Origin of the sequence: Nocardioides sp. CFH 31398 (assembly GCF_022436705.1) — a bacterium.
Taxonomy (GTDB): domain Bacteria; phylum Actinomycetota; class Actinomycetes; order Propionibacteriales; family Nocardioidaceae; genus Nocardioides.
On sequence record NZ_JAKUHT010000012.1, the window covers coordinates 163,790 to 279,132 of the forward strand.

Annotated in this window: 99 protein-coding genes, 1 tRNA gene and 1 riboswitch (2 of these 101 running past the window's edge); of the genes, 68 read left to right on the top strand and 32 right to left on the bottom strand. The window is 74.1% G+C overall.

The window, feature by feature from the left end:
- Positions 1-1,557 carry the 5' portion of an efflux RND transporter permease subunit gene (locus MJ876_RS11855; RefSeq protein ID WP_240236492.1) on the bottom strand. 537 nt of this gene lie to the left of the window's left edge, so 1,557 of the gene's 2,094 nt are visible here — the first part of the coding sequence; its start codon is at positions 1,555-1,557; its stop codon lies off the left edge, out of view.
- A gap of 66 nt (positions 1,558-1,623) precedes the next feature.
- Between MJ876_RS11855 and MJ876_RS11860 the strand changes: the two genes are divergently transcribed.
- The 7 genes from MJ876_RS11860 (at position 1,624) to clpX (ending at position 7,824) form a co-directional block, all read left to right on the top strand.
- Positions 1,624-2,112 (top strand): MarR family transcriptional regulator, encoded by a 489-nt coding sequence (locus MJ876_RS11860; protein ID WP_308192599.1) that lies wholly within the window; start codon positions 1,624-1,626, stop codon positions 2,110-2,112.
- Positions 2,113-2,127: 15 nt separating this feature from the next.
- A tRNA-Pro gene (locus MJ876_RS11865) sits at positions 2,128-2,200 on the top strand.
- 140 nt (positions 2,201-2,340) lie between these two features.
- Entirely contained in the window at positions 2,341-3,828 is a 1,488-nt protein-coding gene (gene tig, locus MJ876_RS11870; protein WP_240236493.1) for a trigger factor, read from the top strand.
- 62 nt (positions 3,829-3,890) lie between these two features.
- Positions 3,891-5,054, top strand: coding sequence for a triacylglycerol lipase (locus MJ876_RS11875; RefSeq protein ID WP_240236494.1), 1,164 nt, complete (start codon positions 3,891-3,893; stop codon positions 5,052-5,054).
- A 123-nt stretch (positions 5,055-5,177) separates the two neighbouring features.
- Positions 5,178-5,780 carry an ATP-dependent Clp protease proteolytic subunit gene (locus MJ876_RS11880; protein ID WP_240236651.1) on the top strand — a complete coding sequence of 201 codons (603 nt, stop codon included), beginning with the start codon at positions 5,178-5,180 and terminating at the stop codon, positions 5,778-5,780.
- A 4-nt stretch (positions 5,781-5,784) separates the two neighbouring features.
- On the top strand, positions 5,785-6,393 hold the full coding sequence (locus tag MJ876_RS11885; protein WP_240236495.1) for an ATP-dependent Clp protease proteolytic subunit: 609 nt from the start codon (positions 5,785-5,787) through the stop codon (positions 6,391-6,393).
- Positions 6,394-6,540: 147 nt separating this feature from the next.
- Complete coding sequence (gene clpX / locus MJ876_RS11890) at positions 6,541-7,824, top strand: ATP-dependent Clp protease ATP-binding subunit ClpX (protein WP_240236496.1); 1,284 nt, start codon at positions 6,541-6,543, stop codon at positions 7,822-7,824.
- A 155-nt stretch (positions 7,825-7,979) separates the two neighbouring features.
- Here the strand turns inward: clpX and MJ876_RS11895 are convergent, their stop codons facing one another.
- Positions 7,980-8,192, bottom strand: coding sequence for a molybdopterin-binding protein (locus MJ876_RS11895; protein WP_240236497.1), 213 nt, complete (start codon positions 8,190-8,192; stop codon positions 7,980-7,982).
- Between the two features lie 51 nt (positions 8,193-8,243).
- Positions 8,244-10,880: a valine--tRNA ligase gene (valS, locus tag MJ876_RS11900; RefSeq protein ID WP_240236498.1), complete on the bottom strand. Its 2,637-nt coding sequence runs from the start codon at positions 10,878-10,880 to the stop codon at positions 8,244-8,246.
- Positions 10,881-10,958: 78 nt separating this feature from the next.
- Here valS and MJ876_RS11905 point away from each other — a divergent pair, with 78 nt between their 5' ends.
- The 5 genes from MJ876_RS11905 to MJ876_RS11925 all read left to right on the top strand — a co-directional run bounded on the left by MJ876_RS11905 (position 10,959) and on the right by MJ876_RS11925 (position 17,943).
- Positions 10,959-11,855, top strand: a complete 897-nt coding sequence (locus MJ876_RS11905; protein ID WP_240236499.1) for a GNAT family N-acetyltransferase — start codon at positions 10,959-10,961, stop codon at positions 11,853-11,855.
- Between the two features lie 108 nt (positions 11,856-11,963).
- Entirely contained in the window at positions 11,964-13,334 is a 1,371-nt protein-coding gene (locus MJ876_RS11910; protein WP_240236500.1) for a folylpolyglutamate synthase/dihydrofolate synthase family protein, read from the top strand.
- Positions 13,331-13,765, top strand: coding sequence for a DUF4233 domain-containing protein (locus MJ876_RS11915; protein ID WP_240236501.1), 435 nt, complete (start codon positions 13,331-13,333; stop codon positions 13,763-13,765). Before MJ876_RS11910 ends, MJ876_RS11915 begins: the two co-directional genes overlap by 4 nt.
- Entirely contained in the window at positions 13,749-14,972 is a 1,224-nt protein-coding gene (locus MJ876_RS11920; protein ID WP_240236502.1) for an AGE family epimerase/isomerase, read from the top strand. Before MJ876_RS11915 ends, MJ876_RS11920 begins: the two co-directional genes overlap by 17 nt.
- Positions 14,973-15,060: 88 nt before the next feature.
- Positions 15,061-17,943, top strand: coding sequence for an LPXTG cell wall anchor domain-containing protein (locus tag MJ876_RS11925; protein WP_240236503.1), 2,883 nt, complete (start codon positions 15,061-15,063; stop codon positions 17,941-17,943).
- Positions 17,944-18,205: 262 nt separating this feature from the next.
- Here MJ876_RS11925 and MJ876_RS11930 read toward each other — a convergent pair whose 3' ends face one another.
- Together MJ876_RS11930 and MJ876_RS11935 are read right to left on the bottom strand one after the other, a co-directional pair.
- Positions 18,206-19,222 carry a Gfo/Idh/MocA family protein gene (locus tag MJ876_RS11930; RefSeq protein ID WP_240236504.1) on the bottom strand — a complete coding sequence of 339 codons (1,017 nt, stop codon included), beginning with the start codon at positions 19,220-19,222 and terminating at the stop codon, positions 18,206-18,208.
- A 46-nt stretch (positions 19,223-19,268) separates the two neighbouring features.
- Entirely contained in the window at positions 19,269-20,078 is an 810-nt protein-coding gene (locus MJ876_RS11935) for a hypothetical protein (protein ID WP_240236505.1), read from the bottom strand.
- A gap of 46 nt (positions 20,079-20,124) precedes the next feature.
- Between MJ876_RS11935 and ndk the strand changes: the two genes are divergently transcribed.
- The 8 genes from ndk (at position 20,125) to MJ876_RS11975 (ending at position 30,304) form a co-directional block, all read left to right on the top strand.
- Positions 20,125-20,532 carry a nucleoside-diphosphate kinase gene (gene ndk / locus MJ876_RS11940; RefSeq protein ID WP_240236506.1) on the top strand — a complete coding sequence of 136 codons (408 nt, stop codon included), beginning with the start codon at positions 20,125-20,127 and terminating at the stop codon, positions 20,530-20,532.
- Between the two features lie 327 nt (positions 20,533-20,859).
- Entirely contained in the window at positions 20,860-21,891 is a 1,032-nt protein-coding gene (locus MJ876_RS11945) for a rod shape-determining protein (protein ID WP_240236652.1), read from the top strand.
- Positions 21,888-22,847, top strand: a complete 960-nt coding sequence (mreC, locus tag MJ876_RS11950; RefSeq protein WP_240236507.1) for a rod shape-determining protein MreC — start codon at positions 21,888-21,890, stop codon at positions 22,845-22,847. Before MJ876_RS11945 ends, mreC begins: the two co-directional genes overlap by 4 nt.
- 7 nt (positions 22,848-22,854) lie before the next feature.
- Entirely contained in the window at positions 22,855-23,433 is a 579-nt protein-coding gene (gene mreD, locus MJ876_RS11955) for a rod shape-determining protein MreD (protein ID WP_240236508.1), read from the top strand.
- Positions 23,430-25,601, top strand: a complete 2,172-nt coding sequence (gene mrdA, locus MJ876_RS11960; RefSeq protein WP_240236509.1) for a penicillin-binding protein 2 — start codon at positions 23,430-23,432, stop codon at positions 25,599-25,601. Before mreD ends, mrdA begins: the two co-directional genes overlap by 4 nt.
- Before the next feature lie 2 nt (positions 25,602-25,603).
- On the top strand, positions 25,604-26,815 hold the full coding sequence (gene rodA / locus MJ876_RS11965; RefSeq protein WP_240236653.1) for a rod shape-determining protein RodA: 1,212 nt from the start codon (positions 25,604-25,606) through the stop codon (positions 26,813-26,815).
- An 87-nt stretch (positions 26,816-26,902) separates the two neighbouring features.
- The gene (locus MJ876_RS11970) at positions 26,903-28,843 is read left to right on the top strand and encodes a TIGR03960 family B12-binding radical SAM protein (protein WP_240236510.1); all 1,941 of its coding nucleotides are present in this window, start codon (positions 26,903-26,905) and stop codon (positions 28,841-28,843) included.
- A 294-nt stretch (positions 28,844-29,137) separates the two neighbouring features.
- The gene (locus tag MJ876_RS11975; RefSeq protein WP_240236511.1) at positions 29,138-30,304 is read left to right on the top strand and encodes an EAL domain-containing protein; all 1,167 of its coding nucleotides are present in this window, start codon (positions 29,138-29,140) and stop codon (positions 30,302-30,304) included.
- On the opposite strand, the gene MJ876_RS11980 is transcribed toward MJ876_RS11975, so the two are convergent.
- Positions 30,285-32,609, bottom strand: a complete 2,325-nt coding sequence (locus MJ876_RS11980; RefSeq protein ID WP_240236512.1) for a bifunctional diguanylate cyclase/phosphodiesterase — start codon at positions 32,607-32,609, stop codon at positions 30,285-30,287. The two genes, MJ876_RS11975 and MJ876_RS11980, sit on opposite strands and share 20 nt — an antisense overlap.
- 58 nt (positions 32,610-32,667) lie before the next feature.
- Complete coding sequence (locus tag MJ876_RS11985) at positions 32,668-33,939, bottom strand: MFS transporter (RefSeq protein WP_240236513.1); 1,272 nt, start codon at positions 33,937-33,939, stop codon at positions 32,668-32,670.
- A 71-nt stretch (positions 33,940-34,010) separates the two neighbouring features.
- On the opposite strand from MJ876_RS11985, the gene MJ876_RS11990 reads away from it, so the two are divergent.
- From MJ876_RS11990 to proB, 7 genes are all read left to right on the top strand, one after another.
- A complete protein-coding gene (locus MJ876_RS11990; protein WP_240236514.1) occupies positions 34,011-35,192 on the top strand; it encodes a winged helix DNA-binding domain-containing protein in 1,182 nt (393 codons plus the stop codon).
- A gap of 61 nt (positions 35,193-35,253) precedes the next feature.
- On the top strand, positions 35,254-35,970 hold the full coding sequence (locus tag MJ876_RS11995) for a TIGR03936 family radical SAM-associated protein (RefSeq protein WP_240236515.1): 717 nt from the start codon (positions 35,254-35,256) through the stop codon (positions 35,968-35,970).
- A gap of 370 nt (positions 35,971-36,340) precedes the next feature.
- Positions 36,341-39,793, top strand: a complete 3,453-nt coding sequence (locus MJ876_RS12000; RefSeq protein WP_374202469.1) for an Rne/Rng family ribonuclease — start codon at positions 36,341-36,343, stop codon at positions 39,791-39,793.
- A 175-nt stretch (positions 39,794-39,968) separates the two neighbouring features.
- Complete coding sequence (gene rplU / locus MJ876_RS12005) at positions 39,969-40,271, top strand: 50S ribosomal protein L21 (RefSeq protein WP_240236516.1); 303 nt, start codon at positions 39,969-39,971, stop codon at positions 40,269-40,271.
- A gap of 54 nt (positions 40,272-40,325) precedes the next feature.
- On the top strand, positions 40,326-40,580 hold the full coding sequence (gene rpmA, locus MJ876_RS12010) for a 50S ribosomal protein L27 (RefSeq protein ID WP_240236517.1): 255 nt from the start codon (positions 40,326-40,328) through the stop codon (positions 40,578-40,580).
- 116 nt (positions 40,581-40,696) lie between these two features.
- Entirely contained in the window at positions 40,697-42,283 is a 1,587-nt protein-coding gene (obgE, locus tag MJ876_RS12015) for a GTPase ObgE (protein ID WP_240236518.1), read from the top strand.
- Entirely contained in the window at positions 42,280-43,407 is a 1,128-nt protein-coding gene (gene proB / locus MJ876_RS12020) for a glutamate 5-kinase (RefSeq protein WP_240236519.1), read from the top strand. The genes obgE and proB overlap by 4 nt, the downstream gene beginning before the upstream one ends.
- Positions 43,408-43,524: 117 nt before the next feature.
- Here the strand turns inward: proB and MJ876_RS12025 are convergent, their stop codons facing one another.
- Positions 43,525-44,445, bottom strand: a complete 921-nt coding sequence (locus tag MJ876_RS12025; RefSeq protein ID WP_240236520.1) for a DUF4394 domain-containing protein — start codon at positions 44,443-44,445, stop codon at positions 43,525-43,527.
- A gap of 171 nt (positions 44,446-44,616) precedes the next feature.
- Between MJ876_RS12025 and MJ876_RS12030 the strand changes: the two genes are divergently transcribed.
- Genes MJ876_RS12030 through MJ876_RS22245 form a run of 4 tightly spaced genes read left to right on the top strand, consistent with a single transcriptional unit; the run spans position 44,617 to position 49,000 of the window.
- Positions 44,617-45,606: an endonuclease/exonuclease/phosphatase family protein gene (locus tag MJ876_RS12030; RefSeq protein WP_240236521.1), complete on the top strand. Its 990-nt coding sequence runs from the start codon at positions 44,617-44,619 to the stop codon at positions 45,604-45,606.
- 33 nt (positions 45,607-45,639) lie between these two features.
- Positions 45,640-46,836 carry a cysteine desulfurase family protein gene (locus MJ876_RS12035; RefSeq protein WP_240236522.1) on the top strand — a complete coding sequence of 399 codons (1,197 nt, stop codon included), beginning with the start codon at positions 45,640-45,642 and terminating at the stop codon, positions 46,834-46,836.
- The gene (mnmA, locus tag MJ876_RS12040) at positions 46,833-47,993 is read left to right on the top strand and encodes a tRNA 2-thiouridine(34) synthase MnmA (RefSeq protein WP_240236523.1); all 1,161 of its coding nucleotides are present in this window, start codon (positions 46,833-46,835) and stop codon (positions 47,991-47,993) included. Before MJ876_RS12035 ends, mnmA begins: the two co-directional genes overlap by 4 nt.
- Positions 47,990-49,000 (top strand): methionine synthase, encoded by a 1,011-nt coding sequence (locus MJ876_RS22245; protein ID WP_240236524.1) that lies wholly within the window; start codon positions 47,990-47,992, stop codon positions 48,998-49,000. Before mnmA ends, MJ876_RS22245 begins: the two co-directional genes overlap by 4 nt.
- Before the next feature lie 97 nt (positions 49,001-49,097).
- Here MJ876_RS22245 and MJ876_RS12050 read toward each other — a convergent pair whose 3' ends face one another.
- The 4 genes from MJ876_RS12050 to MJ876_RS12065 form a co-directional block, all read right to left on the bottom strand.
- Positions 49,098-50,108, bottom strand: coding sequence for a glycine betaine ABC transporter substrate-binding protein (locus tag MJ876_RS12050; protein WP_240236525.1), 1,011 nt, complete (start codon positions 50,106-50,108; stop codon positions 49,098-49,100).
- A gap of 62 nt (positions 50,109-50,170) precedes the next feature.
- Complete coding sequence (locus MJ876_RS12055) at positions 50,171-51,001, bottom strand: ABC transporter permease (protein WP_240236526.1); 831 nt, start codon at positions 50,999-51,001, stop codon at positions 50,171-50,173.
- The gene (locus MJ876_RS12060; RefSeq protein WP_240236527.1) at positions 51,001-52,029 is read right to left on the bottom strand and encodes an ABC transporter ATP-binding protein; all 1,029 of its coding nucleotides are present in this window, start codon (positions 52,027-52,029) and stop codon (positions 51,001-51,003) included. The genes MJ876_RS12055 and MJ876_RS12060 overlap by 1 nt, the downstream gene beginning before the upstream one ends.
- The gene (locus tag MJ876_RS12065; RefSeq protein WP_240236528.1) at positions 52,022-52,678 is read right to left on the bottom strand and encodes an ABC transporter permease; all 657 of its coding nucleotides are present in this window, start codon (positions 52,676-52,678) and stop codon (positions 52,022-52,024) included. The genes MJ876_RS12060 and MJ876_RS12065 overlap by 8 nt, the downstream gene beginning before the upstream one ends.
- Before the next feature lie 284 nt (positions 52,679-52,962).
- Between MJ876_RS12065 and MJ876_RS12070 the strand changes: the two genes are divergently transcribed.
- The gene (locus tag MJ876_RS12070; protein WP_240236529.1) at positions 52,963-53,520 is read left to right on the top strand and encodes a type 1 glutamine amidotransferase domain-containing protein; all 558 of its coding nucleotides are present in this window, start codon (positions 52,963-52,965) and stop codon (positions 53,518-53,520) included.
- Between the two features lie 58 nt (positions 53,521-53,578).
- On the opposite strand, the gene MJ876_RS12075 is transcribed toward MJ876_RS12070, so the two are convergent.
- Genes MJ876_RS12075 through MJ876_RS12090 form a run of 4 tightly spaced genes read right to left on the bottom strand, consistent with a single transcriptional unit; the run spans position 53,579 to position 57,808 of the window.
- Complete coding sequence (locus MJ876_RS12075) at positions 53,579-54,715, bottom strand: zinc-binding alcohol dehydrogenase (RefSeq protein WP_240236530.1); 1,137 nt, start codon at positions 54,713-54,715, stop codon at positions 53,579-53,581.
- Positions 54,712-55,689, bottom strand: coding sequence for a Gfo/Idh/MocA family protein (locus MJ876_RS12080; protein ID WP_240236531.1), 978 nt, complete (start codon positions 55,687-55,689; stop codon positions 54,712-54,714). The genes MJ876_RS12075 and MJ876_RS12080 overlap by 4 nt, the downstream gene beginning before the upstream one ends.
- Positions 55,686-56,846, bottom strand: coding sequence for a glycosyltransferase (locus MJ876_RS12085; RefSeq protein WP_240236532.1), 1,161 nt, complete (start codon positions 56,844-56,846; stop codon positions 55,686-55,688). Before MJ876_RS12085 ends, MJ876_RS12080 begins: the two co-directional genes overlap by 4 nt.
- Positions 56,843-57,808, bottom strand: coding sequence for a glucosyl-3-phosphoglycerate synthase (locus MJ876_RS12090; protein ID WP_240236533.1), 966 nt, complete (start codon positions 57,806-57,808; stop codon positions 56,843-56,845). Before MJ876_RS12090 ends, MJ876_RS12085 begins: the two co-directional genes overlap by 4 nt.
- Before the next feature lie 196 nt (positions 57,809-58,004).
- Between MJ876_RS12090 and MJ876_RS12095 the strand changes: the two genes are divergently transcribed.
- The 7 genes from MJ876_RS12095 to MJ876_RS12125 all read left to right on the top strand — a co-directional run bounded on the left by MJ876_RS12095 (position 58,005) and on the right by MJ876_RS12125 (position 65,819).
- Entirely contained in the window at positions 58,005-58,523 is a 519-nt protein-coding gene (locus MJ876_RS12095; RefSeq protein WP_240236534.1) for a GNAT family N-acetyltransferase, read from the top strand.
- A gap of 56 nt (positions 58,524-58,579) precedes the next feature.
- Positions 58,580-60,682, top strand: a complete 2,103-nt coding sequence (gene ligA / locus MJ876_RS12100; protein ID WP_240236535.1) for an NAD-dependent DNA ligase LigA — start codon at positions 58,580-58,582, stop codon at positions 60,680-60,682.
- A 239-nt stretch (positions 60,683-60,921) separates the two neighbouring features.
- Positions 60,922-62,529 (top strand): ABC transporter substrate-binding protein, encoded by a 1,608-nt coding sequence (locus MJ876_RS12105; protein WP_240236536.1) that lies wholly within the window; start codon positions 60,922-60,924, stop codon positions 62,527-62,529.
- Complete coding sequence (locus MJ876_RS12110; RefSeq protein WP_240236537.1) at positions 62,523-63,509, top strand: ABC transporter permease; 987 nt, start codon at positions 62,523-62,525, stop codon at positions 63,507-63,509. Before MJ876_RS12105 ends, MJ876_RS12110 begins: the two co-directional genes overlap by 7 nt.
- On the top strand, positions 63,506-64,393 hold the full coding sequence (locus MJ876_RS12115; protein WP_240236538.1) for an ABC transporter permease: 888 nt from the start codon (positions 63,506-63,508) through the stop codon (positions 64,391-64,393). The genes MJ876_RS12110 and MJ876_RS12115 overlap by 4 nt, the downstream gene beginning before the upstream one ends.
- Entirely contained in the window at positions 64,390-65,217 is an 828-nt protein-coding gene (locus tag MJ876_RS12120) for an ATP-binding cassette domain-containing protein (protein WP_240236539.1), read from the top strand. Before MJ876_RS12115 ends, MJ876_RS12120 begins: the two co-directional genes overlap by 4 nt.
- Positions 65,217-65,819 (top strand): ABC transporter ATP-binding protein, encoded by a 603-nt coding sequence (locus MJ876_RS12125; protein ID WP_240236540.1) that lies wholly within the window; start codon positions 65,217-65,219, stop codon positions 65,817-65,819. The genes MJ876_RS12120 and MJ876_RS12125 overlap by 1 nt, the downstream gene beginning before the upstream one ends.
- Positions 65,820-65,836: 17 nt before the next feature.
- Here the strand turns inward: MJ876_RS12125 and MJ876_RS12130 are convergent, their stop codons facing one another.
- The 3 genes from MJ876_RS12130 to wrbA all read right to left on the bottom strand — a co-directional run bounded on the left by MJ876_RS12130 (position 65,837) and on the right by wrbA (position 68,191).
- Entirely contained in the window at positions 65,837-66,940 is a 1,104-nt protein-coding gene (locus MJ876_RS12130; RefSeq protein WP_240236541.1) for a hypothetical protein, read from the bottom strand.
- A gap of 1 nt (position 66,941) precedes the next feature.
- Positions 66,942-67,469, bottom strand: a complete 528-nt coding sequence (locus MJ876_RS12135; RefSeq protein ID WP_240236542.1) for a SigE family RNA polymerase sigma factor — start codon at positions 67,467-67,469, stop codon at positions 66,942-66,944.
- 128 nt (positions 67,470-67,597) lie between these two features.
- Positions 67,598-68,191, bottom strand: a complete 594-nt coding sequence (wrbA, locus tag MJ876_RS12140; protein WP_240236543.1) for an NAD(P)H:quinone oxidoreductase — start codon at positions 68,189-68,191, stop codon at positions 67,598-67,600.
- A gap of 94 nt (positions 68,192-68,285) precedes the next feature.
- Between wrbA and gatC the strand changes: the two genes are divergently transcribed.
- From gatC to MJ876_RS12165, 5 genes are all read left to right on the top strand, one after another.
- Positions 68,286-68,585: an Asp-tRNA(Asn)/Glu-tRNA(Gln) amidotransferase subunit GatC gene (gene gatC / locus MJ876_RS12145; RefSeq protein ID WP_240236544.1), complete on the top strand. Its 300-nt coding sequence runs from the start codon at positions 68,286-68,288 to the stop codon at positions 68,583-68,585.
- A complete protein-coding gene (gatA, locus tag MJ876_RS12150) occupies positions 68,582-70,078 on the top strand; it encodes an Asp-tRNA(Asn)/Glu-tRNA(Gln) amidotransferase subunit GatA (RefSeq protein WP_240236545.1) in 1,497 nt (498 codons plus the stop codon). The genes gatC and gatA overlap by 4 nt, the downstream gene beginning before the upstream one ends.
- Before the next feature lie 333 nt (positions 70,079-70,411).
- A complete protein-coding gene (gene gatB / locus MJ876_RS12155; RefSeq protein WP_240236546.1) occupies positions 70,412-71,905 on the top strand; it encodes an Asp-tRNA(Asn)/Glu-tRNA(Gln) amidotransferase subunit GatB in 1,494 nt (497 codons plus the stop codon).
- A gap of 1 nt (position 71,906) precedes the next feature.
- Complete coding sequence (locus MJ876_RS12160; protein WP_240236547.1) at positions 71,907-73,058, top strand: hypothetical protein; 1,152 nt, start codon at positions 71,907-71,909, stop codon at positions 73,056-73,058.
- 6 nt (positions 73,059-73,064) lie between these two features.
- Positions 73,065-74,177, top strand: coding sequence for a hypothetical protein (locus MJ876_RS12165; protein ID WP_240236548.1), 1,113 nt, complete (start codon positions 73,065-73,067; stop codon positions 74,175-74,177).
- A gap of 48 nt (positions 74,178-74,225) precedes the next feature.
- Here the strand turns inward: MJ876_RS12165 and MJ876_RS12170 are convergent, their stop codons facing one another.
- Entirely contained in the window at positions 74,226-75,173 is a 948-nt protein-coding gene (locus MJ876_RS12170) for a LysR family transcriptional regulator (protein WP_240236549.1), read from the bottom strand.
- Between the two features lie 71 nt (positions 75,174-75,244).
- Between MJ876_RS12170 and MJ876_RS12175 the strand changes: the two genes are divergently transcribed.
- The 3 genes from MJ876_RS12175 to MJ876_RS12185 are packed head-to-tail and all read left to right on the top strand — an operon-like array spanning position 75,245 to position 79,028.
- On the top strand, positions 75,245-76,360 hold the full coding sequence (locus MJ876_RS12175; RefSeq protein ID WP_240236550.1) for a maleylacetate reductase: 1,116 nt from the start codon (positions 75,245-75,247) through the stop codon (positions 76,358-76,360).
- A complete protein-coding gene (locus MJ876_RS12180) occupies positions 76,360-77,253 on the top strand; it encodes a dioxygenase (RefSeq protein ID WP_240236551.1) in 894 nt (297 codons plus the stop codon). The genes MJ876_RS12175 and MJ876_RS12180 overlap by 1 nt, the downstream gene beginning before the upstream one ends.
- Positions 77,250-79,028: an FAD-dependent monooxygenase gene (locus MJ876_RS12185; RefSeq protein WP_240236552.1), complete on the top strand. Its 1,779-nt coding sequence runs from the start codon at positions 77,250-77,252 to the stop codon at positions 79,026-79,028. The genes MJ876_RS12180 and MJ876_RS12185 overlap by 4 nt, the downstream gene beginning before the upstream one ends.
- A 121-nt stretch (positions 79,029-79,149) precedes the next feature.
- Here the strand turns inward: MJ876_RS12185 and MJ876_RS12190 are convergent, their stop codons facing one another.
- The gene (locus MJ876_RS12190; protein ID WP_240236553.1) at positions 79,150-80,292 is read right to left on the bottom strand and encodes a DUF3500 domain-containing protein; all 1,143 of its coding nucleotides are present in this window, start codon (positions 80,290-80,292) and stop codon (positions 79,150-79,152) included.
- A gap of 101 nt (positions 80,293-80,393) precedes the next feature.
- On the opposite strand from MJ876_RS12190, the gene MJ876_RS12195 reads away from it, so the two are divergent.
- Together MJ876_RS12195 and MJ876_RS12200 are read left to right on the top strand one after the other, a co-directional pair.
- Positions 80,394-80,714, top strand: a complete 321-nt coding sequence (locus tag MJ876_RS12195) for a putative quinol monooxygenase (protein ID WP_240236554.1) — start codon at positions 80,394-80,396, stop codon at positions 80,712-80,714.
- A 64-nt stretch (positions 80,715-80,778) separates the two neighbouring features.
- A complete protein-coding gene (locus tag MJ876_RS12200) occupies positions 80,779-81,807 on the top strand; it encodes an NADP-dependent oxidoreductase (RefSeq protein ID WP_240236555.1) in 1,029 nt (342 codons plus the stop codon).
- A 70-nt stretch (positions 81,808-81,877) separates the two neighbouring features.
- On the opposite strand, the gene MJ876_RS12205 is transcribed toward MJ876_RS12200, so the two are convergent.
- From MJ876_RS12205 to MJ876_RS12220, 4 genes are all read right to left on the bottom strand, one after another.
- Positions 81,878-82,654, bottom strand: coding sequence for a hypothetical protein (locus tag MJ876_RS12205; RefSeq protein ID WP_240236556.1), 777 nt, complete (start codon positions 82,652-82,654; stop codon positions 81,878-81,880).
- A 37-nt stretch (positions 82,655-82,691) separates the two neighbouring features.
- Positions 82,692-83,660 (bottom strand): hypothetical protein, encoded by a 969-nt coding sequence (locus MJ876_RS12210; RefSeq protein WP_240236557.1) that lies wholly within the window; start codon positions 83,658-83,660, stop codon positions 82,692-82,694.
- Between the two features lie 195 nt (positions 83,661-83,855).
- Positions 83,856-85,379, bottom strand: coding sequence for an aldehyde dehydrogenase family protein (locus MJ876_RS12215; protein WP_240236558.1), 1,524 nt, complete (start codon positions 85,377-85,379; stop codon positions 83,856-83,858).
- Complete coding sequence (locus MJ876_RS12220) at positions 85,372-86,466, bottom strand: saccharopine dehydrogenase family protein (protein ID WP_240236559.1); 1,095 nt, start codon at positions 86,464-86,466, stop codon at positions 85,372-85,374. The genes MJ876_RS12215 and MJ876_RS12220 overlap by 8 nt, the downstream gene beginning before the upstream one ends.
- A 148-nt stretch (positions 86,467-86,614) precedes the next feature.
- Here MJ876_RS12220 and MJ876_RS12225 point away from each other — a divergent pair, with 148 nt between their 5' ends.
- The 7 genes from MJ876_RS12225 (at position 86,615) to MJ876_RS12255 (ending at position 94,666) form a co-directional block, all read left to right on the top strand.
- Positions 86,615-87,232, top strand: a complete 618-nt coding sequence (locus MJ876_RS12225; RefSeq protein ID WP_240236560.1) for a superoxide dismutase — start codon at positions 86,615-86,617, stop codon at positions 87,230-87,232.
- Between the two features lie 431 nt (positions 87,233-87,663).
- On the top strand, positions 87,664-88,086 hold the full coding sequence (locus tag MJ876_RS12230; RefSeq protein ID WP_240236561.1) for a BLUF domain-containing protein: 423 nt from the start codon (positions 87,664-87,666) through the stop codon (positions 88,084-88,086).
- Positions 88,087-88,331: 245 nt separating this feature from the next.
- A riboswitch (cobalamin riboswitch) is annotated at positions 88,332-88,410 on the top strand.
- 84 nt (positions 88,411-88,494) lie between these two features.
- Complete coding sequence (locus tag MJ876_RS12235; protein WP_240236562.1) at positions 88,495-90,102, top strand: prenyltransferase/squalene oxidase repeat-containing protein; 1,608 nt, start codon at positions 88,495-88,497, stop codon at positions 90,100-90,102.
- Positions 90,099-91,076 (top strand): hypothetical protein, encoded by a 978-nt coding sequence (locus MJ876_RS12240; protein ID WP_240236563.1) that lies wholly within the window; start codon positions 90,099-90,101, stop codon positions 91,074-91,076. The genes MJ876_RS12235 and MJ876_RS12240 overlap by 4 nt, the downstream gene beginning before the upstream one ends.
- Positions 91,077-91,092: 16 nt before the next feature.
- On the top strand, positions 91,093-92,217 hold the full coding sequence (locus MJ876_RS12245; protein WP_240236564.1) for an energy-coupling factor transporter transmembrane component T: 1,125 nt from the start codon (positions 91,093-91,095) through the stop codon (positions 92,215-92,217).
- A complete protein-coding gene (locus tag MJ876_RS12250; RefSeq protein WP_240236565.1) occupies positions 92,214-93,851 on the top strand; it encodes an ABC transporter ATP-binding protein in 1,638 nt (545 codons plus the stop codon). The genes MJ876_RS12245 and MJ876_RS12250 overlap by 4 nt, the downstream gene beginning before the upstream one ends.
- Positions 93,848-94,666: an ECF transporter S component gene (locus MJ876_RS12255; protein ID WP_240236566.1), complete on the top strand. Its 819-nt coding sequence runs from the start codon at positions 93,848-93,850 to the stop codon at positions 94,664-94,666. The genes MJ876_RS12250 and MJ876_RS12255 overlap by 4 nt, the downstream gene beginning before the upstream one ends.
- 83 nt (positions 94,667-94,749) lie before the next feature.
- On the opposite strand, the gene MJ876_RS12260 is transcribed toward MJ876_RS12255, so the two are convergent.
- From MJ876_RS12260 to MJ876_RS12270, 3 genes are read right to left on the bottom strand one after another with little or no spacing between them, the layout of a single operon-like run.
- Complete coding sequence (locus tag MJ876_RS12260; RefSeq protein WP_240236567.1) at positions 94,750-95,925, bottom strand: sorbosone dehydrogenase family protein; 1,176 nt, start codon at positions 95,923-95,925, stop codon at positions 94,750-94,752.
- A complete protein-coding gene (locus tag MJ876_RS12265) occupies positions 95,922-96,875 on the bottom strand; it encodes an alpha/beta fold hydrolase (RefSeq protein WP_240236568.1) in 954 nt (317 codons plus the stop codon). The genes MJ876_RS12260 and MJ876_RS12265 overlap by 4 nt, the downstream gene beginning before the upstream one ends.
- Before the next feature lie 44 nt (positions 96,876-96,919).
- Positions 96,920-97,138 (bottom strand): hypothetical protein, encoded by a 219-nt coding sequence (locus MJ876_RS12270; protein ID WP_240236569.1) that lies wholly within the window; start codon positions 97,136-97,138, stop codon positions 96,920-96,922.
- 127 nt (positions 97,139-97,265) lie between these two features.
- Between MJ876_RS12270 and MJ876_RS12275 the strand changes: the two genes are divergently transcribed.
- Entirely contained in the window at positions 97,266-98,114 is an 849-nt protein-coding gene (locus MJ876_RS12275; protein ID WP_240236570.1) for a DMT family transporter, read from the top strand.
- Between the two features lie 85 nt (positions 98,115-98,199).
- Here MJ876_RS12275 and MJ876_RS12280 read toward each other — a convergent pair whose 3' ends face one another.
- Together MJ876_RS12280 and MJ876_RS12285 are read right to left on the bottom strand one after the other, a co-directional pair.
- A complete protein-coding gene (locus tag MJ876_RS12280) occupies positions 98,200-100,716 on the bottom strand; it encodes a glycoside hydrolase family 65 protein (RefSeq protein ID WP_240236654.1) in 2,517 nt (838 codons plus the stop codon).
- A gap of 26 nt (positions 100,717-100,742) precedes the next feature.
- Positions 100,743-101,489 (bottom strand): HAD family phosphatase, encoded by a 747-nt coding sequence (locus tag MJ876_RS12285; protein ID WP_240236571.1) that lies wholly within the window; start codon positions 101,487-101,489, stop codon positions 100,743-100,745.
- Positions 101,490-101,664: 175 nt separating this feature from the next.
- Here MJ876_RS12285 and ilvD point away from each other — a divergent pair, with 175 nt between their 5' ends.
- Both ilvD and MJ876_RS12295 read left to right on the top strand, forming a co-directional pair.
- Complete coding sequence (gene ilvD / locus MJ876_RS12290; RefSeq protein ID WP_240236572.1) at positions 101,665-103,368, top strand: dihydroxy-acid dehydratase; 1,704 nt, start codon at positions 101,665-101,667, stop codon at positions 103,366-103,368.
- A gap of 89 nt (positions 103,369-103,457) precedes the next feature.
- Positions 103,458-104,627: an MFS transporter gene (locus MJ876_RS12295; protein WP_240236573.1), complete on the top strand. Its 1,170-nt coding sequence runs from the start codon at positions 103,458-103,460 to the stop codon at positions 104,625-104,627.
- Between the two features lie 275 nt (positions 104,628-104,902).
- Here the strand turns inward: MJ876_RS12295 and MJ876_RS12300 are convergent, their stop codons facing one another.
- Positions 104,903-105,466 carry a nucleoside/nucleotide kinase family protein gene (locus MJ876_RS12300; RefSeq protein ID WP_240236574.1) on the bottom strand — a complete coding sequence of 188 codons (564 nt, stop codon included), beginning with the start codon at positions 105,464-105,466 and terminating at the stop codon, positions 104,903-104,905.
- A 94-nt stretch (positions 105,467-105,560) separates the two neighbouring features.
- Between MJ876_RS12300 and MJ876_RS12305 the strand changes: the two genes are divergently transcribed.
- From MJ876_RS12305 to ilvC, 9 genes are all read left to right on the top strand, one after another.
- On the top strand, positions 105,561-106,538 hold the full coding sequence (locus MJ876_RS12305) for a hypothetical protein (protein WP_240236575.1): 978 nt from the start codon (positions 105,561-105,563) through the stop codon (positions 106,536-106,538).
- Between the two features lie 9 nt (positions 106,539-106,547).
- Positions 106,548-107,801 carry a kynureninase gene (kynU, locus tag MJ876_RS12310; protein ID WP_240236576.1) on the top strand — a complete coding sequence of 418 codons (1,254 nt, stop codon included), beginning with the start codon at positions 106,548-106,550 and terminating at the stop codon, positions 107,799-107,801.
- Positions 107,802-107,855: 54 nt separating this feature from the next.
- Positions 107,856-109,082 carry an FAD-binding domain-containing protein gene (locus MJ876_RS12315; protein ID WP_240236577.1) on the top strand — a complete coding sequence of 409 codons (1,227 nt, stop codon included), beginning with the start codon at positions 107,856-107,858 and terminating at the stop codon, positions 109,080-109,082.
- 25 nt (positions 109,083-109,107) lie between these two features.
- Entirely contained in the window at positions 109,108-109,770 is a 663-nt protein-coding gene (locus tag MJ876_RS12320; RefSeq protein WP_240236578.1) for a GNAT family N-acetyltransferase, read from the top strand.
- A gap of 19 nt (positions 109,771-109,789) precedes the next feature.
- Positions 109,790-110,221 carry a VOC family protein gene (locus tag MJ876_RS12325; RefSeq protein WP_240236579.1) on the top strand — a complete coding sequence of 144 codons (432 nt, stop codon included), beginning with the start codon at positions 109,790-109,792 and terminating at the stop codon, positions 110,219-110,221.
- A complete protein-coding gene (locus tag MJ876_RS12330) occupies positions 110,218-110,886 on the top strand; it encodes a 4a-hydroxytetrahydrobiopterin dehydratase (protein ID WP_240236580.1) in 669 nt (222 codons plus the stop codon). Before MJ876_RS12325 ends, MJ876_RS12330 begins: the two co-directional genes overlap by 4 nt.
- Positions 110,887-111,131: 245 nt before the next feature.
- Positions 111,132-112,913: an acetolactate synthase large subunit gene (locus MJ876_RS12335; protein ID WP_240236581.1), complete on the top strand. Its 1,782-nt coding sequence runs from the start codon at positions 111,132-111,134 to the stop codon at positions 112,911-112,913.
- Complete coding sequence (gene ilvN, locus MJ876_RS12340; RefSeq protein ID WP_240236582.1) at positions 112,913-113,455, top strand: acetolactate synthase small subunit; 543 nt, start codon at positions 112,913-112,915, stop codon at positions 113,453-113,455. Before MJ876_RS12335 ends, ilvN begins: the two co-directional genes overlap by 1 nt.
- Before the next feature lie 63 nt (positions 113,456-113,518).
- The gene (ilvC, locus tag MJ876_RS12345; protein ID WP_308192600.1) at positions 113,519-114,550 is read left to right on the top strand and encodes a ketol-acid reductoisomerase; all 1,032 of its coding nucleotides are present in this window, start codon (positions 113,519-113,521) and stop codon (positions 114,548-114,550) included.
- Here ilvC and MJ876_RS12350 read toward each other — a convergent pair.
- Positions 114,520-115,343 carry the 3' portion of a type IV toxin-antitoxin system AbiEi family antitoxin domain-containing protein gene (locus MJ876_RS12350; RefSeq protein WP_240236583.1) on the bottom strand. The gene runs 265 nt beyond the window's last position, so the window shows 824 of its 1,089 coding nt (coding positions 266-1,089); the start codon falls outside the window, past its right edge; its stop codon occupies positions 114,520-114,522. The two genes, ilvC and MJ876_RS12350, sit on opposite strands and share 31 nt — an antisense overlap.

Consider the following 115,343-nt stretch of genomic DNA (forward strand, 5'->3'; position numbering starts at 1 on the left):
GAGCGCCACGAGCACCAGGCCGAGGATGAGCGGGAAGATCACGAGGCGGTCCCTAGAGGCCCCGGCGGCCTCGTCGACGGCCTCGGCCTCGCTGCCCGTCACGTGGGTGTCGGGCAGGTCCGCGAGCGCGTCACGCATCCACCCGATCGTGGCCTCGGCGTCGTCGGAGCCGGGCTCGGCGTCGAGGACGACGTCCGTGGTCGAGACGCCCGCCTCGGCCCGGCCGGGGGTCACCGCACCGACCCCGTCGACGCCGTCCAGGGCCGCCGCCACGTCGTCCGCGGGCGCGCGGCTGACGACCGTCGTGGGGTCGGAGAGGCCCGCCGGGAAGGACTCGCCCAGGCGGGTGGCGGCGCTGATGGCCTCGGGGGTCTCGAGGAACTGGTCGTCGGTGTCGAGGCCGGTGCGCAGCTGGGTGAGGCCGGCGGCCAGGGCGACGAGCACCAGGCCGCTGGCGACCACGAGGGTGCCGGGGCGCGCCTGGACGCGGGTGCCGATGCGCCTCCAGACCGAGGGGGAGTCGGCCAGCGCCGTCTGCCCCACGCGGGGCACCTTCGGCCAGAAGATCCAGCGGCCGGGGAGCACGAGCGCGGCGGGCAGGACGACGAGCACGAAGAAGGCGGCCACGACGACGCCCGCGGCGCAGGCCAGGCCGAGCCCGCGGGTCGTCGGGGTCAGGGCCAGCAGCAGGCACAGCAGGCCGAGGACGACCGTGGTCGCGCTCGCCACGACCGGCTCGACGGTGCGCCGCAGGGCGAGGGCCATCGCCTCGCGGCGGTCGTCGTGGCGGCGCAGCTCGTCGCGGTAGCGCGAGATCAGCAGCAGCGCGTAGTTGGTGCCGGCGCCGAACACGAGGACGGACAGGATGCCGACGGTCGACTCGTCCCACGCCTGGCCGGTCGCCTCGAGGAGCCGGGTCGCGACCACGGCGCCGAGACGGTCCGCGACGCCGACCACCGCCAGCGGGACGATCCACAGCACCGGGCTGCGGTAGGTGATGACGAGCAGGACGGCGACGACGAGGGCGGTGACGGCCAGGAGGCGCACGTTCGCCCCGTCGAACACCGAGGCCAGGTCCGCCTGCACGGCCGCGGGGCCCGTCACCGCGACGTCGAGGCCGTCGGGCACCTCGCCGCGGAGGTCGGTGCGCAGGTCACCGACCACCTCGGCGGCGTCGGTCGCCGTCGGGGTCCGCACGGGGACGACCGCGATGGCGGCGGTGCCGTCGTCCGACACGGTCACGGGGGAGTCCCCGCCGGCGGGGACCGCGCCGATCGAGCCCGCCGCCCGCTCGAGGTCGCCGGTCGCCGCCCGCACGTCGTCACGGTCGCCGGTCCAGAGCACGAGCACCGAGCTGCCGGCGTCCTCGGGCTGCTCGGCGAGCAGGGCGGCGCCCTCGGTGGAGTCGAGGCCGGCGGGGAGGGCGTCGGTGGGGCTCGCGTCGCGCTCGGCCTCACCGACCGCGCCGATCATGAGGCCCGCGAGCAGGATGGGCACGAGCGCCACCAGCCAGGCGGTGCGTCGACCGACGATGGTGGTGACGAGACGATGGCGCATGACGGTCCTGTCGTCGACGGGTAAGATGGTTAAGACGATAAATGATTAAGCAGGTGAAAAGAAATCGTGAGTGACGGCCCCGCGGACCCGCCGGTCGACGCCCCGGCCCTCGGTGAGGAGCTGCGCGCGCTCATCGCCGCCGGCGCGGAGGTCCGCCAGGAGGTCGCGAAGCGCATGGCGCTGTCGGACCACGAGCTCCTGACCCTCGAGCACCTCGCCGAGACCGCGAAGGGTCCGGGCGAGCTCGCGCGGCTGGTCGGCGTCAGCCCGGCCGCGGTCACCGGCATCGTGGACCGGCTCGCCGAGCGCGGCCACGTCGAGCGGGCGCCCGACCCGGGTGACCGCCGCCGGGTGGCCGTGCGCCTGACCGACGCGGGCCGCGAGGCGGTGTACGTCGAGCTGATGCCGATGTTCGTGGCGCTCCGCGAGGCCCACTCGGGCTACGACGAGGCCGAGCGGGCGCTGCTGGAGCAGTACCTCCGCGCGGCCACCGCCGCCCTGCACGCCTCCGGGCTGACCCGGTCCGCGCCGCCGCCGTCCGAGCGGGACGACTAGAGTCGGCCCTCGCCGCGGGGTGTGGCGCAGTTGGTAGCGCGGGGCGTTTGGGACGCTCAGGTCGCAGGTTCAAGTCCTGTCACCCCGACCGCTCGCGCGGGTGGCCGCCCGATGGGATTCGGAGCGGCGCCCGGGCGTGTCCTAGGCTCGTTCCTCGGTGCCCGCGCGCGTGACGCGTCGGAGACGCCGCCCTCTCGTGCCACGAACCACCGATCTAGGAGACCACCTGTGAAGAGCGCCGTCGAGACCTTGAGCCCGACCCGGGCCAAGCTGACCGTCGAGGTGCCCTTCGAGGAGCTCAAGCCGAGCCTCGACGCGGCGTACAAGGCCATCGCCCAGCAGATCAACGTCCCCGGCTTCCGCCGCGGCAAGGTCCCCCCGATGGTCATCGACCGCCAGGTGGGCCGCGAGGCCGTCCTCGGCCAGGCCATCAACGAGGCGCTGCCGCAGGTCTACAGCGAGGCGCTGCGCGAGAACGAGCTCGAGCCGCTCGGCCAGCCGGAGCTCGAGATCACCCGCCAGGACGACGAGGGCCTGGAGTTCGTCGCCGAGCTCGACGTGCGCCCCGAGGTCGAGGTGCCCGAGTTCGAGGGCCTCGAGGTCCAGGTCGAGGACGCCGTCGTGTCCGACGAGGACCTCGACGAGCAGCTGAACGCCATGCGCGAGCGCTTCGGCACGCTCGCCGACGTCGAGCGCCCCGCCGCCGACGGCGACTTCGTGACCATCGACCTGCAGGCCACCAAGGACGGCGAGCCCGTCGAGGGCGCCGAGATCACCGGCACGTCGTACCGCGTGGGCCGCGGCGGCATGCTCGACGGTCTCGACGAGGCCGTCACCGGCATGAGTGCCGGCGACGAGACCACCTTCACCTCGCAGCTGGTCGGCGGCGACCTCGTCGGCCAGGACGTCGAGGTGGCCCTGAAGGTCACCGGCGTCCAGGAGCAGGAGCTGCCCGAGCTGGACGACGACTTCGCCCAGACCGCCTCCGAGTTCGACACCCTCGACGAGCTCAAGGACGACCTGCGTGAGCGCCTCGCACGCGGCAAGCGCATCGAGCAGGCCGCCGAGGCCCGCGACGCCGTCCTCGAGAAGCTGCTCGAGGCCGTCGAGATCCCGCTGCCCGAGTCGATGGTCGCCGAGGAGCTCACCGCCCGCCGCCAGAGCATCGAGCAGCAGCTCGCGCAGGCCGGGATGACGCTGCAGGCCTACCTCGACGAGGAGGAGCAGACCGTCGACGAGTTCGAGGCCGACCTGGAGAAGCGCGTCCGCGACGCCGTCGCCGCCCAGTTCCTGCTCGACGAGGTCGCCAAGTCCCGGGAGTTCGGCATCGAGCAGCAGGAGCTCTCCGAGCACCTGGTGCGCCGGGCCCAGCAGTCCGGCCAGGACCCGCAGGAGTTCGCGAACCACATGTTCGCGCACAACCACATCCCGGACCTGGTGCAGGAGATCCTCCGCGGCAAGGCGCTGGCGCTGATGGTCGAGTCCGCGACGATCACCGACGCCTCCGGCAACCCGGTCGACGTGGCGAACCTGCGCCCTGACGGCACGCTGGGCGACCCGGCCGAGGCCGGCGACGCCGAGGGCGACGAGGGCGACGAGGGCGTGGCCGAGTACGCCGTCGGCGGCTCCGCCGACGAGCCGGCCGACGAGCCGGCCGATGAGGCCACCGACGAGACGACCGACGAGGCCGCCTCGGACGAGGGCGCGAAGTCCTGACCCGGGCCTGATCCCCGGCGATCCGGGTGGACACGTGTTCACCCGGATGCTGGGATGGCGGGGTGCCCACCCGTGAGCCCACCGTCCTCGAAGCCCTGGCCCTGGCGTCGTCGTACGGCGACGAGCTGGTGCTCGGCGCGGTCCGCGACACCCACCACGCGGTCGCCGACCGCCTGTACGGCGTGCTGCGGCGGCCCACGGGCGGCCTCGTGCGCGTCCCGGAGACCGCACACCGCGCGATCTCGGCGCCCATCTACGCCGGCCTCGGGATGGGCCTGCGGGCCGTCTCGAGCGGTCTGGGCGCCGTGGGCGCCCGGGGCGTCGGGCCCGGGATCGAGAGCGAGCGCTACGGCCGCCACCTGCGCGCCGCGGTCAACGGGCTGATCGGGGACCGGCTGGCCGCCGAGCGCCACCCGATGGCCATCACGATGTCCGTGCGCCGCTTCGGCCTCGACGTCGCCACCGACCGCGAGGCGCTGGCCGCGGCGTACCCGGGAGCGACCGGCCGCGTCGTCGTCCTGCTGCACGGGTTGTGCGAGGACGAGGAGCACTTCCGCCGCGGCCGGCACCGTCGCGGCACGACGTACGCCGAGGAGCTCACCGAGCAGGGCTGGACGCCGGTGCTCGTGCGCTACAACACCGGCCTGTCGCTGCGGGAGAACGGCGTCGAGCTCACGGCACTGCTGCAGCGGGTGACCGACCACTGGCCGGTCGAGGTCGAGCGGGTCGCTCTGCTGGGGCACTCGATGGGCGGGCTGGTGAGCCGTGCCGCCTGCGCGGTCGCCACCGGGCTCGAGGCCGGCTGGACGTCGCAGCTCACCGACGTCGTCACGCTCTCGACCCCCCACCTCGGCGCGCCGCTCGCCGGAGGGGTCGGCCACGGCAGCCGTGCCTTGGCGCGCCTCCCCGAGGCGGCGGCGTTCGCCCGCATCCTCGACAACCGCTCCGTCGGGGTGCACGACCTGGTCGAGGGGCTCGACGACAGCGTCCCGCCGCTGCCGCACGTGCGCTACCGGCTCGTGTCCGCCGCGCTCAGCCACTCGGAGCGCGGCCTGCTGCGCAACGTGGTCGGGGACATGCTGGTCGGCCAGGAGTCGGCGTACGGACGCCGGCACGGCCACGAGCTGTTCCCGCGGGCCGAGGTCCTGCACCTGCCGCGCGCCAGCCACTTCGACCTCCTGAACCACGCCGACGTCGCGCGGGCCCTGCGTCGTTGGCTGGCCTGAGGCCGGCCGGCCCCGCGGGCCCGATCCGCTGGCAGCGAACACGGCCCCGGACCCCGTGGGTGAGGGGACGCCAACGGCTATCGTCGCTGCGTGACCACGACATCCGAGACCACCGCACCGCGCATGGCGGGCGACGGCCTGAACATGCTGGACGACCACATCTACCAGCGGCTGCTCCGGGAGCGGATCGTGTTCCTCGGCTCCGAGGTCCGCGACCAGAACGCGAACGCGATCTGCGCCCAGCTGCTGCTGCTCTCGGCCGAGGACCCCGAGGCCGACATCTTCCTGCACATCAACTCGCCCGGCGGCTCCGTCGACTCCGGGATGGCCATCTACGACACGATGAACTACATCCCGAACGACGTCGCGACGGTCGGCATGGGCCTCGCCGCGTCGATGGGCCAGTTCCTGCTGTGCGCGGGGGCCAAGGGCAAGCGCTACGCGCTGCCGCACTCGCGGATCATGATGCACCAGCCGTCCTCCGGGATGGGTGGCTCCGCCTCGGACATCAAGATCCAGGCCGAGCAGTCGCTCCACATCAAGAAGGTGCTCCTCGAGCTCATCGCCGAGCACACCGGTCAGGCCGTCGAGCAGGTCATCAAGGACGCCGACCGGGACCGCTGGTTCACAGCCCAGGAGGCGCTGGAGTACGGCCTGGTCGACCAGGTCATCACCAGCGCCCGTGAGGCCGCCGACGAGGGCCGCCCGGCCCGTCAGGAGAGCTGAGGACATGAACTACTACATCCCGCAGTGGGAGGAGCGGACGTCGTACGGCGTCCGTCGCATCGACCCCTACGGCAAGCTGTTCGAGGAGCGCATCATCTTCCTCGGGACGCCGATCTCGGACGACATCGCGAACGCCGTGATGGCGCAGCTGCTGTGCCTGGAGTCGATCAACCCCGACCAGGACATCTCGATCTACATCAACTCGCCCGGTGGCTCGTTCACCGCGCTGACGGCGATCTACGACACGATGCGCTTCATCAAGCCCGACGTGCAGACCGTCTGCCTCGGCCAGGCCGCCTCCGCGGCCGCCGTCCTGCTGGCCGCCGGCACCCCGGGCAAGCGCCTGGCGCAGCCCAACAGCCGGATCCTGATCCACCAGCCCTACACCGAGGGCACGTTCGGCCAGACCTCGGACATCGAGATCCAGGCGAACGAGATCATCCGCATGCGGACGATGCTCGAGGACATGATCGCCGAGCACAGCGGCAAGGACCGCGAGCAGGTGAGCCAGGACATCGAGCGCGACAAGATCCTCACCGCGCAGCAGGCCAAGGAGTACGGCCTGGTCGACTCGGTGCTGGAGACGCGCAAGACCTCGATGGCGCTGGCCTGAGCCACGCCGTCATGGCAACGCTCCGGTCTCGGACCGTCCTGACCCCGTGTCGCCCGACCCACGTGTCGGCGACACGGGGTACGGTCCTCGGAGCGAATCGCACACCCCCGACGTCACACGCGTCGGGCCGATCGGAGGGCGAGACTCGTGGCGCGCATCGGTGACGGCGGGGACCTGCTGAAGTGCTCCTTCTGCGGGAAGAGCCAGAAGCAGGTCAAGAAGCTGATCGCTGGTCCAGGTGTCTACATCTGTGACGAGTGCATCGACCTGTGCAACGAGATCATCGAGGAGGAGCTCTCCGAGGGCACCGAGGTCGGTCTCGACGAGCTGCCCAAGCCGAAGGAGATCTTCGAGTTCCTGAACTCCTACGTCATCGGCCAGGAGCAGGCGAAGAAGTCCCTCGCGGTGGCGGTCTACAACCACTACAAGCGGGTGCAGGCCGGCGCGCAGTCCTCCGGCAAGCACAGCAAGGACGAGCCCGTCGAGGTGGCGAAGTCCAACATCCTCGTCATCGGCCCCACGGGCTGCGGCAAGACCTACCTCGCGCAGACGCTCGCGCGGATGCTCAACGTCCCGTTCGCCATCGCCGACGCCACCGCCCTCACCGAGGCGGGCTACGTCGGCGAGGACGTGGAGAACATCCTCCTCAAGCTGATCCAGGCGGCCGACTACGACGTCAAGAAGGCCGAGACGGGGATCATCTACATCGACGAGATCGACAAGGTGGCCCGCAAGGCGGAGAACCCCTCGATCACCCGTGACGTCTCCGGTGAGGGCGTGCAGCAGGCGCTGCTGAAGATCCTCGAGGGCACGACCGCGTCGGTGCCCCCGCAGGGCGGGCGCAAGCACCCGCACCAGGAGTTCATCCAGATCGACACGACGAACATCCTGTTCGTGGTGGGCGGCGCGTTCGCCGGCCTCGAGCACATCGTCGAGCAGCGGGTGGGCCGCAAGTCCCTCGGCTTCACCGCCCAGGTGCAGGGCCAGGCCGAGCGCGAGGCGGAGGACCTGCTCGCCCAGGTCCGCCCCGAGGACCTCACCAAGTTCGGCCTCATCCCCGAGTTCATCGGCCGCCTGCCGCTGATCGCCTCGGTGAACAAGCTGGACAACGAGGCGCTCGTCCAGATCCTCACCGAGCCCCGCAACGCCTTGGTGAAGCAGTACCAGAAGCTCTTCGACCTCGACGGCGTCGAGCTGGAGTTCACCGACGAGGCGGTCGTCGCGATCGCCGACAAGGCGATGGAGCGTGGCACCGGCGCCCGCGGCCTCCGCGCGATCATCGAGGAGACCCTCCTCCACGTGATGTACGACGTCCCGTCCCGCGGTGACATCGGCCGCGTGATCGTCACCGGCGAGACCGTGACCGACGACGTCCCGCCGACGCTGGTGACCCGCGAGGTCGACACCAGCAAGAAGAAGAAGTCCGCCTGATCGGGTCCTCGTAGCGCCGCAGGTCGCACGCGCCCGCCGGGTGCGACCTGCGGCGCTGTCGTCTTTCCGGACGCCGGGGGTCAGGTGCTCCGGACGGACGAACGCCGCCCCGGCCTCGAGGCCGGGGCGGCGTCCGTGCGTGCTGGACCGGCGCGTCAGTCCTCGACGCCGAGGGCGACCTCGGTGGACTTCACCAGCACGGTCACCTTCGAGCCCTCGGCCAGGCCGAGGTCGGTGACGGCGTCCTTGGTGATGGACGACGTGATGGTCTCGCCGCCGTCGAGGCGGACCTTGACGACGGCCATGGCCTCGCCGGTGGTCACCGAGACGACGGTGCCGGGGAGCTGGTTGCGGGTGGACAGCCTCATGCGGTGTCTCCTTCGTGGTGGGGGCGGACGACCCGGAGGTCCGGCCCCGCCTCAGGCGGGGTCGGCCAGTCGGGCCTCGACGACGATCTCGGTGAGGGAGTCGTCGACGTCGAAGACGAGGTCGCCGGTGACCCGCCCGGAGGCCCGGAGGTCGGTGGCGGCGGCCTCGGCGGCACGCACGAGGCGCTCGGGCCCGCGCACGGTGGCCAGGGACAGCTCGGCGCGCATCGAGGCCTTGGCCTGCGACTTCGCGCCCCGCATGCCCGCCAGCGCGGCGGCGGCGGCCTCCAGGACCTCCGGCGCGGCCGCGGCCGCGGAGCCGAGGTCGGTGCCCTTCGGCCACGCCTGGCGGTGGATCGAGCCCTCACGCCACCACGACCAGACCTCCTCGGTGACGTACGGCAGGAACGGCGCCAGGAGACGCAGCACCGCGTCCAGCGCCAGGGCCAGCGTGGCTCGGGCCGACTCGGTGCCGGCGGTGCCCGCGTCGCCGTCCCCGTCGCCGTACGAGCGCTCCTTGACGAGCTCCACGTAGTCGTCGCAGAACTCCCAGAAGAACCGCTCGGTGACCTCGAGGGCGGTGGTGTAGTCGTAGGCGTCGAACGCGTCGGTCGCCCGGCGGATGACGGTCTCGAGCCGGCCCAGCAGCGCGCAGTCGACGGGGTCGACGACGGCGAACGGGTCGGTGGTGGCGCCGTCCACGCGGCCGAGCACGAACTTGGAGGCGTTCAGCACCTTCATCGCCAGGCGGCGGCCGACCTTCATCTGCGACTCGTCGAACGGCGAGTCCAGACCCGGGCGGGCGGTCGCGGCGCGCCAGCGGACGGCGTCCGCGCCGAACTTGTCGAGGATCTCGGTGGGCACGACCACGTTGCCCTTCGACTTCGACATCTTCTTGCGGTCGGGGTCGACCACGAAGCCGGACACCAGCGCGTGGCTCCAGGGCGACACGCCCTGCTCGTGGTGCGCCCGGACGACGCGGCTGAACAGCCAGGTGCGGATGATGTCGTGGGCCTGGGTGCACAGGTCCATCGGGAAGACCCGCTCGAACAGGTCGGGGTCGGACTCCCAGCCGCCCGCGATCTGCGGGGTCAGCGAGGACGTCGCCCACGTGTCCATGACGTCGGGGTCGCCGATGAAGCCGCCCGGCGTGCCGCGCTGGGCCTCGTCGTACCCGCGCGGGGCGTCGGTCGAGGGGTCCACCGGCAGCTCGGCCTCGGTGGGCATCAGCGGGTGCGCGTAGTCCGGCTCGCCCTCGGCGTCGAGGGGGTACCAGACCGGGAACGGGATGCCGAAGAACCGCTGGCGGGAGATCAGCCAGTCGCCGTTGAGGCCGCCGACCCAGTTGTCGTACCGGCTCTTCATGTACGGCGGGACCCAGGTGATCTCCTCGCCCCGACCGACGAGCTCGGCGCGCAGGCCGCGGTCGCGTCCGCCGTTGCGGACGTACCACTGGCGGGTGGCGACGACCTCGAGCGGCTTGTCGCCCTTCTCGTAGAAGTTCGCCATGCGCTGGGTCGGCTTGGGGTCGCCCTCCATCTCGCCGGTCTCGCGAAGCATCGTCACGGTCTCCTCGCGGGCGGAGAAGACGGTCTTGCCCGCCACCCGCTCGTAGGCCGCCGACGCCTTCTCGGAGTCCAGCCACGCGGGGGTCTCGCGGGTGAAGCGGCCGTCGCGGCCGATGACGGTGCGCACCGGGAGGTCGAGCTCGCGCCACCAGGTGACGTCGGTCAGGTCGCCGAAGGTGCAGCACATGGCGATGCCGGCGCCCTTGTCCATCTCGGCGGCCGGGTGCGCGAGGACGGGCACCTCGACGCCGTAGACGGGGGAGGTGACGGTGGTGCCGAACAGTCCGGCGTACCGCTCGTCGTCGGGGTGCGCGATGAGGGCGACGACGCTGGCCACCAGCTCGGGGCGGGTGGTCTCGACGAACACCGGGCCCTCGCCGTCAGCGGCGTCGGGACGGCCGAAGCCGATGCGGTGGTAGGCGCCGGGGTAGTCGCGGGCCTCGAGCTCGGCCTGGGCGACGGCGGTCTGGAAGGTGACGTCCCACAGCGTGGGCGCCTCCTGCAGGTAGGCCTCGCCGCGGGCGAAGTTGCGCAGGAACGCGCGCTGGCTGGCGGTCTGCGCCTTCGGCCCGATCGTCGTGTAGTGCTGCTCCCAGTCGACCGACAGGCCGAGGGTGCGCCACAGGTCCTCGAAGACCTTCTCGTCCTCGACCACGAGCCTCTCGCAGAGCTCGACGAAGTTGGGCCGGCTGATCGGCACCTGCTTCTTCGGGTCGGGCTTCTCCGGCGGCGTGAAGTCGGGGTCGTAGGCGAGGGTGGGGTCGCAGCGGACGCCGTAGTAGTTCTGCACCCGGCGCTCGGTCGGCAGGCCGTTGTCGTCCCAGCCCATCGGGTAGAACACCGTCTTGCCGCGCATCCGCTGGTAGCGGGCGATCAGGTCGGTGTGCGTGTAGGAGAAGACGTGCCCGACGTGCAGCGACCCGCTGACGGTCGGCGGCGGGGTGTCGATGGAGTAGACCTCGGCGCGCGGGCGGGTGCGGTCGAAGGCGTAGGTGCCCTGCTCGGCCCACCGCTGCGACCAGCGCTGCTCGAGCCCCTCGAGCACGGGCTTGTCCGGTACGGCGACGCCGCGGGTGGGCGGCGTCGTCGTGGACTGCTCGGGCTCGCGTGTGGCTGTCATGGTGAGAATGCTACGCACCGGTTGACGTGTGCCGAAAATCAGTTCCCGCAGGTCGGGGGCGGTTTCTAGCCTCGTCGCATGGTCCGTTGGAGCTTCACCCGCGACCCTGCCGCCTTCCTCGACGCGGCCGGGTCCTTCCTGGCCTCCGACCCGCTGGTGGCCACCGTCGTGGCGACGGTGGCCGAGCGGTACGCCGCCCGCGCGGCCGACCCGGCGTGGACGCCCCCGGCCGAGCTGCGGTGGTTCGCGACGGCGCACGCCGGCGACGGACAGGACGACGGGGAGGTGGTCGGTGCCGCGATGCGCACGCACCCGGCCCCGCCGCACGCGCTGTTCGTGCTGCCCTGCCCGGACGACGGCGCCGTGGCCCTGGCCCGGGCGCTGCACGACCGGGGCGAGGCGCTCCACGGGCTGAACGGGACGCTGCCGGCCGTGAGGGTCGTGGGGGAGGAGGTCGCCCGGTTGTCGGGGACGCGCCTGGTGGAGGACATGGCGACGCGGATCTTCGAGGTCACCGAGGTGGTGCCCCCGCCGGCGCCGCCGGGGCGGTTGCGCCGTGGGCGGCCGGACGACGTGGACCTGTGCTCGGCGTGGTTGTCGCGGTTCGACGCCGAGGCCGACGCGCAGGCGGGCCGGGAGCCCGGACCCGTGCGGGTCGACGGCTCACGCGTCGCCGAGCGGGTCGCGGACGGGACGCTGTGGGTCTGGGAGGTCGACGGCGAGCCGGTCCACGTCTCCACCCTCGAGCCGCCCGCCCGGGGCATGTCCCGGCTCGCCCTCGTCTACACCGCGCCGGAGCACCGCGGGCGCGGGTACGCGGCGGCGGCCGTCGCGGAGCTGTCCGCGCGCCGGCTGTCCGAGGGCTCCCGGGTGTGCCTGTTCGCCGACCGCGACAACCCGACGTCCACCGCCGTCTACGAGCGCATCGGCTTCAGGGCGGTCGTCGACGCGGCCGACCTGCTCCTCGTTCCCTGAGGTGGGGGGGGGGGGGGGGGGGGGGGGGGGGGGGGGCGCCGGCCCCCGGGCCGCGGCGCCCCCCCCCCCCCCCCCCCCCACCTCGGACGCCCTCCTAGACTCGGGGTGATGTCAGAGCAGCAGGCGGCACGACCGGCCCAGACCCTCGCCGAGGCGTACGACGCGCTGCTCTCGCGCTGGCCGGAGACGCGCCTCGAGCCGTCGCTGGACCGGATCGCGGCGTTCGTCGAGCTGCTCGGCGACCCGCAGCGCGCGGCGCCCGTCGTGCACCTGACGGGCACGAACGGCAAGACCTCCACGGCGCGGATGATCGACGCCCTGCTGCGCGCCGCGGGACTGCGGACCGGACGGTTCACCAGCCCCCACGTCGAGAGCGTCACCGAGCGGATCTGCCTGGACGGCGAGCCGCTGCCTGACGAGGACTTCGTGCGGATCTTCAACGACGTCGCGCCGTACACGCACCTCGTGGACCAGCAGTCGGAGCACCCGCTGTCGTTCTTCGAGACCGTCGTCGGCATGGCGTTCGCCGCCTTCGCCGACGCGCCGGTCGACGCCGCCGTCGTCGAGGTCGGCATGGGCGGCACGTGGGACGCGACCAACGTCGCGGACGCCGACGTCGCCGTCCTGCTGCCCGTGGCGATCGACCACGTGCAGTACCTCGGCGACACCACCGTCGACATCGCGCGCGAGAAGGTCGGGATCATCAAGCCCGGCTCGCTGGTCGTCAGCGCCGTCCAGGACGAGGACGTCGCCGCGGTCGTCGCCGACCGGGTCGCCGAGGTCGGCGCACGGCTGGTCCGCGAGGGCGAGGGCTTCGGGGTCGTGGCCCGCACCCCCGCCGTGGGTGGTCAGCTGGTGACCATCGAGGGCCTCCACGCGACGTACGTCGACCTCTTCCTGCCGCTGTACGGCGAGCACCAGGCGCACAACGCCGCCGTCGCGCTCGCGGCGGTCGACGCCCTCGTCGGACGCACCGCGGACGGCGAGCCGCTGTCCGACGAGCTGGTGCGCGACGCGTTCGCGACCTTCACCTCGCCCGGCCGCCTGGAGATCGTCCGCCGCAGCCCCACGATCCTGCTCGACGCCGCCCACAACCGCGCCGGGGCCGCCGCGACCGCCGCTGCGCTCGAGGACTCGTTCGCGTTCTCGCCGCTCATCGGCGTCGCCTCCGTCATGGCCGACAAGGACGTCGAGGGCGTGCTCGCCGAGCTCGAGCCGCACCTGGCCCACCTCGTGTGCACCCAGGCGTCGACCGAGCGTGCCCTGGACGCCGAGGCGCTCGCCGTCATCGCGCGCGAGATCTACGGCGACACCCGCGTCACCGTCGCCGACCGGCTCCCCGAGGCCCTCGACCAGGCCGCGGCCCTCGCCGAGGCCGGCCAGGCGCTGGGCGAGGCGATGGGCTCGGGCGCCGTCCTGGTGACCGGCTCCGTCGTCACCGTCGGCGAGGCGCGCGCGCTGCTGGGACGGGCCCGGTGAGCGGGACGACGGCACCGGGCGAGGGCGCCGCGGGGGAGCCCGCCGAGGTCCCGCGCGCCGCCGAGCGCTCGCCGCGCCGCGGCATGTGCGCCGCGGTGCTCGGTCTGGAGGCCATCGTCCTCGGCCTCACCACGCCGGTCCTGGTCACGCTCGCCGACGTGCCCGTCGGCACCGCGCTCGCGGTCGGCCTGGGGCTCGCCCTCGTCTGCCTCCTGCTGGCGGGCGCGCTGCGCGCGCCGTGGGCGTACGGCGCCGGGTACGTCGTCCAGGCCGCCGCCATCGCCCTCGGGGTGCTCATCCCGGTCATGTTCGTGCTCGGCGCCATCTTCGGGGCGCTGTGGACCACCGCCGACCTGCTCGGCCGCAGGATCGAGCGCGAACGGGCGGCCGCCTGGGCGGCGTACGAGGCCCGCGGTGGCACCGGTTCCTGAGTCCGGCGGGCCGGGCCTCGCCGCGGCCGAGCGCCGGCTGGTCGCGCTGCTCGGACGGGCGCGTGACCCCGAGGCCGGCTTCGGGTGGCTCGACGACGCGGGACGGCTCGTCCCCGGGCGCCCGCCCGAGACCTGGATCACCGCCCGGATGACGCACGTCGCCGCCCTCGCGCACCTGCGCGGCCACGGCGACGCCGACGACCTCCTCGACCACGGTGTGCAGGCGCTGCGCACGGTCCTGCGCGACCCCGTCCACGACGGGTGGCTGCCCGCCGCGGCCGCGACGGACGCCGACAAGGAGGCCTACGTCCAGGCGTTCGTCGTCCTCGCCGGCGCCTCGGCCGCGGCGGCCGGGCACCCCGACGGCACGGTGCTGCTCGCCGACGCGCTGCGGGTCGCCGACGAGCGCTTCTGGGACCCCGAGCAGCAGATGCCGCTCGACACCTGGGACGCGACGTTCACCCACCTCGAGGACTACCGCGGCGCCAACGCGGCCATGCACACGGTCGAGGCGCTGACCGCGGCGTACGACGTCACCGGGGAGGAGCGCTGGCTGGACCGCGCGCTGGCGATCGCCACCCGGCTCGTCGACGGCGTCGGCCGGGCGCACGACTGGCGGATGCCGGAGCACTTCGACCCCGCGTGGCGGCCCCTGCTCGACCACAACGTCGACGAGCCCGCCCACCCCTTCCGCCCGTACGGCGTCACCGTCGGCCACCTGCTCGAGTGGTCACGCCTCCTGCTGGGGCTCCGCGAGGCCTCGCGAGGGCGACCCGGGGGAGCGCCGGACTGGCTGCTGCCCGCCTCGCTCGCCCTGTACGACGCCGCGGTGGCGCGCGGGTGGGACGTCGACGGGGCCAGCGGCTTCGTCTACACCACCGACTTCGACGACCGGCCCGTCGTCCGGCTGCGGATGCACTGGGTCCTCGCGGAGGCGCTGGGGGCGTCGTGGGTGCGCCACGCCGTGACCGGGGACGACGCCGCGCTGGTCGACCACCGCCGCTGGTGGGAGTGGGCCGACGAGCACCTCGTGGACCCGGCCGACGGGTCGTGGCGTCACGAGCTGGACGAGCACAACCGGCCCTCGGCGCTGGTGTGGACCGGCCGGCCCGACCTCTACCACGCGTTCCAGGCGACCGTGCTGCCCTCGCTGCCCCCCGCCGCCAGCGTCGTCGGCGGCGTCCTGGCGGCGCGGGCAACCGACTGACGATCCCGCGCGTACACGTGCCACGGGGGCCGATCCGGCCTAGAGTCCGCGGCAACGGCCCTGCAGGGCCCGCACGGGGGAGGTGCGCATGGCGAGGAGTCGACCCCTGGCGCGCCTCCGGCTCGCCCTCGCGGTGTCGCTGGCCGCCCTCGGGTCCCTCACCGGGCTGTCCCTGGCGGCCGGCCCGGCCGCGGCCGAGGTGGTCGACCCGCTGGAGCGTGTCCACACCGAGCAGGTCACCGGCGACGTGCTCACGGTCGGCAACGCCGTCCTCGTCTGCCCGGACGACCCGCAGGACGCGCGCGAGCAGTGCCTCGCCGCGAGCCGCCGCGAGAACCAGCTGAACAACAACCGCTTCGCCATGCGGTACGCCGACGTCGACTCCGACGACGAGACCTACAACTCCTCCACCGCCGAGGTGGCGCTGCCCGCCGGGGCGCGGGTGACCTACGCCCGGTTGTCGTGGGCGGGCAACCGCGAGCCCCGGCAGTGCGGGGTCGGCGACCCCGGTGACTACCCGGAGGGCTCGGCGCGGACGAACCCGGTCCGCCTCACCGTCGCCGGGGGCCCGACGCGGGAGGTCGCGCCGGGGGAGTACACCCAGGACCCCGGGTCGATCGGCTACTACAGCGCCGACGCCGTCGTCACCGGCGCGTTCGCCGACCTGCCCGTCGCCGACGCCGCCCGCGACGTCGTCGTGACCGTCGGCAACGTCTTCGCCGCCGAGGGGCGGGGGTGCTTCGGCGGGTGGTCGCTGACCCTCGTCCACACGGCCGACGCGGCCGGCTGCGACGCCCGGCGCCGCGAGGTGTTCGTGTACGACGGGCACGTGCGCCAGGGCGTCGGCGACGACCCGCAGCGGGTCCGGGTGTCCGGCTTCCGGGCCACCGGCGGTGCGGTGCGGGCCGGTGTGACGGCGTACGAGGGCGACAACGGGCAGGTGGGCGACCGGCTCCGCGTGAACGGGACCCCGCTGGAGGACCCGGCGACCGGACGGGCGGACACCTTCTTCGCCTCGACCGCACAGGGCCGGGTCGCGCCCGGCTACCCCAACACCTTCTCCGTGGACGCGAAGCGGGTCGAGGTGCCCGACGGCGTGATCGACGCCGGCGACACCGGGGCGACGCTCGAGGTGTCCACGGGCGCGGCGAGCGGCTCCGACGCCTTTCTGCTCCAGGGCCTCACCCTGTCGGTGCCGATGCCGTCGCTCTGCCTGCGGAAGACAGTGTCGCCCACGACCGCCCGGGTCGGCGACACCGTCGAGTGGACCCTCGTCGTCCGCAACCCCAGCAGCATCGACGCCACCGACGTGGAGATCACCGACCCGGGCGCCCCCGACTGCGAGGAGCCGGCCTTCGACCTGGACGCCGGGGAGTCGCGGACCGTCCGCTGCACCTCGGTCGTGACCGAGGACCTCGTGAACGTGGCCTCCGTCGCCGGCCGGGGCGGCGGGACGACGCTCAGCGCCGTGGACAGCACCGCGGTGCGGGTCGTCGACCCGTCGGTCGCGATCACCAAGACCGTCGCGCCGGCCTCGGTCGTCGACGGCGAGCAGGTGGAGTGGACCCTGCAGGCGCGCAACACGGGCGACACCCCGCTGACGGAGGTGCGCGTCGCCGACCCGCTCGTGCCGGGGTGCGCCCGCCAGGTCGGCGGGCTCGCCGTCGGGGCCTCGGACTCGTGGACCTGCCGCAGCACGGTCACCGACGACGGCAGCGGCAGCCTCACCAACACCGCGACGGTGCGCGCCGCGGCGCCGGGCGGCCCGGACGTGCGGGACGCCGACGCCGCCACCGTGGCCGTCGAGCCGGCCCCCACCGCCCCCGCCGTCGAGATCGTCAAGACCGCCGTCACCGGCCGGGTCGACCCCGGTGGGACGGCACGCTGGGACATCACGGTCACCAACACCGGCGCCGGCCCGCTGACCGACGTCACCGTCGCCGACCCCCTGGCTACCCGCTGCGACCGAACCGTCGGGACCCTCCCGGCGGGGGAGTCGCGGTCCTACCGCTGCGGCCTCGTGGTCCGCGACGACGTGCTGAACGAGGCCACCGTCACCGCGACCGGGGACGACGACACCGAGGTCACCGACACCGACACGGCGGCGGTGACGGTGCGCGACCGCCCGCCGTACACGGTGACGGTCACGCCGGAGCGCGCCCGCACCGTCCCCGGCGAGGACGTCGACCTGACCGTCGAGCTGACCAACGACGGGACGCAGCCGGTCACCGGCCTGGTCGTGACGGGCGGGGGCGCCGCGGAGGACTGCACGCGGCGGAGGCCGATCATCCTCGCGCCGGGGGACTCGCGGTCGTACGCGTGCACGGCCGCGGTCGGGGACGGCGGCGGCGACGTCCGGGCGCGGGTCTCCGCCCTCGGGGAGGTGGGCGGCTTCCCCACCCCCGCCCGGGCCGGCACCCCCGTCGAGGTCCTGGTGCCCGAGGTCGGCGTCGCGCTGGGCGTCGTCCCGCCCGCCGACGGCACGGACGGCCGGACCTCCGTGGAGGTCTCCAACACCGGCGAGACCCCGCTGCGAGCCCTGCGGCTCGGCATCGAGGGCGCCACCCTGTGCCAGCTCCCCGACGGCCCGCTGGCCGTGGACGGCTCCGTCACGCTCACGTGCGGCGCCGCCCGGGGCGACGTCACCGCGCGGGTCAGCGCGCAGCCGGCCCTGGACGGCGCCGCCGTCGGCCCGCGGGTGCGCGCCACGGCCACCGACACCACCGACAACGGGGGGATCGCCCCCATCGGCGGGGACGACGGCACCGGCACCGACCCGTACGACCCCGGCTCGCCGTACGCACCGGACGACCCGGGGTCGACCTCACCCGGGGGTCTGCTGCCCGACACCGGTGCCTCCGGCGCCATGCTGCCCGTCGCCCTCGGCGGCGCCGGCCTCGTCGCGCTGGGGCTGTGGCTGCTGCGCCGCTCGCGCCACCCCCGCAACCCCCGCCCTCGTCCGACCCCCTGAGCGTCGAGTCGGCACGTCTGCGCAGGAATCCGGGGTCGAGTCGGCACGTCTGCGCAGGATTTCGGGGTCGAGTCGGCACGTCTGCGCGGTGGGTCCTGGCTGGGTCGGCACGTGCGGGCAGCCGACTCCGGCGACCGCCCGAGCGCAGACGCGCCGACTCGACGTCTGTGGGTTGCGCAGACGTGCCGACTCGACGTCTCCGGGCTGCGCAGATGTGCCGACTCGACGTCCCAGGGCTGCGCAGATGTGCCGACTCGGCGTCTCAGAGGGCGCGGTGGGGGACCGGGTCGTAGAGGCCCGGGCGGGGGCCGGGGTCGACGTGGACGGCGTCGCCGGAGAGGCGGGAGGCGCCCACGGCCGCGGCGAGGGCGACCGCGACGTGCAGGTCCCACGCGCTGGCACCGAGGGGGCGCCCCGTGCGGACGGAGCGGACCCAGGCGGTCAGACCGATGCGGGTGGCGTCGGCGAAGCGGGCGGTGGCGTCGGCGGGTTGCGCCGAGGCGGTCCTACCCCCGCGCCGCAGCACGACCGCGGACGGCGCGTCGAGGGCGAGGGCGCCCGAGGCGCCGAGCACCTCGCACCGCAGGTCGTGACCGTCCCGGACGCCGTCGTCGACCTCGAGGCGCACGAGCGTCGAACCGCTCCGCAGCGTGAGCAGCCACGGGTCGTCGGACTCGAGACGCACCTCGGTCGGGACCTCTCCCAGCAGCCAGGTCGCGGCGTCGAGCGTCGGCAGGACCCCCGCACGCCGGTCCGCGCCGCGCTCGGTGGTCCGCAGCAGACGGACCCGTCCACCCGCGCCGTCCGCGACCGCCCGGCGGAGCGCGAGGTGGGCCGGGTCGTGACGGCGGACCATCCCGACCTGGACGCAACGTCGGCCGGTGGCCTCCTCCAGGCTGACGAGCGCGCGGACGTCGTCCGCGTCCAGGCCGCGGCTCGGCACGAGGAAGGCGGGCAGCCCCCGTTCCAGGCACGCGAACACCACCGGGACGGGGTCACCGCCCGCCACCACCACGGCGTCGAGGTCGGCCGCGACCAGCTCGTCGGGGTGCCGGGCGACCTCGGCGCCGGCGTGCTCCGCGAGCTCGGCCAGCCGCCGCGGGTCCCCGTCGTCCTGCACCAGCGTCACCCGGGCGCCGGGAACGCCCCCGGCGAGGGCCCGCAGGTGGGGGACGCCGGCCCCGGCCGCGCCCACGACACCGACCCGGAGGACGTCCGGGGGACCGGTGGTCGAACCCGCGAAGAGCGCGTCGGTGCCGACCACCGTGCTCGTCCCCATGCCCGCGCCCATCGCGTCGCCCCCGAGCCGTCTGAGTGAACGCTGTTCACCCTACGCCGGGCGGTTGCGGTGTCCGTGTCGCGGACAGGGCCGCGGCGGCCGCCAGGGCGTCCTCGGCCGAGCCCCCGGCGCCCCCCACCCCGGCGGGGACCGGTGCGCCGAGGGACCGCACCCAGGCGGTGAGCAGGATGCGCTGGGCCTCCGCGAGGTGGGCCGCGGAGACCGCGACCTCGGCCGAGCCGTCCGACCCGAGGACCTCCCACTGGGCGGCAGGAGCGTGCTCGGCGTCCGCCGCAGCGAGCCGCAGCTCCACGTCCGCGACGGGACCGTCTTGCGTCCCGATCGTGAGCAGGTGGACGTCGTCGCCGGACTCGACCCGCAGGTCCGTCACCGGCCGCCCGGACAGCCACGCGACGGTGTCGACGGCGTGCAGCAGACCCAGGTCGACGTCCGTGCCCGTCTCGACGCCGCGCAGGAGGCGCGGGCGTCCCAGGTCGCCCTCCTGGGCGTGGCGCCGCAGCTCGCGCAACCGCGGGTCGTGGCGTCGCGGGAACGACGTCCTCACGAGTCCCCCTCCGGCGGCGCGGTCGGTCTCGACGAGCCGGTGGGCGTCGGCGGCGTCGGCCACAGGCCGTGCGCACAGCACCGCCAGTCCCGCCGCCAGGGCCACAGCCACGACGTCCGAGCCCAGGGCGTCCGGGCCGACGAGCACACCGTCCAGCCCGGAGAGGTCCGTGGGCAGGTCGCGGCCCGCCGGGTGGGGGAGCCGGACGCCGGGGACCGCGTCCGCCAGCGCATCCGCCAGGGCCGCGACGTCCGGCCCCTCGCCCACGACGGCCACCACGACGTCCCCCATCGGGCCATCCTCACCCCTGGGCCCGCCCGGCGATAGGGTGCGGCGCATGTCGCAGCGCACCCTCGTCCTGCTCAAGCCCGACACCGTCCGTCGCGGGCTCGTGGGGGAGGTGGTCTCCCGCTTCGAGGCCAAGGGCCTGGGCATCGTGGCGATGGAGCTGCGGACGATCGACGGCGACCAGGCCGACCGGCACTACGCCGAGCACGTCGAGCGCGACTTCTACCCGCCGCTGCGCGCCTTCGTCACCTCCGGCCCCCTGGTCGCGATGGTCGTCGAGGGCGACGAGGCCATCGAGGTCGTCCGCGCGCTCAACGGCGCGACCGACGGCCGCAAGGCCGCCCCCGGCACCATCCGCGGCGACCTGTCGCTGTCGAACCGCGAGAACCTCGTGCACGGCTCCGACTCGCCCGAGTCCGCCGAGCGCGAGATCGGGCTCTGGTTCCCGAACCTCTGAGCCGAGGGCCAATCGCCGGTCGGGTTGGGTCGGCGCCGGTCGGGCTCGTCGAGACCTTGCTCGGCAACCCCTGGCCGGTGGTCGCTGTGGTGGTCCGGGCCGATCGTCGGCTCACCGGGTCTCGAGACGCCCGGTCGCGACCTCGTTCCTCGGTCGCGCGGGCTCCTCGACCTTCGCTCGCCACGGCCGCCCCTCCTTCGTCGGGTCGGCCTGCTCGCTCCGGCGCGCCTCCCGGGCCTGACGCTGCGGCGTTCCTAGTGTCAGGAACGGTCCCGTGCGCCCGCGGGCCGACTTCCCCACTCGAGCACCGTGCGAGGCAGCCAGAACATGCCGAACAGCTTCATCGGCCGGGACATGGCCGTGGACCTCGGGACCGCCAACACGCTGGTCTACGTCCGCGGCAAGGGCGTGCTGCTCGACGAGCCGAGCGTGGTCGCCCTCAACGACAGCACCGGGGAGATCCTCGCCGTCGGGCACGAGGCCAAGCGCATGATCGGCCGCACCCCGGACAACATCGCCGCCATCCGCCCCCTCAAGGACGGCGTCATCGCCGACTTCGAGGCGACCGAGCAGATGCTGCGCTACTTCATCCAGCAGGTGCACCGCCGCCGCTACTTCGCCAAGCCCCGCATGGTCGTCTGCGTGCCCAGCGGCATCACCGCCGTCGAGCAGCGCGCCGTCAAGGAGGCCGGCTACCAGGCGGGCGCGCGCCGGGTCTACATCGTCGAGGAGCCCATGGCCGCCGCGATCGGCGCCGGGCTGCCCGTCCACGAGGCCACCGGCAACATGGTCGTGGACGTCGGCGGCGGCACCACCGAGGTCGCCGTCATCTCCCTCGGCGGCATCGTCACCTCGCTGTCCGTGCGCACCGCCGGCGACGACCTCGACGCCTCGATCATCGCGTGGATGAAGAAGGAGTACTCGCTGCTGCTGGGCGAGCGCACCGCCGAGGAGATCAAGACGACCCTCGGCTCCGCCTTCCCGCTGCCCACCGAGCCCGAGGCCGAGATCCGCGGCCGCGACATGGTCTCCGGGCTGCCCCGCACGGTGACCGTGTCCTCCGCGGAGGTGCGCCAGGCGATGGAGGAGCCCCTCGCGGACATCGTGGACGCCGTCCGCTCGACCCTGGACTCCACGCCCCCCGAGCTCGCCGGCGACATCATGGACCGCGGCATCGTCCTCACCGGGGGAGGCGGCCTGCTGCGCGGCCTCGACGAGCGCCTGCGCCACGAGACCGGCATGCCGGTCCACGTCGCCGAGGACCCGCTGACGTCGGTGGCCCTCGGCGCCGGGCGCTGCGTGGAGGAGTTCGAGGCGCTGCAGCAGGTCCTGGTCAGCGAGCCGCGGCGGTTCGGATGAGCTCCCCCCGCCCCGGCCACCAGCGGGCCACCCGTCCCTCGCGCGGTCGCGAGAAGCGCTGGCGCGGTCTCGAGCGGCTCGAGGGGGGCCGCCCGTCCCGCGCGCTGCTCGTCGCGCTGCTGCTCGCCAGCGTCAGCCTCATCACCCTCGACCAGCAGACCGACGACGGCCCGGTCGAGGCCGGCCGCACCGCCGTCGGCGAGACGCTCGGGCCGCTGCAGGCCGGGGCCGCCGGCCTGGTGCGCCCCTTCGCCGCCGTCCCGTCGTGGCTGCGGACCCAGGACTCCCTGCGCCACGAGGTGTCGACGCTCGAGGCCGAGAACGCACGCCTGCGCAGCGAGCAGGCGACGTCCGGGCTCGACCGCAACCGCCTCGCCGAGCTCGACGGGCTCACCCGCGCCGCGGAGGACGGCGGGTTCACGCTCGTCCCCGCCCGCGTGATCGGGATGGGCCCCATGCAGTCGTTCTCGCGCACCGTCACCATCGACGCCGGCTCCCGCGCCGGGATCACCCCCGACATGACCGTGCTCGACAACGACGGCCTGGTCGGCCGCGTCCTGCGGACCACCCGGACGACGGCCACCGTGCTGCTCGTCATGGACCCGGAGTCCGTGGTCGGCGGCCGCCTCGGCGACAGCATGGAGATCGGGTTCCTCCGCGGCCGCGGCTCCATCGACGACTCCGGCGAGCTCACCCTCGACCTCGTCGACGGCACCGTCGCCCCCGGCGAGGGCGACACCGTCGTCACCTGGGGCAGCGACGGCGGGGCGCCGTACGTGCCGGGCGTGCCCATCGGGACCGTCTCCCAGGTGTGGAGCAGCCCGCGGGAGACCGCGAAGTTCGCCGTCATCGAGCCGTTCGTCGACTTCAGCTCCCTCGACCTCGTCGGCGTGGCCGTGCCCTCGGGCACCCGCAGCGACCGCGGGGTCCTCGAGGCCGACGGGAGCATCCGGTGAGCGCCCGATGAGTGCACTGCGCGCGGTCGTCGCCTTCCTGCTCGTGACCGTCGCCCTGCTGATGCAGGTCAGCGTCATGTCCCACCTCGCGTGGAACGGCGTCGTGCCCAACCTCTGCCTGCTCGTCGTCGTCGGCGCGGCCCTCGTCCGCGGCCCGGAGTTCGGCGCCGTCCTCGGCTTCGCGGCGGGCGTCGCCCTCGACCTCGCCCCGCCCGCCGACCACGTCGCCGGCCGCTGGGCGCTGGCGCTGGTCGTCGTGGGCTGGCTCGTCGGGCGCCTGCGCGCCCAGAACGGCGCCGAGGCCCGGCCCTCCGCCGGCTCCGTCGTCCTCACCGTCGCCGCGGCGTCGTTCGTGGGGTCGTCCGTCTTCGCGTTCACGGGCATGCTGCTGTCCGACCCCGCCATGGGCGTGCGCGACACCCTGGTCGTCATCGTCACCGCCCTCCTGTACGACGTCGTCGCGACGCCGTTCGTGCTGCCCGTCGTCCTCGGGGTGATGCGTCGCACGGAGACCGAGCGCAGCCGCGCGACCGTCCGCCGCGAGACCCGCCTCGAGCCGCGCCCCGGCGCCGGGGTGGGCCGGTGAGCCGCTCGGGAGGCTCCGGGGGCTCCGGGGGCTCGGCGCGACGCAGCCGGCTGCGGCTGGTCGTGGTGCAGGCCCTGGTCTTCTCCCTGTTCGCCACCCTGCTCGGGCGGCTGTACTACCTCCAGGTCCTCGACGGCGAGGAGTACCAGGCCCGCGCCGCGTCGCAGTCGGTGCGCGAGGTCGTCGTCCAGCCCCCGCGCGGTCTCATCGTCGACGCCCAGGGCCGTCCGCTCGTCGCCAACCGCACGTCGTGGACCACCTCGGTCGACCGCTCCCTGCTCGAGCGGATGACCGCCTCGCAGCAGAAGCGACTCCTGGAGCGCCTCGCCGACGCCGTCGACGTCCCGCTCAAGCGGATCCGCGCGACGCTGCTCGACTGCGGCGACCCCGGCTCCGTCGAGGGGACGTGCTGGAACGGCTCGCCCTACCAGCCGGTGCCGATCGCGTCCGACCTCGAGCCGGGGACCGCCCTGTCGCTGAAGGAGCAGGCGGAGGACTACCCCTCGGTGCTGGTCGAGAAGCAGCGCCTGCGCGCCTACCCCCAGCCGTACGGCGTCAACGCCGCGCACCTGCTCGGCTACCTGTCGCCGGTGACCGAGGACGAGCTGGACGACGCCGAGGAGGCCGGCGACCGGTCGGTCAACGGTGCCTCGTCGGTGGGCCGCGCCGGCGTCGAGAAGCAGTACGACGCGTGGCTGCGGGGGATGCCCGGCTACCGCCGGGTGGCCGTCGACTCCATGGGGCGGGTGCTCGGCGACGACGGCCGCACCCGCGCGCGGCCCGGCGACACCCTCGTCACCTCCATCGACGCCCGCGTGCAGGGCGTCGTCGAGCGCCAACTCGCGCGGACCATCGAGACCGCGCGGCAGACCGTCGACACCGTGACCGGCACGCCGTACGTCGCCGACGCGGGCGCCGCCGTCGTGCTCGAGGCCGACACCGGTCGCGTGGTCGCGATGGCCAGCCAGCCGACGTACGACCCCGACGTGTGGACCGGCGGCATCACCGCCAACCAGCTCGACCGCCTCTACTCCGAGGACGCCGGCACGCCGCTGCTGTCCCGCGCCACCCAGGGCCAGTTCGCCCCCGGGTCGACGTGGAAGCCGTTCATGACGCTCGGGGCGCTGCGCAACGGCTACTCCACCGACACCCGTCTGGACTGCTCGAGCTCGTTCGCGGTCGGCAACCGTGCCTTCAACAACTACGAGTCCGGCGCCTACGGCTACATCGGCTTCGACAAGGCGCTCGAGGTCTCCTGCAACACGTTCTTCTACCGGATCGGCTACGACTTCTGGAGCCGCCTGGGCTCCGACCCCACCGACGTCGACGCCCCCGACCCGCTGGTCAGCGAGGCGAAGGAGTTCGGCTTCGGCCGCCGCACCGGCATCGACGTGCCCGGCGAGGCCACCGGCCGCATCGCCGACCGCGCGTGGAAGCGCGAGTACTACCGCGCCCAGAAGGACTACTACTGCGAGATCGGCCAGGAGCCCGGCGAGGACTTCCTGCACCGCTTCGCCCGCGAGTTCTGCCTCGAGGGCGCCTGGTACCGCGCCGGCGACGCCGTGAACTTCTCCATCGGGCAGGGCGACACCGTCGTCACCCCGCTGCAGCTGGCCCGCGCGTACGGCGCCATCGCCAACGGCGGGCGCCTCATGGCGCCGCGGGTCGGCAAGGCCGTCGTCTCCCCGGAGGGCCGCGTCGTCCGGGAGATCGAGCCCCGCCAGAACGGCACCGTCCGGATGCCCGCGGAGTACCAGACCTACATCGACGCCGCCCTCGGCAACGTGACCTCCGTCGGCACCATGGCCTGGCGGATGGGCGGGTTCCCGCTGGACCAGGTCCCGATCCGGTCCAAGACCGGCTCGGCGGAGGTCTACGGCAAGCAGTCGACCTCCTGGGTCGCCTCGTACTCCGACGACTACGTCGTCGTGATGATGGTCAGCCAGGGCGGCACCGGCTCGGGCACCTCCGGCCCCGCGATCCGCAAGATCTGGGAGTCGCTGTACGGCGTCCGCGGCGAGGCCGTGGACCCGGGCGAGGCCGCCATCCCCGGCGTCGTCGCCCCCGACGCCCTGCCGACCTTCGCGGAGGACGGCTCGATCCTCCCGCCGCGGCCGGACACGAGCGGCACCGCGCAGACGACCGACCAGGCAGGGGCAGCGGAGTGACGATGCTGGGGGACCGCCCGGCGGCCCGACTCACCCGGACGCCCGTGCGTGGCCCGCTGGCCCGTGCGCCGCGGCTCGACTGGCTGCTGCTCGGGGCCGTCGTGACCCTCGTCGTCCTCGGCACCCTGCTCGTCTGGTCGGCCACGGTCGCCCGTGACGACCTGACCGGCGGCGACCCGCAGGCCTACCTGCGCCGCCAGCTGGTCAACATCGCCATCGGCGCCGTGCTGTTCGTGCTCGTGCTCGCCACCGACCACCGCTGGATCCGCATCCTCGCGCCGCTGGTCTACCTCGCCTCCGTGATCGGCCTGGTGCTCGTGCTCGTCATGGGCTCCACCATCAACGGCTCCCGGTCGTGGATCGACCTCGGCCCCATCTCGGTGCAGCCCAGCGAGTTCGCGAAGCTCGCCGTCGTCATCGGCATGGCCCTGCTCGTCGCCGAGCGGGCCGAGGGCTCCTGGCGCCGCGGGGTCGGCACGGTCGAGGTCGTCGGCATGCTCGTCATCGCCGGTGTGCCCGCCGCGCTGATCCTGCTCCAGCCCGACCTCGGCACCATGCTGGTCCTCGCCGCGACGGTCTTCGGGGTCATCGCCCTGTCCGGGGCGCCCCGCCGGTGGCTCGTCGGCCTCACGCTCACCGGCGTCGTCGGCGCGGCGGGGGCGGTCGCGGCCGGGGTCCTCGCCGAGTACCAGGTCGACCGCTTCCTCGCCTTCACCGACCCCGGGCTCGACCCGCGCGGCGCGGGCTACAACACCGAGCAGGCGCGCATCGCCGTCGGCAACGGCGGGCTCTTCGGCCAGGGCCTGTTCGACGGCTCCCAGACCCGCGCCGGGTTCGTCCCCGAGCAGCACACCGACTTCGTGTTCACCGTCGCCGGCGAGGAGCTCGGACTGCTGGGCGCGGGCCTGCTCATCGCCCTGCTCGGCGTCGTCGTCTGGCGCGCGCTCGTGATCGCCGCCGAGACCGACGACGTCTTCGGGCGCATCGCCGCCGGTGGCATCGCCTGCTGGTTCGGCTTCCAGGCCTTCCAGAACGTCGGCATGTGCCTCGGCATCATGCCCGTCACCGGCGTCCCGCTGCCCTTCGTGTCCTACGGCGGCTCCTCGATGTTCGCGAACCTCCTCGCCGTCGGCCTGCTCATGAACATCCACCTCCGCACCCACACCGTCGCGCCCTCCCGCTACACCGCGCCCCGCCGTACGCCGGCCCGCTGAGGCGCCGCGAGACCCGGTGAAGCGGAGCCCGCCGTAGGCTGGGCCGCTGCAGCACGCCCGTCGTCCGAGCCCCGAGAGGTCCGCCCCGTGTCACCCGAGCAGGAGCCCGCCAGCGTCTTCGAGCGTCTCGAGCCGCACCTGGAGAGCGTCAGCAAGCCGATCCAGTACGTCGGCGGCGAGCTGAACTCCGTGGTCAAGGAGTGGGGCACGACCGAGGTGCGGTGGGCCCTGATGTACCCGGACGCCTACGAGGTCGGGCTGCCGAACCAGGGCGTGCAGATCCTCTACGAGGTCCTCAACGAGCGCGACTGGATCGTCGCCGAGCGCACGTACGCCGTGTGGCCCGACATGGAGGCCGTGATGCGGGCCCAGGGGGTGCCGCAGTTCACCGTCGACGCCCACCGGCCGGTGCGCGACTTCGACGTCCTCGGCCTGAGCTTCTCCACCGAGCTCGGCTACACCAACATGCTCACCGCGCTCGACCTCGCCGGCATCCCGCTGCACGCAATCGACCGCACCGACGACGACCCGATCGTGCTCGCCGGTGGCCACGCGGCGTTCAACCCCGAGCCCGTCGCGGACTTCCTCGACGCCGCCGTGCTCGGCGACGGTGAGGAGATCGTCCTCGCGATCTCCGACGTCGTCCGCGACCACACCGCCCAGGGCCGCCCCGGTGGCCGCCTCGAGTTGCTCCGCCGCCTCGCGGTGACCGGCAACGTCTACGTCCCGCGCTTCCACGAGGTGACCTACGGCGAGGACGGCGCGCTGGCGTCCGTCGTCCCCGTGGTGGAGGGCGTGCCGGAGCGGGTCCGCAAGCACACGCTGATGGACCTGGACGCCTGGCCGTACCCGTCGAAGCCCCTGGTGCCGGTGGCCGAGACGGTCCACGAGCGCTTCAGCGTCGAGATCTTCCGCGGCTGCACCCGCGGCTGCCGCTTCTGCCAGGCCGGGATGATCACCCGCCCCGTCCGCGAGCGCAGCATCGAGACCATCGGGGCGATGGTCGAGACGGGCGTGCGCAACACGGGCTTCGACGAGGTCGGGCTGCTGAGCCTGTCGAGCGCGGACCACACCGAGATCGGTGACGTCGCCAAGGGCCTCGCCGACCGCTACGAGGACCGCAACGTCTCGCTGAGCCTGCCCAGCACCCGCGTCGACGCCTTCAACATCGCGCTGGCCAACGAGTTCTCCCGCAACGGGCGCCGTTCCGGCCTGACGTTCGCGCCCGAGGGCGGCAGCGAGCGGATGCGGAAGGTCATCAACAAGGCCGTCACCGAGGACGACCTGATCCGCACCGTCGCGGCGGCCTACTCCCACGGCTGGCGGCAGGTGAAGCTCTACTTCATGTGCGGGCTGCCCACCGAGACCGACGAGGACGTCCTCGCGATCGCCGACCTCGCCACGCGGGTCATCGACACCGGCCGGGAGGTCTCGGGCCGCAACGACATCCGCTGCACCGTCTCCATCGGCGGGTTCGTGCCCAAGCCCCACACGCCGTTCCAGTGGGCCGCCCAGCTCGACCCCGACACCACCGACGAGCGGCTGCGCAAGCTCCGCGAGGCCGTGCGCAGCCAGAAGAAGTACGCCCGCGCGATCGGCTTCCGCTACCACGACGGCAAGCCCGGCATCGTCGAGGGACTGCTGTCCCGCGGGGACCGCCGCGTCGGCCGCGTCATCGAGGAGGCCTGGCGCGACGGGGCCCGCTTCGACGGGTGGAGCGAGCACTTCTCCTACGACCGCTGGGCCGCCGCGGCCGAGCGCGGCCTGGCCGGCACCGGCGTCGACCTGGACTGGTTCACCACCCGCGAGCGCACCGAGGACGAGGTCCTGCCCTGGGACCACCTCGACTCCGGCCTCGACAAGGACTGGCTCTGGGCCGACTGGGAGGACGCACTCGACCCCGACTCGGTCGACGTCGAGGACTGCCGGTGGACCCCCTGCTACGACTGCGGCGTCTGCCCCGAGATGGGCACCGAGATCCAGGTCGGCCCCACCGGCCAGACGTTGCTGCCGCTGTCGGTCGTCTGAGGTCCGGTGGCACTGGCCGGCCCCGTCCACCCGGACGTCGCCCGCGCCTGGCCACCCCCGCCCCGGCCGTCTGGGGCGGGGCCTCCGACGCCACCTCCCTCCGCCTCGCCGAGCGGCTGGGCTCCACCGATGTCGAAGGGGTGGAGGAGCTCGGCCACCCCCAGTGGTGCGGGATCCGGCGGACTCGTCGGGACCGACGTGCAGAGGACGCCACCACGGGCCCCGACCGACCCTGACCTGAGACTTCTGCACGTTCTTCCCGACAAGCGGGCCCCAGGTCCCTACCCTTGCGCTGTGGAGGTCCCTCATCGTGCGCTGCACGGCGGCGCCGGACGGGTGACCGCCCTCGCCGCGCGGAGCAGCGGGTACACCAGCGCCCTCGCCTGCCTCGTCGAGCCCGGTGGGGCCGGACGGCCGAGCCTGCGCGTCATCACGCACCACGGGGAGGGCCGCGAGTCGCTGCTGCTGTCCGCAGCCGAGGTGCTCGCCGGACGCCGGGCGGGTCCGTCGTACGTCGGGTCGCCGCTGTTCGACGTCGCCGGCACCGTGGTCGGGGTCCTGTGCCTCGGCGGGCCGCCCGAGGGTCGCGACACCGCGGCCGACCTCGAGCCGGTCGCCGCGTTCGCTGAGGTCCTGTCCGACCAGCTCGACCTGATCCGCACCCTCGGCCCGCCGCCGGACCCGACCGCGGTGGCACGCCTGCGGGCCGCGCTCGCCGACGGTGAGGTCCAGGCGTGGTTCCAGCCGCTCGTCGACCTGGCCGACCACCGCCTCGTCGGGTTCGAGGCGCTCGCGCGGTGGACGTCCGCGGACGGCACCGTCACCTCACCGGGGGAGTTCGTCCCGCTGGCCGAGCAGAGCGGCCTGGTGGCCGACCTCGACCTGGCGGTGCTCCGGGCGGGCCTGGACCACCTCGCCCGGTGGCAGAAGACCGACCCGGACCTGCGGCTCAGCGTCAACATCTCCGGGCGCCACCTCGACCGGACGGGCTGGATGGAGGAGGTCGCCGGCTGCGTCGACGCCGCCGGGGTCGAGCCGCGCACCGTCGAGCTGGAGCTGACCGAGTCGGTCCGGCCCTCGGACGTCGTCCGCAACGCCGACGAGCTGTCCCGCGCGCGCGAGCTGGGCTTCGAGGTGTGGTTCGACGACTTCGGCACCGGCTGGGCCGAGCTGCGCCAGCTGGTCGAGCTGCCGGTGGACGGGGTCAAGGTGGACCGGTTCTTCACCGAGAAGCTGGGCGGCCGGGGCGACACGGTGGTCCGTGCGGTGCTCACCATGGCCGACGAGCTCGGCCTCGACACGGTCATCGAGGGCATCTCGACCGCCGACCACGCCGAGCGTGCCCAGGCGCTGGGCGGCCGACTGGGACAGGGGTTCTGGTGGTCGCCCGCGGTGCCCGCCGAGCAGGTCGACGCCGTCCTCGCGGGCGACAGCGACGCCTTCAGCCCAGGAGACCGCTGAACCGGTCGCCCGGACCCACCCGCAGCTGCGCGGCGGCCTCGTCGGCCGGCATCGGGCGCGCCAGGTGGTAGCCCTGCACCATGGCGCAGTCCAGCGCCCGCAGGGTCGCCAGCTGGTCGGCGCGCTCCACGCCCTCGGCGACGACGTCCAGGCCGACGGCGCGGGCGCCCTGGATGGTCAGGTGCAGCAGCTTGACGTCCTCGCTGGAGTCGATGACGAGGAACTCGGCGCCGATCTTCACGAAGTCGACGGGCAGCCGGCCGAGGGCGCGCAGGGAGCGGAAACCGGCGTCGAAGTCGGCGAGCGCGACCCGGATGCCGTCCTCGCGGGCCTCCTCCAGCCGCGCGGCGACCGCCGGCTCCGCGGCGACGACCGCGTGGTCGACCTCCAGCACCAGCTGCCGGGGGTGCAGCCCCGCCGTCACCACGGCCTCGAGCAGGTCGGGCACCACCCCGGGGCTCAGCAGCCTGCGTCGGGACACGTTCACCGCGACGGACAGCTCCTCGCCGACGTGCTCGGCGGCCCAGAGGCCCAGCTGGCCGATGGCGGTCTGCTCGACCCACCGGTCGATGTCGACGATCAGGCCCGACCGCTCGGCCGTCGGCAGGAAGGCCCCCGGCGACAGCTGGCCGTGCCCGGGCCGGTTCCAGCGCACCAGCGCCTCCCAGCCGCGCACCCGCCCGCTGTGGACGTCGAGGACCGGCTGGTAGTGCAGCTCGAGCTGCTCCTCCGCCACGGCGCGCCGCAGGTCGGCGCTCAGCGACTCCGCCTCGCGGGCCGCCGCCCGCATCTCGAGGTCGAACAGCTCGGCGCGACCGCGGCCACCCCGCTTGGCCCGGTACGCCGCCATGTCGGCCTCGTCGAGCAGGGTCACCGCGTCGGTCGTCCCGTCGAAGCACTGCGAGACCCCGACGCTCGCCCCGACGCGGGCGGTGCCCAGCGCGCCGAGCGTCACGGGCTCCGACACGGTCGCGATGAGGCGCCGCGCCAGCGCGACGGCCCTCGTGGAGTCCGGGACGTCGTGGAGCACGACGACGAACTCGTCGCCGCCGAGCCGGATGGCGGTGTCGTCGCCCCGGGTGGCGGTGCGCAGCCGGCGTGCGATCTCGACCAGCAGGAGGTCGCCGGCCCGGTGGCCGAAGGTGTCGTTGACCTTCTTGAAGCCGTCGAGGTCGATGAAGAGCACGGTGACGCTGCCGCCGGCGTGGTGCACGCGGTCCAGCGCGGCCTCCAGCAGGAGCAGGCCGCGGGCCCGGTTGGGCAGGCCGGTGAGGTGGTCGTGGGTCGCCTCGTGGGAGAGCTGGTCGCGCAGGGTGGTGCTCTCGGTGTGGGCGGCGACGATCTCGTTGAAGGCGAGCCGGAGGCGGGCGAGGACGAGGGCCACGAGGACAGCGGTGCCGAGGACCACCGGCCACACCGTCAGGCGGGCGCCCAGCAGCACCTGGACGGCGAGGCACCAGGTGCCGCTGGTCGCGGCGAGGCCCAGGGCCGTCATCCGCCGCGACCCGAGGACGGCCGACCTCGGTCGGACGGGCTCGGTCATGTCGAGCATGCGGGGGTGCAGCGCCGAGGCGCCCCACAACAGGTACGAGGCCAGGTAGGCCACGTCGGGCAGGACGGGCTCGGCGACCCCCGTGTACATCCGCAGCGACAGGGAGAGCACGTCGCCGACGACGACGAGGGCGATCGCCCCGGCGAGCGCGCGCATCGGCAGGTGCCAGCTGCCGGGGCTGGTGGCGATCCGGACCAGGCCGCCGAGCAGGAGCAGGTCGCCGACGACGTAGGCGAGCTCGACCACGGTCTCGCCGGTCGAGAACGCGTCGGACCGCAGCACGGGCCCGCCCAGCAGCACCCAGAACGCGAGGGTCAGGGCCACGGCGAGCATCGCGGCGTCCAGGAGACCGGCCAGGTCCGTGCCCCGGACCCGCACCCGCGCCAGCAGCGCGAGACCGGCGGCCAGCGGCGCGTACCCGACGACGAACAGCGTGTCGGAGGCCGCGACCGCCCCGAGGAACAGCAGCGCGTCGGCGGCGACCCACAGCCCGAGACCGACCGCGAAGGCCCACCACGGTGCCGGGTGCCGGGGCTGGTTGAGGTGGGTCCCGACGACGATGCCGAGCACGCCGAGGGCGCCGGTCGCGACATACGCGGCGTCCGCGGCCGGCCCGGGCAGGAGCAGTGCCGCGGCCGCGACCAGGCCGCCGCCTACGACCAGGCTGCGCCACCAGAGCGGGGGAACGGCGCCGAGACCGATGGGTCGGCCCACCGGGCCGGTGCCCGGGCTCGACCAGGGGAGGCTCGGCATGGTGGGGGGCCTCCTTCGGCGCGCCGCCGACCGCGGCGGATCTCGCCGCGATCCGATCCTAGGAAGTCGCGGGGTTCTCGGCGGGCGTTTCGGACGATCCGTCACGCGCGTCGCGTGCGGCGAGCACGTCCTCGATGTGACCGGGTCGCCCGGCGACCAGCACGGAGGCCCCGAGGGGGAGGCTGCAGGCGAGCAGGAACAGCACGGGCAGCAGCCACCCGCCCGTGGTGTCGTGCAGCGCACCGACGGTGAGCGGTCCGGCGGCGGAGAGGATGTAGCCGCCGGACTGGCTGACCGCCGAGAGGCCCGAGGTGCCGGCGGCCGTGCGGCTGCGCAGACCGATGAGGACCAGCACGAGGGGGAACAGCGCGGCCCCCAGGCCGAGGGTGAGCGCGGCCGGCACGGCCAGGGTGTACGGCGCCAGGAGCACCATCGCGAACCCGATCGGGTAGCAGGCCCACACGGCCAGGCACAGCCGTACCTGGCTCTCGCGGCGTGCCGCTGCCCGGGGGAGCCAGATGGACGTCGGGATGCTCACGGCCGCCAGCAGCCCGACCAGGGCGCCGGCGGCGGTGGGGGAGTAGCCGGCCTCGCGCCACAGGAGCGGGAACCAGCCGAAGAGCGCGTAGGCCTGCAGCGCCTGGAACCCGAACATCACGACCATCGCGAGACCGAGGGGCGTCCGCAGCACCCGCCACAGGCTCACGGGGACCTCGTCGGCCGCGGCCTCGTCGGTGGCACCGCCCCGGCGGTCCTCGCCGAGCAGGAAGAACCAGGGGACGGCGCTGAGCAGCGCCACCACCGCCCACGCGCCGAGCCCCCAGCGCCACGACCCGCCGAGGTCCGCGATCGGCACCGTCAGCGTGAGGCTGGCGGTGAGGAACACCGCCAGGGCCGTCGTGTACGCCGCCGTGACGGCCCCGACCCGGTCGGGGAAGTGGTGCTTCACCAGCGCCGGCATCAGGACGTTGCCGGAGGCCATGCCCGCGAGCGCCAGCAGCGACAGGACCAGGAACGGCACGGCCGAGTCGACGAGCGCCCGGCCCGTCAGGCCGGCCACCAGCATGAGCAGGCTGACCAGCGTCAGGCGGTGCGCGCCCACCCGACGGGCGACCGCGGGCGACGCGACCCCGAACGCGGCGAAGGCGATGACGGGCAGGGAGGTGAGCAGGCCGGCGACCAGGCCGGACAGGCCCAGGTCCTCGCGCACCTCGGCGAGCACGGGCCCCACGCTGACGGCCGCCGGACGCAGGTTGACCGCGGCCGCGACGATCCCGGCCAGGACCAGCCACGGGGCCGCCGCACGGACTCCAGGACGGGTCGCAGGCACCGGTCGAGCATGTCACCCGGTCCCGTGCCCGTCGGGGGGACCCGGGTCCGCGGGGAACCTAGGCTGACGCCGTGCGGCACATCGACGACGCGGAGCGGCGGCGGCGGATCGCGGTCCGCCACGGCCTGGCCCCGGCGTACCGGGCGGGCGACCCGGTGGCCGCCACCCGGGCGATGACCGTCCTGCACGCGACCGAGCCGGCCAGCGTCCACCTCGCCGTCGCGGCTCGCACCGAGGGCGTGTCGGTCGCCGACGTCGACACCGCGCTGTACGAGGAGCGGAGCCTGGTCAAGCAGCTGGCGATGCGCCGCACCCTGTTCGTGTTCCCGCGCGACCTGCTGCCCGCCGCGTGGGGGAGCGCGTCCGCGCGGGTCGCGACCGCCGAGCTGAAGCGGCTCGCGGGCGACGTCGAGCGGGCGGGGGTGGCCGCGGACGGCGCCGCGTGGCTGGAGGGGGTCGCTCGCGAGGTGGTCGACCACCTCGCGGACGGCCGCGCCCTCGACGCCCGGACGCTCCGCGAGGAGGTCCCGGCGCTCGAGACCCGCACGGGACAGGGGACGGGGGCCTGGTCGCAGCTCGCGCCCGTCGCCTCCCGCGTGCTGACCCTGCTGGGCGCGCGCGGCGACCTGGTCCGCGGCCGCAACGCCGGTCACTGGCGCATCTCCCGTCCTGCGTGGACGTCGATGGTCGCGTGGCTCGGCTCCCCGGCCGAGCCGGCCGAGGAGCGGGAGGGCTACGCGGAGCTGGTCCGGCGTTGGCTGACCACCTTCGGACCCGGCACCGAGACCGACGTCGTCTGGTGGCTGGGCGCCACGAAGAGCGCCGTACGACGGGCGCTGGGCGACGTCGGCGCCGTGGAGGTCTCGCTCGACGGCGGCTCGACCGGCTGGGTGCTGCCCGACGACGCCGACCAGACCCCGGACCCGGGCCCCTGGGCCGCCCTGCTGCCGACGTTGGACCCCACGACGATGGGCTGGAAGCAGCGCGCCTTCCACCTCGACCCCGCCGACGTGCCCTACCTGTTCGACTCCAACGGCAACGGCGGCACGACGGCCTGGTGGAACGGCCGCGTCGTCGGCTGCTGGGTCCAGGACCCCGACGGCGCGGTGCGGGTCGTGCCGCGCGGGGACGTCGGCGACGACGCCCGACGGGCCCTCGACGCCGAGGCCGAGCGGCTCACCGCCTGGCTCGGCGGGGAGGTCGTCGGCACGGTCTACGCCTCGGCGATGATGAAGGGCGCCCGGCTGCCCTGAGGACGCCGAGGGCCACCGCCCTGGGCGTGGCGCCTGGCCGCGGTGCGTCAGACTGCTGGCCGTGCGAGACCAGCCCGAGCAGCAGGCGCCGCCCGTCCAGCGGCTCCGCGTGCGCTACGCGAAGCGCGGTCGGCTGCGCTTCGCGAGCCACCGCGACTTCAGCCGGGTCTTCGAGCGCGCGATCGCCCGCGCCGGCGTCCCCATGGCCTACTCCTCCGGCTTCCACCCCCACCCACGCATCTCCTACGCGGGGGCGGCCCCGACCGGCGCGGCCAGCGAGGCGGAGTACCTCGAGATCGGGTTGGCGGAGGTCCGGTCGACGGCCGAGGTGCAGGCCGCGCTCGACGACTCCCTGCCCGACGGGCTCGACGTGCTCGAGGTGGCCGAGTCGCCCGGCGGTGCCCTCGCCCCGCTGCTCGAGGCCAGCGTGTGGGACGTGCGCCTCGGCCCGGCCACCGGCCAGGAGGAGCTGGCGGCGGCGGTCGAGGCCCTGCTCGCGACCACGCAGGTCCTCGTCGAGAGGGTGACCAAGCGGGGCCCGCGGACCTTCGACGCGCGCGGCGCGGTGGTGTCCCTGCAGGCCCTCGCGGGCGCGGACGGCGACCCGCCCCGGCTGCGGCTGGTGCTGCGACACACCGAGCCGGCGGTGCGGGCCCAGGACGTCCTGAACGCGCTCACGGAGGTGTCAGGGACCGTCCTGGACCGCCCGCTGCTGACCCGCCTGGCCCAGGGCCCGCTGGCCGACGACGGCGCCGTCGGGGACCCGCTGGCGACCTGAGCCTGCCGGTCGGACGTCGCCGGTGTGCGATACTCGCCCGCAGGTCGCCGGGTCCGCCCGGCGCCCCGACGACGTTCTCGCCGGTGGTCGAAGGGCCACCGGCACACGGAGACGGATCGTCACCGGACCGCGACGCGGCCGGGTGCGTCGGTGACAGCGACGTGGCCGGTACGGCGACCGCGGCGGGTGCCGGACGTCGGCGTGACGCACCGCGGAGGGTGTCGTCGGCCACGAAGGCTTTGCGTCGCCCGGTCTCCCGAGACCCGGACGACCGGACCGGACCGGCGCCACCACCGGCCGGTCGAGGAGAGCAGTGCTCAACGACACCCCCGACGAGAACACCGGCACCGACACCGGCACCGACACCGAGGTGCAGGCCCCGGACGACACGGCGGCCGCCGCCGGCCCCGCGCCCCGCAAGCGCGCCACCCGCAGGACCTCCAAGAAGGCCGCTGCGACCTCCGAGGAGGCCACCGCGGACCCCGGTGCCCCCGAGGCCACCGCGGTCCCGGCGGCGACCGACGCCCCTGGGACGCCGGGGACCCCGGAGACCCCGGAGACCGACGTCCCCGCGCCGGCGCGGAAGGCGGCCAGGAAGGCCACGGCCCGCACGACCGCCAAGAAGACCGCGGCGAAGAAGACGACGGCGAGGAAGACCACCGCCAAGCGCACCACCCGCAAGACCGCTGCGGCCGACGAGGCGGGCGCGCAGGAGGCGCTGGCCCTCGAGGTGCCCGCCGAGGAGGTGCCGACGGCCGTCGACGACGCCGCGGCCCCGCAGACGCCGGGCGAGGCCCCCGGCGAGGGCCCCGCCGTGGGCGCCGAGACCCCCGCCGGCACACCCGCCGAGGACGCCGGGCCGGCTCCGCGGAAGACCACCCGCCGCTCGCGCAAGAAGGCCGCCGCCGCGCCCCTGTTCCAGGCCCCGGCACCCGTCGGGACCACCACCGAGGCGCCCGCCGAGACGGCTGCGGAGTCGGCTGCCCAGGACGCCCCCGCGCCGTCGTCCGCCCCGGAGCCGGCGACGGCGGAGGACGAGCTCGCCCTGCCCGTGGCCGAGACGGGCGACGAGCAGGTCGCCGACGACGCGCCCAAGCCGAGGAAGAAGTCCGGCGGCAAGAAGAAGTCGGGCTCCAAGAAGAAGAAGAAGGCCGACCCGGACGAGGCCGCGGCCGAGGACGCCGCGTCCGAGCCCGACCTCCGGGCCGAGCCGGTCGTGGTGGGCGTCTCCGACGACGCCGAGGCCGACGAGGCCGACGAGGCCGCGTCCGTGGAGGGCGCTGCCGCCGGGGACACCTCCGACGACCAGGCGGACACGTCGTCCTCCGACGACTCCGACGCCGATGCCGACTCCGACGACGACACCGGCGAGGGCGGGGGCCGGCGTCGCCGGCGCCGCCGAGGTGGTCGCCGTCGCCGCAAGGGCGGAGGCTCCGACGGCTCGGGCGACTCCGACGAGACGCGCGACGACACCGCCGAGCAGGAGTCGGCCAAGGCCGACGACGCCGACACGGGCGACGACGCCTCGCCCCGCGAGGAGTCGGGGGGCGGGAGCACCCGCCGCCGTCGCCGCCGCCGGGCAGGGGAGGCCGCCGACACCGACGACGCGGACCCCTCGACGGTCACCCGCGTCCGTCGCGCCCGCTCGCCCGAGGACGAGATCACCGCCGTCGCCGGGTCGACCCGTCTCGAGGCGAAGAAGCAGCGGCGCCGCGAGGGACGCGAGGCCGGCCGCCGTCGCGCGCCCATCGTCAGCGAGGCCGAGTTCCTCGCGCGCCGCGAGTCGGTGGACCGCTCCATGGTCGTGCGGCAGCGCGACGACCTCACGCAGATCGCCGTCCTGGAGGATGGCGTCCTGGTCGAGCACTACGTCGCCCGGGAGTCCCAGACCTCTCTCATCGGCAACGTCTACCTCGGCCGCGTCCAGAACGTGCTGCCCTCCATGGAGGCCGCGTTCATCGACATCGGCAAGGGCCGCAACGCCGTCCTCTACGCCGGCGAGGTGAACTGGTCGGCGCTCGGTCACAGCGAGGGCCAGCCCCGCAAGATCGAGTCGGTCCTCTCCAGCGGCCAGTCGGTCCTGGTCCAGGTCACGAAGGACCCGGTCGGCCAGAAGGGCGCGCGCCTGACCAGCCAGATCAGCCTCGCCGGGCGCTTCCTGGTCTACGTGCCCGACGGCACCACCAGCGGGATCTCCCGCAAGCTGCCCGACACCGAGCGGTCGCGCCTGAAGTCCCTGCTGAAGGAGATCGTCCCCGAGGGGGCGAGCGTCATCGTCCGTACCGCGGCGGAGGGTGCGACCGAGGAGCAGCTGACCCGGGACGTCGAGCGGCTGACCGCCCGCTGGGCCGACATCGAGTCGAGGACCAAGGGCGGCGCACCCGCCCTGCTGTACGGCGAGCCCGACCTCACCCTGAAGGTCGTGCGCGACCTGTTCACCGAGGACTTCGCCGAGCTCGTCGTGGACGGCGACGCCGCGTGGGACACCGTCCACGGCTACGTCGCCCACGTCGCGCCCGACCTGGAGGACCGCGTGGTCCGCCACGAGGTCGGCGAGACCGGCAAGGACGCCTTCGCCGTGAAGCGGATCGACGAGCAGATCGCGAAGGGCCTGGACCGCAAGGTCTGGCTGCCCTCCGGCGGCTCGCTGATCATCGACCGGACCGAGGCCATGACGGTCGTCGACGTCAACACGGGGAAGTTCACCGGCTCCGGGGGCAACCTCGAGGAGACGGTGACGAAGAACAACCTCGAGGCCGCGGAGGAGATGGTCCGCCAGCTCCGGCTGCGCGACATCGGCGGCATCATCGTCATCGACTTCATCGACATGGTCCTGGAGTCGAACCGCGACCTGGTCCTGCGCCGCCTGGTGGAGTGCCTGGGCCGGGACCGGACCCGCCACCAGGTCGCCGAGGTCACGAGCCTGGGGCTGGTGCAGCTCACCCGCAAGCGCATCGGGACGGGCCTGCTCGAGGCGTTCAGCGAGCCCTGCGAGTCGTGCGGCGGCCGGGGCCTGACGGTCCACGAGATGCCGGTCGAGCCGTCCGGCGGCAACGACGACGGCGACGGCCGCCGCGGCGGGCGCCGCCGCGGGGGCCGCAACCGCAACGGCGAGAACGGCAACGGCGGGAACGGCGGCACGAACGGGAACGGCAACACGAACGGCAACGGCGGCAACGGCGGCTCCGAGCAGCCGACACCGCCGCGCCCGACGCCCTCCCCGAGCTACGTCGCGGCCGTCGCGAAGCCGGAGAACGCCGACCGCGCCCCGCTGGACGTCGAGCCGGAGCAGCACGAGCCCACGGAGCCCACGGAGCCCAAGGAGCCCAAGGAGCCCACGGGCCGGCCGGCCCCGCAGGACCCCGCCGAGGTGACCGTCGACGAGCCGGTCGAGGACGTCGCCGAAGCGGCCCTCGTGGCCACCGAGGAGGCTCCCCAGGAACCGGCCGACGACGTCGCGGCGCCCCCGTCGCCCCGGTCGACCGAGCAGCAGCCCGAGCCGACCCAGCAGCCGGAGCCCGAGCAGCAGCCGGAGCCGACCCAGCAGCCCGAGCCCGAGCAGCAGCCCGAGCCGACCCAGCAGGTCGTCGACACGGCCCCGCGCACCGTCACGCGGACGACGACACGACGTCGCGCCGTCCGCCCCGCGGGCAGCCCCGAGGGGGCCACGGCGGCCGTCGTCGTGGCGGACCCCGCGGCCGCTCCGACCGTGACCACCGACGCGCCCCCGCCCCCGAAGGTGGTGACCACGACGCGCTCCCGGCGGGCCCGCCGTACGACGCCCACGGAGCTCGGGGACCGCGAGGACCACGGCGGCGCCTGAGGGCCGGGACCCGGGCCGGGGCCCCGACTTTGCAGGTCGTGGGTCCGGCTCGGTACCATCGTCTGTCGGTGCGTCCGCGCACCGTGCGTCTGCAGCGATCCGGGACCCCACTGTCGTGGCCGGGCCCGTGCGAGGCGCTGTGGACAGTTCAGGACTCGAGTTGGAGGAGACCGCGGTGTACGCGATCGTGCGCGCAGGCGCCAAGCAGCAGAAGGTCGCCGTCGGCGACGTCATCGAGATCGACAAGGTGGCGACCGAGGTCGGCGACACCCTGACGCTGCCGGTCGTGCTCGCCGTCGACGGCGACGACGTGACCGCCACCGGTCTCGACAAGGCGGCCGTCACGGTCGAGGTCCTCGGTGCCACCAAGGGCCCGAAGATCGTCATCCAGAAGTACAAGAACAAGACCGGCTACAAGAAGCGCCAGGGTCACCGCCAGAAGTACACCCAGGTCAAGGTCACCGACATCTCCCTCTGACCTCCCGGCCCCGCGGGGCCGGTCGGACTCCACCGAGCAGCGAAGGACACTGCCATGGCACACAAGAAGGGTGCGGCCTCCACCAAGAACGGCCGCGACTCCAACGCCCAGCGTCTGGGCGTCAAGCGTTTCGGCGGCCAGGCCGTCAACGCGGGCGAGATCCTCGTCCGTCAGCGCGGGACCCACTTCCACCCGGGCTCCGGCGTCGGCCGGGGCGGCGACGACACCCTGTTCGCCCTGCAGGCCGGTGCGGTGCAGTTCGGCACCCGCCGCGGCCGCAAGGTCGTGAACGTCGTCCCGGGCGAGTGACCTGACGCTCACCCAGACACCAGCACCGACGAAGGGCGTCCCGGTCACGGGGCGCCCTTCGTCGTCCTCCAGGCGCCGCTCCCGGCACCTCCGCACGCACCACTGAAAGGCTCGACATGGCCGTCCCCAGCTTCGTCGACCGGGTCCGGCTGCACGTGAGCGCCGGCCGCGGCGGCAACGGGGTCGCCTCCGTGCACCGCGAGAAGTTCAAGCCCCTCGGCGGCCCCGACGGCGGCAACGGGGGACCCGGCGGCTCGGTGATCCTCCGCGTCGACCCCGACCTGACGACGCTCGTCGAGTACCACCACGGCCCCCGTCGCACGGCGACCCACGGCGGCCACGGTGCCGGCGCCCACAAGAACGGCGCCCACGGCGACGACCTCGTGCTCACGGTCCCGGACGGCACGGTCGTCAAGGACGCCGCGGGCACGGTGCTCGCCGACCTCGTCGGGCCCGGCACCGAGATGGTCGTCGCCGAGGGTGGACGCGGCGGGCTCGGCAACGCCGCGCTGGCCTCGAAGAACCGCAAGGCCCCGGGCTTCGCGCTGCTCGGCGAGCCGGGCGAGGAGGCGGAGCTCGTCCTCGAGCTCAAGGTCGTCGCGGACGTCGGCCTCGTCGGCTTCCCCAGCGCGGGCAAGTCCAGCCTGATCGCCGCCCTCTCGCGGGCCCGGCCGAAGATCGCCGACTACCCCTTCACCACGCTCGTGCCGAACCTCGGCGTCGTCACGGCGGGCAGCACCACGTTCACGGTGGCCGACGTCCCCGGTCTCATCGAGGGCGCGAGCCAGGGCCGGGGCCTCGGTCACGAGTTCCTCCGCCACGTCGAGCGGTGCGCCGCACTGGTGCACGTCATCGACACCGCCAGCATCGAGCCGGGGCGCAACCCGGTCGACGACCTCGACGTCATCGAGCACGAGCTCGCCGAGCACGGGGGCCTCGAGGACCGCCCGCGCCTGGTCGCCCTGAACAAGGTCGACGTCCCCGACGGCCGCGACATCGCCGAGATGACCGCCGCGGACCTGCGCGACCGCGGGCTGCGGGTCTTCGAGGTGTCCGCCGCCTCGGGGGAGGGCCTGCGGGAGCTGTCGTTCGCGATGGCCGGCATCGTCCGTGCCGCCCGCGAGGCCGCCCCCTCCACCGCGCCCACCCGGATCGTCCTGCGTCCCACCGTCACGGTGCCCGGCGGTCCGGAGTTCGACGTCGTCGAGACCGACGAGGGCTGGCGCGTGCGCGGCACGAAGCCGGAGCGCTGGGTGCGGCAGACGGACTTCTCCAACGAGGAGGCCGTCGGGTTCCTCGCCGACCGCCTGGACCGCCTGGGGGTCGAGGCCCGGTTGCTCGAGCTCGGTGCGGAGGAGGGCGACGCCGTCCTCATCGGCCCCGAGTCCGACAGCGTCGTCTTCGACTTCAAGCCCGGTGTCGCCGCGGGCGCCGAGATGCTCGGCCGTCGGGGCGAGGACCAGCGCTTCACCGAGGAGCGGCCCGCCGCCGCCCGCCGCCGTTCCATCCAGGAGGGCTACGAGGAGCGCGACGAGGTCGAGACCCGGGCGGACGTCGCCCGCCGCTACGACGAGGAGCAGCGCGAGCAGCGGGCCGCGCGCAAGGGCCGTGACCTCGGCCGCCAGAACCTGCCGCACCGCGGCCCCACGTCGTACGAGATCGGGTCGGCCGACGACCCGGACCGGGTCGAGGACGACGGGTGACCGTGCCGGCCGGCGCACGGCCGGAGGTGGTCGCGGCCCGGCGGGTCGTGGTCAAGGTCGGCTCGTCGTCGCTGACCACCGCCGCCGGCGGCCTCGACCCGCAGCGGCTCACCGCGCTGGTGGACGCGCTGGTCTCGGCGCGGGTCCGGGGGGCGGAGGTCGTGCTGGTCTCCTCCGGCGCGATCGCGGCCGGTCTCGCCCCGCTCGGGATGACCCGCCGCCCGACGCAGCTCGCGCTGCAGCAGGCGGCGGCGTCCGTGGGGCAGGGCCTGCTGGTGCGCCACTACACCGAGGCGCTCGCCCGGCACGGCATCGTCGCCGGCCAGGTGCTGCTGACGGTGGACGACGTGGTGCGCCGCACGCACTACCGCAACGCCCACCAGGCGCTCGACAAGCTGCTGGCGCTGGGCGTGCTGCCCGTCGTCAACGAGAACGACACCGTGGCCACGACCGAGATCCGGTTCGGCGACAACGACCGGCTCGCCGCCCTCGCCGCCCACCTCGTCCACGCCGACCTGCTGGTGCTGCTGTCCGACGTCGACGGTCTGTACGACGGCGACCCGTCGCGGCCCGGCACCTCCCTCGTGCCGCGGGTCCGCGGCGAGGGTGACCTCGCGTCCGTGCGGATCGGCAGCACCGGGGCCGCGGGCGTCGGCACCGGCGGCATGACGACCAAGGTGGAGGCCGCCCGGATCGCGACGGGCGCCGGCATCCCCGTCGTCCTGACCTCCGCCGACCGCGCCGCGGCCGCGCTGGCGGGGGAGGAGGTGGGCACCCTCTTCGAGCCCACCGACCGGCGACGACCGACGCGACTGCTGTGGCTGCGCCACGCCACGGAGCCCGCCGGCGCGATCCACCTCGACGCCGGTGCCGTCCGGGCGGTGACCGAGCGGGGCGCGTCCCTGCTGCCGGTCGGGGTGACCGGGTGCGGCGGCGACTTCGTCGCCGGCGACCCCGTCGACCTGCTGGCCCCCGACGGCACCCCCGTCGCCCGCGGCCTCGCGAACTACGACGCCGCCGAGCTGCCCGCCATGGTCGGCCGTTCCACCACCGACCTGGCCGCCGAGCTCGGCTCGTCGTACGAGCGCGAGGTCGTGCACCGCGACGACCTCGTGGTGCTGTAGCGCCGGACCGTCGCCCGCGGCATCCGGCCGCACCCCCGGGGACACGGCGAGGGCCGGTGGGGGAGTCCCCACCGGCCCTCGCGCTGTGGTGCCGGGTCCTGCGTCAGCCCCCTGGGATCAGGGCAGCGGGGTGGTGCTCGCCGGGAGCTCGATGGCGAGGTCGCCCACGCGGCGGTTGAGCGGGAACTCGCCGACCGGCGCGGCCTGCCCGGTCGTGAGGTTCACGCGGAACAGCAGGCGACGGTTGTCGCGCTGGGTGACGGCGTAGCCGGAGTTGTCGGTCGTCGCCCCCTTGTTGTCGGTGGCGCTGTAGATGTCGAACGACGTGTCCGGGCCGAAGTTCCGGCGCAGGCCACCCACCGGCGACAGCGAGCCCTGGTTGGCCGGGGCCTGGACGGCCAGGTTGCGCAGGGTCGGGTTGATGTCGAGCAGCGTGGTGCCGGTCAGGGTGGAGTTGTCGTTGTTCGTGTACGCCGCGGCGGTCACGCCGGTGACCGGGGCGGGCGGGACGGCGCCGTTGTTGAGGTTGCCGTCGGCGACGGTGGTCGCCACCTCGGGGCCGCTGAAGGTGACCCGCAGGTTCTGCGAGGAGTCGGACACGATGCGCAGGGCGTCGGCGGCCGGGTTGAAGTCGACGCCGAACTGCTCGCCCGACAGCGCCACGGTCAGCGCGCCCACGGAGGTCGCGGTCTGGTCGGCCGGGTCGATGATGTAGACGCCGCCGCCGTTGCCGACGCCGTACAGGTCGCCGCTGGACGGGCGGACGTCGATGCCGATGAGCTCGGTGTCGCCCTCCTCGTAGCCGGTGATCGGGCCGAGGCGCTGCACGTCGCGGGGGTCGTCGAGGGAGAAGCTGGCCAGGGCCCCACCCAGCAGCACACCGTAGGCACGGGTGCCCGCGGGGGCCTCCGAGCTCGCGGAGGTGCGGAAGTCGGCGCCAGCGGTCGCCGCCGGGGCGGCGGTCGCGCTGGGGGCGAGGACGGCGGCGCCGAGGGCGGCAGCCGCGAGGCCGGTGAGCAGACGGGTCGGTCGGTTCATGGTCATCCCTTCGAGTCGTCGGGATGCCCGGTCCACCGGACATCCCAGGATGGTGCACCGCGTCCGGCGCACCACAGGGAACAACGTCCCATGGGGTCTGTTCGTCACCCTCGGCCGCGCGGATGGGCCGTCAGGGTGATCGGTTTTCCCGTCCTCGCTACCGTCGGCGCCATGACGCGGCGGGTCGGCCCCTGGCTGGTGCTGGCGGTGCTCCTGGTGCCCGCCGTCGTCCTCACCGTGGCCCGTCTCGGCGACCCGCCCTGGGTGCTCGTCGTGCAGTACGCGGCGTTCACCCCGTTCGCGATGCTGCTCTACGCCGCGGCGCTGGTGGTGCTCCTGCTGGCGGCGGCGCGGATGGCCGCCGGCCGGGCGCGCTGGGCCACGTGGGTCGGGACCGTGCTCGTCGGGGCGGCGCTCGCCCTCCACGTGGCGTGGTTCGCCCCGCAGCTCGTGGGCGCGCAGGCGGACCCGCCGCGCGGCGCGACCCCGCTGCGCGTGATGACGGCGAACCTGCTGCGGGGCGACGGCCGGGTCGCCGACGTCCTCGACGCGGCGCGCGAGGACAGGACCGACGTCGTCGTGCTGCCCGAGGCCACCCGGGCCACCGAGCGGGCGCTGGACCGCCTCGACGCCGACGCCACGTGGCCGCACCGGGCGGGCCGGGCCGGGCGCGACATCGAGGGCAACCTCGTCCTGTCGCGCTACCCCCTGCGCGACGAGCGCCAGCTCGGCACCAGGCTGGACTCGCTGTCGTTCACGCTCGCCGCCCCGGGCGGGCCGGTGCGGATGGTCGCCGTCCACCCGATCGCGCCGTACGAGGGGGCGCGACGGTGGCGGGAGGACCACCGGCTCATCCTCGACGCGGTGCGCCGCACCGAGCCGGACGTCGTCCTCGGCGACTTCAACGCCACGATGGACCACGCCCCGATGCGTCGTCTGCACGACGAGGGCCTCCGCACGGCCACCGAGGTCGCCAACGAGGGATGGCGACCCACGTGGCCCGTCAACGGGCTGTTCTCGCTGGGCCCGGTGCCCCTGCCCCGGTCGGCGGAGATCGACCACGTCCTGGTCTCCGACCGCGTCGCCGTCCTCGGCACGGAACGTCACGACGTCGCGGGCAGCGACCACCTCGCCCTCGCGGCGGACCTCCGGCTGGGCTGACCCACAGCCCGCCGTCGTAGGCTGGCGGGTGTCATGAGTACCCACCGGACCGGCACCGTCTACCTGGACCACGCGGCGTCGACGCCGATGGTGGACGAGGCGGTGGACGTCATGACCGACCTGCTCGGGCGGCTCGGCAACCCCTCCTCCCTGCACGCCTCGGGACGCCGCGCGCGCCGCGTCGTCGAGGAGTCGCGGGAGCAGCTCGCGGCCGCGGTCGGCTGCCGGCCGGCCGACGTCGTCTTCACCTCCGGCGGCACCGAGTCCGACAACCTGGCGGTGAAGGGTCTCGCCTGGGCCCGGCGTGCCGCGGACCCGAGGCGTCGGCGGGTGCTGACCGGCGCGACCGAGCACCACGCCGTGCTCGACCCGGCCCACTGGCTGGCCGAGGCCGGCGAGGCGGAGCACGTGCTGCTGGACGTCGACCGGCAGGGCCGCCTCGACCTGGACGCCCTGGAGGCCGCGCTGGAGGCCGACCCGGCGTCGGCGGCGCTGGTGTCGGTGATGTGGGCCAACAACGAGGTGGGAACCGTCCAGCCGCTCGCGGAGGTCGTCGCGCTGGCCCACCGCCACGGCGTGCCGGTCCACACCGACGCCGTCCAGGCGCTGGGTGCGCTCGAGGTCGACCTGACCACCCTCGGCGTCGACGCCACGACCCTGTCCGCCCACAAGGTCGGCGGCCCGTACGGCGTGGGTGCGCTGGTGTGCCGCCGGGAGGTCGGCCTGGTCCCGCTCGTCCACGGGGGCGGTCAGGAGCAGGACCTGCGCAGCGGCACGGTCGACGCCCCCTCGATCGCCGCCTTCGCGACCGCAGCCGCCCTGGCCGTCGAGCGCCGCGCCGCGCACGCGGCCCGGCTCGCCGCGCTGCGCGACGACCTGGTCGCCCGGGTCCGGGCCGCCGTCCCGGACGTCGTGCTGAACGGGCCGGGCGCGGGCGGGGAGCGCCTGCCCGGGGTGGCCCACCTGACGTTCCCCGGCTGCGAGGGCGACTCGCTGCTGATGCTGCTCGACGCGCGGGGGATCGAGTGCTCGACCGGCTCCGCCTGCTCGGCGGGCGTGCCGCAGGCCTCCCACGTGCTCCTCGCCATGGGCTGCGACGACGCCGCGGCCCGGGGCTCGCTGCGCTTCTCGCTCGGCCACGACTCCACCGCCGCCGACGTCGCCGCCCTCGGCGACGAGATCGGCTCCGTCGTCGACCGCGCCCGCGCGGCCGGTCGGGCGGCCTCGTGAGGGTCCTCGCCGCGATGTCCGGCGGCGTGGACTCGGCGGTCGCCGCGGCGCGCGCCGTCGACGCCGGCCACGACGTGACCGGGGTGCACCTCGCGCTGTCCCGCAACCCCGCGTCGTACCGGTCGGGGGCGCGGGGCTGCTGCACGATCGAGGACGCCAACGACGCCCGCCGGGCGGCCGACGTCCTCGGCATCGCCTTCTACGTCTGGGACATGAGCGAGGAGTTCCACGCCGGGGTCGTCACGGACTTCCTCGACGAGTACGCCGCCGGTCGCACCCCCAACCCGTGTCTGCGGTGCAACGAGAAGGTCAAGTTCGCCGCCGTGCTGGACCGTGCGCTCGCCCTCGGCTTCGACGGCGTCGTCACCGGGCACTACGCGCGGCTCGTGGACGGTCCGGACGGCCCGGAGATGCACCGGGCGGTCGACCCGGGCAAGGACCAGTCGTACGTGCTCGGGGTCCTCGAGGCCCCGCAGCTCGCCCACGCCGTCTTCCCGCTCGGCGGGTCGACCAAGACCGAGGTGCGCGCCGAGGCCGCGCGCCGCGGGCTCCTGGTGGCCGACAAGCCCGACAGCCACGACATCTGCTTCGTCGCCGACGGCGACACCCGCGGGTGGCTGTCCGAGAAGCTCGGCGACGCCGCACCGCACCGCACCGGTGAGCTGGTGGACGACGTCACCGGCGAGGTCCTCGGCCACCACGACGGCTCCTGGGGCTACACCGTCGGGCAGCGCAAGGGGCTGCGCATCGGGCGGCCCGCGGCGGACGGCCGGCCCCGCTTCGTGCTCGACATCGAGCCGGTCGCCGGGACCGTGCGCGTCGGCGGGCGGGAGCGCCTCCGCGTCACCCGGCTGACCTGCGACCGGCCACGGTGGTGCGGTGCGGCTCCCGCCGGGACCCTGCGCGGCAGCGTGCAGCTGCGCGCCCACGGCCGGGACCACGCGGCCACGGTGCGCGTCGAGGGGGACCGGGTGGACGTCGTCCTGCACGACCCGGCCGAGGGGATCGCGCCCGGCCAGGCGGCGGTCGTGTACGACGGCACCCGGGTGGTGGGTTCCGCGACGATCGTCGCGACCGACCGGGCCGAGCAGGCCGCGCTCCTGGACGCCGGCACGGTCACCGACCCGGTGGGCGGCCCCGTGAGCGGCCCCGCGTGACGCGGTCGACGGGCGTCGGGTCCTGGCCCGGCGACGACGCCGCGGGCGACGGCGCCGACTTCGCCGAGGCGCTGCGTGTCGTGCTCGGCGAGCTCGACCTGCCGCACCTGCCGGAGCTGCCCGGGCGCGGCGCGCACGCCGCGCTGACGGGCCGCGGCCTCGCTGTGCTGGCCGAGCTCGGCGCCGACCTGCAGCCGTCGGGCTGGCGCCTGACCGGGGGAGGCCCCGGCACCTCCGGGGTCGACCACCGCCGCGCCCGCAGCCTGCTCGCGCAGGACCTCGACGCGCTGGAGGAGCAGGCCCAGGGCCTCACCGGTGCCGTCAAGGTGCAGGTGGCCGGCCCCTGGACCCTCGCGGCCACCGTCGAGCGCCCGCGCGGCGACGTCCTGCTCGCCGACCACGGGGCGCGCCGGGAGCTGGCGCAGGGCCTCGCCGAGGGGGTGGGCGCCCACGTCGCCGACGTGCTCAGACGCGTGCCGGGGGCGACGGAGGTCGTCGTCCAGCTCGACGAGCCGGCGCTGCCCGCCGTGCTCGCCGGGGCCGTGCCGACCGTGTCGGGGATCGGGCGGCACCGCACGATCCACCCGCCCGAGGCCTCCGCGCTGCTGGAGGAGGTGCTCGGGGCGGTCACCGCGGCGGGCGGCACCCCGTGGGTGCACTGCTGCGCGCCCGACGCGCCGCTGGGCCTGCTCCGCGGCGCCGGCGCCGGTGGTCTGGCCGTCGACCTCGGCCTGCTGGACGCGACCGGCCACGACGCCCTGGCCGCCGCGCTGGAGGACGGCGCGACGGCCGTGCTCGGCGTGCTGCCCGGCACCGGCGCCGAGCCGGGCACGTCGCAGACGGCGGTCGTCGAGCGCGTCGAGCGGTGGTTCGAGATGACCGGCCTCGACCTGGGCGCGATGTCCGGCCAGGTCGCGCTCAGCCCGTCCTGCGGCCTGGCGGGCGCGACGTACGCCGCGGCGCGGCAGGCCTGCACCCTCCTCGCCGGGGCCGCCCGCTCGCTGTAGGCGCGGGTGCTCCGGCGGGGCCGGTGCGACCCCGGGGACGACGACGGGCCGCCCCCCAGGGGGACGGCCCGTCGTGTGGTGGTGCTGCCGGTGGGGCTCAGCCCTCCTGCGCGAAGCCCGCCTCGAGGAGGTAGTCGTTGGCGATCTGCGTCTCCGACTGACCGTCCGCCGACTTGCGGGTGTTCAGGTCCTGCATGACCTCGGTGGTGAGGGACTCCGCGAGCGGCGCGAGGGCCTCGAGGACCTCGGGGTGCTCGTCGTTGTACTCGACGGAGGTGACGGGCACGCCGTTGTAGAGCGGGAAGAACGACTGGTCGTCCTCGAGCACCACCAGGTCGTTCGCGGCGATGCGGCCGTCGGTGGTGAAGATCTCGCCGAAGTCGCAGTTGCCCTGGGCGATCTGCGTGTAGATGACGCCGGTGCCGAGGCTCTGCTCGTCACCGCCGGTCACGTCGTACGCACGCTTGAAGCCCGGGTAGCCGTCGGGACGGTTGGCGAACTCGGCCTCGACGCAGACGGTCGCGTCCGGGTTCTCGTCGATGTAGGCCGCCATGTCGGAGTGCGTGGCGATGCTGTTCTCCTCGGCGAACTCCGAGGTCACGGCGAACGCGTAGGTGTTGTTGAACGGCGACAGCGGGCCCCACACGACGCCGTTCTCGACGTCGGCCTCCTTGACGGCCTCGTACTGCTCGACCGGGTCGAAGATCGGCTCGTCGTTGCCGAGGTAGTTGATCCACCCGGTGCCGGTGTACTCCCACATGATGTTGTTGTCGCCGCGGATGATCTTCTCGCGCGCGGCGGTGGAGCCCTGGGTGTTCAGGTCGGTCTCGTTGTCCGCGCCCCACAGGCACAGGTACTGCGAGGTGAGCTCGCCGAGGATCAGCTGCTCGTCGAAGTCCTTCGAGCCGACGACGACCGGGACGTCGGTGAGGCCCTCGGGGTCGATGTCGTCGCCCGCGACGAGCCCGTTGCAGTCACCGCCGGCGACCTGGTTGCCGACCGAGGAGTCCTCGTCGAGGCCGCAGCCCGCGAGCCCGACGGCGAGCGCGGTCGCGCCGAGCCCGGCGACGAGGCGGCGCGTGCGCCGCGAGGTGAGGTGGATGGTCATGAGGGTGGTCCCTTCGAGGTGGTGACGCGTGAACGTGAGGCTCTGACGGGTGTGGGGTGGGCTCAGCGGACCCCGCGCGGGGTCGCCGCGCGCTGGAGGATCCCGGCCAGCCAGTCCAGGAACAGGGCCAGGACGGCGATGATCACGGCGATGGCCAGGGTGGCCGCCGCGCGGTCGGTCTTGATGCTGGCGATCAGCTGCTGGCCGAGACCGCCGGCGTTCAGGAAGGCGCCCAGCGGCACGGTGGCGACCGCCAGGATCAGGGCGGTCCGGGCGCCGGCACCGATGATCGGGACGGCGAGCGGGAGCTCGACCCGCAGGAGCACGGCCATGGGCGACATGCCCATGCCCTTGGCGGCGTCGAGCACGCCCTTGTCGACCTGCTGCAGGCCCGCGATGGTGTTGCGGAGCACGGACAGCAGGGCGTAGCCGGTCAGGATGACGACCACGGCCCAGAAGCCGGTGTAGTAGATGCCGACGAGGGCCAGGAGCCCGAGGCTCGGCGCCGCCTGGCCGAAGTTCGCGACCGCGAGCACGATCGGGGCGAGGAACTTGGTCCGCTCCCGGGTGACGAGCACGCCGAGCGGCACGGCGATCAGCACCACCAGGATGGCGATGGTGAACGCGATGTAGACGTGCTCGATGGTGGCGCTGACGATCGCGTCCGTCGCGAGGATGTTGACGGAGATGTTGTCGAGGGTCTGGCCCTGGACCCACACGTAGAGCGCGACCAGGGTCGCCAGGAGGACGATCGGCAGCACGGCGTCGCGCGGGGTGACGATCCGCTGCGCCTGCGTGGGCCGGGGGCCGCCCCCGGTGCCCTCGTAGACGTCGACGTCGTCGGCGGCCGCCTCGGCGTGGGTGGCGGGCGCGGGGCCCAAGGTGTCGGTCATCAGCGGGCCTGCCCGGCCTCGCTGCGGCCCACGCGCGCCAGGATCGACTGGACCGACACCGACCCGGTGACCCGGCCGCCGTCGACCACGGGGATCGAGTCGAGCCCCTTGCCGACCATGGTGTCGAGGGCGTGGTGCAGGTTGTCCTCGGGCGTCACCGAGACGTCGCCCGCGGCACCGGTGGCCGGCTCCAGCGGCACGCTCGAGACCGGCTCGAAGTAGAGGCGCTTCAGGGCCGCGCCCTCGCCGATGAAGCCGGAGACGAAGTCGTCCGCCGGGTTCGCGAGGATGTTCTCCGGGGTGTCGTACTGGGCGATCTGCGAGCCCTCCCGCAGGACGGCGATGCGGTCGCCCAGCTTGAGCGCCTCGTCGAAGTCGTGGGTGACGAAGACGATGGTCTTCTTCAGCGTCTTCTGCAGGGTGCGGAACTCCTCCTGCAGCCGACCGCGGGTGATCGGGTCGACGGCGCCGAAGGGCTCGTCCATGAGCATGATCGGCGGGTCCGCGGCGAGGGCGCGGGCGACGCCCACGCGCTGCTGCTGACCACCCGAGAGCTGCCGGGGGTAGCGGTCGCGGTACTGCTCGGGGTCGAGGCCGACCACGGTCAGCATCTCGTCGACGCGCTTCGCGATGCGCTTCTTGTCCCAGCCCAGCAGCTTCGGCACGAGCGCGACGTTCGAGGCGATCGTGAGGTGCGGGATGAGGCCGATCTGCTGGATGACGTACCCGATGCGCCGGCGCAGCGTGGTGTCGTTGAGGGAGGCGACGTCCTCGCCGTCGATCTCCACGACCCCGTCGCTGGGGGCGATCATCCGGTTGATCATCCGCATGGTCGTCGTCTTGCCGCAGCCCGAGGGCCCGACGAAGACCACGATCTCCCCGGCGGGGATCTCCATGTCGACGGCGTCGACGGCGGCCTTCTCGGTGCCGGGGTAGCGCTTGGTCAGCTTCTTGAGGGAGATCGGCACCCCGTGCGTCGACTCGGCCGACGACCCGGAGCTGGACTTCTCGATGGTCTGCTCAGACACGGACACCTCTCGGGGTGGTGAAGCGGCGGACGAGGACGAAGACGGCGTCGAAGAAGAGCGCGACGGCGGCCACGAAGATCACGCAGGCGAGGGCCTGGTTGCCGGTGTTGACCGACCCCAGGTTGTTGAGGGCGTTGAAGCCGAAGATCCCGAGCCCGAAGTCGGTGACGTAGGCGGCGATCGCGAGGATGCCGATGGTCAGCTGGGTCGAGACGCGCAGGCCGGCGAGGATGACGGGCCAGGCGATCGGGAAGCGGATCTGCCACAGCATCCGGAACGAGCCGACGCCCATGCCCTTGGCGGCGTCGATGACGGCCGGGTCGGCGGCCTGGAGACCGACGATCGCGTTGCGGGTGATCGGCAGGAGCCCGTACATCACGACCACCGGGATCAGGGTCAGCAGGGCGTTGCCGGTCAGGGAGAACACGAAGCCGAACATGGCCACCGACGGGATCGTGAAGAGGATCGCGATGACGGCGATGGAGATGTTGGGCAGCGTCACGTAGCGGTAGGTCAGCAGCGCGATGGTGAGCCCGACCAGCGCGGCGAGGCCGACGCAGTAGATCGAGAGCAGGAAGTGCTGCTGGACGCGGAAGATGATGTCGAGCTGGTTCTGGGAGAGCCACTCGCCGAACGGGAGACCGGTCACGGGGCCACCTCGCGGACGAGCCGGAGGCCGTGCAGGTCGCAGGGCTCGCGGTGGGGGCGTTGAACGGTCACGGTCCTCCAGGTGACTCGACAGCAGTGCTGGACGGTGTGGGACGTCGTACGAGTCCAACGATCGGCCGGACGGTGGGAAAGATAGACCACGATCGGCGCCGGACCAGGGAAGCGAACCCATCCGTGACGAGTTCGTGACGATGCGGTCTAGACCATCGGGTACCCCGAGGGCGACCCCCGACCAGCTGACGCACGACCACCGAGAGGACTGCCATGGCCGACCTGACCGGCAAGAGGATCGCCATCATCGCGACGAGCCACTTCGAGGAGGCGGAGCTCGTGCAGCCCCGTGACGAGCTGAGGAAGCTCGGTGCCGAGGTGAAGGTCTACTCCACCTCGACCGACCCGATCCAGGCCGTCGAGGGCGACACGGACCCGACGCAGAAGGTCGAGGTGGACGGCACCTTCGCGGACGTGGACGTCGCCTCGGTCGACGCCGTCGTGGTGCCGGGCGGCACGGTGAACGCGGACACGATCCGCACCGACGAGACCGCCCAGAAGATCGTCCAGGACGCCACCGCCGCGGGGAAGCCCCTGGCCGTGATCTGCCACGCCCCGTGGCTGCTGGTCTCGGCCGGCCTCGCGAAGGGCCGTCGCCTCACCAGCTACAGCTCGCTGGTGGACGACCTGCGCAACGCGGGCGCCGAGTGGGTCGACGAGGAGGTCGTCGTCGACGGCACCCTCATCACCAGCCGGAACCCGAACGACATCCCGGCCTTCATCGACGCCATCTCCCGCTCGCTGGTGGCCACGGACGCCGGCGACGCCTGAGTCGGCCGCACACCGCCCCACGCGGCCCGGACCCCGCACGGGGTCCGGGCCGCGTGCGTCAGGGGCCGTCGACCCCGGACGGGTCGGGCACGAGGACCGCGCCGACGACGTGCCGACGCCGGTGGGCGACGTCCAGCAGGAGCCGGGGCCCGTCGTCGAAGGCGACGACGTCGGTGACCAGGTGGCGACGGACCTGCGGCCCACAGGCGTCGAGCAGGCGCACGGTCTCCACCGACAACCGGTGCCGGTCCCAGTGTCCCGCGGTGCCACGGGGGGTCCGACCGATCTGGGCGCACCGCAGGCTCAGGCCGTTGTGGTGGAACTCCTCGCCGAGCCGCACCTCCCCGGCGCCCTCGGTGTAGAAGGCCAGGTCCACCACCACGCCCTGGGGCCGGCACAGGCGCAGGGCGAGGGCGAGGGCGCCGGGGCGCCCCCGGCACTGCAGCACGACGTCGGCGCCGTGGTCGGAGGGGCCGTGGCGCCAGCGGGTCTTGACGATCCGTGCCGGGTCGCTGTCGCCGGCGCCGTCGTCGTCGGCGCCGTCGGTGTCGAGCGGCAGGAAGCCCAGCGCCGAGGCCACGGCCCGCCGCCGTGGGTCCGCGTCGAGCACCACGACCTCGGCGGCCCCGGCCTCGCGGGCGAAGAGTGCGGCCAGCAACCCGATCTGCCCGGCCCCGACGACCGCGACCCGTCGGCCCTGCACCCCGTCACCGAGCCGGGCGGGGACGGGGCCGGCCAGCTCGGCGGCCGCGTGCAGCAGCCCGTTGGCGCAGATCGGGCCGAGGTGGGCCACGTAGACCCCGAGCAGGGGGTCGAGGTGGGGCGGCAGGACGACCAGGTGCTCGCGGACGGGGTCCGCGACGTGGGCGGTGGAGTGGCCGTACGCCGCGGCGACCAGCTCGCCCTCGGTGAAGCCGGACCCCCGGCTCTCGACCACCCGGCCCACCTCCATGTAGCCGAGCCGCCCGACCGGGTACGGCGTGGCGGGCGCGGTGGTCAGGAACAGCCCCAGCTCGGTGTCGTGCCGCCGGTGCAGACCCGGGTGGTCACCCTTGACGAAGGTGAGCTCGGTGCCGGCCGACACACCGCTCGCCAGGGTCTCGAGCAGGACCCCTCCGGGCGGGACGGCAGGGAGGTCCTCCTCGACGACCTCCACCCGGCCGGGCTCGGGCACCACGAGCGTGCGCCGCTTCATCGGCCGGCCCCGCTCACCCGGACCGGTCGACCCGACGCCGCGGAGCCCGCCAGCGCGACGCACACCCGGTGGGTGCGCAGCGCGTCCGCGTAGGGCGCCCGGGTCGCGTCCCGCTCCCCGCGCACGGCCGCCACGAAGTCACGATCGACCTCGACGCGCGGATCCACACGGGGCGAGGTGACCTGCGGGGCCCCCAGGCCCTCCTGGACCGACAGCGCGGTCTCGGAGAGCTCCGCCACCAGGCCCTCGCCCACCAGGCGCAGGGTGGTCTCGTGCTTGACCTCGAGCAGGGACGTCGCGGCGAGGGACGCCACCGCCCCGGAGGTGAACCGCAGGACGGCGACGGTCGCGTCGTCGACGTCGCCGGTGTCCGTGCCGCCCGGCGCCGGTCGGCGGGCGCCGAGGGCGTGCACCTCCTCCACCTCGCCCAGCAGCACCCGGGCGACGTCCACCAGGTGGGTCACCTGCTCGACGACCTGCCCGCCCGAGCGGGAACGGTGCGCCCACCACCCGACGGGGGGTCGCTTGTCGAGCCAGGTGCCGGTCGCCAGCAGAGCGGGTCGCCGGGCCAGGTGGTCGCGAGCCGTGGCGACGGTGTCCAGCTGGCGCCAGTGGTAGCCCGTGGCCGTGACGAGACCGCGGCGGTCCACCTCGCGGGCCACCAGCTCGGCGACCTCGAGGTCGACGTCGAGCGGCTTCTCGACGAAGAACGGGATGCCGCGGCTCAGGGCGGCGCGCTCGGGCTCGCCGTGCGCGAAGGGTGGGACGCAGACGTAGACGGCGTCGGGGCGGACCTCGTCCAGGGCGACCGCGACCTCGGCGACCGCGCGGGCGCCGCAGGTCTCGGCGAGACGTCGGGCGGCGTCGGCGTCGGCGTCGACGACGGCCTCGACGCTGACGCCGTCCAGACCGGCCAGGACGGCGGCGTGCCGCTGGCCGACCCCGCCGGCACCGACGAGCACGACGCGGGTCACGCGGCGTCCGCCAGCACGCGGGCGTACAGGTCCAGGTAGGCCTGGGCCATCGTCGCCGGGCTCCACGCCTCCCCGGCGCGACGGCAGGCCGCGGGGGAGAGGTCGTCGAGAGCGCCGAGCAGGTCGCCGAGCTCGGCGACGGACGTCGACGGGTCCTGGCCGGGTGGTCCCGGCGGGTCGGCGAGCCACCCGGTGGTGCCGTGGGCGACCAGGTCCGGCAGCACCCCGCAGCGCGTGCCCACGACGGGGACGCCGCGCACGAGCGCCTCGCCGACGGACGTCGCCCCGGGCTCGGGCCAGCGCACCGGGGTCAGGAGCGCGCGAGCCGTCGCGAGCAGGCGTTCCTTCTGCTCGCCGGAGACCCCGCCGACCCACCGGACGAGCTCGCCGTCCACGAGGGGTGCGACGTGGTCGAGCCAGAACCGGACGTCGGGGTGACCGGCGAGCCCCGGGTCGACCGCGAGCCCGTGCTCCAGCTCGGCGGGACCGTCGAACCCGGCCACCGGCCCGGCGAGGACGAGCGGGACGCCCGCGGCGTGGCAGGCGAGCGCGGCGAGGTCCTGCCCCTTGTCGGCGGTGATGCGGGCGAGGGCGAGGACGTGCTCGCCCCGCGGGCCGGGGGCGGTCGGGGGGTCGGGGACGGCGAGCGGCACGACCCCGGCCGTCTGGCGGGCCAGGTTCGCGGGGGCCCGTCGCAGCTGGTCGCGCGAGACGGCGGCGAAGCGGACCCGCCCGTCGCCCTCGAAGGACGTGTAGAAGTCCCGGTGCCTGCCGAGGTCCCAGTGCAGCGTCTGGAGGGCGGGAGGAGCGGTCCGGCCCATCGCGCCCAGCACCGCGGGGCCGACCACCTCGAGGTGGTCGTGCACGAGGTCGACCTCGTGCTCGCGCAGCCACCGCGCGACCCCGCCCATGTGGGCGTGCGCGATCCCGGCGACCCGGTTGTACGGCGCCGCCACCGACGCGAGCCTGCCCTCGGCCAGCGGCCGCAGGACCTCGTCCGCGGGCAGGGTGCTGGTCCCGACGGTGGCCAGCACCACCTCGACGCCCCGGGCCCGGAGTTCGGGGACGAGGGTCGCGACCACGGACTCGATGCCGCCGTACCCGCGGGGCGGGACGGGCAGCCACGGCCCGGCGTTCATCAGCACGCGCAGGCTCACGGCGCCTCCACCAGGTTGCGCGGGCCGCCGCCGGCGACCGTGCACACCGGCGGGCGCTCCGTCACCGCGACGTCGGCGTCGGTCGGCGTGAAGCCGTCGCCGCACCGTCGGAACTGCGTGAGCGTGGTGGCGGCCGGGCGGGCGAGCACGGCGCCACCGTGGCGCTCCAGGCGGGAGAGCAGCGCCAGGTACACCTGCGAGGCCATGCGGCCCAGCGCCGCGTCGTCGGAGTTGCGGTGGACGCGCCGGCCCAGGTCGACCTGGGCCATCGCGTGCAGCCCGGCGCTCTCCAGCACGTCGACCAGCAGGGCGATCTCGACGCCGTAGCCGGAGACGAACGGCACCCGCTCGAGGAGACCCCGGCGACCGGCGTACTCGCCGGCCAGGGGCTGCACGAAGCCCGCGAGCTCCGGGTAGTGCGCGGCGAGCAGCGGCCGGGCGAGCATCTCGGTGACGCGTCCGCCGCCCGCGGGCATCACGGACTCGCCGGAGCGCAGGGGCCGGTCGTAGAACCCCTTGACGAACTGCACCGCCGGGTCGTCGAGGAGCGGACCGAGCAGCCCGACGACGAACTGCGGGTCGAAGTCGCGCAGGTCGGCGTCCACGAAGGTGACGACGTCGCCGCGGGTGACCAGCAGCGACTTCCACAGGGCCTCGCCCTTGCCCGGACGGTCCCCGAGCTCGGGGGCGACGTCCTCCTGCCGCACCACCGTCGCCCCCGCCGCCCGGGCGACCGCGGCGGTGTCGTCGCAGGAGCCCGAGTCGACGACGACGAGCTCGTCGACCAGGGGGCAGCGCTCGACGAGCTCGCGGCGGATCCGGGTGACGATGTCGCCCACCGTGGCCGCCTCGTCGCGGGCGGGCAGCACCACGCTCGTCGTCGTCCGGCCGCGTCGGCGCGAGAGCGTCACCCGGTCCCAGTCGTCCGCTGTCGACGTCCGGTGGCGGGACCAGGCGCTCACCGACGCCAGCACGACGAGGCCTGGTGGGTGGCTGGCTGGGGTCTGGACACGGGCACCTCCGGTGGTGGCGACGAGCCGCGCCTCGTACCCGACGGGGAGGGGAGTGATCCGCGTCACCGCCACGGCCCCGGACGACGGACGCCAGCTGCCAGCGGACTGCCAGCGCGGTACCAGGGGGTGCGGCCACGGTGGGGTCATGGACGACACCACGCCCGGGACCCCCACCTGGCTCCCCTCCACCTGGCGGCACCCGTCGCGGGTCCAGGTCACCGAGACCCACCACCTGCGGCCGATCGGTCCCGACGACACCGAGCTCGACATGCCCGCCGTCATGGGCTCGCGCGAGCGCCTGTGGTCGATCTACGGCAGGGCCTGGGGGTGGCCGCCGGAGCACATGACGGCGGAGCAGGACCGCGAGGACCTGCAGCACCACGCCGACGAGGCAGCGAGGCAGTCGTCCTTCAACTACGCCCTGCTCGACGCCGACGAGACCGAGCTCGTCGGCTGCGTGTACGTCGACCCGCCGGAGAAGGTCGGCGAGGCGGACGCCGAGATCTCCTGGTGGGTCCGCGACGAGCACGTCGGCTCCGACCTCGAGGCCACCCTCGACGCCTTCGTGCCCTCCTGGATCGCCGAGGACTGGCCGCTGGAGCACCCCCGGTACGTCGGTCGCGACCTGACCTGGGACGAGTGGGTGGCGCTGCCCGGGAGGTGAGCGGCGTCCCGACCGTGCACGGTCGGGCTGTCGGTGGGGCACGGCAGGATGTGGGCATGAGCGAGGTGCAGGACGCCGGGGCCGACGCGCGCGGGGAGCACCGTGCGCTGGTCGAGCAGGTCGAGGACGCGCGGTGGCGCTACTACGTGCTGGACAGCCCCACCGTCGACGACGCCGCTTTCGACCGCATGATGCGGCGCCTCGAGGAGCTCGAGGAGGCCCATCCGGAGCTGCGGACGCCGGACTCGCCGACGCAGCGGGTCGGCGGGGCGGTCTCGACCGACTTCACGGCGGTCGACCACCTCGAGCCGATGATGAGCCTCGACAACGCGTTCACCGCGGACGAGCTGCTCACCTGGCACGACCGGTTGCGTCGTGAGGGCGTCGACGACCCCGCGCTGCTCTGCGAGCTGAAGGTCGACGGCCTCGCCATCAACCTGCTCTACACCGACGGCCGGCTGACCCGGGCCCTGACGCGGGGCGACGGCCGGACCGGCGAGGACGTCACGCCCAACGTCAAGACGCTGAAGACCGTGCCGCACCGCCTGACGGGGACCGACGAGTACCCGGTGCCGGCGCTGGTCGAGGTGCGTGGCGAGATCTTCCTGCCGACGGCGGCCTTCGAGCGCCTCAACGAGACGATGGTGGACGCCGGTCGGCCGCCCTTCGCCAACCCGCGCAACGCCGCCGCGGGCTCGCTGCGCCAGAAGGACCCGCGGGTCACCGCGACCCGTCCGCTCGACATGGTCTGCCACGGCCTGGGGGCGCGGGAGGGGTTCGGCGCGGTGTCGCAGTCGACGGCGTACGAGGCGCTCGCGGCGTGGGGGCTGCCGGTGTCGTCGCGCGCGAAGGTGGTCGACGGGCTGGACGGTGCGCGCGAGATGATCGCCTACTACGCCGAGCACCGGCACGACGTCGAGCACGAGATCGACGGCATCGTCATCAAGGTCGACGACGTCTCCGCGCAGCGGCGGCTGGGCTCGACCAGCCGGGCGCCGCGGTGGGCGATCGCGTTCAAGTACCCGCCCGAGGAGGTCAACGCGAAGCTGCTCGCGATCGACGTCCAGGTCGGGCGGACGGGCCGGGTGTCGCCCTTCGGGCGCATGGAGCCGACGAAGGTCGCCGGGTCGACCGTCGAGAAGGCGACGCTGCACAACGCCTACGAGGTGAAGCGCAAGGACGTCCGCCCCGGCGACACCGTCGTGCTCCGTAAGGCCGGCGACGTGATCCCCGAGATCGTCGGTCCGGTGCTCGACCTGCGGCCCGAGGGTCTGCCCGAGTGGGTGATGCCCACCGAGTGCCCCGCCTGCGGCAGCGAGCTGTACGAGCAGAAGGAGGGCGACCGGGACCGGCGGTGCCCCAACCACGAGCACTGCCCCGCGCAGGTGCGCGAGCGCGTCTTCCACGTCTCCAGCCGCGGCGCCTTCGACATCGAGGGTCTCGGCTACGAGGCCGCCGTCGCACTGCTCGACGCCGGGGTGATCGCCAACGAGGGCGACGTCTTCGACCTCGACGAGACGGCGCTGCTCCGCACCGGGCTCTTCACGCGGGCGGCGAGGAGGACGGAGGCCGACCGGGCCGTCGACGGCAGGGTCGTCTCGGCCAACGGTGAGCGGCTGCTCGCCAACCTCGCGAAGGCGACCCGGGTGCCGCTGTGGCGGGTGCTGGTCGCGTTGTCCATCCGTCACGTCGGCCCGACGGCGGCCCGGGCCCTGGCACAGGAGTTCGGGTCGATGGACGCCATCCGCGGCGCGACCGAGCAGCAGCTCGCCGACGCCGAGGGGGTCGGCCCGACCATCGCCGAGGCGGTCATCGAGTGGTTCTCGGTGCCGTGGCACGTCCGCATCGTCGACGCCTGGGCCGCCGCCGGGGTGTCGATGGCCGACGAGCGCGACGAGTCCGTCGAGCGCACCCTCGAGGGCCTGACCGTGGTCGTGACCGGCTCGCTCGAGGGCTTCAGCCGGGACTCGGCCAAGGAGGCGATCCTCGCCCGGGGCGGCAAGGCCGCCGGGTCGGTGTCGAAGAAGACCGACTTCGTGGTCGTCGGCGACAACGCCGGCTCCAAGGCCGACAAGGCCGAGCAGCTCGGCGTCCCGGTCCTCGACGAGGCGGGCTTCGTCGACCTGCTGGAGAACGGTCCGCCCGCCCACGCCGGTTGAGGTGTGACGAGTCGACGCAGGAGACGAACAGCCCCTCGAGACGCCTCGTGCCTCGGCTCCTCAGGAACCACCTCGAGACCCGGTGCGCCGGTTGCCGGCCGGGGTTCCGAGGCTCGGGCCCGGCGGCCCGCGCACCTCGACCACCGGTGACTGCCCGGTCGGAGGGGTGACCCGTCGGGGCCTCCGGCTAGGGTCCTTGTTGCGTATCGCTTGCAACAACGGACGAGAGGCGGCTCGGTGTGAGGTTCGTGGGGATCGCGGCGACGGCCGTGCTGGGGATGGCGGCCCTGACCGCCTGCGGCGGTGAGACGGCGGTCGGCGGTGGCATGGCAGCGGGGGAGACCCCGACGGAGCTGCGGCTGGCGCTGGGCGGGGAGTCGGAGGAGGGCTACGACCCGACGCTCGGCTGGGGCCGCTACGGCTCGCCCCTCTTCCAGTCGACCCTGCTGCGCCGCGACGCCGACCTCGCGATCGAGGGGGACCTCGCCACCGACTGGTCCGTCAGCGACGACGGACTCACCTGGACCGTCGACATCCGCGACGACGTGACCTTCAGCGACGGCGAGCCGCTGACGGCCGACGACGTCGCCTACACGTTCGCCACCGCCGCCGAGCAGGGCGGCCTGACCGACGTCACCGCGCTGGACGGCGCCACGGCCGTCGACGACGACACCGTCGAGCTCACGCTCAGCGAGCCGCGCAGCGCCTTCGTGAACCGCCTGGTCAGCCTGGGCATCGTGCCCGAGCACGCGCACGGCGACGACTACGCGACGAACCCCGTCGGCTCCGGGCCCTTCACGTTCGTCGACTGGCAGCGGGGCCAGCAGCTGGTGGTCGAGCGCAACGACGACTACTACGGCGAGGTGCCGGACTTCGAGCGCGTCGTGTTCTCCTTCGCCGACGAGGACGGCGCGCTGGCGGCCGCCCGGGCGGGCGAGGTCCAGATGGCGGGGCTGCCGTCGACCCTGGCCACGCAGACCGTGGACGGCATGGACTGGACGGTGGTCGAGTCGGTCGACAACCGCGGCGTCGTCCTCCCGACCGTGCCCGACACCGGTGAGCGGACCGACGACGGGCTGGCGATCGGCAACGACGTGACCGCCGACCTCGCCGTCCGCCGGGCGGTGAACGTCGCCGTCGACCGCGAGGCGCTCGTCGACGGCATCCTCGAGGGGTACGGCTCGCCCGCCATCGGCCCCGCCGACTCCACCCCGTGGGCCAACACCGACGCCGGCATCACCGACGCCGACCCGGAGGAGGCCGCACGACTGCTCGAGGACGCCGGCTGGACCGACACCGACGGTGACGGCGTCCGCGAGAAGGACGGCGTCCGCGCGTCGTTCCCGCTGCTGTACTCCGCCGACGACTCGCTGCGCCAGGGCCTCGCCCTCGCCGTCGCCGACATGGTCGAGCCGGCCGGCCTCGAGATCGTGCCCGAGGGCGTGTCGTGGGAGGAGATCGACCGCCGGCTCCACACCGACCCGGTGCTGTTCGGCTGGGGCAGCCACGACCCGACGGAGATGTACAACCTCTACCACTCGTCGATGGCCGGGGTGGAGTACTACAACCCCGGCTTCTACGAGGACGAGGCCGTCGACGCCCACCTCGACGCCGCCATGCGCGCCACCGACGAGGCGGAGGCGAACGAGCAGTGGCGCGCCGCGCAGCTGGACGCCGAGGGCAACGGGTTCACCGCCCCCGCCGACGCGGCCTGGGCGTGGTTGGTGAACCTCGAGCACACCTACCTCACCGACGACTGCCTGGACGTCGGCACGCCGCAGGTCGAGCCGCACGGCCACGGCTGGCCGATCACGGCGAACATCACGGAGTGGTCCTGGCGGTGCTGACGACCCCTGTGGCCCGGACGGCGCTCCGCCTCGCCCGCGTCGTCTCGCTGCTGGTCGCGGTGGTCGTCGGCTCGTTCTGGTTGATGGCGGCCTCGCCGGTCGACCCGGTGCAGGCCTACGTCGGCGCGGACGTCGCCGCGATCGGGCCGGAGCAGCGTGAGCAGATCGCGGAGCGCTGGGGGCTCGACGACCCGCCGCTCGAGCGGTTCGCGGCGTGGGCCGGGAACGTGCTCACCGGTGACCTCGGGGAGTCGCAGATCTTCGGTGAGCCCGTCGCCGTCGTCCTCGCCGACCGCGCGGCGGCCAGCCTGGCGCTCATGGCGACGGCCTGGGTGCTCTCGGGCGTCCTGGGCTTCGCGCTCGGGGTGCTCGCCGGCGTCCGGGCGGGCACCGTCGTCGACCGCGTGCTGAGCTGGTGGGCCTACCTGCTGGCCTCGGCGCCGACCTTCTGGGTCGGTCTGCTGCTGCTCTACCTGTTCTCGGTCTCCCTCGGCTGGACGCCGGTGGGCGGTGCGGTGCCGTCCGGCACGCTCCCCGGGGAGGCCACCGTCGGCGAGCGGTTGCACCACCTGCTCCTGCCCGCGGCGACGCTCAGCCTCGTCGGGGTCTCGCCCGTGCTGCTGCACACGCGACAGGCCGTGGTCGAGGCGATGGCCAGCGACCACGTCGCCTTCGCCCGCGCCCAGGGGGAGCGCGGGTGGGGCTTGGTGCTGCACCGGGTGCTGCGCAACGCCGCCGGGCCGGCCGTCGTCCTGCAGTTCGCCACGATCGGCGAGCTCTTCGGGGGCTCGCTGCTGGCGGAGCAGGTCTTCACCTACCCGGGGCTGGGGGAGGCGACGACGCAGGCGGCGCTGCGCCAGGACGTCCCGCTGCTGCTGGGGATCGCCATGGTCACCGCCCTGGTCGTGCTCGTCGGCAACGCCGTGGGCCGGGTCCTCGGCCGCGTGGTCGACCCGCGGGCGGCGGTGCTCGCCGCATGAGCCTCCTGGTCAGGACGACCGATGACCTCGCGCTGGACGGCGGCCCCGGCGACGTGGTGCTCCCCGGGCGCGGCCGACGTACCCGCACCCTGGTCTGGCTCGGCGTCGCCGTCCTCCTGGTGGTCGGCCTGGTCGTCGCGGCGGCGCTGGTGTCGGGCGGTGCCGGGGACACGGACCTGCCCGCCCGCAACGAGGGCCCCTCGCCGGACCACCCGTTCGGCACCGACCGGCTCGGCCGCGACGTCCTCGAGCGGACGCTCGTCGGCCTGCGCCTCAGCCTCGTGGTCGGCACGTCGGCCGCGCTCGGCTCCGGTGCGATCGCCCTCGTGCTCGCCCTGGTGGCGGTCGCCGGCGGCCGGGTGGGGGAGGCGGTCGTGACCTGGCTGGTGGACCTGTTCCTCGCCCTGCCCCACCTCGTGCTGCTGATCCTGCTGACCTTCGCGCTGGGCGGCGGGACGACGGCGGTCGTCCTCGCCATCGCGGTGACGCACTGGCCCCGGCTGACCCTGGTGCTGACCGCGGTGGCCCGCGAGGTCGCGGGGTCCGACCACGTCGCGATCTCGCGCGGGCTCGGCCACGGTCGCGGGTACGTCGCCCGACGCCACCTCGTCCCGCACCTGCTGCCGCAGCTGTCGGTGGGGACGGTCCTGATGTTCCCCCACGCGATCCTCCACGAGGCGTCCCTGTCGTTCCTGGGTCTCGGGATCGACCCGGGCCTGCCCGCGATCGGGGTGATGCTGTCCGAGGCCATGCGGTCGCTGTCGGCCGGCTACTGGTGGCTCGCCCTCCTGCCGGGGCTGGCCCTCCTCGTGGTCGTGAAGCTCGTCGACACGATCGGGGAGTCCGCCCGCGCCCTGCTGGACCCGAGGAGCCACCACCTGTGAGCGGTCAGGAGCAGTCCGGGGGGCCCCTGCTGCAGGTCGAGGACCTGCGCGTCGCCTTCGTGCAGTACGAGCGTGGCCTGCGGCGCCGCGTCGTCGAGGCGGTGCGGGGCATGGACCTCGTCGTCGGCGCCGGGGAGGTGGTCGCGCTGATCGGCGCCAGCGGGGCGGGCAAGAGCCTGCTCGGCCAGGCGGTGCTCGGCGTCCTGCCCCCGAACGCCGTGTCCTCGGGCTCGGTGCGCCACCACGGCCGGCCGCTGGACGACGCCGCGCGTCGGCGCCTCGCCGGGCGGGAGGTCGTCCTGCTGCCGCAGGGGGTCTCGGCCCTCGACCCGACGGCGTCGGTGGGTGCGCAGGTCCGCCGGTCCGCCGTCCTCGCCGGGCGGGCCGCGCCCCGGACCGCGGCCGCGACGGCGCTGACCGGGCGCGGTCTCGACCCGTCGGTGGCCCGGCGTTACCCGCACGAGCTGTCCGGAGGCATGGCCCGGCGGGTGATCGGTGCGATGGCGGCCATGGGCCGCCCGTCCGTGGTGATCGCCGACGAGCCGACGCCCGGCCTCCACCCCGCGGCCGTCGCCGAGGCCCTCGGCGGGTTGCGGCGCCTCGCGGACGACGGCGCCGGCGTCCTGCTCATCACCCACGAGCTGCGCGGCGCGCTCACGGTGGCCGACCGCGTCATGGTCTGCGAGCGGGGGCGGACCGTCGACGAGGCCGCCGTCGCCGACTTCACGGGTGACGGGAGCCGCCTCGTGCACCCCTACACGCGGGCGCTGTGGCGCGCGCTGCCCGGCCACGGGTTCACCGCGCCGACGATCGGAGGTCGCTGATGCTCGAGCTGGACGACGTGTGGTTCGCCCACCGACCGGGCGACCCGGTGCTGCGCGGTGCCTGCCTGACGGTCGACCCCGGCGAGGTGGTCGGGCTCGTCGGTCCGAGCGGGTGCGGCAAGACCACGCTGGGACGCGTCGCCTGCGGCATCCACCGCCCGGCCCGGGGGAGGGTCGTGGTGGACGGCGCGGACCTCGCCCGGCACCGGGGCGGCCCCCGGCCGGTCCAGCTGGTGGCGCAGGACCCGTTCGCTGCGATGAACCCGCGGTGGCGCGTGGGCCAGGTGCTCGCGGAGGCCGGGCCGCCCGGGCGGGCGGAGCCCGGGCTGGTGGAGGAGTCGTGGCTCGACCGCTTCCCCCACGAGATCAGCGGCGGCGAGCTCCAGCGGGTGAGCCTGGCCCGGGCCCTGCTGGCCTCGCCGCGCTACCTCGTGGCCGACGAGGTCTCGGCCAGCCTCGACCCGCTCACCCAGGCCGCGCTCTGGCGCGACCTGCTGGCCGTCACCCGTGAGCGGGGCGTCGGGATGCTGGTGGTCTCCCACGACGCCCCGCTGCTGGCGGAGGTCTCCGACCGGGTGCTCGACGCGGAGCGGGTCGCGTGAGGTCGGACGCTGGAGGGTCAGGACTCGTAGGTCCGACCGCCGAGCTGGACCTGGGGCCGCTTCGTGCCCAGGTCGACGTCCTCGGTGAGGCAGTCGCCCGACGTGCCGTCGCAGACGGTGACCTCGCCCCCGCCCACGACGAACGGCTGGCCGCCCTCGGACCACCCGACGTCGCTGCCCGGCATCTCGAGCCCGGCGCCGGTGTCGAGGTCGACGACGGTGGCGTCCAGGTTCTCGAAGGTCCGTTCGTCGAACCCCGTCTCGGCGACGAACCGGCCGTCGGGCGAGAGAGTCAGGAACCCGTCGCGGCCGTCGGCCGTGTACAGCACCTCGCCGCTCGTCACGTCGACGACGGTCGGCTCCCGGTCGTACTCGACGGTCCGTTCACCGGTCAGCTGTGGGAAGTACCCGGTCCGCTCGCTCTCGGTGACCTCGCCGGTGCGCCAGTCGACCGCGAGGAACGCGGGGTCCTCGCCCGGCCTGCCCCCGACGTACACCGTGTCGCCCTCCAGCGCCACGGGCGGGGGAGACCAGGTGAACCGACCCTCCACCGGTACGCGGGCGACCTCGGTGTCGGTGCCGACGTCGTGGACGACGACCTCGACGCCGCCGCCGGCGGCCTCCGCCCAGGCCAGGTAGGGCTGGTCGGGGTCGACGCCGTGGGCGGTCTCCTCCGTCTCGACCGAGGCCGGGCTGACGGTGCCGTCCGGCCTGATCAGGGTGAAGCGCTGGGGACCACCGCCGTCCGAGGCGCTGTCGTTCCCGTGCCGGACCACGACGCCGACCGAGCTGTAGTACAGCGACTTCACGGCGCGGTCGTCGATCTGGACCACCGTCTCGCCGCCGTCGAGGTACACCTCGTCGCCGACGGCGAAGGTGACGCCGTCGAACGTGGGGCCCGACGGGGCGACGGGGTCGACGGCCCGGTCGTCGCCCCCGCCCGGGAGCAGCAGCGCTCCGGTGAGGACGGCCACGACCGCGACGGAGACGCCCGCCGAGAGCACCGCCGTCCGGCGTCGGCGGAGGTGGCGGCCCCGCTCGAGGACGGCGGAGGTGGGCGGCGGCGGGGCGGTGACGTCGTCGCCGACGTCGTGCAGCAGGCGGGTGAGTGGCTCGGTCATGTCAGACCCCCTTCTCGGACGTGCCGTCGATCGGGTGGAGGAGCGAGTCCCCGAGGACGTCGCGGAGGCGGTCGAGGGCGACGGACGTCTGGGACTTGACCGTCCCCTCGGAGACGCCGAGGGCGCGCGCTCTCTCGGCGACCGACAGGTCGTCGTAGAAGCGGAGCACCACGACCGCCCGCTGTCGGGGCGCCAACCGAGCCAGGGCCGCCAGGAGCACGGGCCGGTCGTCGTTCGTCGCGTCCGGGTGGGCGCGCTCCGGCAAGGTCTCGGTCGGCAGCTCGTTGCGCCACGAGCGGCGGCGGAACCACGAGGTGGCGGTGTTGACGAGGACGGTCCGCGCGTAGCCGCGGGCCGCTGCCGGTTCTCGGACCCTGCCCCACGAGGCGTAGGTCTTCGCCAGCGCGGTCTGGGTCAGGTCCTCGGCCTCGGCGGCGTCGCCCAGGAGCAGGTACGCCGTCCGGTACAGCGACGGCCAGGCGGCGTGGACGAGGTCCGCGAAGTCCTCGTCGGTCGGTGGTCGGGCCATGTCGGTCCCCCTCGGTGGTCGGTCACCCTCCCAGATGCCGCGGGGGTCCGATCCGGTTGGTGCCCGGACACGACGACGCCCCGGACCTGGTCCATCGGGTGGACCGGATCCGGGGCGTCGAGGAAAGGTCAGGCGCCGAGCTTCTGCGAGACCTCGATCGCGCGGGTGACCAGGTGGTCGAGCGCGCCCAGGTCGGTCTCGTCGAGCTCCGCGGACTGGCCCGTGACCTTGCCGACGCCGTACGGGTTGCCGTCGGCGAACTTCACCGGGTCGGTGTAGCCGGGCGGCACGATGATGCCGCCGAAGTGGGTGAAGGTGGTCATCATCGCGAGCAGGGTGGTCTCCTGCCCGCCGTGCAGGGTCTGGCTCGAGGTGAACGCCGAGTAGACCTTGTTCGCCAGCTTGCCCTCGCCCCACAGCGGGCCGAGGGTGTCGATGAAGGACTGCAGCTGGCTGGTCACGCTGCCGTAGCGGGTGCCGGAGCCGAAGATGACGACGTCGGCCCAGTCGAGGTCGTCGGGGGTGGCGACGGGCTCGTCGGCCACCGCGTCGACGTGGGCCTTCCACCCCTCCTGGGACTCCACGGCCTCGCGGGGAGCGGTCTCGCGGACGTGGCGGCGGCGCACCTCGGCGCCCAGACCGCCGGCGGTCTGCTCGAGGCGGCGCGCCATGGCCTCGGCGGTGCCGTAGGAGGAGTAGTAGACGATCGCGACCTTGGTCACTGTGAACCCTTCGATGGGGGACGGATGTCGTGTCATCCAACCGGTGCCCGGGCCGGGATCATCCCGAACCCCGGACACTTCTAGGCTGGCCCCCATGGCCCAGATCAGCGCCGACGAGGTACGACACCTCGCCGACCTCGCCCGGATCGACCTCTCCGACGCCGAGCTGGAGCACCTCGCGCCGCAGCTGTCGGTGATCCTCGACGCGGTCGCCTCCATCTCCGGGGTCGCCGGGGACGACGTCCCGCCGACGTCGCACCCGCTGCCGCTGACCAACGTCTTCCGCGAGGACGTGGTGACCCCCGGGCTCTCCCCGGAGGACGCCCTCGCCGGCGCGCCCGACGCGCAGGAGCAGCGCTTCGCCGTCCCGCGGATCCTGGGGGACGAGCAGTGAGCGACCTGACCCGCCGCACCGCCGCCGAGCTCGCCGACGCCCTCGCCGACGGCTCGACCACGAGCGTCGAGCTCACGCAGGCGCACCTCGACCGCATCGGCGCCGTCGACGGCGCCCTGCACGCCTTCCTCCACGTCGACGCCGAGGGCGCGCTCGCCGCGGCCCGGGCCTCCGACGAGCGCCGCGCCGCCGGGTCCCCGGCGTCCGCGCTGGACGGCGTCCCGATCGCCGTCAAGGACGTGCTGGCCACGAAGGGGCTGCCGACCACCTGCGGCTCGCGGATCCTCGAGGGCTGGGTCCCGCCGTACGACGCCACCGTGGTCGCGCGGCTGCGCGCCGCGGGCCTGCCGATCCTCGGCAAGACCAACATGGACGAGTTCGCGATGGGCTCCTCCACCGAGCACTCGGCGTACGGGCCGACCCACAACCCGTGGGACCACGACCGCATCCCCGGCGGCTCGGGCGGCGGGTCCGCCGCGGCCGTCGCGGCCTTCGAGGCGCCGCTGGCGGTCGGCACCGACACCGGCGGCTCGATCCGTCAGCCGGGCGCCGTGACCGGCACGGTCGGCATCAAGCCGACCTACGGTGCCGTGTCGCGCTACGGCCTGGTCGCGCTGGCGAACTCGCTGGACCAGGTCGGCCCCGTCACGCGGACGGTCCTGGACGCCGCCCTGCTCCAGCAGGTGATCGGCGGGCACGACCCGCTCGACTCGACGAGCACCACCGAGGTCCTGGCCGACCCCGTCGAGGCCGCGCGCGCGGGCGCCACCGGCGACCTGTCCGGTCTGCGCGTGGGCGTCGTGGCGGAGCTCGGCGGCGAGGGCTACCAGGCCGGCGTCCGCCAGCGCTTCGACGAGGGCGTCGAGCTGCTGCGCTCCGCGGGGGCCGAGGTCGTCGAGGTCTCGTGCCCGTCGTTCGTGCACGCACTCGCGGCGTACTACCTGATCCTCCCGGCCGAGGCGTCGTCCAACCTGGCCCGCTTCGACGCGATGCGCTACGGCATCCGCGTGATGCCGGAGCAGGAGTCGCCCAGCGCCGAGGACGTCATGCGCGCGACCCGCGACGCCGGCTTCGGCGACGAGGTGAAGCGCCGCATCATCCTCGGCACCTACGCGCTGTCGAGCGGCTACTACGACGCCTACTACGGGCAGGCGCAGAAGGTCCGCACCCTGATCTCGCGCGACTTCGCGGCCGCCTTCGAGCAGGTCGACGTCCTCGTCAGCCCCACCGCGCCGACCACCGCATTCAAGCTGGGGGAGAAGCTGGACGACCCGTTGGCGATGTACCTCAACGACCTCGCCACCATCCCGGCGAACCTGGCGGGCGTGCCCGGGATATCCGTCCCCGCGGGGCTCGCGCCCGAGGACGGCCTGCCCGTCGGCTTCCAGGTCCTGGCCCCCGCCCTCGCCGACGACCGCTGCTACCGCGTCGGCGCGGCCCTGGAGGCCCTGCTGCAGCAGCAGTGGGGCGGCCCGCAGACCCCGCCCGAGTAAGCCGCCGCGGCCGAGCCTGCGAGGCCGCGACGCGGCGCAGGTCGAGCGAGCGCGCGACCGAGCCTGCGAGGTCGCGGCCGCGGGTCGAGACCCGGTGAGGCGACTGGCGCCTCAGGCGCAGCCCTCCACACGGCCTCGACGGGCTCGACCACCGCTGGTCGAGCTCGTCGCAGCCTGTCGAACGGTGGGTTCGGGCTGACTCGGCGTCGTACGGCGATGAGGTCGGGCCGACTCGGCGTCGTGGGGCGGTGAGTTCGGGCCGACTCGGCGTCGTGGGGCGATGGGTTCGGGCCGACTGGGGGAGCGGGGCCGGGTCTACCTACGATGGGCGCCATGACGGCTGAGCTGGTGGCGTACGACGACGTCCTCGCCGACTTCGACCCCGCGCTGGGCCTCGAGGTCCACGTCGAGCTCGGGACGGCGACGAAGATGTTCTGCGGCTGCCCGACCGGGTTCGGCGCCGCGCCGAACACCCAGGTCTGCCCGACCTGTCTCGGCCTGCCCGGCTCGATGCCGGCGGTGAACCGGGTGGCCGTCGAGTCCGCGATCCGCATCGGCCTCGCGCTGAACTGCCGGATCGCCGAGTGGTGCCGCTTCGCGCGGAAGAACTACTTCTACCCGGACATGCCGAAGAACTTCCAGACCTCGCAGTACGACGAGCCCATCTGCTTCGACGGTTGGATGGACGTCACCCTCGCCGACGGCGAGGTGGTGCGCGTCGAGATCGAGCGCGCCCACATGGAGGAGGACACCGGCAAGTCGACCCACGTCGGCACCACCGGCCGCATCCACGGCGCCGACTACTCGCTGGTCGACTACAACCGCGCCGGGATCCCGCTCATCGAGATCGTCACCAAGCCGATCCTGGGCGCCGGCGCCCGTGCCCCCGAGGTCGCCCGCGCGTACGTCGCGCAGCTGCGCGAGCTGATCGTCGCGCTCGGCGTCTCCGAGGCCCGCATGGACCGCGGCAACCTCCGCGCCGACGTCAACCTGTCCCTCGCGCCCCGCGGCTCGGGGGTGCTCGGGACCCGCACGGAGACCAAGAACGTCAACTCGTTCCGCTCCGTCGAGCGCGCCGTGCGCTACGAGATGCAGCGCCACGCCGCCGTCCTCGCCGGCGGGGGCACCATCACCCAGGAGACCCGCCACTGGCACGAGGACACCGGCATCACGACGTCCGGTCGCGCCAAGTCGGACGCCGAGGACTACCGCTACTTCCCCGAGCCGGACCTGGTCCCGGTCGCGCCGCCCGCGGAGTGGGTCGACGAGCTGCGCGGCACGCTGCCCGAGAACCCGACGGTGAAGCGCGCCCGCCTCCAGGCGGAGTGGGGCTACAGCGACCTCGAGATGCGGGACGTCGTGAACGCCGGCGCCCTGCTGCTGGTCGAGGAGACCGTCGCCGCGGGCGCCTCGCCCGCCGCCGCCCGCAAGTGGTGGGGCTCCGAGCTCGCCCGGCGCGCCAACGACGCCGGCGTCGACCTCGTGGACCTCGGCGTCACCCCCGCGCAGGTCGCCGAGGTGCAGGCGCTCGTCGACGCGGGCACGATCAACGACAAGCTCGCCCGCCAGGTCTTCGACGGCCTGCTCGCCGGCGAGGGCAGCCCGGCCGAGGTCGTGGAGAAGCGCGGCCTCGCCGTGGTGTCGGACGACGGCGCGCTCGGCGCGGCCGTCGACGCCGCCATCGCCGCGAACCCGGACGTCGCCCAGAAGATCCGCGACGGCAAGGTCCAGGCCGCCGGCGCCCTGATCGGTGCGGTCATGAAGGAGATGCGCGGCCAGGCGGACGCCGCCCGTGTGCGCGAGCTGGTCCTCGAGCGCCTGACCTGACGTGACCACCCCGCCCCCCGAGACCGACGGCACCACGTCGGAGGAGCAGGCCGACGCGCCCGCCGGCCCCCCGCGCCCGGACTGGCGCCGCCAGCTGCTGATCCCCGGGATCGTGCTCGGCGCCGTCCTGCTGCTCGTGGTCGTCTCGTTCGCCGTCGCCGGCGGCGACCCGCAGCCCCGCACCCGCGTCGCCACCGAGCCGGAGCCCGCCGTCCGCTCCGACGCGGCGGCCGACTGGATGACCGCCCAGCTCGTCCGCGGCGCGCTGCGCGACGAGGAGCGCGACGAGATCGACCTGGACTCCACCGTCGACCTGGGCCTCGCCTTGATCGAGGCCGGTGGCCACGACACCGAGGTGGCGGAGATCAGCGACGCCATCGAGGTGCAGCGCGTCGCCTACACCATCGCGAGCCGGGAGCGACTCGTCGGCCCCAGCGCCAAGGCACTGCTGCTGCTGCAGCTCACCGACGGCGACTCCGCCGGCCTGCAGGGGACCCTGGAGCAGGTCGCGTCGACCGACCCGGCGTTCCCCGGCCGGCTGCGGACCTCGACGCTCGACGAGATCGGCGACGTCGAGGGGCAGGTGTACGGCGCCCGCGCGCTCGTCGACGCCGGGAGCAACCGGGCGGACGACGTCGTGTCGTTCCTCCTCGACCAGCAGTGCGAGGAGGGCTACTTCCGCGTCGGCTTCTCCCAGCTCGACTCCCCGAACCAGACCTGCGACTCCGACAACGGCGCGCCCGACACGGACGTGACCGCGCTCGCGCTGCTGGTGCTGGGTCCCCTCGCCGGTGAGGTCAGGGGCGTCGAGCGGTCGATGCAGGCCGCCGCGGACTGGCTCGTCACCCAGCAGGACGCCGACGGGCTGTTCGAGGGCGGCTCCCTCGCCGAGGGCGACGGCGAGCGGGCCAACGCCGTCAGCACCGGCCTCGCGGCCCGGGCCCTCGGCGTGTGGGGCGAGTCGGACGCCGCGTCGCGGGCCGCCGCGGCGGTCGCCGGGCTGCAGCTGGCCGGCGGCGTCGACCGGGGCGCCGTCGCGTACGACGCCGTCGACCTCGCCGACGGCGAGGCCTACGGGCTGGGGGTGCCTCCGCCCGGGGACTGGCGGCGTGCCACCGTGCAGGGGATCGCCGCCCTCACCTGGATGGAGTAGCCGGACATGACGTCTCGACCCCGCGCCCCGTTCGTCCGCGCGACCGCCTCCCTGGCCGCCTGCGTGGTGGCCTCCGGCCTGCTGCTGACCGGGTGCGGGTCCGGCTCCGACGCCGGCGACGGCTCGTCCTCGTCGTCGCCCTCGGCGTCGTCGTCCTCGGGCGCCCCGTCGGCCACCCCGCAGGCCACCGCGGCGGGGGACTGGCTGGGCGACCAGCTCGTCGACGGCGTCATCCGCAACCGGCAGTACGGCACGGAGGACCTGGGTCTCAGCATCGACGTCGGCATGGCGCTCGACCAGATCGGCGGCTACGACCGCGAGGTCGCGACCGTCACCGACGCCGTCCGCACCGACCAGGCGGCGTACACGACGCTCGGCGACGACGTGTACGCCGGCGCCACGGCCAAGGCGCTGATGTTCCTCGAGATGCAGGGCGCCGACGCCGGGCCCCTCCTGCAGCAGCTCGAGGACCTCGTGGTCGACCAGGGCCCCTCGGTCGGCCGGCTGAGCGACGACGCCGACGAGGACTACTCGAACGTCGCCGGCCAGGCGTACGGCGCCCGCGCGCTGCACGACGGCGGCAGCGAGGACGCCCAGGCCGTCACCGAGTTCCTCCTCCAGCAGCAGTGCGACGACGGCTGGTTCCGCGCCGCCTTCGCCAGTCCGCGCGCCAGCGACGAGACCTGCGACGGCGACGACAACTCCTCCCCGGACAACGACACCACCGCCATCGTGCTGCTCGTGCTCGGCCCGGTCGCCGACGAGCTCGGGCAGGACGTCGACGGCCTGTCCGACGCCCTCGACGACGCCGCGGCGTGGCTGAGGTCCGCGCAGGACGCCGACGGCGGCGTCGCCGGCGAGGAGGGCCCGGACGCGAACGCGAACTCGACCGGTCTCGCCGGCTGGGCCCTCGGCCTCCACGGCGACACCGACGCGGCCGGCGCCGCGGCCGGCGCCGTCGAGCAGCTGCAGGCGGGCGACGGCCCCGAAGCCGGCGCCATCGCCTACGACCAGGCCTCGGTCGGCGTCCTCGACGCCCGCATCCCCACCGCGCAGGAGGACCAGGTCCGCCGCGCGACCGCCCAGGCGGCCCCGGCGCTGCTCTGGCTGTCGTCGTAGCCGCGGCGGTCCGGCACGGCGGTGGGAGGCAGCCCCGCCCACCGCCGCTCAGCCCGGCGGACGCGCGTGCTCCGGCGTGAGTCGGTCGGGCTCCGGGGTGGCCAGGGCGGAGCGGAGGAACCGCGTCAGCACGGGGGAGGGCCGCTCGCCGCGGCGCCAGACCGCGACCGCCTCGACCGGGGCGACGGGCGTCGCCAGCGACACGGCGCGCACACCCGGCGTCGGGACGGCGGCCACCGACGACGGCACGATCGCGAGACCCGCGCCGGAGGCGACGAGCCGCACCGCGGTCTCCGTGGACGACAGGTGCCGCCTGGTCGGCGGGGCGCCGCCGACCGCGTCCCAGGCGTCACCGAGCCGGGTGGCCAGCCCGGGGAAGCCGTCGTGGTGCAGGGGGGCGAGCCACGGCAGACCGGAGTCGCGGAGGCCGGGCAGCGAGGCCGGCTCGGCGAGGGCGGACGACGCGGGGACGACCGCGACGAGCGGTTCGCGTCGGATCATCGCCACCTCGAGCTCGCGCGCGTGGAGTCGCTCGAGCTCGGCCGCCCGGGCGCAGAACAGGACGGCGACGTCACAGGCGCCGGTGCGCACCCGGTCGAGGGCGTCTGGCTCGGCCAGGTCGAGCAGGTCGACGTCGACCTCGGGCGCGGCGCGGTCGTACGACGACAGCAGGGCTGGCAGCAGGTCTGCGGCGACCCCCGGCCCGACCCCGACCCCCAGTCGCCCCTGGAGCCCGGAGCCGAGGGCCCGCACGCTGGCCGCGGCGTCGTCCAGGTCGCGCAGCAGGACGGCGGCCCGGGCGACGAGGTGCTCCCCGGCCGCGGTGGGCTCGACCCCACGTCCGTGCCGCTCCAGCAGGGGGACGCCGAGCTCCGCCTCCAGCTGGGCGATCGCGGCGGACAGCGGCGGCTGCGTCATGTGGAGGCGGGCGGCGGCGCGGGTGACGCTGCGTTCGTGGACGACCGCGGTGAGGTAGCGCAGCTGGCGCAGATCCATCCACGGAAAGTATCAGTGGCCATCCCGATACATATTGGACGTATGTCAGGACGGCGGGCAGGCTGTGTGACGTGGGCAACAGCGAGCGTGAGCACGCACGACTCGGGTTCGAGCGCGACACCCTCACCCAGCGGGTGGTCTTCGCGCCCGGCGCCGCGGCGGCGCGGGTGGCCGAGGAGCTGCCGCGGCTCGGCAGCCGCGTCCTGCTCGTCGCCGCGACGGCCGAGGCGGCGCTGGCCGACCGGCTGACGGCCGAGCTCCACGGCGACGTCGAGGTGGTCGGCCGCTTCGACGGCGTCCGGCCCCACGTGCCGGTCGAGGTCGCGGAGGAGGTCCGCACCCTCGCCACCGAGGTCGGCGCGGACGTCGTCCTGTCGATCGGCGGCGGCTCGACCACCGGCACGGCGAAGGCCGTGGCGCTCACCGGGCGGCTGCCCGTGCTCGCCGTCCCCACGACGTACGCCGGCTCGGAGGTGACCGCGGTCTGGGGCCTGACCGAGGCCGGCCGCAAGACCACGGGCGTCGACCCCGTCGTCCTGCCCCGCACCGTCGTGTACGACGCCGACCTCACGGCCACCATGCCCGTCGCCCTGTCCGTCACCAGCGGCCTGAACGCGCTCGCCCACGCCGTCGACGCGTTCTGGGCGCCCCGGGTCGACCCGGTCGACGCGGCGCTCGCCACCGAGGCGATCCGTGCCCTCGCCGCCGGCCTGCGCGCCGTCGTCGCGGACCCGGACGGCGCCGCCGACGCGGGGGCCCGCGACCGCTGCCTCTACGGGGCCTACCTCTCCGCCGTCGCGTTCGCCTCCGCGGGCTCCGGGCTGCACCACAAGATCTGCCACGTCCTCGGCGGCGCCCACGACCTGCCGCACGCCGACACCCACGCCGTCGTGCTGCCGCACGTCCTGGCCTTCAACGCCCCCGCCGCGCCCGAGGCCGCACGACGGGTGGCCGCGGCGCTCGACGCGCCCGAGGCCGTCGCCGGCCTCGTCGACCTGCGCCACGAGCTCGGCGCCCCGACCGCCCTGCGCGACCTCGGGATGGCGGAGTCCGACATCCCCGCCGACGCCGAGGCCGTCGTCGAGGCCACCCCGCCGTCCAACCCCCGCCCGGTGTCGTACGACGACGCCGTCCGCCTGCTCACCGACGCCTGGAACGGCACCGACCCCCGAGGAGAGATCGGCTGATGACCGCCCCCGACGCCAGCGAGGCTCACGCAGAGCGCGAGCAGGCCGTCACCGACAAGGTGCTCGGGTCCTTCGCGGACACCCCCGACGCCCGGCACCGCGAGCTGTTCGAGGCGCTGGTGCGGCACGCCCACGCCTTCGTTCGCGAGACCCGCCTGACCGAGGCCGAGTGGGAGGCCGCGATCGGCTTCCTGACCCGCTGCGGCCACATCACCGACGACCGGCGCCAGGAGTTCATCCTGCTCTCCGACGTCCTCGGGCTGTCGATGCAGACCATCACGGTCAACGAGCCCGACGAGCCCCGCGCCACGGAGCAGACCGTGTTCGGGCCGTTCTTCGCCGAGGGCGCCCCCGAGATCGAGGTCGGCGGCGACGCCGCCCAGGGCGCCGCCGGCCAGCCCTGCTGGGTCTCCGGCACCGTCACCGACGTCGACGGCACCCCCGTCGCGGGCGCCGAGATCGACGTCTGGGAGGCCGACGACGACGGCATGTACGACGTCCAGCACGGCGATGGTCGCGTCACCGGCCGCGCCCGGCTGCGCAGCGCGGACGACGGCCGCTACTCCTTCTGGTGCGTGACGCCGACGCCGTACCCCATCCCGCACGACGGGCCCGTCGGCGACCTGCTCACCGCCGCCGGCCGCAGCCCGATGCGCGCCAGCCACCTGCACTTCATGGTCACCGCCCCCGGGATGCACCGGCTGGTGACCCACATCTTCGTGCGCGGCGACGACCACCAGGACTCCGACGCCGTCTTCGGCGTCAAGGACTCCCTCGTCGTCGACTTCGTCGAGCACCCCGCCGGCGAGACCGCGCCCGACGGCTCCACCCCCGACGTGGCCTGGTCGCAGGCCGACTTCGACATCGTCCTGGCCCCCGAGGAGACCGCATGACCACCCAGCAGACCGAGGAGCGGGCCGACCAGGCCGTCCTCACCACCGACGTCCTCGTCATCGGCAGCGGGCCGGCCGGCGCGTCGGCGGCGCTGTTCCTCGCGACGTACGGCGTCGACGTCCTCGTCATCACGAAGTACCGCTGGACGGCGAACACCCCGCGGGCCCACATCACCAACCAGCGGACCGTCGAGATCATGCGCGACCTCGGCATCGAGGACGAGGTCCTCGCCGAGGCCACGCCCCACGACCTCATGGGCGACACCGTCTTCTGCAGCAGCCTGGCGGGGGAGGAGATCGGCAGGATCCGGACCTGGGGCACCCACCCCGAGCGCGAGGCCGACTACCGCCTCGCGTCGCCGTCCATGAACTGCGACCTGCCGCAGACGATCTTCGAGCCGATCCTCGTCGGGCACGCGGCGTCGCGGGGAGCCCGGGTCCGCTTCGACACCGAGTACCTCTCGCTCACCCAGGACGACGACGGCGTCACCGTCCGCGTCCGGGACCGGCTGTCGGGCCACTCCTACGACATCCGCGCGAAGTACGTCGTGGCGGCCGACGGCGGGCGGAGCAAGGTCGTCGCCGACCTCGGCCTGCCCATGGCGGGCGAGATGGACGTCGCCGGCTCGATGAACATCGTCTTCCACGCCGACCTCTCGGCGTACGTCGCGCACCGTCCGAGCGTCCTGTACTGGGTGCTGCAGCCCGGCGCGACGATCGGCGGCATCGGGCTCGGCCTGATCCGGATGGTCCGTCCGTGGAACGAGTGGCTCATCACCTGGGGCTACGACATCGACGAGCCGCCGCCGGACCTCACCGACGAGATGGCCACCGAGATCGTCCACAACCTCGTCGGCGACGACACGGTGCCGGTGACGATCCGCTCGCTGTCGCTGTGGGGCAACAACAAGATGTACGCCGAGCGCTACCGCGAGGGCCGCGTGTTCGCCGTCGGCGACGCCGTCCACCGCCACCCGCCGTCCAACGGGCTGGGCTCGAACACCTCGATCGGCGACTCGTACAACCTGGCCTGGAAGCTCGCCCACGTGCTGCGGGGCGAGGCCGGGCCGGGGCTGCTCGACAGCTTCGACGCCGAGCGGGCGCCGGTCGGCGAGCAGATCGTGCTGCGCGCGAACAAGTCGATCGAGGAGTTCGGCGCGCTGCTCGAGGCGCTCGAGGTCACGGGCACCGACGACGTCGAGGCGATGCAGGCCGGGATCGCCGGGCGCGCCGACGACAGCGTGGAGGGCGCCGAGAAGCGGAGGGCGATCCGGAAGGCGCTCGAGCTGAAGGACTACGAGTTCAACGCCCACGGCGTCGAGCTCGGTCAGCGTTACGCCTCGTCGGCCGTGGTGGCCGACGGCACCGAGGAGCCGCCGTACACGCGCGACCCGGAGCTGTACTACCACCCGACCACCTGGCCCGGCGCCCGCCTGCCGCACTGCTGGCTCGGGCGGGACGGCGTCCGGGTCAGCACGCACGACGTCGCCGGCCACGGCCGCTTCACGCTGCTGACCGGCATCACCGGCCGGGCGTGGTCGGACGCCGCCGCGCGGGTCGCCGAGCGCCTCGGCGTGGACGTCCGTGCGGTGGTCGTCGGGCCCGGCGCCGACGTCACGGACCTCTACGAGGACTGGTCGCGACTGCGGGAGGTCGACGAGGACGGCTGCGTGCTCGTGCGCCCCGACAACCACGTCGCCTGGCGCTCCCGCGAGCTCACCGACGACCCCGCCGCCACCCTCGAGGACGTCCTGCGGCAGCTGCTCGACCGCTGACGCCGACCCGCACCCGAAGCGGCCTCAACCCCCGCTGGTCGAGCCTGTCGAGACCCTCACGGTCGGCGAGGTCTCGACGAGCTCGACCGGCGCTGGCTGAGGTGGTCGGGCGGTGCGCGGCTCAGTGCCGGTGCCGCGCGCGGTGCTCCGCGAGGACGTCGGCGCCGAAGTCGGCGTCGGGGTCGCGCCAGACGGAGTGGGCGTGGTTGGCGCCGCGCTGGGTGTTGTCCCACTCGATCAGCAGGCGCGGCCCCTGGAGCCGGTAGTAGTGCGGCGCGCCCGCCTCGAGCGAGCCGGCCCAGGCGATGTGGACGGCGTCCAGCGCCGCCTCGTCGTCGTACGCCGGCATGGGGGAGACGCCCTCCGGCACCCGGTCGAAGTACGTCGACAACAGCCGGCGCAGCAGGTGGCGCTGCGGCGGGTCGAGCTCGCGGCCGGCCACGCCGCGCGGCTCCAGGGAGTACGCGACGGCCTCGTGGTCGTCGTCGGTGTAGTCGGCGGCGGTGTCGATCGCGTCGCTCAGCTTCTGGAGCTTCTCCTGCTCGACCTCGTCGGGGAACCTCTCGTCGCGCCAGATGCCGGCGAGGGGGATGACCCGGTCGCCCTCCGAGACCACCGTGCGGTTGGCGGTCACGAAGTCGGACGGCGCCTTGGCGAGCAGGATCGCCCGCCCCTGCTGCTCGACGGTCAGTGAGGCCACGAGCTCCCGGGCGAGGTCCTCGACCCGCGCCAGCGGCCGGTTCACGCCACCGCCGAGCAGCGGGGACGACGCGGGGTCGGCGCCCATGAAGCAGGGCGTGGTCGACACCAGCTCGCCGTCCACGACGAGGTTGTTCAGCGACACGTGGTGGCCGCCGAAGCGCCATCCCCAGGCGCCGGTGGGACCGGGCTCGCCGAACACCCGCAGGTAGTACAGGCCCGGGTCGCGGCCGCGCTCCCGGTCGAACCTCGTGACGAAGCCCTCGACCTGGTCGAGGACGTTCTCCAGCCCCATCGTCGTGGCGACGGTGACGTAGCCGGCGTCGCTCAGGCCGGTCGCGACCAGCCGCATCACGCTGCGCTGCTGCGTCGGGCTCTGCCGGTGCAGCTCGAGGCCGCCGTGGTCGGTGGGGGTGTAGAACCAGCGGCGGCGCTCGCCGTCCGACTCGTCGTCGGCGGGGACCGCGCCGGTGCCGTCGCGACGCTGCTCGTCGTCGAGCGAGTCGAGCCAGGTGGTCGCGGCCTCGGCCATGGCGGTTGCACAGTCACGTCGGGCGGAGCTCATGTGTCGCAAAGTAATACAGCGCGCAACCACCACCGCCGCCGTCCGTGTGGTGGCATGGCCCCGCTCAGAGCCGAGCACCCACGAGAACCAGGAGGCGCCCCGTGCCCACCCCCACCGACGACAACCGCGACCTGCTCACCGTCATCGCGTACATGAAGGCGGCCCCCGGCAAGGAGGACGAGCTGCGCGAGGGCCTGAAGTCCCTGATCGAGCCCACCAGCCAGGAGGACGGGTACGTCAACTACGACCTCCACGAGAGCGTCGAGGACCCGGGCACCTTCTTCTTCTACGAGAACTGGGCCACCCCCGAGCACCTCGACGCCCACCTCGCCACGCCGCACCTCGTCGACTTCGCGGCCCAGATCCCCGAGCTGCTCGACGACAAGGGCCTGACGATCACCCGCCTGCGCCGTATCGCCTGACCCGGGGCTCCGGTCCACCGGGGGGTGGGCCGCGCCCCGGGCGGGCGCGGCCTACCGTCGGAGGGTGACCACCACCCCGACCACCCGCATCGTCCTGGCCGCCCGCCCCCACGGGGAGCCCACCGACGACGACTTCCGCACCGAGACCGTCGACACCCCCGAGCCCGGCGAGGGGCAGCTGCTCCTCCGGACGCTCCACCTGTCGCTCGACCCGTACATGCGGGGCCGGATGAGCGACGCCGAGTCGTACGCCGACCCCACCCCGATCGACGGGGTCATGCCCGGCGGCACGGTCGGCGAGGTCGTCACCTCGAACGCCGACGGCTACTCGCCCGGCGACGTCGTCGTCGCGTACGGCGGCTGGCAGACCCACTCCGTCGTGCCCGCGAAGCACGTCCGTCGCATCGACCCCGGCGTCGCGCCGGTCTCGACGGCGCTGGGCGTCCTCGGCATGCCCGGCTTCACGGCGTACGCCGGGATGGCCGCCATCGGCAGGCCGCAGGCGGGGGAGACCGTGGTCGTCGCCGCGGCCGCCGGCCCCGTCGGCTCCGCGGTGGGCCAGATCGCCCGGCAGCGCGGGGCGCGCGCCGTCGGCATCGCCGGCGGTCCGAGGAAGCTCGAGATGCTGCGCGAGCTCGGCTTCGACGCGGTCGTCGACCACCGCAGCGAGACCTTCGCCGACGACCTCGCCGCCGCGGTCCCCAGCGGCGTCGACGTGTACTTCGAGAACGTCGGCGGCCGCGTCACCCGTGAGGTGTGGCGCCACCTCAACCTGTACGCCCGGATCCCCGTCTGCGGCCTCGTCTCCGGCTACAACGCGACGTCCCTGCCCCAGGGTCCGGACCGGGTCCCGGCCCTGATGTCGTCGATCCTCACGAAGTCGCTGACGCTGCGCGGCTTCATCCAGACCGAGTTCGTCCCCACCCACCACGACGACTTCCTGCGCGAGATGGGTGCCTGGGTCGCCGACGGCACCGTCGGCTACCACGAGGACGTCGTCGAGGGCCTCGAGAACGCCCCGCGCGCCTTCGTCGGGATGCTGCGGGGCGAGAACCTCGGCAAGCTCGTCGTGAAGGTCGCCGACCAGGCGTAGCAGGGCGTGGACGACGACGGGGGGCCGCGGAGCGTCTGCTCCGCGGCCCCCGTCGTGCTGCGAGGGTCGACTACCGGCCGAGGCCGGTGCGGTCGATCTTGCGGTGGTAGCGCATGCCCGCCAGGCCGCCGACGAGGGCGCCGACGAGGCTGGCGACCGCGACGGCGGCGAGGGCGATCAGCCCGGCCACCCCGACGTCGCCCTGACCGAACGGCAGCCGGGGGAAGCTGTTGAGCTGCGACAGGACGTCGTACTGGGACCCGGCGACGGCACCGAGGATCGCCACGACGATCGCGATGACCACGGCCCACAGCCACACGGCGAGGCCCTGCTTGAGGCCGTTGAAGCGCGCCATGCGTCCGGCGACGTAGCCGCCGCAGTAGTAGGCGACGAACAGCACGACGAGCAGGACGATGCCACCGACGAGCCCGATCGAGCTGAGGTCGTTCACGGTCGCGGAGTCGGCGGCGTCGGCGACGTCGCCCGGCTGGGCCGCTCCCACAGCCGCTCCGGCCGCCGCGGCGAGGGCCGTGAGGATGACGGCCATGCCGGTCGCGGTCAGCCAGCCGAAGAAGGCCGCGCCGATCTTGATGCCGCCGTGCTCCTCCTTCTCACGGCGCAGGACGTCGCGGCGCGACACCGCCGCACGGTCGTCGTGGTGGTCGTGCCGGTCGTGGTCGTGCCGGTCGTGGTCGTGCCGGTCGTGGTCGTGCCGGTCGTGCCTGGTGGCCGGCGGCGGCGCCGCGTCCTGCCGGGGCGGCGGGACGGGCTGGCCGGTGGGCTGGCCGGGGGGCCGGCCGGTCGGTCCCGGCTGTCCGGGCGGCGGGGTTCCGTAGGGGTCGCTCATGTCGTCTCCTCAGCGATCAGCGATCAGCGATCAGCGGTCAGCGGGGTGCGTTGGGGTCGTACCCACCGGGCTGCCCGGGGTAGGGCTGCTGCTCCGGGCCGGGCCACTGCTGGGTCTGGTACGGGTCGGCCTGCTGCTGACCGGCCTGGCCGGAGTAGGGCTGCTGACCGTACTGCTCCTGGGCGTACTGCTCCTGGCCGCCGTACTGCTCCTGGCCGTACTGCTCCTGGCCGTACTGCTGCTGGCCGTAGTGCTGACCCTGGTACTGGTCCTGCTGGGCGTACTGCTGGGCCTGGTCACGGGCCTGGCGTGCCTGCTCCGACAGGCTCGGTGCGTTGGCGGCCTCGGCGCGGATGTTCGGCACCTCGGCGGACGCCTTCGTGAGGGCGTCCTCCCAGCGGTGCTGCATCGGCTTGACGAGCCCGCCCCCGACGCCGACCACGAGGATGCCGCCGACGGTGGCGAGGATCGTGATCAGGATGGGCGTGGTGACCGTGGTGGCGACACCGACCTGGTTCAGGGCGGCCACGACGCCGAGGAACAGGATGAAGACCGAGGCGCCGTTCGCGAGCAGCCGGCCGTAGGAGAGGCCGCCGAGGGTGTTCTCGATGAGGCCCTTCACGGCGGCGGCGATGGCGGCGGCCACCACGACGATGACGATGGCCACGATCAGGCTGGGCAGGAACGAGATGACCTGGGTGAGCAGGTCGCTGATCGGGTTGGGCCCGAAGACGCCGAACGCCAGCTGCAGGACGAACAGCAGCAGCGTGTAGTAGATCAGCTTGCCGACGACGTCGCTGGCGTCGAGGTCGGAGTTGGCGAGGGCGCGCTTGACGCCACCGCGCTCGATGGCGCGGTCGAAGCCGACACGGGTCAGCAGGGCGCTGAGCGCCTTGCCGATCGCCTTGGCGACGAACAGGCCGATCAGCAGGATCAGCAGGAAGATGACGAGCTTGGGCACGAAGTCGGCGATGGTCGCCAGACCGGACGCGAGGGCGTCTCTCATGGGGGATGTCCTTCTCTCGGGGGTGTGCACCGGACGAGCCGGTTCCCCGCTTCGTACCCACCACGGGGCCGCTGAGTCGCCCGGGCCTTACGGCGTAATGACGGACGGGGGGCCGGACCGTCGACGACGACGGCCCGCCACCCCCGTGGGGATGGCGGGCCGTGGACCGGTCCGTCGTACGACGGCGGGTGCTCCTCAGACGAACTCGACGCCCTGCGCGAGCGGCAGCTCGGTCGAGTAGTTGACGGTGTTGGTCGCGCGGCGCATGTAGGCGCGCCAGGCGTCGGAGCCGGACTCGCGCCCGCCGCCGGTGTCCTTCTCGCCCCCGAACGCTCCGCCGATCTCGGCGCCCGAGGGGCCGATGTTGACGTTGGCGATGCCGCAGTCGGAGCCGACGGCGGAGAGGAAGGTCTCGGCCTCCCGCACGTCGAGGGTGAAGATGGACGACGACAGGCCCTGCGTCACGCCGTTGTGCAGCGCGATGGCCTCGTCGAGCGTCTCGTAGCCGAGGACGTAGAGCAGCGGTGCGAAGGTCTCCTCGCGCACCACCTCGGTCTGCGAGGGCATGTCGACGATGGCGGGGCGGACGTACTCCCCGCCGGCGACGCCGTCGGCCTTCTCGCCGCCGGTGACCAGGGTGCCGCCGTCCTCGGTGGCCCGGCGCACGGCAGCCTCGAAGCCCTCGCGGGCGCGGGCGTCAATGAGCGGGCCGACGAGGGTCGACGACTCCAGCGGGGAGCCGATCGGCAGGGTCTCGTAGGCCTGGGCGAGCCGACGCACCAGCTCGGAGCGGATCGACTCGTGCACGATCACCCGGCGCAGGGTGGTGCAGCGCTGACCGGCGGTGCCGACCGCGGAGAACACGATGCCGCGCACGGCGAGGTCGAGGTCCGCGGACGGTGCGACGATCGCGGCGTTGTTGCCGCCCAGCTCCAGGAGGCTGCGACCGAGGCGCGCCGCGACGCGCGGGGCGACCTCACGACCCATGCGGGTCGATCCGGTGGCGGAGACGAGCGGGACCCGCGGGTCGTCGACCAGCGCCTCGCCCACCTCGCGCTCGCCGACGACGACCTGGGAGACGTCGGCCGGGGCGCCCACGCGGCGGGCGGCCTCGGAGAGCAGCGCCTGGCAGGCGAGGGCGGTCAGCACGGTCTTCTCCGACGGCTTCCAGACCACGGCGTCGCCGCAGACCAGAGCGAGCGCCGTGTTCCACGACCAGACGGCGACCGGGAAGTTGAAGGCCGAGATGACGGCCACGACGCCCAGCGGGTGCCACTGCTCCATCATCCGGTGACCGGGGCGCTCGGTGGCGATGGTGAGGCCGGTGAGCTGGCGGGAGAGGCCGACCGCGAGGTCGCAGATGTCGATCATCTCCTGGACCTCCCCGAGGCCCTCGCTGACGATCTTGCCGGCCTCGATGCTCACGAGGCGGCCCAGGTCCTCCTTGTGCTCGCGCAGCAGCTCGCCGAGCTCGCGGACGAGCTGGCCGCGCACGGGGGCGGGCACGCTGCGCCACTGCTCGTACGCCGCCTGCGCGCGGCCGACGGCCTCGGCGACCTGGTCCGGGGTGTGGGCGGGCAGGCGACCGAGGACGGTGCCGTCCACGGGCGTGCGGGCCTCGACGACGGGTCCGGTGTGCTCGGCGTCGTCCGCCAGGAACGGGTCCTCGGCGCCCATGCGGGCGAGGACCTCGCGGGCGAGTCCAGCGACGTCAGTCAATCTTCTCCTCCTCCTCGACGAACAGCCGACCGGACGTGGTGGCGTACAGGTCGGCCAGAGAGATGTCCTCCTGGCGCACGAAACCGGTGGCCGGGAGCGTGCCTTGGGCCAGCAGCTCGACCGCCGCGACCGCGGAGGCGGCGGTGGTCCAGCTGATCGCGCGCCACACACGGCCGTCGATCTCGATCGGCAGCCAGCGTCGCACGTGGTTCTCACGGTGGGGCAGCCCGTCCATGACGCCCTCGACGGAGGCGTGGAGGTAGACGAGGTCGTCGTTCACCGGCGGCTTCGCGTCGACGAGCATCGCGCCGACCTCGGCGCGGCGGTCGCGCAGGCCGAGCTCGTCGAACAGGAAGCGCATCTGCGCGAAGTGACCGGGGTAGCGCAGCGTCTTGTAGTCGAGGCGGCGCACCCTGCCCTCGTAGGTCTGGCACATGGTGCCGAGGCCGCCGGAGGTGAGGTCGGCCTCGAGCTCGGTGCCGTCGAGGACGACGCGCTCGGGCTCGCTCATGGCGGGGACCATGCGGCGGACGCCGGAGCGGATGACCTCGCAGTCGTTGAGGTACTCGTTGACGACGCCCTCGGCGGACCAGTTGAACGCGTAGCCGAGCAGGCCCGTCGGGTTCTGGGGGAGCGCGCCGACCTTGAGCTCGATGGAGCGGATCTCCGAGAAGCGGGCGGCGAGCGAGGAGCCCACGATGCCGATGAGGCCGGGGGCCAGGCCGCACTGCGGCACGAACGCGGCCGCGCCCGCCGGGCTCGGCAGCGTCGCGAGCTCCATGACGCGGGCGGTGGTCGGGACGTCCTCGGTGAGGTCGAAGTAGTGCGTCCCGGTCGCGTGGGCGGCCTCGGCGACGACGATGTTGAGGTCGTAGGGCAGGCAGGCCACGACGGCGTCCACGCCGCCGAGGGCGCCGCGCAGGGCCTCGGCGTCAGTCACCTCGAGGGCGTGGGCCTCGAAGGCCAGGTCGGAGCGGGTGCGGGCGTCGTACCCGACCACGGCGAATCCGGCGCGGCCCAGCAGCACGGCGACCAGCTCGCCGACCTTGCCGAGTCCGACGACGGCGACACGTCGTACGTCAGTCATGGGATGTCCTCTCGTCGAACAGCGTCAGACCTGAAGATCGTCCGACGAATGCTTAAGAGAACCGTAAGTCATTCGGCGTTCAGTGAGGGAGTCCACGCGGCCGCGCAGACTTGTTGCACATAAGTTGCAATAGCGTAGATTGGGCGGCGTGGCCGCCTACACGCTCCCCGACCTCCCGTACGACTACGCCGCCCTCGAGCCGTACATCTCGGGCGCGATCATGGAGCTGCACCACGACAGGCACCACGCGACCTACGTCAAGGGCATCAACACCGCGGTCGAGCAGCTGGAGGAGGCTCGCGACGCCTCCTCGTTCGGATCGATCACCACGCTCGAGAAGAAACTGGCCTTCCACCTCGGCGGTCACGTCAACCACTCGGTGTTCTGGCCGAACATGTCGCCCGAGGGTGGGGACAAGCCCACCGGGGAGACGCAGCAGCTCCTCGAGGAGCACTTCGGCGACTTCGACAGGTTCCGCGCGCAGTTCGAGGCGGTGGCGCTGGGCGTGCAGGGCTCCGGGTGGGCCGTGCTCGCCTGGGACGTGTTGGCCCAGCGGCCGTTCATCGTGCAGTTCTACGACCACCAGGGCAACCTGCCCGCCTGCCTGGTGCCGCTGCTGATGCTCGACATGTGGGAGCACGCGTACTACCTGGACTACAAGAACGACAAGGCCACCTTCGTCTCGCAGTGGTGGAACGTCGTGAACTGGGCCGACGTGCAGTCCCGCTTCGAGCGGGCCCGCACCCGGACCCCCGGCCTGGTCTGAGGGTCGGACCAGTGCCGGAGGAGGCGGGCCGCCGTCAGGACCTCGTCGGAGTCGTGGGGGGGCGGCGGCGGGGGGGGGGGGGGGGGGGGGGGGGCGGCGCGGGGGCGAGCGGGGGGGGGGGGGCGGGGGGCCCCCCTTCTGCCCCTGTTCGGTGTCGGCGCGGCCGCCAAGCGGGTGGCCGGGCTGGTTGCTGAGCGCGGCCGCGGCGACTCCGAGGGGGCCCGGCGGCGGCTCGCCACCTCCAACGACGCACACGGGCTCGCCGGCGCCGCGGGGGAGGAGCTCGAGGACGGCGTTCGCGCCCCTGCCTCGGGACGGAGGGCACGCGCGGATGACGGGCCGCGGGTCCCGCTAGGTTGTCGCCGTCCCACGGGACCACTCGACGCGACCTCGGGGTACCCGCACTCCGACCCGGCGAAAGAAGGCCCCTGGTGCTGTCCATCACCTACCTGAGCGCGGCGTCCTCCGCGCTGACCCCCGACGCCCTGGCGCACCTCGTCGGCCAGGCTCGTGCGAGCAACGCCGCGCTCGGCATCACGGGGATCCTCGTCTACTCGGCCGGGACGTTCGTGCAGACCATCGAGGGGCCGCAGGCGGCGGTGAGCGCGCTCTACGACCGGATCGTCTCCGACGCCCGCCACACCGAGGTGATCGAGGTCTGGCGGGAGACGACCATGCGCCGCACCTTCTCCACCTGGACCATGGCCTTCAAGGAGCTGACGCCCGAGGAGGCCGCGGCCGTGCCCGAACTGAACGACGTGCTGCAGGAGCCGGCCGGCGCCCCGGACCGCGAGCCCGGGCTGACCCCCGACGTGCTGCTGCAGCTCATGGACGAGGAGGACCGGCCCGCCTGAACGCGAGTCGGCCCGAACGCACCCCTGGGGGGCGCCGAGTCGGCCCGGACGCACCCCTGGGGGGTGCCGAGTCGGCCCGGACGCACGCCCGGGGGCGCCGAGTCGGCCCGGACGCACGCGTGGGGGCCGACTGAGCGTCGTACGAGCGTGGTACGAGCCACACCTCAGTGGCGGGAGTGGTCCTCTCGCTCGGTGTTACGCTCCGACCGCTCCCGGCCGGGAGCACACCATCCACGCCCGTCGCGGGGGAAGCCGGTCGAAGTCCGGCGCTGACCCGCAACCGTAGGTCCCCGCGAAGCACGGCGGGGGCGAGCCGGGATGCCCACGGCGGGGCGTCTTACCCGTCGCTGTCGCGGAAAGCAGCAGGGGAGCTGAGGTCCTCTGCTGTCGCAGCGTGGAGGAACCGTCATGACCCCTCGTCCCGGGCGCCGTAGCGCCGCCCTGCTCGCCGGGCTCGGCCTCGCCGCCGGCACCCTGCTCGTCGCCCCGGCCGCCCCGGCCTCGGCCGCACCCGAGAACGACTCCGCCGCCGCCGTGGCCGGCGGGGAGTGGCTGGTCGGCCAGCTGAACGCCGACGGCCTGCTCGAGAACGCCGAGTTCCAGTCCGTCCAGTACGGCCTGACCATCGACGCCGCCCTGTCCCTGGCCGAGTTCGAGGGGGGTGACTTCGCGGCGCAGCTCGCCGAGACCACGGGTTCGCTCACGACGCCCGAGAACGTCGAGGAGTACACGACGTTCGACTACGAGTTCGGCGGTGAGCGGTTCGCCGGTACCAGCGCGGGCGCGACCGGGAAGCTGCTCGCCTTCGCGGAGTCCCGCGGTCTCGACACCACCGACGTCGGTGGCGTGGACCTCCAGCAGCAGATGGAGGATCTCGTCAGGCCCAGCGGCCGCATCGCCGACGGCGACGAGACGGGCAACAACGACGACTTCGCCAACGTCATCAGCCAGACGTGGGCCGTCCGCGGCCTGGCGGAGGCGGGGAGCCAGGCCGCAGGGAGGGCCGAGGAGTTCCTCCTGACCCAGCAGTGCGACGACGGTTACTTCCCGGAGGGGTTCGGGTCCGGGGCCGGGCGTTCGTGTGACGACGGCACGGATGAGCCGAGCATCGACACCACCGCCTTCGCCGTGCTGAACCTGTCCGCGACTCGGCCCCCTGCCGGCTCCGACGCGCAGGCAGTCATCGACCAGGCTGCCGACTGGCTGCGCAGCCAGCAGACGCCGAACGGCGCGATCGGCGGCGACAACACCAACAGCACCGGCCTCGCCGGGTGGGCGCTCGCCACCGTCGGGGCCGATGGAGCGGCCCAGCGAGCCGCAGTCCGGGTCGCGGCCGTGCAGGTCGCTGGATTCGCCCAGTGCGAGGGCGCGCTCGTTCCCGACGACGTCGGTGCGATCGCCCTCGGTCGAGCGCAGTTCGACCGCGACGTGGTCACCGGCATCGATCTCCCCGCCAAGGACGACCAGTGGCGTACTGCCACCGCGCAGGCGCTCCCCGTGCTGAGGTCCCTCCCGGCGCGATCCGAGTCGGGCACGCTGGAGCGGGCGACCTCCGGCCGCTTCGTCAAGGCAGGTCGACCGACGCAGCTGCGCGTCCGTGGACTCGCCGCGGGTCAGAAGGACTGTGTCGTCGGTGGCGGTGGCGGCGCCATGGTGGTCGGTTCGGGCAAGGTCTCCCTCGACGTACCCGGCGGCACGGCGAACCGCACGTACCGCCTCGCCGGCGTCGGTGGCTCGGTGACGGTGCGCGCGCTGGGCGCCAAGAACCTCACGATCGCCCGGAAGGACGTCGTGGCGCGCGGGGCGAAGCAGACGGTCACGGTGCGGGGCCTGGCCCCCAAGGAGAAGGTGAGCGTCGAGTTCCGGAACCGGCAGGTCGGCGCAGGTACTGCCTCCCAGCAGGGGACCTTCCGGACGACGTTCAAGGTCTTCGGCGAGAAGGGCCGTGCGCCGCTGGTGGCGAAGGGTCAGTTCCCCGGCGCGCGCAACGGCAACAACGCCTTCCGCGTCCGATGAGGACGTTCGGCCGGCTTCTCGCGGCGGCCGGGCTCGCCCTCGGGGTGAGCCTGGCTGCGCCGGTCGTGGCCCCGACGGTCCCGTTCCTCGGTGCCGTGCCGGCGCACGCAGACGCCTGCACCGGTACGGACGGCGTGACCGTCGTGGTCGACTTCAACGGCCTGGGCGGCGGCGTCTCCCAGGCCTGCGTGGCCGGGAGCGGGGGTTCGGCGCGGGGCCTCTTCCAGCGCGCCGGCGTCCGCATGCAGGACGTGACCGGCGAGCAGGGCTTCGTGTGTCGCGTCCAGAACAAGCCGGGGCCGGAGGCGTGCAGCCGCGTCTCGAACGGTGCCTACTGGAGCCTGTGGTGGTCCGATGGCAACGGCAGGTGGACGTACTCACAGGAGGGCGTCGACCTGCTGTCCGTGGGCTCCGGCGGGTTCGTGGCGTGGTCCTGGACCAAGCAAGCGCCGTCGGCATCGGCATCCAGGCCTGAGCCGCAGGCGCCGCCGAGCACCGGCGGTGCGAACGGTGGCGGCACCGGCGGCGGCACCACCGGCGGCGGCTCCGGTGGGGCGGGCTCGCCCGGGGACGGGCCGTCGTCGAGCGCGCCCTCGGACGCGCCCGAGGCCGACCCCAGCGCCTCGGAGGACGCCTCGGAGGACCCGACGGCCGACGGCGGTGACTCCACCGGCGGCCAGGCCGGGAAGAAGGACAGGGCCGGCAAGGGCGCGAAGGGCACCGCGGCGAAGGGCAAGGACCGCGCCGGCGCGAGGAAGGACCGCCGCGACCGCGACGGTGCCCGCGAGGGCGGCGGGGAGTCCGTCGACTCGCCGCTGACCGACGAGAACGGCGACACCGAGCAGGTGTCGTCCGCGTCCGAGGAGGACCCGGCCGGGCTGCCCGTCTGGGTGCCGATCGCGGTGCTCGTCGTCCTGGCCGCGGGCGGCGTCGGGGCCGTCGTGTGGCGGCGCCGTACAGGTGGCCACGCCTGAGGCGCAGGATGGATCGATGACGACGCGACTGCCGCGGGACCTGCACCCCGTGGCCTGGTGGCTGTGGGCCCTCGGGCTCGCGGCGGTCGCGTCGCTCACCCTCAACCCGCTGCTCCTGCTCACCGTGATCGCGGTCGCCGCGATCACGGTGACGCTGCGCCGCGGCGACCACCCGTGGTCGCGGGCCTTCCGCATCTACGTCTGGCTCGCCGTGCTCATCGTCGTGCTGCGGGTGGTGCTCCGGGTGCTGCTCGGGGGCGGGTACGGCGGCACCGTGCTGTTCACGCTGCCGGAGGTCCCGCTGCCCGACATCGTGCTCGGCATCCGCCTGCTGGGCCCGGTCACCGCCGAGAACGTCCTCGGCGGCCTGTACGACGGGCTGCGGCTCGCCACCCTCGTCCTCTGCGTCGGCGCGGCCAACGCGCTGGCGAACCCGAAGCGGCTGCTGAAGTCGCTGCCGCCCGCGCTCTACGAGATCGGCACGGTCCTCGTCGTCGCCGTCACGGTCGTGCCGCAGCTCGCCGACTCCGCCCGCCGGGTCCGCGCCGCACAGCGACTGCGCCCCGGACCGAGGGGTCGCGTGCGGTCGTTGCGGCGCTTCCTCGTGCCAATCCTCGAGGACGCCCTCGAGCGCTCCCTCAGCCTCGCGGCGGGCATGGACGTCCGTGGCTACGGTCGCGCCGGCGACGTCCCGCGGCGCCAGCGGGTGCGGACCGGCGTCCTCATGGTCGCGGGCCTGCTCGGCGTCGCGGTCGGCACGTACGGCGTCCTCGACCTCACCGCTCCCCGCTGGCTCGCCCTGCCGATGCTGCTCGGCGGCCTCGGCGTGGCCGTGCTCGGCATGGTCAGCGCCGGGCGGTCCGTCGTCCGCACCCGCTACCGCCCGGACCGCTGGCGGGGCGCCGAGATCGTCGTCGTCGCCTCCGGTGTCGGTGCGGCGGTCGTGGCCTACTGGGTCGCCACCCACGAACCGGTCATCGCCTACCCGGCCCTGCTGTCCGTCCCGCAGGTCTCCGTGGCCGCACTCGCCGCCGGTCTGCTCGGTCTCGTCGCGGCCGTGGCCGCGCCCCCACCGGTGCTCGCCACCAGCGGCCCGCCGGCGGCCTTCGTCGTCCGCGACCGCGAGGAGGTCGCCGCGTGATCGAGCTCCGCAACGTCTCGCTGACGTACGCCGGGCCGGACGACACCACCCGACGCGTCCTCGACGGGGTGGACCTGACGCTGGAGGAGGGTGACCTCGTCCTCGTCGCCGGCCGCACCGGTGTCGGCAAGTCCACCCTGCTCGGCGTGCTGTCCGGGCTGGTGCCCCGGTTCTCCGGGGGCGCGCTCACGGGCAACGTCCTCGCCGACGGCACCGACATCACCGCCACCCCGCCGCGCGAGCGGACCGGGCTCGTCGGGTACGTGGGCCAGGACCCGGCGGCCGGCTTCGTCACCGACACCGTCGAGGAGGAGCTCGCCTACGGCATGGAGCAGCTCGGCCTCGAGCCCGCCACGATGCGGCGCCGCGTCGAGGAGACCCTCGACCTGCTCGGCATCGCCGAGCTGCGCGACCGCGACCTGCGCACGCTGTCCGGCGGGCAGCAGCAGCGCGTGGCCATCGGCTCGGTGCTGGCGATGCACCCGCGCTACCTCGTGCTGGACGAGCCCACGTCGGCCCTCGACCCCACGGCCGCGGAGGAGGTCCTGGCGACGCTGACCCGGCTGGTGCACGACGTCGGGCTGGGCGTCGTCCTCGCCGAGCACCGGCTCGAGCGCGTCGTCCCGTTCGCCGACCGGATGGTCCTGCTCGCCGGGGGAGGAGCGGTCCGGGAGGGCCGCCCCGCCGACGTGCTGGCCGTGGCGGACGCCGACCAGCCGGCTCCGCCGATCGTCGAGCTCGGGCGGCTCGCCGGCTGGGACCCGCTGCCGCTGACGGTCCGCGAGGCCCGCCGACGGGCCCGCGACCTGGGCCTCGCCCCGCCCGACGCCCCCGAGCCCGAGCCCGGCCCGCCGGTCGCCGAGGTGCGGGGGCTCACCCTGGCCCGCGGGCCACGGGTGGTCCTGCGCGACGTCTCCGTGACGCTCCCCGCCGGACGCGTCACCGCCCTGATGGGTCGCAACGGCGCCGGCAAGTCGACGCTGCTGTGGGCCCTGCAGGGCGCCGCCCCCGGCACCCGGCACGGTGGGTCGGTGCGGGTCGCCGACGGCTCCGCCGGGGGAGCGGTGGACCCCGCCGACCTCCCTGGCTCCGACCGCTGGCGCCGCGTGGGGCTGGTGCCGCAGACCGCAGCGGACCTGCTCTACCTCGAGACCGTCGCCGAGGAGTGCGACGCGGCCGACGGCGGCGCCGACGCTCCCGCCGGGACCTGTGCGGGCCTGCTCGACGCGATGGTGACCGGGGTCGACCACGCCCAGCACCCCCGCGACCTGTCCGAGGGGCAGCGGCTCGCGCTCGTCCTGGCGATCGTCCTGACCGCCGGCCCCGACCTGCTGCTGCTCGACGAGCCGACCCGCGGCCTCGACTACGCCGCCAAGCGGGTGCTCGCCCGCACCGTCGCCGACCAGGCGGCTGCCGGGCGCGCCGTCCTGGTCGCCACCCACGACGTCGAGTTCGTCGCGACGGTCGCCGACGCGGTCGTCGTCCTCGCGGACGGCGAGGTCGTCTCCGACGGCCCGGTACGCCGGGTGGTCGCGGAGTCGCCGTCCTTCGCGCCGCAGGTCAGCAAGGTCCTCGGCCCGGGGTGGCTGCACGTCGACGAGGTCGCCGCCGCCCTCGCCGGAGCGGGCCGATGAGCGCCCCGCCCGTCGGGACCGGGCTCGCGACCGCCGTCCGGGTGTCGCCGCGCTCCGCGCTCGTCATGGGCATCGCGTCCTTGGCCGGCCTGGCGATGCTGACTTGGCCGCTGCTGCTCGTGCCGGCCGAGGGCACCGACCGCCTCGACCCGCCGTTCCTCTTCCTCGCGCTCCTGCCCGTCGTGCTCGCCGTCGTCCTGGCGGAGCTGTCGGAGGGCGGCATGGACTCCCGGGTCCTCGCCGTCCTCGGTGTCCTCACCGCGGTCAACGCCGTGCTGCGGGGGATGGGCGCCGGGACCGCCGGCGTCGAGCTGGTCTTCTTCCTGCTGATCCTGGGCGGGCGGGTGTTCGGACCCGGGTTCGGGTTCGTCCTCGGCTGCACGTCGCTGTTCGCGTCGGCCCTGCTGACCGCGGGCGTCGGGCCGTGGCTGCCGTTCCAGATGCTCTGCGCCGCCTGGGTCGGCCTCGGCGCCGGGCTGCTGCCACGGCGCGTCGCGGGTAGGGCGGAGGTCGTGCTGCTCGTGGCGTACGCCGTCGTCGCGGCGTACCTGTACGGGCTCTTCATGAACCTGTCGGGCTGGCCGTTCCTGCTCGGCATCGACCTCCCCGGCGTCTCGGAGGGCCTCGCCTTCGTCCCGGGGGACCCGGTCCTCGACAACCTCCGCCGGTTCGGCGTCTACACGCTGCTGACGTCGACCACGAGCTTCGACACCGGCCGCGCGGTCACCACGTCGCTCTGCATCGTCCTGCTCGGCCCCGCCATCCTCACGACCCTGCGCCGCGCCGCCCGGCGCGCGACGGTCACCCCGGGCTGACGGCCGCCGCGGCCAGGGACCCGAGGAGGTCCCGACGCGCTGCTTCGCCGGCGCTCGGTCACCGCGCGGCCACCGTGGGCCGCCTACTCGACGCCCGTCGTCACCCGCAGGATGCGGTCGTCGCCCTCGCGGGGCTCGCCGCGGGTGTCGGTGTTGTTGGTGATGACCCACAGGTCGCCGTCGGGGGCGGGCTTGATCTCGCGGATGCGGCCGTACTCGCCGGTGAAGAAGTCCTGCGGCTCGCCCGCGCGGGAGCCCTCGAGCGGGACGCGCCAGACGCGCTCGCCCTGGAGGGCGGCGACGAAGAACATGCCGTCGGCGTACGCCAGGCCCGAGGGGGAGGCGTCGTCGGTGCTCCACACGACCTGGGGGTTGATCAGCTCGCCGCCCTGGACGTCGCCCTGGCCCTCGTTGACCGGCCACCCGAAGTTGCCACCGGGCTCGAGCCGGTTGAGCTCGTCGAAGGTCTGGTCGCCGAACTCCGAGGCCCACAGCCGGTCGGAGTCGTCGAACGCCAGGCCCTGCACGTTGCGGTGGCCCAGCGTGTAGACCAGGGAGCCGCGGGTCGGGTTGTCGCGGGGCACCTCGCCGTCCGGCGTCATCCGGAGCACCTTCCCGGCGAGCGACTCGGGGTCCTGGGAGAGGTCGGGGTTCCCGGCGTCCCCGGTCGAGACGTAGAGCATGCCGTCCGGGCCGAAGGCGAGGCGGCCGCCGTCGTGGTACGTGTTGAGCGGGATGCCGTCGAGGATCACTTCCGGCTCGCCCAGGGTGTCGCCCTCCAGCGTGGCCCGCGCGAGGCGGTTGTCCTCGCCGGTCGTGTAGTAGAGGAACAGCGTCCGGTCCGAGGCGAAGTCGGGGGAGACCGCCACGCCCAGCAGCCCGCCCTCGCCGTTTGGGGTGGCGGGCTCGACGACGCCCAGCTCGGTCTGCTCGCCCGACTCGGGGTCGATGCGCAGCACGCGGCGGGTGTCCCGCTCGGTGAGGACGGCGTCCCCGTTCGGCAGGAAGTCGAGGCCCCACGGGGCCTGCAGGTCGTCGGTGACGGTCCCGGTGACCTCCATCGGTCCGACCCGACGGGCCTCCGGCGACTCGCTCCCGGAGTCCGCCTCGGGCGACGACTCGTCGTCCTCGGGCGACGACTCGGCCGTCACCGTGGGCTCGCTGCCGGTGTCGACGTCCTCCGAGCCGCAGGCCACGAGGGCAGTCGAGCCGAGCAGCCCGGCGAGGACGACGGCGGGAAGGGTCCGGGAGGGCCTCATTCCTCCACTGTGGCAAGGAAGTCCAACAGCAGGGCGTGGACCTCGTCGGGGTGCTCCATCTGGACGAAGTGCGTCGCCGGCACCTCGGTGTACGTCGCCCCGGGGATCCGCGCCGCGGCCGAGGCCATGTCGCGGGCACCCGCGAGGACGTCCCAGCGCCCGGCCACGAAGGCGGTCGGCACCCTGATCGTCCCGAGCGGCACCCGTCGGTGCCGGGACGTCGCGAGCGCCACGTGGCCGTACCAGTCGACCGGCGTCGTCAGGAAGTCGCGGACGGCGCGCCCCGTGCCCTCGGGGTCCGGCGTCGGGAACATGAAGCCGGAGTGCGTCAGCACCCGTACGCCGAGGCGGCCCATCCGCAGCCGCTGGGCGACCGGGGTGATCGCGGGGCCGGCGTACTTGAGCACGCGGGCGGCGTTCACGGTCAGCGCGTGCGCCACCGGACGGGGGAGGCGCGTCGGCCCCAGCATGCTCGCGAACGTCGAGCCGGGCACCCCGGCGACCGCGAACAGCCCGGCAACCCGCTCCGGGTGGCGGACGGCGAGCTCGAAGGCGGTGTTGACGCCCATGGACCACCCCATGACCGGCACCCGGTCGAGGCCGGCGTCCGCCATCACCGCGAGGGCGTCCTCGACGAAGTCGTCGATCGTCACGTCGCGACGGCGCCGTGGTCGCTCGGAGCCGCCGGTGCCGCGGTGGTACCAGGACACGACGCGGACGCCGCAGCCCTCGCGCAGCAGCGCCGGCCAGGTGTAGGGGTTGGTGCCGAGACCGTTGCACAGCAGCACGGTCGGCGCGTCGGGACCCGCGATGCCCTCGTTGCTCCAGGCCCGCAGACGGGTGCCGTCGGCACTCGTGACGTCCCGGAAGGTCAGCGTCGCCGGCTCGGGCGCACCGCCGATCAGCGGGTCGTCGGGATCAGGTGCGTGCTCGGCCGGGGTCCCCACCATGGCCGGGATTGTGCCCCAGCCCGACCACCCGGTCGGGGTGGGTCTCAGAGAGCGCCGCGCACCTCGTGGTGCTCGACGTGCTCGAGGGCCACGGCGTCGCCCCGCTCGGCGAGGAAGTCGTCGACGTCGGCCCGCTCCTTGCGACGCGCGGCGAGGGCCGTCGAGGCGACCATCGCGTTGCGGCGGGCGCCCTGCTGCGACTCCACGGCCCACCGCGAGACGGCGTCACCGAGGGTGGTCCGCCAGGAGGGGACGTGAGGCATGGGGTGCTCCGAGGTGGTGTGGCGGGGGGGGGTTCGGCTCACCCTAACCCCGCGAACCTGTGCTCCCCGTCAACGTGATGTGACACCCGTGTGAACCATGACCTTCCACCCCTCGTAGCGTGCCGCCGTGAACCGCGCCGTCCTGCTCGTGCTGGTCGGCGTGCTGTCGGTGCAGGTCGGCGCGGCGTTCGCCAAGGACCTGTTCGACGAGGTCTCGCCGACGACGATGGTGTGGCTGCGGCTGGCCACGAGCACCCTCGTCCTGCTCGCCGTCGCCCGGCCCACCCTGCGTGGCCGCTCGCGCGACGACCTGCTCACCGTCGTCGCCTTCGGGCTGACGCTGGGGCTGATGAACTGGGCCATCTACCAGTCGTTCGCCCGCATCCCGCTGGGCATCGCGGTGACGATCGAGTTCGTCGGGCCCCTCGGTGTCGCGCTGTTCGGCTCGCGGCGGGCGCGGGACCTGCTGTGGGTCGGTCTCGCCGGGCTCGGCGTCGTCCTGCTCGGCGTCGAGCGTGCCGACCTCGACCCTCTCGGTGTCGCCTACGCGCTGCTCGCCGGCGCCGCGTGGGCGACGTACATCCTGCTCTCGCAACGCACCGGTGCCCGCTGGGAGGGCGTCGAGGGTCTCGCCGTGGCGAGCCTGGTGGCGGTGCTGCCGCTGACGCCGTTCGTGCTCGCCGACCACGACGGGGCGCTGCTCGACCCGCGCATCCTGCTCATCGGGCTCGTGGTGGGGCTGATGAGCTCGGTGCTGCCGTACTCGTGCGAGCTGATAGCGCTCCGCACCCTGCCGTCGTCCACCTTCGGGATCCTCATGAGCCTCGAGCCCGCTGTCGCCGCGCTCGCCGCGATCCTCGTGCTGGGGGAGGTCCTCGCGCCCGTGCAGTGGGCCGCCGTGGCCTGCGTCATCGTCGCCGTCGCGGGCGCGACGGCCAGCTCCGCGCGGGCCATCCCGCCGACGCCGGCGCAGTAGGTCTCCGCGCTGCTACGAGACGGCTCAGGACGATCTGTGCGAGATCCGGGCCGGATCTCGCACAGATCGTCCTGGAGCGAGGACGTCAGACCAGGTGGTCGGCGTGCTCCGCCTCGTCCATCGGGTACGACGGCGACGGGACGCCCGCGGTGATGCGCGAGCCGTCCGCACGACGGCCGCCGATGAGCGGGCGGTCACCGAGCATGCCGTCGATCCGAGGGCCCTGGTGCTCGAGCGGGACCTCGACGGTCTCACCCGGCCCCACGTCGTACGACGTGCCGCGGACGTCGACGGTCACGGTGCCGTCGCCGGACTCACCGACGAACGTGATCGCGTCCTGCGTCACCCGCACCCGCAGCCGGTTGCCGTGCCAGAGCAGCGGGAAGGTCAGGGCCGGCCAGTCGACGGGCAGGCGCGGGTCGAAGCTCAGCTCGCCCCCGTGGTCGCGCATGCCGCCGAAGCCGGAGACCAGCGCGCTCCAGACGCCGCCCGCCGACGCGACGTGCATGCCGTCGACGACGTTGTGGTGCAGGTCGAGCAGGTCGACGTACAGCGCCTTGCGGAAGTACGACAGCGACTGCTGGTGGTAGCCCACCTCGGCCGCCATCACCGACTGCACCACCGCCGACAGCGTGGAGTCGCCCGTGGTGATCGGGTCGTAGTACTCGAAGTCGGCGCGCTTCTCCTCGGCGGTGAAGCGGTCGCCCTGCAGGAACAGCGCGAGGACGACGTCCGCCTGCTTCAGCACCTGGAACCGGTAGATCACCAGCGGGTGGTAGTGCAGCAGCAGCGGCCGGAGCTCGGCGGGCGTGCGCGAGAGGTCCCAGACCTCGCGGTCGAGGAAGTGCTCGTCCTGCGGGTGGATGCCCAGGTTGCCGTCGTACGGGATGCACATGGCCTCGGCGGCCTCGCGCCACTCCTGGACCTCCTCGCACCGCAGGCCCAGCCGCTTCATCATCCGCTCGTGCTCGACCGGGTCGGCGTCGCGGACCTCGTCGACCGCCCGGACGGCGCGCTCGAGGTTGAACCGCGCCATGACGTTGGTGAAGAGGTTGTTGTTGACGACCGTCGTGTACTCGTCGGGCCCGGTGACGCCGTGGATGTGGAAGGTCGGGCCGTGGCCGTACTTCTCCGCGTCGCCGTTGACCGGGTGGCGCCAGAACCCGAGGTCGGCGTACAACCGGGCGGTCTCGACGAGGATGTCGACGCCGTCGCGCATCAGGAACCCGGTGTCACCGGTCGCGTCGACGTACTTGCTGAGCGCGTAGGCGACGTCCGCGTCGATGTGGACCTGGGCCGTGCCGGCCGCGTAGTACGCCGAGGCCTCCTCGCCGTTGATGGTGCGCCACGGGTAGAGCGCACCCACCTGCGCCAGCTCGTGGGCGCGGTCGCGGGCGGCCGGAAGCATGCGCGAGCGGAAGTGCAGGCAGTTCCGGGCGATCTCGGGCATCGTGTAGACGAGGAACGGGACGACGTAGACCTCGGTGTCCCAGAAGTAGTGGCCCTCGTAGCCGTTGCCGGTGACACCCTTCGCGGGCACGCCCTGCTGGTCCGAGCGCGCCGCGGCCTGGGCGAGGTGGAACAGGTTGAAGCGGACGGCCTGCTGCAGCGCCGGCTGGCCCTCCACGACGACGTCCGAGGACGTCCAGAAGTGGTCGAACCAGCGCCGCTGGTCCTCCTTGTACGCCGCCGCGCCGTGCCGCACCGCGCGGTCGAGCGTGCGGTCGCAGCGGTCGGACAGCTCGCGCACCGGCACCCCGCGCGAGGTGTGGTAGGTGACCATCTTGGTCAGCTTCGTGGTCACGCCCTCGTGGGCGTCGATGCGGAAGGCGATCTTGCCGAGGTCGTCCTCGCTGCGCACGACCCGCTCGACCTCGTCGGTCGTCTCGAGGTCGTGGTGGGCGCAGACGGCCAGCGTCATCGCCGAGTTGCGGCACCGGTAGCCGAGGAAGATCCGGTCGGTGTCCGCGTGGTGCTCCTGCGGCACGAGCACCCGGCCGGAGAAGCGGCCCGCCTTGCGGGGGTCGCGGCTCTCGCCCATGGCGGCGTCGGCGACGTGGTACTCGTCCTCGCCGTCCTGGCGGTTCAGCACCTGCGAGGAGACGACGATCGGGGCGTCCCCCTCGAGCATCGTCACCTCGAGCTCGAGGACGGCGAGGTGGCGCTCCGTCATCGACACCATGCGGGTCGAGTCGACCTTGACGCGCTTGCCGGCGGGGGTGCGCCAGACCAGGCTGCGGCGCAGCACGCCGGCGGCGAAGTCGAGGGTGCGCTCGTAGGACTCGAGGTCGGCGGTGCCCAGGATCAGCGGCTCGTCGTCGACGTAGATCTTCATGACCTTCGCGTCGGGGACGTTGACCAGCGTCTGGCCGGTGCGCGCGAAGCCGAACGCCTGCTCGGCGTGGTGGATCTCCCACGTCTCGTGGAAGCCGTTGATGAACGTGCCGTGCTGGACGGCGTCGCGCCCCTCCTCGGGGTTGCCGCGCATGCCCAGGTAGCCGTTGCCGACGGCGAAGAGGGTCTCGGTGGTCCCGAGGTCCTGGGGGCGGTGAGCGGTCTCGCGGAGCGCCCACTCGTCGACCGGGAACCGCGAGCGGTCCATCGAGTCCTCGGTGATGTCGGGCAGGATCACGAGCCGGCCCCCTCGTCACCCGCGCCGACGAGCTCCGCGAGGTCGGAGACCACGACGTCGGCCCCCGCGGCGCGCAGCGCCTCCGCGCCGGCGCCGCGGTCGACGCCGACGACCAGGCCGAAGTCGCCGGCGCGCCCGGCGCGGACCCCGGAGGTGGCGTCCTCGAGGACGACGGCCCTCGCGTCGGGCGCCTCGAGCACCTGCGCGGCGTGGTGGAACGTGTCGGGTGCGGGCTTGCCGGCCAGCCCGAGCTCCTTGGCGACCCGCCCGTCGACGACCGTGGCGAACCGGTCGAGCAGCCCCGCGGCCGTGAGGACGGCGGGGGCGTTGGCCGAGCTGGACACGACCGCCAGCGGCATCCCGAGGTCGCGGAGGTGGTCCAGCAGCGCCACCGAACCGGGGTACGCCGTCACGCCGTCGCGCTCCAGGACGGCGTTGAAGGCGTCGTTCTTGCGGTTCCCGAGGCCCTTCACGCTGACCTCGTCGGCCGGTGCGTCGTCGGCGCCCTCGGGCAGCTCGATGCCGCGGGAGGTCAGGAAGTCGCGCACGCCGTCGAAGCGGGGCTTGCCGTCGACGTGGTCGAAGTAGTCCTGGTCGGTGTAGGCGCTGGTGTCGCCCGCGCCGTCCCAGGAGGAGAGGAAGTCCGAGAACATCTCGGCCCAGGCCCGCATGTGCACCTCGGCGGTCGGCGTCACCACGCCGTCGAGGTCGAAGAGAGCGGCGTCGTACCGCGACCAGTCCACGGGCAACGAGGGTAGGCGTGCGTCGGTCGTCACGTGGCCGGGACCCCGAACTGGCCCGGGTGACCACCGATCGCGGGGGATCGCTGCTCGCCCGCGACACCGTTCCCACGCGATCGGTGTTCATGCGGCGATCGCGCGTGCGACCCGCCGCGGCGGCGGGGATATCGTGCGAGGCATGGCCGAGACCCCTCAGGACGCCACGAACGAGATCGACGTCAAGCCCCGCTCCCGCGACGTCACGGACGGCCTGGAGCGGGCCGCCGCCCGCGGCATGCTGCGGGCCGTCGGCATGGGCGACGACGACTGGGAGAAGCCCCAGATCGGCGTCGCGTCGTCGTGGAACGAGATCACGCCCTGCAACCTCTCGCTGCAGCGGCTCGCGCAGGCCGTGAAGAGCGGCGTGCACGCCGCCGGCGGCTTCCCCATGGAGTTCGGCACCATCTCGGTCTCCGACGGCATCTCCATGGGCCACGAGGGCATGCACTTCTCGCTGGTCTCCCGCGAGGTCATCGCCGACTCCGTCGAGACGGTCATGATGGCCGAGCGCCTCGACGGCTCGGTGCTGCTGGCGGGCTGCGACAAGTCCCTGCCCGGCATGCTCATGGCCGCCGCACGCCTCGACCTGGCCTCCGTGTTCCTGTACGCCGGCACGATCCTGCCCGGCAAGGTGGACGGCGAGGACGTGACGATCATCGACGCCTTCGAGGCCGTCGGCGCGTGCCTGGCCGGCAAGATCAGCCGCGAGCAGGTCGACAAGGTCGAGCGCGCCATCTGCCCCGGTGAGGGTGCCTGCGGCGGCGCGTACACCGCGAACACCATGGCCGCCGTCGCGGAGGCGCTCGGCATGGCGCTGCCCGGCTCGGCGTCCCCGCCGGCCGTGGACCGCCGCCGCGACAAGATCGCCCACCGCTCCGGCGAGGCCGTCGTCAACATGCTCCGCAAGGGCATCACCGCGCGGCAGGTCATCACCAAGAAGTCGCTGGAGAACGCCGTCGCCGTCGCGATGGCGATCGGCGGCTCGACCAACGCCGTCCTGCACCTGCTGGCCATCGCCCGCGAGGCCGAGGTCGACCTCACCCTCGACGACTTCACCCGCATCGGCGACAAGGTCCCGCACCTCGCCGACATGAAGCCGTTCGGCAAGTACGTCTGGACCGACTTCGACCGCGTCGGCGGCATCCCCGTGCTCATGAAGGCGCTGCTGGACGCCGGCCTCATGCACGGCGACGCCCTGACCGTGACCGGCAGGACGCTCGCCGAGAACCTCGCGGACGTCGAGGTCCCCGAGCTCGACGGGACCATCGTCCGCGCCCTGGACACCCCGATCCACGCGACCGGCGGCCTGACGATCCTCCAGGGCACGCTCGCGCCCGAGGGCGCCGTGGTGAAGTCGGCCGGGTTCGACGAGTCCGTCTTCACCGGCACCGCTCGCGTCTTCGACGGCGAGCGCGCCGCGATGGACGCCCTCACCGAGGGCCAGATCGTCGCCGGCGACGTCGTCGTCATCCGCTACGAGGGCCCCAAGGGCGGCCCCGGCATGCGCGAGATGCTCGCCATCACCGGTGCGATCAAGGGCGCGGGCCTCGGCAAGGACGTCCTGCTCATGACCGACGGCCGCTTCTCCGGCGGCACGACCGGGCTCTGCGTCGGCCACGTCGCCCCCGAGGCGGTGGACGCCGGCCCGATCGCGTTCCTGCGCGACGGCGACCGGATCACGCTGGACGTCGCCAACAAGCGCCTCGACGTCGACGTGTCGGCCGAGGAGCTCGAGGCCCGTGCCGAGGGCTGGGCGCCGAAGCCGCCGAAGTACACCCGTGGGGTCCTGGGCAAGTACCGGCAGGTCGTGCAGTCGGCGGCGCACGGCGCCGTGACGAGCTGAAGCGGCCCTGGGCCGGCCGGTCCACGCGACCAGCGGGCGCGAAGGGCGGGGCTGACGACACGCGTCTGCCCATCCCGGCCGAGATCAAGGTGCTCGTCGCCTCGGCCTTCGTCATCGCGATCGGCTACGGCCTGGTCTCGCCGGTGCTGCCGGCGTACGCCCGGAGCTTCGACGTCGGCGTCGCCGCCGCGTCGACCGTGGTGTCGGCGTTCGCCTTCTTCCGGCTCGTCTTCGCCCCCGCCGGCGGCGCGCTGGTCTCACGGCTGGGGGAGCGGCCCGTCTACCTGACCGGCCTGCTCGTCGTCGCGGCGTCCTCGCTGGCGACGGCGTTCGCACAGTCCTACGTCCAGCTGCTGGTGCTGCGCGGGGTCGGGGGCATCGGCTCCACCATGTTCACGGTCTCGGCGATGGCGCTGCTGGTGCGGTTGGCGCCGCCGACGATCCGTGGCCGGGTGAGCTCGGCGTACGCCTCGTCGTTCCTGCTCGGCGGCATGCTCGGCCCGGTCGTGGGAGGGGCGCTGGCCGGGTTCGGGCTGCGCGTCCCGTTCGTCGTGTACGCCGTCGCGCTGCTCGTGGCCGCCTCGGTGGTCGGCCTGCGGCTCTCGAGCGCCTCCCTGCGGCCCAGCGAGGACGGACCGCCCCCGCCGCCGATGAAGGTGCGTGAGGCGCTGGGCGACGCGGCCTACCGGGCGGCGCTCGCGTCGGCGTTCGCGAACGGCTGGTGCAACTTCGGCGTCCGGGCAGCCGTGCTGCCGCAGTTCGCGGTCGCCGTCCACGACGCCACCTGGGTCGCGGGCGTCTCGCTGGCCCTCGCCGCGGCGGGCACCGCCGCCGCGCTGCAGGTCGCGGGCCGGGTCGCCGACCGCGTCGGACGCCGCCCCCTCGTGCTCACCGGGCTGGTCGTCACCGCCGCCGGGCTCGGCGCCATCGGGCTGTCGGGCGACCTGCTCGTGCTGCTCGTGCTGTCGGCGGTCTCCGGGCTCGGGGCCGGACTGGTGAACCCCGGCCAGCAGGCCACCGTCGCGGACGTCGTCGGCACCGCCCGCGGCGGGGGCCCGGTGCTCGGGGTGTTCCAGATGGCGCAGGACTCCGGCGCCATCCTCGGCCCGATCCTGGTCGGCGTCGTTGCCGACCGGCTCGGCTTCGGCTGGGCCTTCGGCGCCACCGCGCTGATCAGCCTGCTCGCGGTGCTGCCCTGGCTGGCGGCCCCCGAGACCCTCCACCGCGCTCGGGCCGTGGGGGGATCGGCCCGAGGGTGAGGTGGAGGGCCCCGGAGGGCCGCCCGCGGTCCACGACCCTGGCAGAGACGGCCGTGACCGGGCGACTCCCCACCGCCCGGGACGGCCCGGGTTTCGGCAGGTTGTGGTGTAACGGTGCCGCCCACTGGTGGATCTCTGCCGACACCGGGTGTCCGCGACGCCGTGTCCTCGCAGGTCAGGCGGGTGTCGGTCCCGCCCGGCCGGAGGCCATCCTCCGGACGCCTCGCCGCCCGGGGCGGGGGGAGGGGGCCGGGTGACCGCTTCTTCGTCAGGTCTCACCGAACGGCGGCGCTGACCACCCGGTCGGCCCGACCGCGCGACGCCGCGACCAGCCGCGCGTTGGGCTCGTCGACCGCCGCGACCCACGCCTCGGCCTCCGCCGTCGACTTGCCGAACTCGACGTGGCGAGCCACCAACCGCTCGGTCCGTACGGCGTCGTCGACGTCGAGGTAGGCGCACTCGTCGAGGGCCTCCCGGACGGCGCGCCACGGTGGGTCGTCGAGCAGGAGGTAGTTGCCCTCGGTGACCACGACGTCGACCTCGGGGCCGATCCGGATCGCACCGGCCAGCGGCTGCTCCAGGTCGCGCTCGAACGCGGGCGCCCACACCGTCTCGTCGGGGCGCTCCCGCAGCCGGCGCAGCAGTGCGGCGTACCCCGCGGCGTCGAACGTCTCCGGTGCTCCCTTGCGGTCGCGCAGCCCGAGGGAGTCGAGGGCGACGTCGGCCAGGTGGAAGCCGTCCATCGGCAGGTAGGCCGCACCCAGGTCGCGCGCCCACGCCACGGCGTACGTCGTCTTGCCGGCGCCGGGCGGACCCGCGAGACCGAGGATGCGTCGCACGTCGGCACGCTATCCGTACTCGTCCACCGCAGTCCCAGGTCCGTTCACGAGCGGGTCATCCGCCCGTCGAGACCCCTTCCTAGCGTCGCGGCACGTGACGTCTCGGGTTCACGTCGTCCTGTCCTGCCTGCTCCTCGGCCTCTCGCTCCTCGGGCCCCCGGCCGCGGCCCCGCCGGCCGCCGCCGCCCCGGTCGTGGGCGAGGGGCCCGAACCGCCACCCCCGGGGTCGCTGCGCCTGCGCCACCTCCACTCCAGCTCGGCGTGGACGACGGCGCCCCCGGTGGTCGCCGCGGACGTGGGCGGCTGGCAGCGGTCCGTCGACCTGCTCACCATGACCGAGTCGGGCGGCGGGGTCCGGCAGGCGGCGCTGCGGGCGCCGGGGTGGTCGACGGCCTGGTTCGAGGGCCGTGGGCCCCGTCCGGGACGCCGCGCCGACGCCAGCGTCCGGTGGCGTGACGCGGTGTGGGTCGAGCGTGCCCGCGCCTCGCTGCCCCTGTCGGAGCGCACCTACCCGGTGAAGGAGGGCGCCGCCCGCGGGATCACGCCGAACGCGACGGCCGCCGTCCTGGAGCGGCGCGACACGGGCGTCGTCCTGCTGGTCACCGTCGCGCACCTGCCGTCACTGGTGGAGCGGGCGGACGGCACCGGTCTCGACCGGGCCCCGGAGCTCGCCAGCCGGCTGGCGGCGTACGGCGACGCGCTCGCCGGCTACCGCGAGCAGGTCGACACGATGACCAGGCGCCACGACCCGGACGTGCGTCTGGTCGTCGCCGACTGGAACGTCGACGCCAAGCGGCCCTGGGCGCGCACCCTGCTGCGGGAGGCCTGGGCCGGCTCCGGGCTGGTCCCCGCCTGGCCGGCGTCGTACGACGGGCCCGGGACGTTCGACGACGAGCGCGAGGGCCACGTCCGGTCCCGGCTCATCGACGGGGCGCTCGTCGACGCGGCCGCGACGCACCTCGAGGCGCCCCGGGTGCTCGCCCCCACATCGTCCTCCGACCACCGACCGTTCGTCACGACGATCGGCCTGCCGGCCGCGCCCGGGGAGACGGCCGTCACCCCTCTCGGGTAGGACTTCCCCATGACGACCTCCACCGGCGGTGCGACCGGCCAGTCCTCGGGCGCGGCGGCGCGGGCCGAGGCGCTCGACCACGACGACCCGCTGGCCGCCTACCGCGACCGGTTCGTGGGTGCGTCGTCGTCGCTGACCTACTTCGACGGCAACTCGCTGGGGCGACCCCTGGCCGTGACCGCCGACCGGATGGGGGTGTTCGTCGAGCACGAGTGGGGCGGCCGGCTGATCCGCGGCTGGGACGAGCAGTGGATGGAGCTGCCGCTCGTCGTCGGCGACGAGCTCGGGCTGGTGTGCCTGGGCGCCGCCCCCGGACAGGTCGTGGTCGCGGACTCGACGACCGTCGTCCTCTACAAGCTGCTGCGCGCCGCCGTCGCCGCGCGCCCGGACCGGCCCGAGATCGTCCTCGACACCGACAACTTCCCGACCGACCGGTACGTCGCGGAGGCCGTCGCCCGCGAGTGCGGGCTGCACCTGCGCTGGGTCGAGACCGACCCCGCGCTGGGCCTCACCCTCGAGCAGGCGGCGTCCGTCGTCGGCCCCCGCACCGCGGTCGTGCTGGCCAGCCACGTCGCCTACCGGTCGGCGTACGTCGCGGACGTGCCGGGCATCACCGCCCTCGCGCACGAGGCCGGGGCGCTGGTGCTGTGGGACCTGTCGCACTCGGTCGGCTCGGTGCCCGTCGAGCTCGACGCGTGGGACGTCGACCTGGCCGTCGGGTGCACCTACAAGTACCTCAACGGCGGGCCGGGCTCGCCGGCCTTCGGGTACGTCGCGCAGCGCCACCTGACCGAGCTCGACCAGCCCGTGTCGGGGTGGATGGGCCACGCCGACCCCTTCGCCATGGGCCCCGGGCACACCCCGGACCCCGGCGTCCGCCGGTTGCTGTCGGGGACCCCGCCGGTGCTCGCGATGCAGCCGATGCGCGACATGCTCGCGCTGGTCGCGGCCGTAGGGATGCCGGCCGTGCGGGCGAAGTCGGTCGGCCTGACGTCGTACGCGATCGAGCTGGCCGACGAGCTGCTTCTGCCCCTCGGGGTCACCCTCGCCTCGCCGCGCGACGCCGCGCAGCGCGGCGGCCACGTGACGCTGGTGCACCCGCGGATGCGCGAGGTCGTGGCGGCGCTGTGGAAGCGCGACGTGATCCCGGACTACCGCGACCCCGGCGGGCTCCGGATCGGGCTGTCCCCGCTGTCGACGTCGTACGACGAGGTGCGGCGCGGTCTCGAGGAGGTCGCGGCGCTGCTGCGCCCGGGCCCGTGACGACGGGTCGGCGTCCGGGGGTGCCTCGCGAGGGGCGTTCGGGCACCTGCTGACATGCCCGTCCTCCCCAGCCCCCCGTCCGTCGCCGACGGCGCCGAGGTCGCCGACGTCGAGGCGTGGGTCGCCGAGCACCTCGGCGACCTGACCCTGGAGGGCCCCGACGGGGTCCGCTCGGGGGCCTTCCGGGGCGGGCAGTCGGCCGCCGACACGGCGCTGGCGACCCTCGACGTCGGCAACTACGCCCGCACCCGCTCGACCGTCCTGCCGGTGTCACGGCGCGGCGCGAGCCGCATGTCGCCGTACATCCGGCACGGGCTGCTGAGTCTCGGCGAGGTGTGGGACGCCGTCGCCGACGCGCCCGGCCGCGACCGCGCGAAGTACCGCGACGAGCTGATGTGGCAGGAGTACGCCCGACACCTCTACGCCCGCGTCGGACCCGACCTCGGGCGCAGCCTGCGCCGCGAGCAGCCGCGACCGCCCGCCTGGGACGAGCCGTGGCCCGAGCGCATGGCCTGCATGGAGGCCGTCGTCGGCGAGCTCCACGAGGACGGGTGGGTCGTCAACCAGACCCGGATGTGGCTGGCCTCGCAGTGGGCCGTCCGGGCGGGCGCGACCTGGCGGGACGGCGAGGACGCGATGTTCGCCCACCTCGTCGACGGCTCCCGCGCCGCGAACCGGCTCGGCTGGCAGTGGACGATCGGCACCGGGTCGGGCAAGCCGTACGGGTTCAGCCGCTGGCAGGTCGAGAAGCGCGCGCCGCAGCTGTGCAAGCGGTGCGCCCTGCGGAAGGACTGCCCGGTGCAGGGCTGGCCCGAGGCGGAGACCGGGCCGTCCGTCGACGGCCCCGACCTCCGCAAGGGCGACATCCCGGCCGGGCCCGCCGAGGTCGAGGGCGCCGGTGGGGCGGAGACGGTCTGGCTGACCGCCGAGTCGCTGTCGGAGCGCGACCCGGCGCTCGCCGCCGACCCGGAGCGTCCCGCGGTCTTCGTGTACGACGAGCCGCTGCTGCGCCGACTGCGGCTGTCCGGCAAGCGGCTGGTGTTCCTCGCGGAGACGCTCGGCGAGCTCGCTGCGACGCGGGCGCTCGAGGTGCGTCGGGGCGACGTCGTCGAGGAGCTGTCCGGCACGCCCCTCGCCGCGACGTACGCGCCGGTGCCGGGGTGGGCGAAACGGGCCGCGCGGCTCGACGTCGTCGAGACCCACCCGTGGCCGTGGCTGGTGCGGCCCCGGCCCGCGCCGGTGCAGTCGTTCACGGGGTGGCGGAAGTCGTTGGGGCGCTGAGGCCGGGCGGGCCTAGGGTCGGCCCGTGCTCGACTGGACGCCGCCCGCGACGCTGACCGCGACCCGCCTCGAGGGGACCCACGTCGTCCTGGAGCCGCTCGCCGTCGACCACGCCGAGGCGCTCCAGGTGGCGATCGGCGACTCCGGCACGTCGTGGCGGTTCCTGCCCGTCGAGGCGCCGGGGGACGTCGCGACGATGCGTGCCCTCGTGGAGGAGCAGCTCGCGGACCCCGGCCTGGAGACCTTCGTGGTCCGACCCGGCGGGGGAGCGGTGGCCGGGAGGGTCAGCTGGATGCGCCAGGACCCGGCCCACGGCTGCGCCGAGGTGGGGTGGGTGGTCTTCGGTCCCACGCTGCAGCGCACCGCCGCCGCGACCGAGACGGTCAGCCTGCTGCTGCGGCAGGCCTTCGACGCCGGCTACCGCCGCGTCGAGTGGAAGTGCGACGACCTCAACGAGCCCTCCAAGCGCGCCGCCGTCCGCCTCGGATTCACCGCCGAGGGCGTCTTCCGCCAGCACAGGGTGGTCAAGGGCCTGAACCGCGACACCGCCTGGTTCGCGATGCTCGACCGCGAGTGGCCCGTCGTCCGCGCCGCCCACGAGGCCTGGCTCGCCCCGTCCACCTTCGACGAGCACGGCCACCAGCGCCACCCCCTCACCGTTCAGTCGGCCTTCCCCGCCGTCGGCTAGCGGTGGTTGGGTGGCAGGCATGGAGCAGCGACTCAGCCTGGTGACCCTCGCGGTGGCCGACCGTGCGCGATCGCGGGCGTTCTACGTCGACGGGCTCGGGTGGGAGGCGACCGTCGACGAGCAGGACGTCCTGATGTTCACCGTCGCCGACCGCGTCCTGCTGTCGCTGTGGGAGGAGACGTCGTTCGAGGCCGAGGTCGGTCCCGTACGGCGCGGAGCCGGCCTCGCGCCGATCACCCTGGCCCACAACTGCCGCGACCGCGCGACGGTGGACGACGTCCTGGACGACGCCCGCGCCGCCGGCGCCGACCCGGTCGAGACGGCGTCCGACCGCGAGTGGGGCGGCTACTCCGGCTACTTCGCCGACCCCGACGGCTACCGCTGGGAGGTCGCCTGGGCCCCGGGCGACTTCGCCCGACTGATGGTCCCCGACTCGAAGGAGCACGGATGAGCGAGCAGAGCGACCCGAGGCGGACCCTGGGTGCCGACGAGGTGGCCGAGGCCGCCCCGCCCGGCTGGGCGCACGTGCCGGGGAGGATCCGCGCGGTGTTCGCGACCGGTGACTTCGCGACCGGCCTCGCCCTCGTCGACCGCATCGGCGCGGCGGCCGAGGAGGCCGACCACCACCCGGACGTCGTCCTCACCTACCCGACGGTGACGGTGAGCCTGTCCAGCCACGACGTCGGCGGCATCACCAGCCGCGACCTCGACCTGGCCCACCGCATCAGCGGGTACGCCGACGAGGCGGGCGTGTCTGCCGACCCGGCGGCCGTCACCCTGGTCGAGCTAGGCCTCGACACCTGGGCCGGGCAGGAGGTCCAGCCGTTCCTGGCGGCCCTGCTGGGTGGCAGCGCGGACGACCGGGAGGTCGTCGACCCGGCCGGTTCCTACCCGACGATCTGGTTCCAGGACGCCGAGGAGCACGAGACCCCGCGGCAGCGCTGGCACCTCGACGTGTGGGTCCACCGCGACGAGGCGAGGGCACGGGTCGACGCCGTCCTCGCGGCCGGCGGCACGCTCGTCGACGACTCGGAGGCGCCGTCGTTCTGGGTCCTCGCCGACGCCCAGGGCAACCGTGCCTGCGTGTGCTCCACCGAGGGACGCCGCGGCGCCTGACCGACATCCGAGACGTCCGTCCCGACATCCGAGACGGCTGTCACACTCGGTTGACGGCACGGGAGGCCGGGAGGGACCGTAGCGCCATGCGACGGATCCTCCTCGTACCCACAGACGCGTGAGCTGAGCCCCGAGGCTCCCCACGCGTCCACCCCTCGCCGCCGTTGCTGGCCGAGGGGTTTTTTGTTGGGCAGACGATGGAACCGACCGACCACCCGGGCACGACACGAACGAAGGAAGAGCAGATGAGCCAGGCCGAGCCGATCACCGGCGCCCAGAGCCTGATCCGGTCGCTGGAGCACGCCGGCGTCGAGACGATCTTCGGCATCCCCGGCGGCGCCATCCTCCCGGCGTACGACCCGCTGATGGACTCCTCCGCCATCCGCCACATCCTCGTGCGCCACGAGCAGGGCGCCGGCCACGCCGCGCAGGGGTACGCCGCCGCGACCGGCCGCGTCGGGGTCTGCATGGCCACCTCGGGCCCGGGCGCGACGAACCTCGTCACGCCGCTCGCGGACGCGCACATGGACTCGGTCCCGATGGTCGCCGTCACCGGGCAGGTCGGCGCCGCGATGATCGGCACCGACGCCTTCCAGGAGGCGGACATCCGCGGCATCACGATGCCGATCACCAAGCACAACTTCCTGGTCACCGACCCGGCCGAGATCCCGCAGAAGATCGCCGAGGCGTTCCACATCGCCAGCACCGGGCGTCCCGGGCCGGTCCTGGTGGACGTCGCGAAGTCGGCGCTGACCGCCCAGACCCGGTTCCGCTGGCCGACCGAGCTGCACCTGCCCGGTTACCGCCCGGTGACGAAGCCGCACGCGAAGCAGATCCGTGAGGCGACCCGGCTGATCCTGGAGGCCCGTCGTCCGGTGCTGTACGTCGGCGGCGGCACCATCCGCGCCCGTGCGCACCGCGAGCTCGCCGAGCTGGCCGCGCTGACCGGCATCCCCGTGGTCACCACCCTGATGGCCCGCGGCGCCTTCCCGGACTCGAACCCGCAGCACCTCGGCATGCCCGGCATGCACGGCACGGTGGCCGCGGTCGCCGGCCTGCAGCGCAGCGACCTGATCATCAGCCTCGGCGCCCGCTTCGACGACCGCGTCACCGGCAACCTTGACTCCTTCGCCCCGAACGCGAAGGTCATCCACGCCGACATCGACCCGGCCGAGATCGGCAAGAACCGCCACGCCGACGTCCCGATCGTCGGCGACTGCCGCGAGGTCATCAGCGACCTCCTCGTCGCGCTGCGCACCGCGCAGGACGCCGGCGAGACCGGCGACTACGAGGCCTGGGTGGAGTTCCTCGCGGGGACGAAGAAGAAGTACCCCCTCGGGTACGACGCCCCCGCCGACGGCAGCCTCGCCCCGCAGTACGTCATCGAGCGTCTCGGCGCCATCGCCGGTCCCGACGCCATCTACTCCTCCGGCGTCGGCCAGCACCAGATGTGGGCGGCGCAGTTCATCGACTACGAGAAGCCGAACACCTGGATCAACTCGGGCGGCCTCGGCACCATGGGCTACTCGGTCCCCGCCGCCATGGGCGCGAAGGTCGGCTGCCCCGACACCACCGTCTGGTCGATCGACGGCGACGGCTGCTTCCAGATGACCAACCAGGAGCTGGCGACCTGCGCGATCGAGGGCATCCCGATCAAGGTCGCCGTCATCAACAACCAGTCGCTCGGCATGGTCCGGCAGTGGCAGACGCTCTTCTACAACGAGCGCTACTCCAACACCGACCTGCAGCGTCAGTCGCCGCGCGTGCAGCCCGGCACGCCGGTCCGCGTCCCGGACTTCGAGAAGCTCGCGGAGGCGTACGGCTGCGTCGGGCTCTCCTGCGACACCCCGGGGGAGGTCGACGCGACCATCGCCAAGGCGATGGAGGTGGACGACGTCCCGGTCGTCGTCGACTTCCGTGTGCACCGCGACGCGATGGTCTGGCCGATGGTCGCCGCCGGCACCAGCAACGACGACATCAAGTACGCGCGCGACCTGGCGCCCGAGTTCGAGAAGGACGACGTCTGATGTCGACCCACACCCTGAGCGTCCTGGTCGAGGACAAGCCGGGCGTCCTGGCCCGCATCGCCGGCCTGTTCAGCCGCCGCGGCTTCAACATCGACAGCCTCGCGGTGGGCCCGACGGAGCACGAGGACGTCTCCCGCATGACCATCGTGGTCAGCGTCGAGTCGTTCCCCCTCGAGCAGGTCACCAAGCAGCTCAACAAGCTGGTCGAGGTCATCAAGATCGTCGAGCTCGAGCCCTCCCAGTCGGTCTCGCGCGAGCTGCTGATGGTCAAGGTCCGCGCCGACGCGACCACCCGCGGCCAGGTGCTGGAGTGCGTGCAGCTCTTCCGCGCCAAGGTTGTGGACGTCGCTCCCGACGCGGTGACCATCCAGGCCGTCGGCAACGCCGACAAGCTGGCCGACTTCCTGCGGGTGCTCGAGCCCTTCGGCGTCCGTGAGCTCGTCCAGTCCGGGATGGTCGCCATCGGCCGCGGCTCCCGGTCCATCTCGGAGCGCACCATGCGGCCGGTGCCGACCCCGGCGCCGCCGCCGCGCGCGGTCTGACAGCGTTCAGACCTGATCGCACCCCGACGTACACACGCAACCCAGCAGAAGGAGCCCACCCTCGTGGCGCAGATGTTCTACGACGACGACGCCGACCTCTCCCTGATCCAGGACAAGTCCGTGGCCGTGATCGGCTACGGGTCCCAGGGTCACGCCCACGCCCTGTCGCTGCGCGACTCCGGCGTCGACGTGCGGATCGGCCTCCAGCCCGGCTCGAAGAGCCGCGCCAAGGCGGAGGCGGAGGGCCTGCGGGTCGTCACGCCCGCCGAGGCGGTCGAGGAGTCCGACGTCGTCGTGATCCTGGCCCCCGACCAGCACCAGCGGAAGCTGTACGCCGAGGAGATCGAGCCCCACCTCGCCGAGGGCGACACCCTCGTCTTCGGCCACGGCTTCAACATCCGCTTCGGCTACATCACCCCGCCCGAGGGCGTGAACGTCTTCATGGTCGCCCCCAAGGGCCCCGGCCACCTCGTGCGCCGCGAGTACGTCGACGGCCGCGGTGTGCCCGTGCTCGTCGCCGTCGAGAAGGACCCGTCCGGCAACACCTGGGACCTCGCCCTGTCGTACGCCAAGGGCATCGGCGGTCTCCGCGCCGGCGGCATCAAGACCACCTTCACCGAGGAGACCGAGACCGACCTGTTCGGCGAGCAGGCCGTCCTGTGCGGTGGCGCCTCGCAACTGGTCATGTACGGCTTCGAGACCCTCATCGAGGCCGGCTACCAGCCCGAGGTCGCCTACTTCGAGTGCCTCCACGAGCTGAAGCTGATCGTCGACCTGATGTACGAGGGCGGCATCGCCAAGCAGCGCTGGTCGATCTCCGACACCGCCGAGTACGGCGACTACGTCTCCGGCCCCCGCGTCATCACGCCGCAGGTGAAGGAGAACATGCAGGCCGTCCTCGCGGACATCAAGGACGGCTCCTTCGCCAAGCGCTTCATCGACGACCAGGACGCCGGCTCCCCGGAGTTCAACGAGCTCCGCGAGAAGGGCGCCCAGCACCCGATCGAGAGCACCGGCAAGGAGCTCCGCAAGCTCATGGCGTGGGTCAAGAGCCACGACTCCGACTACGTCGAGGGCAGCTCGGCGCGCGGCTGAGATTCGCCACTGCGGCCCCGGTCGCCCCGCTCGAGGGGGCAGCCGGGGCCGCAGCCGTGTGCGGCCACCGGGACCCCGCGGGCCGTCAGGAAGGCGGCCACGGCGACGGCCGTGGCGCAGTGCTCGGCGTACACGTGCCGGTGGTCGAGCCTGACGGTCGCGCCGCCCGCTGCGGCGTGCTCGAGATCCCGCGCGAGGTCGGCGTGCCGCTGCCGTGTCGAGCTGTGGAAGGCGAATCCGTCGAGCTCGACGACCGCCCCACCGTCGTACCCCACGTCCTCATAGGCGACCCGGGTGCCGTCCCGTCGCCGCTGGCGTCGACCCGTCGGAAGGCCGTGCGCCCGTTCCACGAGGTGCAGGTACCCGTGCTCGAGCACCGAGTGCGTGCCGTGTGCTGCGTCGTCCAGCACCGACATCATCCAGGCCCGTCGGGCCACGCACCTGCGCATGTCGAGTGCGACCGCGAGGCGTTGAGGCGTCGTCCGTCGGGACCGACAGGCGGCGACCAGGACCTCCACCGCCGCCAGGTCGTCGTCGGCGTCTGCCGCGATGTCGATGATCGCCTCCTCGTACCGCCTGCGGGGAGGCGACGCGTTCCACTGAACGCCGTCCTCGAACCCGCTCACCTGCCGGATGATGACTCCCGGAGGCGCCACCGGCCGCGTCCTCGAACGGTCGATGGCCACGAAGACCGGGGCGTCGTCGTCCTGGTGCAGCCGCTCGACCGGCCGGAGGGCCGACGCCCCGTCCAGAGCCGCCGGCCAGCACGAGAGGACCGCGGCCCACGCTCGCT

What these genes read in the sequence shown, in the direction of transcription:
- MJ876_RS11880 (WP_240236651.1), top strand. Translation starts at nt 5,178, where the DNA reads ATGGCGGGCGACGGCCTGAACATGCTGGACGACCACATCTACCAGCGG.
- MJ876_RS11885 (WP_240236495.1), top strand. Translation starts at nt 5,785, where the DNA reads ATGAACTACTACATCCCGCAGTGGGAGGAGCGGACGTCGTACGGCGTC.
- MJ876_RS11895 (WP_240236497.1), bottom strand. Translation starts at nt 8,192, where the DNA reads ATGAGGCTGTCCACCCGCAACCAGCTCCCCGGCACCGTCGTCTCGGTG.
- valS (WP_240236498.1), bottom strand. Translation starts at nt 10,880, where the DNA reads ATGACAGCCACACGCGAGCCCGAGCAGTCCACGACGACGCCGCCCACC.
- MJ876_RS11905 (WP_240236499.1), top strand. Translation starts at nt 10,959, where the DNA reads ATGGTCCGTTGGAGCTTCACCCGCGACCCTGCCGCCTTCCTCGACGCG.
- MJ876_RS11910 (WP_240236500.1), top strand. Translation starts at nt 11,964, where the DNA reads ATGTCAGAGCAGCAGGCGGCACGACCGGCCCAGACCCTCGCCGAGGCG.
- MJ876_RS11925 (WP_240236503.1), top strand. Translation starts at nt 15,061, where the DNA reads ATGGCGAGGAGTCGACCCCTGGCGCGCCTCCGGCTCGCCCTCGCGGTG.
- MJ876_RS11930 (WP_240236504.1), bottom strand. Translation starts at nt 19,222, where the DNA reads ATGGGGACGAGCACGGTGGTCGGCACCGACGCGCTCTTCGCGGGTTCG.
- MJ876_RS11935 (WP_240236505.1), bottom strand. Translation starts at nt 20,078, where the DNA reads ATGGGGGACGTCGTGGTGGCCGTCGTGGGCGAGGGGCCGGACGTCGCG.
- ndk (WP_240236506.1), top strand. Translation starts at nt 20,125, where the DNA reads ATGTCGCAGCGCACCCTCGTCCTGCTCAAGCCCGACACCGTCCGTCGC.
- MJ876_RS11945 (WP_240236652.1), top strand. Translation starts at nt 20,860, where the DNA reads ATGCCGAACAGCTTCATCGGCCGGGACATGGCCGTGGACCTCGGGACC.
- mreC (WP_240236507.1), top strand. Translation starts at nt 21,888, where the DNA reads ATGAGCTCCCCCCGCCCCGGCCACCAGCGGGCCACCCGTCCCTCGCGC.
- mreD (WP_240236508.1), top strand. Translation starts at nt 22,855, where the DNA reads ATGAGTGCACTGCGCGCGGTCGTCGCCTTCCTGCTCGTGACCGTCGCC.
- rodA (WP_240236653.1), top strand. Translation starts at nt 25,604, where the DNA reads ATGCTGGGGGACCGCCCGGCGGCCCGACTCACCCGGACGCCCGTGCGT.
- MJ876_RS11980 (WP_240236512.1), bottom strand. Translation starts at nt 32,609, where the DNA reads ATGCCGAGCCTCCCCTGGTCGAGCCCGGGCACCGGCCCGGTGGGCCGA.
- rpmA (WP_240236517.1), top strand. Translation starts at nt 40,326, where the DNA reads ATGGCACACAAGAAGGGTGCGGCCTCCACCAAGAACGGCCGCGACTCC.
- obgE (WP_240236518.1), top strand. Translation starts at nt 40,697, where the DNA reads ATGGCCGTCCCCAGCTTCGTCGACCGGGTCCGGCTGCACGTGAGCGCC.
- MJ876_RS12025 (WP_240236520.1), bottom strand. Translation starts at nt 44,445, where the DNA reads ATGAACCGACCGACCCGTCTGCTCACCGGCCTCGCGGCTGCCGCCCTC.
- MJ876_RS12030 (WP_240236521.1), top strand. Translation starts at nt 44,617, where the DNA reads ATGACGCGGCGGGTCGGCCCCTGGCTGGTGCTGGCGGTGCTCCTGGTG.
- MJ876_RS12035 (WP_240236522.1), top strand. Translation starts at nt 45,640, where the DNA reads ATGAGTACCCACCGGACCGGCACCGTCTACCTGGACCACGCGGCGTCG.
- MJ876_RS12050 (WP_240236525.1), bottom strand. Translation starts at nt 50,108, where the DNA reads ATGACCATCCACCTCACCTCGCGGCGCACGCGCCGCCTCGTCGCCGGG.
- MJ876_RS12055 (WP_240236526.1), bottom strand. Translation starts at nt 51,001, where the DNA reads ATGACCGACACCTTGGGCCCCGCGCCCGCCACCCACGCCGAGGCGGCC.
- MJ876_RS12070 (WP_240236529.1), top strand. Translation starts at nt 52,963, where the DNA reads ATGGCCGACCTGACCGGCAAGAGGATCGCCATCATCGCGACGAGCCAC.
- MJ876_RS12075 (WP_240236530.1), bottom strand. Translation starts at nt 54,715, where the DNA reads ATGAAGCGGCGCACGCTCGTGGTGCCCGAGCCCGGCCGGGTGGAGGTC.
- MJ876_RS12095 (WP_240236534.1), top strand. Translation starts at nt 58,005, where the DNA reads ATGGACGACACCACGCCCGGGACCCCCACCTGGCTCCCCTCCACCTGG.
- ligA (WP_240236535.1), top strand. Translation starts at nt 58,580, where the DNA reads ATGAGCGAGGTGCAGGACGCCGGGGCCGACGCGCGCGGGGAGCACCGT.
- MJ876_RS12115 (WP_240236538.1), top strand. Translation starts at nt 63,506, where the DNA reads ATGAGCCTCCTGGTCAGGACGACCGATGACCTCGCGCTGGACGGCGGC.
- MJ876_RS12125 (WP_240236540.1), top strand. Translation starts at nt 65,217, where the DNA reads ATGCTCGAGCTGGACGACGTGTGGTTCGCCCACCGACCGGGCGACCCG.
- MJ876_RS12130 (WP_240236541.1), bottom strand. Translation starts at nt 66,940, where the DNA reads ATGACCGAGCCACTCACCCGCCTGCTGCACGACGTCGGCGACGACGTC.
- MJ876_RS12135 (WP_240236542.1), bottom strand. Translation starts at nt 67,469, where the DNA reads ATGGCCCGACCACCGACCGACGAGGACTTCGCGGACCTCGTCCACGCC.
- gatC (WP_240236544.1), top strand. Translation starts at nt 68,286, where the DNA reads ATGGCCCAGATCAGCGCCGACGAGGTACGACACCTCGCCGACCTCGCC.
- gatB (WP_240236546.1), top strand. Translation starts at nt 70,412, where the DNA reads ATGACGGCTGAGCTGGTGGCGTACGACGACGTCCTCGCCGACTTCGAC.
- MJ876_RS12165 (WP_240236548.1), top strand. Translation starts at nt 73,065, where the DNA reads ATGACGTCTCGACCCCGCGCCCCGTTCGTCCGCGCGACCGCCTCCCTG.
- MJ876_RS12170 (WP_240236549.1), bottom strand. Translation starts at nt 75,173, where the DNA reads ATGGATCTGCGCCAGCTGCGCTACCTCACCGCGGTCGTCCACGAACGC.
- MJ876_RS12180 (WP_240236551.1), top strand. Translation starts at nt 76,360, where the DNA reads ATGACCGCCCCCGACGCCAGCGAGGCTCACGCAGAGCGCGAGCAGGCC.
- MJ876_RS12185 (WP_240236552.1), top strand. Translation starts at nt 77,250, where the DNA reads ATGACCACCCAGCAGACCGAGGAGCGGGCCGACCAGGCCGTCCTCACC.
- MJ876_RS12190 (WP_240236553.1), bottom strand. Translation starts at nt 80,292, where the DNA reads ATGAGCTCCGCCCGACGTGACTGTGCAACCGCCATGGCCGAGGCCGCG.
- MJ876_RS12205 (WP_240236556.1), bottom strand. Translation starts at nt 82,654, where the DNA reads ATGAGCGACCCCTACGGAACCCCGCCGCCCGGACAGCCGGGACCGACC.
- MJ876_RS12210 (WP_240236557.1), bottom strand. Translation starts at nt 83,660, where the DNA reads ATGAGAGACGCCCTCGCGTCCGGTCTGGCGACCATCGCCGACTTCGTG.
- MJ876_RS12220 (WP_240236559.1), bottom strand. Translation starts at nt 86,466, where the DNA reads ATGACTGACGTACGACGTGTCGCCGTCGTCGGACTCGGCAAGGTCGGC.
- MJ876_RS12235 (WP_240236562.1), top strand. Translation starts at nt 88,495, where the DNA reads ATGACCCCTCGTCCCGGGCGCCGTAGCGCCGCCCTGCTCGCCGGGCTC.
- MJ876_RS12240 (WP_240236563.1), top strand. Translation starts at nt 90,099, where the DNA reads ATGAGGACGTTCGGCCGGCTTCTCGCGGCGGCCGGGCTCGCCCTCGGG.
- MJ876_RS12245 (WP_240236564.1), top strand. Translation starts at nt 91,093, where the DNA reads ATGACGACGCGACTGCCGCGGGACCTGCACCCCGTGGCCTGGTGGCTG.
- MJ876_RS12255 (WP_240236566.1), top strand. Translation starts at nt 93,848, where the DNA reads ATGAGCGCCCCGCCCGTCGGGACCGGGCTCGCGACCGCCGTCCGGGTG.
- MJ876_RS12260 (WP_240236567.1), bottom strand. Translation starts at nt 95,925, where the DNA reads ATGAGGCCCTCCCGGACCCTTCCCGCCGTCGTCCTCGCCGGGCTGCTC.
- MJ876_RS12265 (WP_240236568.1), bottom strand. Translation starts at nt 96,875, where the DNA reads ATGGTGGGGACCCCGGCCGAGCACGCACCTGATCCCGACGACCCGCTG.
- MJ876_RS12270 (WP_240236569.1), bottom strand. Translation starts at nt 97,138, where the DNA reads ATGCCTCACGTCCCCTCCTGGCGGACCACCCTCGGTGACGCCGTCTCG.
- MJ876_RS12280 (WP_240236654.1), bottom strand. Translation starts at nt 100,716, where the DNA reads ATGGACCGCTCGCGGTTCCCGGTCGACGAGTGGGCGCTCCGCGAGACC.
- ilvD (WP_240236572.1), top strand. Translation starts at nt 101,665, where the DNA reads ATGGCCGAGACCCCTCAGGACGCCACGAACGAGATCGACGTCAAGCCC.
- kynU (WP_240236576.1), top strand. Translation starts at nt 106,548, where the DNA reads ATGACGACCTCCACCGGCGGTGCGACCGGCCAGTCCTCGGGCGCGGCG.
- MJ876_RS12315 (WP_240236577.1), top strand. Translation starts at nt 107,856, where the DNA reads ATGCCCGTCCTCCCCAGCCCCCCGTCCGTCGCCGACGGCGCCGAGGTC.
- MJ876_RS12325 (WP_240236579.1), top strand. Translation starts at nt 109,790, where the DNA reads ATGGAGCAGCGACTCAGCCTGGTGACCCTCGCGGTGGCCGACCGTGCG.
- MJ876_RS12330 (WP_240236580.1), top strand. Translation starts at nt 110,218, where the DNA reads ATGAGCGAGCAGAGCGACCCGAGGCGGACCCTGGGTGCCGACGAGGTG.
- MJ876_RS12335 (WP_240236581.1), top strand. Translation starts at nt 111,132, where the DNA reads ATGAGCCAGGCCGAGCCGATCACCGGCGCCCAGAGCCTGATCCGGTCG.
- ilvN (WP_240236582.1), top strand. Translation starts at nt 112,913, where the DNA reads ATGTCGACCCACACCCTGAGCGTCCTGGTCGAGGACAAGCCGGGCGTC.